At 68.2% G+C, this 113,413-nt stretch carries 104 protein-coding genes, 1 tRNA gene, 1 other RNA gene and 1 pseudogene (2 of these 107 cut by a window edge); 37 read left to right on the top strand and 70 right to left on the bottom strand.

Annotated features, from left to right (window positions below; genetic code table 11):
• The 3 genes in view from ACFTE1_RS05075 to ACFTE1_RS05065 are tightly spaced (at most 57 nt apart) and all read right to left on the bottom strand, a layout consistent with a single transcriptional unit that may run on beyond the window.
• On the bottom strand, window positions 1-752 hold the 5' portion of the coding sequence (locus ACFTE1_RS05075; RefSeq protein ID WP_380618192.1) for an AfsR/SARP family transcriptional regulator. It extends 58 nt beyond the left edge of the window; 752 of the gene's 810 nt are visible here — the first part of the coding sequence; its start codon is at window positions 750-752; the stop codon falls past the left edge of the window.
• Window positions 753-808: 56 nt separating this feature from the next.
• On the bottom strand, window positions 809-1,951 hold the full coding sequence (locus ACFTE1_RS05070; protein WP_380618191.1) for a hypothetical protein: 1,143 nt from the start codon (window positions 1,949-1,951) through the stop codon (window positions 809-811).
• Between the two features lie 57 nt (window positions 1,952-2,008).
• Window positions 2,009-2,482 (bottom strand): OsmC family protein, encoded by a 474-nt coding sequence (locus tag ACFTE1_RS05065; protein WP_380618190.1) that lies wholly within the window; start codon window positions 2,480-2,482, stop codon window positions 2,009-2,011.
• Between the two features lie 92 nt (window positions 2,483-2,574).
• Between ACFTE1_RS05065 and ACFTE1_RS05060 the strand changes: the two genes are divergently transcribed.
• Entirely contained in the window at window positions 2,575-3,009 is a 435-nt protein-coding gene (locus tag ACFTE1_RS05060) for an SRPBCC family protein (protein WP_380618189.1), read from the top strand.
• A 91-nt stretch (window positions 3,010-3,100) separates the two neighbouring features.
• On the opposite strand, the gene asnB is transcribed toward ACFTE1_RS05060, so the two are convergent.
• Together asnB and ACFTE1_RS05050 are read right to left on the bottom strand one after the other, a co-directional pair.
• The gene (gene asnB / locus ACFTE1_RS05055) at window positions 3,101-4,990 is read right to left on the bottom strand and encodes an asparagine synthase (glutamine-hydrolyzing) (RefSeq protein ID WP_380618188.1); all 1,890 of its coding nucleotides are present in this window, start codon (window positions 4,988-4,990) and stop codon (window positions 3,101-3,103) included.
• Window positions 4,991-5,151: 161 nt separating this feature from the next.
• Entirely contained in the window at window positions 5,152-5,982 is an 831-nt protein-coding gene (locus ACFTE1_RS05050) for a phosphoribosylaminoimidazolesuccinocarboxamide synthase (RefSeq protein ID WP_380618186.1), read from the bottom strand.
• Window positions 5,983-6,284: 302 nt separating this feature from the next.
• On the opposite strand from ACFTE1_RS05050, the gene lipA reads away from it, so the two are divergent.
• Entirely contained in the window at window positions 6,285-7,193 is a 909-nt protein-coding gene (gene lipA / locus ACFTE1_RS05045) for a lipoyl synthase (RefSeq protein WP_380618185.1), read from the top strand.
• Window positions 7,194-7,276: 83 nt separating this feature from the next.
• Window positions 7,277-7,972, top strand: coding sequence for a DUF4191 domain-containing protein (locus ACFTE1_RS05040; protein ID WP_380618184.1), 696 nt, complete (start codon window positions 7,277-7,279; stop codon window positions 7,970-7,972).
• A gap of 461 nt (window positions 7,973-8,433) precedes the next feature.
• On the opposite strand, the gene ACFTE1_RS05035 is transcribed toward ACFTE1_RS05040, so the two are convergent.
• The 7 genes from ACFTE1_RS05035 to ACFTE1_RS05005 form a co-directional block, all read right to left on the bottom strand.
• The gene (locus tag ACFTE1_RS05035) at window positions 8,434-8,847 is read right to left on the bottom strand and encodes a DUF3040 domain-containing protein (RefSeq protein WP_380618183.1); all 414 of its coding nucleotides are present in this window, start codon (window positions 8,845-8,847) and stop codon (window positions 8,434-8,436) included.
• Between the two features lie 223 nt (window positions 8,848-9,070).
• Window positions 9,071-11,083: an MMPL family transporter gene (locus tag ACFTE1_RS05030; protein ID WP_380618182.1), complete on the bottom strand. Its 2,013-nt coding sequence runs from the start codon at window positions 11,081-11,083 to the stop codon at window positions 9,071-9,073.
• A 171-nt stretch (window positions 11,084-11,254) separates the two neighbouring features.
• Entirely contained in the window at window positions 11,255-11,923 is a 669-nt protein-coding gene (locus tag ACFTE1_RS05025) for a response regulator (protein WP_380618181.1), read from the bottom strand.
• Complete coding sequence (locus ACFTE1_RS05020) at window positions 11,920-13,053, bottom strand: sensor histidine kinase (protein ID WP_380618180.1); 1,134 nt, start codon at window positions 13,051-13,053, stop codon at window positions 11,920-11,922. The genes ACFTE1_RS05025 and ACFTE1_RS05020 overlap by 4 nt, the downstream gene beginning before the upstream one ends.
• Before the next feature lie 206 nt (window positions 13,054-13,259).
• Window positions 13,260-14,504: a DNA polymerase IV gene (dinB, locus tag ACFTE1_RS05015; protein ID WP_380618179.1), complete on the bottom strand. Its 1,245-nt coding sequence runs from the start codon at window positions 14,502-14,504 to the stop codon at window positions 13,260-13,262.
• Between the two features lie 46 nt (window positions 14,505-14,550).
• Window positions 14,551-15,093: a hypothetical protein gene (locus ACFTE1_RS05010; protein WP_380618178.1), complete on the bottom strand. Its 543-nt coding sequence runs from the start codon at window positions 15,091-15,093 to the stop codon at window positions 14,551-14,553.
• Window positions 15,094-15,102: 9 nt separating this feature from the next.
• Window positions 15,103-15,243 carry a hypothetical protein gene (locus ACFTE1_RS05005; RefSeq protein WP_380618177.1) on the bottom strand — a complete coding sequence of 47 codons (141 nt, stop codon included), beginning with the start codon at window positions 15,241-15,243 and terminating at the stop codon, window positions 15,103-15,105.
• A 171-nt stretch (window positions 15,244-15,414) separates the two neighbouring features.
• Here ACFTE1_RS05005 and ACFTE1_RS05000 point away from each other — a divergent pair, with 171 nt between their 5' ends.
• The 3 genes from ACFTE1_RS05000 to ACFTE1_RS04990 all read left to right on the top strand — a co-directional run bounded on the left by ACFTE1_RS05000 (window position 15,415) and on the right by ACFTE1_RS04990 (window position 18,668).
• Complete coding sequence (locus ACFTE1_RS05000) at window positions 15,415-16,284, top strand: response regulator (RefSeq protein ID WP_380618176.1); 870 nt, start codon at window positions 15,415-15,417, stop codon at window positions 16,282-16,284.
• Between the two features lie 90 nt (window positions 16,285-16,374).
• Window positions 16,375-17,652, top strand: a complete 1,278-nt coding sequence (locus tag ACFTE1_RS04995; protein ID WP_380618174.1) for an MFS transporter — start codon at window positions 16,375-16,377, stop codon at window positions 17,650-17,652.
• A 5-nt stretch (window positions 17,653-17,657) separates the two neighbouring features.
• A complete protein-coding gene (locus ACFTE1_RS04990) occupies window positions 17,658-18,668 on the top strand; it encodes an arylamine N-acetyltransferase family protein (protein WP_380618173.1) in 1,011 nt (336 codons plus the stop codon).
• Here the strand turns inward: ACFTE1_RS04990 and ACFTE1_RS04985 are convergent.
• The 10 genes from ACFTE1_RS04985 to ACFTE1_RS04940 form a co-directional block, all read right to left on the bottom strand.
• Window positions 18,568-19,644, bottom strand: coding sequence for a glycoside hydrolase family 43 protein (locus ACFTE1_RS04985; protein WP_380618171.1), 1,077 nt, complete (start codon window positions 19,642-19,644; stop codon window positions 18,568-18,570). The two genes, ACFTE1_RS04990 and ACFTE1_RS04985, sit on opposite strands and share 101 nt — an antisense overlap.
• Before the next feature lie 141 nt (window positions 19,645-19,785).
• On the bottom strand, window positions 19,786-20,934 hold the full coding sequence (locus tag ACFTE1_RS04980) for an alkaline phosphatase family protein (protein WP_380618170.1): 1,149 nt from the start codon (window positions 20,932-20,934) through the stop codon (window positions 19,786-19,788).
• 53 nt (window positions 20,935-20,987) lie between these two features.
• The gene (locus ACFTE1_RS04975; protein WP_380618168.1) at window positions 20,988-21,749 is read right to left on the bottom strand and encodes a class I SAM-dependent methyltransferase; all 762 of its coding nucleotides are present in this window, start codon (window positions 21,747-21,749) and stop codon (window positions 20,988-20,990) included.
• A gap of 61 nt (window positions 21,750-21,810) precedes the next feature.
• Window positions 21,811-23,223, bottom strand: a complete 1,413-nt coding sequence (gene murC, locus ACFTE1_RS04970; RefSeq protein WP_380618167.1) for a UDP-N-acetylmuramate--L-alanine ligase — start codon at window positions 23,221-23,223, stop codon at window positions 21,811-21,813.
• A 2-nt stretch (window positions 23,224-23,225) separates the two neighbouring features.
• Entirely contained in the window at window positions 23,226-24,335 is a 1,110-nt protein-coding gene (locus ACFTE1_RS04965; RefSeq protein WP_380618165.1) for a UDP-N-acetylglucosamine--N-acetylmuramyl-(pentapeptide) pyrophosphoryl-undecaprenol N-acetylglucosamine transferase, read from the bottom strand.
• A 227-nt stretch (window positions 24,336-24,562) separates the two neighbouring features.
• Window positions 24,563-25,822 (bottom strand): FtsW/RodA/SpoVE family cell cycle protein, encoded by a 1,260-nt coding sequence (locus tag ACFTE1_RS04960; RefSeq protein WP_380618164.1) that lies wholly within the window; start codon window positions 25,820-25,822, stop codon window positions 24,563-24,565.
• Entirely contained in the window at window positions 25,705-27,207 is a 1,503-nt protein-coding gene (gene murD, locus ACFTE1_RS04955) for a UDP-N-acetylmuramoyl-L-alanine--D-glutamate ligase (RefSeq protein ID WP_380618162.1), read from the bottom strand. Before murD ends, ACFTE1_RS04960 begins: the two co-directional genes overlap by 118 nt.
• A 7-nt stretch (window positions 27,208-27,214) precedes the next feature.
• The gene (gene mraY / locus ACFTE1_RS04950) at window positions 27,215-28,342 is read right to left on the bottom strand and encodes a phospho-N-acetylmuramoyl-pentapeptide-transferase (RefSeq protein ID WP_380618160.1); all 1,128 of its coding nucleotides are present in this window, start codon (window positions 28,340-28,342) and stop codon (window positions 27,215-27,217) included.
• On the bottom strand, window positions 28,339-29,745 hold the full coding sequence (locus ACFTE1_RS04945) for a UDP-N-acetylmuramoyl-tripeptide--D-alanyl-D-alanine ligase (RefSeq protein WP_380618159.1): 1,407 nt from the start codon (window positions 29,743-29,745) through the stop codon (window positions 28,339-28,341). Before ACFTE1_RS04945 ends, mraY begins: the two co-directional genes overlap by 4 nt.
• 7 nt (window positions 29,746-29,752) lie before the next feature.
• Entirely contained in the window at window positions 29,753-31,249 is a 1,497-nt protein-coding gene (locus tag ACFTE1_RS04940) for a UDP-N-acetylmuramoyl-L-alanyl-D-glutamate--2,6-diaminopimelate ligase (protein ID WP_380618157.1), read from the bottom strand.
• A gap of 296 nt (window positions 31,250-31,545) precedes the next feature.
• Between ACFTE1_RS04940 and ACFTE1_RS04935 the strand changes: the two genes are divergently transcribed.
• Both ACFTE1_RS04935 and ACFTE1_RS04930 read left to right on the top strand, forming a co-directional pair.
• Window positions 31,546-32,520: a coiled-coil domain-containing protein gene (locus ACFTE1_RS04935; protein ID WP_380618155.1), complete on the top strand. Its 975-nt coding sequence runs from the start codon at window positions 31,546-31,548 to the stop codon at window positions 32,518-32,520.
• A 149-nt stretch (window positions 32,521-32,669) separates the two neighbouring features.
• Window positions 32,670-33,917: a L,D-transpeptidase gene (locus ACFTE1_RS04930; protein ID WP_380618154.1), complete on the top strand. Its 1,248-nt coding sequence runs from the start codon at window positions 32,670-32,672 to the stop codon at window positions 33,915-33,917.
• Between the two features lie 48 nt (window positions 33,918-33,965).
• Here the strand turns inward: ACFTE1_RS04930 and ACFTE1_RS04925 are convergent, their stop codons facing one another.
• Complete coding sequence (locus ACFTE1_RS04925) at window positions 33,966-34,730, bottom strand: TetR/AcrR family transcriptional regulator (protein ID WP_380618152.1); 765 nt, start codon at window positions 34,728-34,730, stop codon at window positions 33,966-33,968.
• A 156-nt stretch (window positions 34,731-34,886) separates the two neighbouring features.
• Between ACFTE1_RS04925 and ACFTE1_RS04920 the strand changes: the two genes are divergently transcribed.
• A complete protein-coding gene (locus tag ACFTE1_RS04920; protein ID WP_380618151.1) occupies window positions 34,887-37,013 on the top strand; it encodes an MMPL family transporter in 2,127 nt (708 codons plus the stop codon).
• 248 nt (window positions 37,014-37,261) lie between these two features.
• Here the strand turns inward: ACFTE1_RS04920 and ACFTE1_RS04915 are convergent, their stop codons facing one another.
• On the bottom strand, window positions 37,262-37,606 hold the full coding sequence (locus ACFTE1_RS04915; RefSeq protein WP_380618150.1) for a DUF3817 domain-containing protein: 345 nt from the start codon (window positions 37,604-37,606) through the stop codon (window positions 37,262-37,264).
• Complete coding sequence (locus ACFTE1_RS04910; protein WP_380618149.1) at window positions 37,603-37,959, bottom strand: hypothetical protein; 357 nt, start codon at window positions 37,957-37,959, stop codon at window positions 37,603-37,605. The genes ACFTE1_RS04915 and ACFTE1_RS04910 overlap by 4 nt, the downstream gene beginning before the upstream one ends.
• Before the next feature lie 247 nt (window positions 37,960-38,206).
• Here ACFTE1_RS04910 and ACFTE1_RS04905 point away from each other — a divergent pair, with 247 nt between their 5' ends.
• Both ACFTE1_RS04905 and ACFTE1_RS04900 read left to right on the top strand, forming a co-directional pair.
• The gene (locus ACFTE1_RS04905; protein WP_380618148.1) at window positions 38,207-39,154 is read left to right on the top strand and encodes an acyltransferase domain-containing protein; all 948 of its coding nucleotides are present in this window, start codon (window positions 38,207-38,209) and stop codon (window positions 39,152-39,154) included.
• Window positions 39,155-39,484: 330 nt separating this feature from the next.
• Window positions 39,485-40,234 (top strand): pyridoxamine 5'-phosphate oxidase family protein, encoded by a 750-nt coding sequence (locus ACFTE1_RS04900; protein WP_380618147.1) that lies wholly within the window; start codon window positions 39,485-39,487, stop codon window positions 40,232-40,234.
• Here the strand turns inward: ACFTE1_RS04900 and ACFTE1_RS04895 are convergent.
• Window positions 40,231-41,235, bottom strand: coding sequence for an LLM class flavin-dependent oxidoreductase (locus ACFTE1_RS04895; RefSeq protein ID WP_380618146.1), 1,005 nt, complete (start codon window positions 41,233-41,235; stop codon window positions 40,231-40,233). The genes ACFTE1_RS04900 and ACFTE1_RS04895 overlap by 4 nt on opposite strands.
• 254 nt (window positions 41,236-41,489) lie before the next feature.
• Window positions 41,490-42,872: a class II 3-deoxy-7-phosphoheptulonate synthase gene (locus tag ACFTE1_RS04890; RefSeq protein ID WP_380618144.1), complete on the bottom strand. Its 1,383-nt coding sequence runs from the start codon at window positions 42,870-42,872 to the stop codon at window positions 41,490-41,492.
• 164 nt (window positions 42,873-43,036) lie between these two features.
• Here ACFTE1_RS04890 and ACFTE1_RS04885 point away from each other — a divergent pair, with 164 nt between their 5' ends.
• Both ACFTE1_RS04885 and ACFTE1_RS04880 read left to right on the top strand, forming a co-directional pair.
• Complete coding sequence (locus ACFTE1_RS04885) at window positions 43,037-43,660, top strand: cyclodeaminase/cyclohydrolase family protein (protein ID WP_380618143.1); 624 nt, start codon at window positions 43,037-43,039, stop codon at window positions 43,658-43,660.
• On the top strand, window positions 43,657-44,496 hold the full coding sequence (locus ACFTE1_RS04880; RefSeq protein ID WP_380618141.1) for a bifunctional 5,10-methylenetetrahydrofolate dehydrogenase/5,10-methenyltetrahydrofolate cyclohydrolase: 840 nt from the start codon (window positions 43,657-43,659) through the stop codon (window positions 44,494-44,496). The genes ACFTE1_RS04885 and ACFTE1_RS04880 overlap by 4 nt, the downstream gene beginning before the upstream one ends.
• 91 nt (window positions 44,497-44,587) lie before the next feature.
• Here ACFTE1_RS04880 and ACFTE1_RS04875 read toward each other — a convergent pair whose 3' ends face one another.
• A complete protein-coding gene (locus ACFTE1_RS04875; protein WP_380618140.1) occupies window positions 44,588-44,998 on the bottom strand; it encodes a hypothetical protein in 411 nt (136 codons plus the stop codon).
• A gap of 816 nt (window positions 44,999-45,814) precedes the next feature.
• On the bottom strand, window positions 45,815-46,216 hold the full coding sequence (locus ACFTE1_RS04870) for a hypothetical protein (RefSeq protein WP_380618139.1): 402 nt from the start codon (window positions 46,214-46,216) through the stop codon (window positions 45,815-45,817).
• Window positions 46,217-46,614: 398 nt separating this feature from the next.
• Between ACFTE1_RS04870 and ACFTE1_RS04865 the strand changes: the two genes are divergently transcribed.
• A complete protein-coding gene (locus tag ACFTE1_RS04865; protein ID WP_380618138.1) occupies window positions 46,615-47,004 on the top strand; it encodes a hypothetical protein in 390 nt (129 codons plus the stop codon).
• Here ACFTE1_RS04865 and ACFTE1_RS04860 read toward each other — a convergent pair.
• From ACFTE1_RS04860 to ACFTE1_RS04850, 3 genes are all read right to left on the bottom strand, one after another.
• A complete protein-coding gene (locus tag ACFTE1_RS04860; RefSeq protein WP_380618137.1) occupies window positions 46,975-47,358 on the bottom strand; it encodes a hypothetical protein in 384 nt (127 codons plus the stop codon). The genes ACFTE1_RS04865 and ACFTE1_RS04860 overlap by 30 nt on opposite strands.
• 394 nt (window positions 47,359-47,752) lie before the next feature.
• Window positions 47,753-48,781, bottom strand: coding sequence for a 6-phosphofructokinase (locus tag ACFTE1_RS04855; protein ID WP_380618136.1), 1,029 nt, complete (start codon window positions 48,779-48,781; stop codon window positions 47,753-47,755).
• Window positions 48,782-49,630: 849 nt separating this feature from the next.
• Window positions 49,631-50,167, bottom strand: coding sequence for a polyadenylate-specific 3'-exoribonuclease AS (locus ACFTE1_RS04850; protein ID WP_380618135.1), 537 nt, complete (start codon window positions 50,165-50,167; stop codon window positions 49,631-49,633).
• 330 nt (window positions 50,168-50,497) lie between these two features.
• Here ACFTE1_RS04850 and ACFTE1_RS04845 point away from each other — a divergent pair, with 330 nt between their 5' ends.
• A complete protein-coding gene (locus ACFTE1_RS04845; RefSeq protein ID WP_380618134.1) occupies window positions 50,498-51,187 on the top strand; it encodes a Crp/Fnr family transcriptional regulator in 690 nt (229 codons plus the stop codon).
• 205 nt (window positions 51,188-51,392) lie between these two features.
• Here ACFTE1_RS04845 and ACFTE1_RS04840 read toward each other — a convergent pair whose 3' ends face one another.
• Window positions 51,393-52,079: a lysophospholipid acyltransferase family protein gene (locus ACFTE1_RS04840; RefSeq protein ID WP_380618133.1), complete on the bottom strand. Its 687-nt coding sequence runs from the start codon at window positions 52,077-52,079 to the stop codon at window positions 51,393-51,395.
• A gap of 278 nt (window positions 52,080-52,357) precedes the next feature.
• Here ACFTE1_RS04840 and ACFTE1_RS04835 point away from each other — a divergent pair, with 278 nt between their 5' ends.
• Window positions 52,358-53,125 carry an alpha/beta hydrolase gene (locus ACFTE1_RS04835; protein WP_380618131.1) on the top strand — a complete coding sequence of 256 codons (768 nt, stop codon included), beginning with the start codon at window positions 52,358-52,360 and terminating at the stop codon, window positions 53,123-53,125.
• Complete coding sequence (locus ACFTE1_RS04830) at window positions 53,118-53,603, top strand: hypothetical protein (protein ID WP_380618130.1); 486 nt, start codon at window positions 53,118-53,120, stop codon at window positions 53,601-53,603. Before ACFTE1_RS04835 ends, ACFTE1_RS04830 begins: the two co-directional genes overlap by 8 nt.
• Window positions 53,604-53,670: 67 nt before the next feature.
• On the opposite strand, the gene ACFTE1_RS04825 is transcribed toward ACFTE1_RS04830, so the two are convergent.
• The 5 genes from ACFTE1_RS04825 to ACFTE1_RS04805 all read right to left on the bottom strand — a co-directional run bounded on the left by ACFTE1_RS04825 (window position 53,671) and on the right by ACFTE1_RS04805 (window position 57,244).
• Window positions 53,671-54,282 carry a hypothetical protein gene (locus ACFTE1_RS04825; protein ID WP_380618128.1) on the bottom strand — a complete coding sequence of 204 codons (612 nt, stop codon included), beginning with the start codon at window positions 54,280-54,282 and terminating at the stop codon, window positions 53,671-53,673.
• Entirely contained in the window at window positions 54,279-55,631 is a 1,353-nt protein-coding gene (locus tag ACFTE1_RS04820) for a flavin-containing monooxygenase (RefSeq protein ID WP_380618127.1), read from the bottom strand. Before ACFTE1_RS04820 ends, ACFTE1_RS04825 begins: the two co-directional genes overlap by 4 nt.
• 227 nt (window positions 55,632-55,858) lie before the next feature.
• Window positions 55,859-56,287, bottom strand: a complete 429-nt coding sequence (locus ACFTE1_RS04815) for a DUF5130 family protein (protein WP_380618125.1) — start codon at window positions 56,285-56,287, stop codon at window positions 55,859-55,861.
• Window positions 56,274-56,504, bottom strand: a complete 231-nt coding sequence (ctaJ, locus tag ACFTE1_RS04810; protein ID WP_380618124.1) for an aa3-type cytochrome oxidase subunit CtaJ — start codon at window positions 56,502-56,504, stop codon at window positions 56,274-56,276. Before ctaJ ends, ACFTE1_RS04815 begins: the two co-directional genes overlap by 14 nt.
• 140 nt (window positions 56,505-56,644) lie before the next feature.
• Window positions 56,645-57,244, bottom strand: coding sequence for an HNH endonuclease (locus ACFTE1_RS04805; protein ID WP_380618122.1), 600 nt, complete (start codon window positions 57,242-57,244; stop codon window positions 56,645-56,647).
• Between the two features lie 177 nt (window positions 57,245-57,421).
• Between ACFTE1_RS04805 and ACFTE1_RS04800 the strand changes: the two genes are divergently transcribed.
• The 3 genes from ACFTE1_RS04800 (at window position 57,422) to hrpA (ending at window position 63,185) form a co-directional block, all read left to right on the top strand.
• On the top strand, window positions 57,422-58,414 hold the full coding sequence (locus ACFTE1_RS04800; RefSeq protein ID WP_380618120.1) for a mechanosensitive ion channel family protein: 993 nt from the start codon (window positions 57,422-57,424) through the stop codon (window positions 58,412-58,414).
• Window positions 58,415-58,533: 119 nt separating this feature from the next.
• A complete protein-coding gene (locus ACFTE1_RS04795; protein ID WP_380618118.1) occupies window positions 58,534-59,010 on the top strand; it encodes a globin in 477 nt (158 codons plus the stop codon).
• Between the two features lie 221 nt (window positions 59,011-59,231).
• Window positions 59,232-63,185, top strand: a complete 3,954-nt coding sequence (gene hrpA / locus ACFTE1_RS04790; RefSeq protein WP_380618116.1) for an ATP-dependent RNA helicase HrpA — start codon at window positions 59,232-59,234, stop codon at window positions 63,183-63,185.
• A gap of 15 nt (window positions 63,186-63,200) precedes the next feature.
• Here the strand turns inward: hrpA and ACFTE1_RS04785 are convergent, their stop codons facing one another.
• Entirely contained in the window at window positions 63,201-64,046 is an 846-nt protein-coding gene (locus ACFTE1_RS04785) for a helix-turn-helix transcriptional regulator (RefSeq protein ID WP_380618114.1), read from the bottom strand.
• A gap of 15 nt (window positions 64,047-64,061) precedes the next feature.
• Window positions 64,062-65,060 carry a gluconolaconase gene (locus tag ACFTE1_RS04780; RefSeq protein ID WP_380618113.1) on the bottom strand — a complete coding sequence of 333 codons (999 nt, stop codon included), beginning with the start codon at window positions 65,058-65,060 and terminating at the stop codon, window positions 64,062-64,064.
• Between the two features lie 191 nt (window positions 65,061-65,251).
• Between ACFTE1_RS04780 and ACFTE1_RS04775 the strand changes: the two genes are divergently transcribed.
• Complete coding sequence (locus ACFTE1_RS04775; RefSeq protein ID WP_380618112.1) at window positions 65,252-65,650, top strand: hypothetical protein; 399 nt, start codon at window positions 65,252-65,254, stop codon at window positions 65,648-65,650.
• On the opposite strand, the gene ACFTE1_RS04770 is transcribed toward ACFTE1_RS04775, so the two are convergent.
• Window positions 65,639-65,929: a hypothetical protein gene (locus tag ACFTE1_RS04770; RefSeq protein WP_380618111.1), complete on the bottom strand. Its 291-nt coding sequence runs from the start codon at window positions 65,927-65,929 to the stop codon at window positions 65,639-65,641. The genes ACFTE1_RS04775 and ACFTE1_RS04770 overlap by 12 nt on opposite strands.
• A 260-nt stretch (window positions 65,930-66,189) precedes the next feature.
• On the opposite strand from ACFTE1_RS04770, the gene ACFTE1_RS04765 reads away from it, so the two are divergent.
• Together ACFTE1_RS04765 and ACFTE1_RS04760 are read left to right on the top strand one after the other, a co-directional pair.
• On the top strand, window positions 66,190-67,812 hold the full coding sequence (locus ACFTE1_RS04765; RefSeq protein WP_380618110.1) for a serine/threonine-protein kinase: 1,623 nt from the start codon (window positions 66,190-66,192) through the stop codon (window positions 67,810-67,812).
• A 190-nt stretch (window positions 67,813-68,002) separates the two neighbouring features.
• Window positions 68,003-68,752, top strand: coding sequence for a hypothetical protein (locus ACFTE1_RS04760; RefSeq protein WP_380618109.1), 750 nt, complete (start codon window positions 68,003-68,005; stop codon window positions 68,750-68,752).
• A 77-nt stretch (window positions 68,753-68,829) separates the two neighbouring features.
• On the opposite strand, the gene ACFTE1_RS04755 is transcribed toward ACFTE1_RS04760, so the two are convergent.
• On the bottom strand, window positions 68,830-69,750 hold the full coding sequence (locus ACFTE1_RS04755) for an NmrA family NAD(P)-binding protein (RefSeq protein WP_380618108.1): 921 nt from the start codon (window positions 69,748-69,750) through the stop codon (window positions 68,830-68,832).
• Window positions 69,751-69,860: 110 nt separating this feature from the next.
• Between ACFTE1_RS04755 and ACFTE1_RS04750 the strand changes: the two are divergent.
• The 4 genes and pseudogenes from ACFTE1_RS04750 to ACFTE1_RS04735 form a co-directional block, all read left to right on the top strand.
• Window positions 69,861-70,001: pseudogene (locus ACFTE1_RS04750) on the top strand (TetR/AcrR family transcriptional regulator); the annotation flags it as partial.
• Between the two features lie 226 nt (window positions 70,002-70,227).
• Window positions 70,228-70,644, top strand: a complete 417-nt coding sequence (locus ACFTE1_RS04745; protein WP_380762606.1) for an SbtR family transcriptional regulator — start codon at window positions 70,228-70,230, stop codon at window positions 70,642-70,644.
• A 141-nt stretch (window positions 70,645-70,785) separates the two neighbouring features.
• Window positions 70,786-71,415 (top strand): ClpP family protease, encoded by a 630-nt coding sequence (locus ACFTE1_RS04740; protein WP_380618106.1) that lies wholly within the window; start codon window positions 70,786-70,788, stop codon window positions 71,413-71,415.
• A complete protein-coding gene (locus ACFTE1_RS04735) occupies window positions 71,412-71,999 on the top strand; it encodes a ClpP family protease (RefSeq protein WP_380618105.1) in 588 nt (195 codons plus the stop codon). Before ACFTE1_RS04740 ends, ACFTE1_RS04735 begins: the two co-directional genes overlap by 4 nt.
• Before the next feature lie 12 nt (window positions 72,000-72,011).
• Here ACFTE1_RS04735 and ACFTE1_RS04730 read toward each other — a convergent pair whose 3' ends face one another.
• From ACFTE1_RS04730 to ACFTE1_RS04715, 4 genes are all read right to left on the bottom strand, one after another.
• Window positions 72,012-72,362, bottom strand: coding sequence for a helix-turn-helix domain-containing protein (locus ACFTE1_RS04730; protein ID WP_380618104.1), 351 nt, complete (start codon window positions 72,360-72,362; stop codon window positions 72,012-72,014).
• Window positions 72,363-72,446: 84 nt separating this feature from the next.
• The gene (locus ACFTE1_RS04725) at window positions 72,447-75,050 is read right to left on the bottom strand and encodes a DUF4132 domain-containing protein (protein ID WP_380618103.1); all 2,604 of its coding nucleotides are present in this window, start codon (window positions 75,048-75,050) and stop codon (window positions 72,447-72,449) included.
• 56 nt (window positions 75,051-75,106) lie between these two features.
• Entirely contained in the window at window positions 75,107-75,397 is a 291-nt protein-coding gene (locus ACFTE1_RS04720) for a hypothetical protein (protein WP_380618102.1), read from the bottom strand.
• A gap of 21 nt (window positions 75,398-75,418) precedes the next feature.
• A complete protein-coding gene (locus ACFTE1_RS04715; RefSeq protein ID WP_380618101.1) occupies window positions 75,419-76,276 on the bottom strand; it encodes a TNT domain-containing protein in 858 nt (285 codons plus the stop codon).
• A 151-nt stretch (window positions 76,277-76,427) separates the two neighbouring features.
• Between ACFTE1_RS04715 and ACFTE1_RS04710 the strand changes: the two genes are divergently transcribed.
• The gene (locus tag ACFTE1_RS04710; protein WP_380618100.1) at window positions 76,428-76,886 is read left to right on the top strand and encodes an MBL fold metallo-hydrolase; all 459 of its coding nucleotides are present in this window, start codon (window positions 76,428-76,430) and stop codon (window positions 76,884-76,886) included.
• 11 nt (window positions 76,887-76,897) lie between these two features.
• Window positions 76,898-77,062 (top strand): hypothetical protein, encoded by a 165-nt coding sequence (locus ACFTE1_RS04705; RefSeq protein WP_380618099.1) that lies wholly within the window; start codon window positions 76,898-76,900, stop codon window positions 77,060-77,062.
• 295 nt (window positions 77,063-77,357) lie between these two features.
• Here the strand turns inward: ACFTE1_RS04705 and ACFTE1_RS04700 are convergent, their stop codons facing one another.
• Entirely contained in the window at window positions 77,358-77,798 is a 441-nt protein-coding gene (locus tag ACFTE1_RS04700; RefSeq protein ID WP_380618098.1) for a hypothetical protein, read from the bottom strand.
• A gap of 152 nt (window positions 77,799-77,950) precedes the next feature.
• On the opposite strand from ACFTE1_RS04700, the gene ACFTE1_RS04695 reads away from it, so the two are divergent.
• On the top strand, window positions 77,951-78,388 hold the full coding sequence (locus ACFTE1_RS04695; protein WP_380618097.1) for a hypothetical protein: 438 nt from the start codon (window positions 77,951-77,953) through the stop codon (window positions 78,386-78,388).
• 421 nt (window positions 78,389-78,809) lie between these two features.
• On the opposite strand, the gene ACFTE1_RS04690 is transcribed toward ACFTE1_RS04695, so the two are convergent.
• Window positions 78,810-79,808: an ABC transporter substrate-binding protein gene (locus ACFTE1_RS04690; protein ID WP_380618096.1), complete on the bottom strand. Its 999-nt coding sequence runs from the start codon at window positions 79,806-79,808 to the stop codon at window positions 78,810-78,812.
• 574 nt (window positions 79,809-80,382) lie between these two features.
• Between ACFTE1_RS04690 and ACFTE1_RS04685 the strand changes: the two genes are divergently transcribed.
• Complete coding sequence (locus ACFTE1_RS04685; RefSeq protein ID WP_380618095.1) at window positions 80,383-81,837, top strand: tyrosine-type recombinase/integrase; 1,455 nt, start codon at window positions 80,383-80,385, stop codon at window positions 81,835-81,837.
• 58 nt (window positions 81,838-81,895) lie between these two features.
• Here ACFTE1_RS04685 and ACFTE1_RS04680 read toward each other — a convergent pair whose 3' ends face one another.
• The 3 genes from ACFTE1_RS04680 to ACFTE1_RS04670 all read right to left on the bottom strand — a co-directional run bounded on the left by ACFTE1_RS04680 (window position 81,896) and on the right by ACFTE1_RS04670 (window position 84,133).
• The gene (locus ACFTE1_RS04680) at window positions 81,896-82,441 is read right to left on the bottom strand and encodes an NUDIX hydrolase (RefSeq protein ID WP_380618094.1); all 546 of its coding nucleotides are present in this window, start codon (window positions 82,439-82,441) and stop codon (window positions 81,896-81,898) included.
• Complete coding sequence (locus tag ACFTE1_RS04675) at window positions 82,438-83,568, bottom strand: NAD(P)-binding domain-containing protein (protein WP_380618093.1); 1,131 nt, start codon at window positions 83,566-83,568, stop codon at window positions 82,438-82,440. The genes ACFTE1_RS04680 and ACFTE1_RS04675 overlap by 4 nt, the downstream gene beginning before the upstream one ends.
• Before the next feature lie 253 nt (window positions 83,569-83,821).
• The gene (locus tag ACFTE1_RS04670) at window positions 83,822-84,133 is read right to left on the bottom strand and encodes a hypothetical protein (RefSeq protein WP_380618092.1); all 312 of its coding nucleotides are present in this window, start codon (window positions 84,131-84,133) and stop codon (window positions 83,822-83,824) included.
• 65 nt (window positions 84,134-84,198) lie between these two features.
• Between ACFTE1_RS04670 and ACFTE1_RS04665 the strand changes: the two genes are divergently transcribed.
• Complete coding sequence (locus ACFTE1_RS04665; RefSeq protein WP_380618091.1) at window positions 84,199-84,987, top strand: helix-turn-helix domain-containing protein; 789 nt, start codon at window positions 84,199-84,201, stop codon at window positions 84,985-84,987.
• Window positions 84,988-84,997: 10 nt separating this feature from the next.
• On the opposite strand, the gene istB is transcribed toward ACFTE1_RS04665, so the two are convergent.
• Both istB and istA read right to left on the bottom strand, forming a co-directional pair.
• The gene (gene istB, locus ACFTE1_RS04660) at window positions 84,998-85,792 is read right to left on the bottom strand and encodes an IS21-like element helper ATPase IstB (RefSeq protein ID WP_380624786.1); all 795 of its coding nucleotides are present in this window, start codon (window positions 85,790-85,792) and stop codon (window positions 84,998-85,000) included.
• A 103-nt stretch (window positions 85,793-85,895) separates the two neighbouring features.
• Window positions 85,896-87,377, bottom strand: a complete 1,482-nt coding sequence (istA, locus tag ACFTE1_RS04655; RefSeq protein WP_380624784.1) for an IS21 family transposase — start codon at window positions 87,375-87,377, stop codon at window positions 85,896-85,898.
• Window positions 87,378-87,490: 113 nt separating this feature from the next.
• Here istA and ACFTE1_RS04650 point away from each other — a divergent pair, with 113 nt between their 5' ends.
• Window positions 87,491-88,111 (top strand): hypothetical protein, encoded by a 621-nt coding sequence (locus ACFTE1_RS04650; RefSeq protein WP_380618532.1) that lies wholly within the window; start codon window positions 87,491-87,493, stop codon window positions 88,109-88,111.
• Here ACFTE1_RS04650 and ACFTE1_RS04645 read toward each other — a convergent pair.
• Window positions 88,034-88,600: an NUDIX hydrolase gene (locus ACFTE1_RS04645; protein WP_380618534.1), complete on the bottom strand. Its 567-nt coding sequence runs from the start codon at window positions 88,598-88,600 to the stop codon at window positions 88,034-88,036. The two genes, ACFTE1_RS04650 and ACFTE1_RS04645, sit on opposite strands and share 78 nt — an antisense overlap.
• 299 nt (window positions 88,601-88,899) lie before the next feature.
• Here ACFTE1_RS04645 and mobF point away from each other — a divergent pair, with 299 nt between their 5' ends.
• Window positions 88,900-92,403 (top strand): MobF family relaxase, encoded by a 3,504-nt coding sequence (mobF, locus tag ACFTE1_RS04640; protein ID WP_380618536.1) that lies wholly within the window; start codon window positions 88,900-88,902, stop codon window positions 92,401-92,403.
• Window positions 92,404-92,465: 62 nt separating this feature from the next.
• On the opposite strand, the gene ACFTE1_RS04635 is transcribed toward mobF, so the two are convergent.
• From ACFTE1_RS04635 to ACFTE1_RS04610, 6 genes are all read right to left on the bottom strand, one after another.
• Window positions 92,466-93,353, bottom strand: coding sequence for a hypothetical protein (locus ACFTE1_RS04635; RefSeq protein ID WP_380618538.1), 888 nt, complete (start codon window positions 93,351-93,353; stop codon window positions 92,466-92,468).
• A gap of 123 nt (window positions 93,354-93,476) precedes the next feature.
• Window positions 93,477-94,250: a transposase family protein gene (locus ACFTE1_RS04630; RefSeq protein ID WP_380618540.1), complete on the bottom strand. Its 774-nt coding sequence runs from the start codon at window positions 94,248-94,250 to the stop codon at window positions 93,477-93,479.
• 205 nt (window positions 94,251-94,455) lie between these two features.
• Window positions 94,456-95,100 carry a HEPN domain-containing protein gene (locus ACFTE1_RS04625; RefSeq protein WP_380618542.1) on the bottom strand — a complete coding sequence of 215 codons (645 nt, stop codon included), beginning with the start codon at window positions 95,098-95,100 and terminating at the stop codon, window positions 94,456-94,458.
• 471 nt (window positions 95,101-95,571) lie between these two features.
• Window positions 95,572-95,645, bottom strand: a tRNA-Pro gene (locus ACFTE1_RS04620).
• 136 nt (window positions 95,646-95,781) lie between these two features.
• A complete protein-coding gene (locus ACFTE1_RS04615) occupies window positions 95,782-96,858 on the bottom strand; it encodes a glycoside hydrolase family 18 protein (protein ID WP_380618544.1) in 1,077 nt (358 codons plus the stop codon).
• A gap of 49 nt (window positions 96,859-96,907) precedes the next feature.
• Window positions 96,908-99,475 carry a bifunctional [glutamine synthetase] adenylyltransferase/[glutamine synthetase]-adenylyl-L-tyrosine phosphorylase gene (locus ACFTE1_RS04610; protein WP_380618546.1) on the bottom strand — a complete coding sequence of 856 codons (2,568 nt, stop codon included), beginning with the start codon at window positions 99,473-99,475 and terminating at the stop codon, window positions 96,908-96,910.
• A gap of 61 nt (window positions 99,476-99,536) precedes the next feature.
• Between ACFTE1_RS04610 and ACFTE1_RS04605 the strand changes: the two genes are divergently transcribed.
• Window positions 99,537-100,157: a hypothetical protein gene (locus ACFTE1_RS04605; protein WP_380762603.1), complete on the top strand. Its 621-nt coding sequence runs from the start codon at window positions 99,537-99,539 to the stop codon at window positions 100,155-100,157.
• Between the two features lie 387 nt (window positions 100,158-100,544).
• Here the strand turns inward: ACFTE1_RS04605 and ACFTE1_RS04600 are convergent, their stop codons facing one another.
• The 7 genes from ACFTE1_RS04600 to ACFTE1_RS04570 all read right to left on the bottom strand — a co-directional run bounded on the left by ACFTE1_RS04600 (window position 100,545) and on the right by ACFTE1_RS04570 (window position 108,354).
• Entirely contained in the window at window positions 100,545-101,027 is a 483-nt protein-coding gene (locus ACFTE1_RS04600) for a methylated-DNA--[protein]-cysteine S-methyltransferase (protein WP_380618550.1), read from the bottom strand.
• Window positions 101,024-102,484 (bottom strand): AlkA N-terminal domain-containing protein, encoded by a 1,461-nt coding sequence (locus ACFTE1_RS04595; protein WP_380618552.1) that lies wholly within the window; start codon window positions 102,482-102,484, stop codon window positions 101,024-101,026. Before ACFTE1_RS04595 ends, ACFTE1_RS04600 begins: the two co-directional genes overlap by 4 nt.
• Before the next feature lie 90 nt (window positions 102,485-102,574).
• Window positions 102,575-103,933 (bottom strand): type I glutamate--ammonia ligase, encoded by a 1,359-nt coding sequence (gene glnA, locus ACFTE1_RS04590; protein WP_380618554.1) that lies wholly within the window; start codon window positions 103,931-103,933, stop codon window positions 102,575-102,577.
• 103 nt (window positions 103,934-104,036) lie between these two features.
• The gene (locus ACFTE1_RS04585) at window positions 104,037-104,729 is read right to left on the bottom strand and encodes an HAD family hydrolase (protein WP_380618556.1); all 693 of its coding nucleotides are present in this window, start codon (window positions 104,727-104,729) and stop codon (window positions 104,037-104,039) included.
• A 61-nt stretch (window positions 104,730-104,790) separates the two neighbouring features.
• The gene (gene panB, locus ACFTE1_RS04580) at window positions 104,791-105,630 is read right to left on the bottom strand and encodes a 3-methyl-2-oxobutanoate hydroxymethyltransferase (RefSeq protein WP_380618558.1); all 840 of its coding nucleotides are present in this window, start codon (window positions 105,628-105,630) and stop codon (window positions 104,791-104,793) included.
• Between the two features lie 132 nt (window positions 105,631-105,762).
• The gene (locus tag ACFTE1_RS04575) at window positions 105,763-107,523 is read right to left on the bottom strand and encodes an NAD+ synthase (protein WP_380618560.1); all 1,761 of its coding nucleotides are present in this window, start codon (window positions 107,521-107,523) and stop codon (window positions 105,763-105,765) included.
• A 72-nt stretch (window positions 107,524-107,595) separates the two neighbouring features.
• On the bottom strand, window positions 107,596-108,354 hold the full coding sequence (locus ACFTE1_RS04570) for a sulfite exporter TauE/SafE family protein (RefSeq protein ID WP_380618562.1): 759 nt from the start codon (window positions 108,352-108,354) through the stop codon (window positions 107,596-107,598).
• 142 nt (window positions 108,355-108,496) lie between these two features.
• On the opposite strand from ACFTE1_RS04570, the gene rnpB reads away from it, so the two are divergent.
• Window positions 108,497-108,961: RNase P RNA component class A (gene rnpB, locus ACFTE1_RS04565), an RNA gene on the top strand.
• 314 nt (window positions 108,962-109,275) lie between these two features.
• Entirely contained in the window at window positions 109,276-111,594 is a 2,319-nt protein-coding gene (locus ACFTE1_RS04560) for a M20/M25/M40 family metallo-hydrolase (protein ID WP_380618564.1), read from the top strand.
• On the opposite strand, the gene ACFTE1_RS04555 is transcribed toward ACFTE1_RS04560, so the two are convergent.
• From ACFTE1_RS04555 to ctaC, 3 genes are all read right to left on the bottom strand, one after another.
• On the bottom strand, window positions 111,588-112,121 hold the full coding sequence (locus ACFTE1_RS04555) for an NUDIX hydrolase (RefSeq protein WP_380618566.1): 534 nt from the start codon (window positions 112,119-112,121) through the stop codon (window positions 111,588-111,590). The two genes, ACFTE1_RS04560 and ACFTE1_RS04555, sit on opposite strands and share 7 nt — an antisense overlap.
• Before the next feature lie 107 nt (window positions 112,122-112,228).
• Window positions 112,229-112,672: a cytochrome c oxidase subunit 4 gene (locus ACFTE1_RS04550; protein ID WP_380618568.1), complete on the bottom strand. Its 444-nt coding sequence runs from the start codon at window positions 112,670-112,672 to the stop codon at window positions 112,229-112,231.
• 10 nt (window positions 112,673-112,682) lie between these two features.
• Window positions 112,683-113,413, bottom strand: the 3' portion of a protein-coding gene (gene ctaC, locus ACFTE1_RS04545) for an aa3-type cytochrome oxidase subunit II (RefSeq protein WP_380618570.1). The gene runs 169 nt beyond the window's last position; only the last 731 of its 900 coding nucleotides appear in the window; the start codon falls outside the window, past its right edge; the stop codon is at window positions 112,683-112,685.

Below are 113,413 nucleotides of genomic sequence, written 5' to 3'. Positions count from 1 at the left end.
CTGATGACCTTGAGGTAGGCCTCCCTAGTCACCGGGGAGGGGTCCATGCCGTACTCGTCCGCCATCCGCCTGGCATAGGATTGGAAGACGTCGATCGCTTCGGCCGCCCGCCCCTCTTGTGCGAGCGCCATCATGTGCAGGGCCCGGGCCGACTCCCTCCACGGCCGCGAGCGCACCATCTCCTCCAGGCCCGCGAGCGCCTCTCTCGCCCGGCCCGCGTCCAGTTGCAGGGCGAAGAGCTTCTCCCGCACGTCGTCCAGCCTGCCGGCCCAGACGCGGCGCATCCGTTCGGCGAAGGGGCCCTCCACTCCCGCCAGGACCGTGGGGGACGACAGGTGCAGCGCCTCCCGCAGGAGGTCCACCGCCTCTTGCGGGTAGCGGGCGGTTTCGGCTCTCGCGCAGAGGGTGTCGAACTCCTCCCAGTCGACCTTCGTCGACAGGGGGCGTTCCAGGAAGTAGCCGCCGTCGAAGTCGATGCGCATGCCGGTCCATTCGAGAGCGTGTCTGAGGCGCGAGGTCGTGACGCTGACCGAGTGCCTCGGGCGGGCGGGCAGGTCGGTGCCCCAGACGGCCTCGACGATGTCGTCGACCGCGGCGAGTCCTCCCTGGCAGGTGATCAGGTAGGCGAGGACCGCCTTCTGGCGGGGTCCGCCCAGTCGCAGCGGCACTCGGTCGCCGGCCACCTGCATGGGGCCGAACAGTTTGATCTCCAACGATGGGCGGGAGCGCGGAAGGTCATCGGATGTGATCATGGGTTCGAGGGTGCCCCACCGCGCTTGACGGATTCTTGACGTCGGTGGTCGAGGGGTCAGAGGAGGGAGGCGAAGGAGTCGAGTCTCCCGTCGGCGCCGTAGGTCCGGACGTCCTCGTCGAACCTCTCCACAGCCATGTGTTCGAGTCCTCCGTGCTCCTCCCGCCTCATGCGGGGCGCCAGGCGTACTCGGGTGATGGCGTCTTCCTCTACGTCGACGGTCTTGGACCAGGTCTTGCGCGGGTCGGACACGCCCGAGGCGCTGTGCCGTTTCGGCAGTGAGAGGTCGATGCGGTGCTCTCCTCTGTGGAGTGGAATCCACCACCGTCCCCAGGTGGCGGGGACGCTGACCCCGTCGATGCCCACGGTGAGGCTGCGGACCCACGGCGTCTCGATCAGGTTCCCTTCGGAGGTGTTCTTATTGAGGACGTCCCACCGGAGGTCGAGCAGGATTCCGCTGTCCGCTCCGCCCGGTGCGGACGTGGCCGCGAACGGGACCTCGTAGGCCGTCTGGGCGCTCGGCAGCCGTTGTTCCGCGAGCGCGTTCTGGGCGGCGTCTTCCCGGCGGGCAGCCGCGCGTCCCGAGTAGTGGTCCCAGTAGGCCCAGACGACCATGGCCGCCGTGGGCAGCGCCAGAAGGACTCGGGCGGTGGTGGAGGGGTAGATCGACTCCCAGGTCTCCGGGGAGAAGAGTTGGAGCACCAGGAACGCCGGGACGGCCACCGCGACGAGGGTGACGGCGAAGGTCATGAGGCCGAACACGGCCGCCGCCACGGTCAGGCTGAAGAACCCCATGTGGACTTCGTACTTCTTCGGCTTGAGCGGCAGGTCGTCGAGAGTGTCCTGGTCCATCGCCCCGGGTTTCGTCGTGAGTTCGACCGTTTCGCCGTCCCGGGCGTCCACCGTCCACCAGCCGGCGAAGAATCCGGACTGGAGCGAGACCCGGTGCCGCCCCACCGGGAGGCGGATCCAGGCCTCGCCCTCTCCCACCGCGACCGGCTCGTCGTCGACCAGCAGGAGCGGGGCCGTGGGCAGCGGCCCCGTGGCGGCCCGGCGGGTGCTCTCGTCGATCCATATGCGGGTGCCGCGGTTGAGATGCACGTGCAGGAGGCTCCATCCGCGCTGTACGCCGGGGTCTTCGGTCCCCACGGTGACGTGGTGGGGTGAGAGGGGGTGTCGGGTGATGTCGGCTTCGCGCACGGGGACATGGTATCCGGGCTCCGCCAGGCGGAGGTCGTCCGATGCGCCGCCGGCGGGCTACCGGATCTCCGGTTCGCACTCCACGGGGAAGTTCACCGAGTTGGCGATGAAGCACTCCTCGTGGGCCCTGCGGTGGAGTCCACGGGCGCGTTCCCGGTCGGCCTCGGCCGTGTCCACGTGCAGGGTCACGACCGGGCTCAAGAGCGCCTTGGTGAAGTGCCCCCGGATCCTCGGCGAGGTGAGCATCTCCCCCGTCGCCCGGTCCTCGTAGGCCGTCACGACGATCCCCTCCCGCGAACAGAGGGACAGATAGGACAGCATGTGGCACTGCGAGAGGGCCGCCAGGAGCAGCTCTTCGGGGTTCCACCGGTCGTCGGTGCCCAGGAAGGTCGGGTCGGCGGAGCCGTGGAGGTCGGGCTTGCCGTCCGTGGAGACGGTGTGCTCGCGTCCGTAGTCGCGGTAGCCCGTGGTTCCCCCGTCGCCCGCTCCGGTCCAGACGGTCGTGAGCGCGTAGTGGTGCGTCTTCGGCATGCCCGCAGGGTAACAGGTCACAACGACCGAATGTTCGCACTGGCGTGTTAACCTGGCCTCCCTGCACCACCTCTCGCGACGAAGGAACGCCCATGCAATCGATATCCGAGTCGATCCACATTGAAGCACCCGTCGAAGAGGTCTGGGAGATCCTCTCCGACCTTGACTCCTGGCGGGAGTGGAACCCGTTCATCCGCGAGGCCGACGGCGTTGTGGCCGAAGGGGAGCGCCTGCGGCTCAAGATGTTCCCCGCCGAGGGCCGACCCATGACGTTCACCCCGAAGGTCCTCTCCGCCACGCCGCGCGAGGAGCTCCGCTGGCTCGGGCGCCTCGGCTTCCCCGGCGTCTTCGACGGCGAGCACGCCTTCCATCTCTCGGCGCAGGACGGCGGCACGCTCGTCACACAGGTCGAGGAGTTCCGCGGCGTCCTGGTGCCCCTCCTCAAGAAGATGCTCCAGAACACCCGCGACGACTTCCGCCGCCTCAACGAGGCCTTGAAGGAACGCGCCGAGACCCGCGCCGGATAGCCCGGCAGTACCCGCGGCCGCGGTGTCCCTGCGGCGCAAGACGGGACGGTCCCCGGTCGGCGGCGGTCCGGCCGCCGACCGCGGAGAGCGTCTACATTCCGGCGTTGTACTGGGGCTGGGTTCCCTGGGTACGGGCGTCCAGCTGCGAGTACCAGATGCAGAAGACCATGACGGCCCACACCTTGCGGGCGTGGTCGCCCTTGCCCTCGCGGTGCTCCCGCAGCAGGGTCCGCGCGTACTCCAGGTTGAGCAGGTGCCCGGCCTGGCTCTGCGCGAACAGCTGGTCGACCCACTCGAACATCGGCCCGGCCAGCCACTGGCGGTAGGGCGTCGGGAAACCCATCTTGGGGCGCTCCACAATGGCCTGTGGAACGATGCGCTTCATCGCCTGGCGCATGGCGACCTTGGTCTGGACCCCCCGCAGGCGGTGCTCGACCGGGATCTTCTCGGCCACGGCCCACACGCCCTTGTCCAGGAACGGCACGCGCAGCTCCAGGCTGTGGGCCATGGACATGCGGTCGCCCTTGACGAGGATGTCGCCGCGCATCCAGGTGTGGAGGTCGACGTACTGCATGCGCGAGGTCGGGTCGAGGTGGGCGGTCTCCTCCCACAGCGGGTCGGTGATCTGGCGGTAGGAGGGCGCCGGGTAGCGGAGGATGCTCTGCTTCTCGTCGCCGGTGAAGATCTTGGCGTTGCCGATGAAGCGGTCCTCCAGCTCCATGGTTCCGCGCTCCAGGAAGCTCTTGCCCTTGACGCCGTCGGGCAGGGCGTTGCTCACCTTGGCGAGGGTGCTCTTGGCGCCCCGGGGAAGCCGCGAGATCGACTTCAGCGAGTGCGGCTCGTGGTAGATCGTGTAGCCGCCGAACAGCTCGTCGGCGCCCTCGCCGCCCAGGGCGACGGTGACGTTCTCAGCGGCGGTCTTGGTGACGAAGTAGAGCGGCACGATCGCCGGGTCGGCGACCGGGTCGTCCAGGTGCCACACGATCCTCGGCAGCTCGGCCATGACATTGTGGAACGAGACCGGCGCGGGGATGTTCTTCACCCCCAGCTCCGTCGCCGACTGCTGCGCGACGGCCAGCTCGTCGGGCTGGTTCGGGTCGGAGTCGAGACCCTCGAAGAACGCCGTGAACGTCAGGATGTGCGGGTTGATCTCGCGCGAGAGGGCCACGATGGCCGTCGAGTCGATGCCCGACGACAGCAGCGCCCCGACCGGGACGTCCGACCGCATGTGGATGCGCACCGACTCGCGCAGGGCCTCCGCGATCTCGTCGTAGAGCAGCTCCACGTTGCCCACCGGCTTGGGGTGGAACATCGGGCGGAAGAACCGCTGCGGGCGCATCGTGGTGCCCGGGCGGAACAGCGCGTAGTGGCCGGCCTCCAGCCGCTTGATGGTGGAGTGCATGGTGCCCGGCTCCGGCGGGTACTGGAAGGTCACGTAGTGGCCGACGTTCTCGACGTCCACCGTGGAGCGGTCGGCGCGGCCCGGCAGGGCCTTCTTCTCCGAGGAGAACCAGATCGACTCGCCCTCCTGCTGGTAGTACAGGGGCTTGATGCCGAACTGGTCGCGGGCGACGAAGCACAGGTTGGCGTCGCGGTCGTAGATGACGAACGCGAACATGCCCCGCAGGCGCTGCAGGACGTCCGGCCCCCAGACCTCGTAGCCGGCGAGGATGACCTCGGTGTCGCCCTTGGTCTCGAACTCCACGCCGTGGCGCTCCATCAGCTCCTGGCGCAGTTCGAGGTAGTTGTAGATCTCACCGTTGAACGTGATGTTGTACTTGCCGTCCTTGCGGGACATCGGCTGGTGGGAGCTGTCGAGGTCGATGATCGAGAGGCGCTTGAAACCCCACAGGACGCTGTCCTCGGTCTCCGACAATCCGGATTCGGTGGGTCCGCGGTGGTGGATCAGTTCGAGGTTCTGTTCCAGGCGGACGCGGTCGGAAGGCGCGTCCTTGCCGATCTTCACCACGAAACCACACATATTTCCTCCAGACGGTCGCAATGCGGGCGCTTGCCAAAGTATCAAAGGTACTCCGGGGCGCGAGTCGCCCCGGAACGTACGGCAATCCTACAGAACGCGGACGCCCGTACAGGACGCAAGAGGCCGAATCCATACGGAACCGGCGCGGTGGAACGGAGCCGTCACTCCCAGGTAAGACCGGTCAGGCGCTCGTAGGCCTCGACGTACTTCGAACGCGTGTGGTCGACCACCTCGGCCGGGATCTCCGGGGCCGACCCGGTGAGGTCCCAGCCGGTCGACTTGGCCCAGTCGCGGACGTTCTGCTTGTCGAACGAGGCCTGCCTCTCGCCCTCGCGCCACAGCGAGGCGTCCCAGAACCGGGAGGAGTCGGAGGTGAGGACCTCGTCGGCGAGGGTGACCCGGTCGCCGTCGAGGCCGAACTCGAGCTTGGTGTCGGCGATGACGATGCCGCGCTCCAGGGCGATCTCGGCGCCCCTGTGGTACACGGAGAGGGTGAGGTCGCGCACTTGCTCGGCGCGCTCCTCTCCCAGCAGCTCGACGGTGCGGTGGAAGTCGATGGCCTCGTCGTGCTCCCCCACGGCCGCCTTGGTGGAGGGCGTGTAGAGCGGGGCCTCCAGGCGCGAGGCCTCGGTGAGGCCCGCCGGGAGGACGATGCCGCTGACCTCGCCGGTCTTCCGGTAGTCGGCCAGTCCCGAACCCGTCAGGTAGCCGCGGGCGATAGCCTCCAGCGGGAGCATGTCCAGACGCTTGACCCGCACGGCGCGCCCGGCGAACCGCTCGGGGACGTCGGTCGCCGAGACCACGTGGTTGGGAACGATATCGGACAATTGTTCGAACCACCACAGGCTGAGGCGGGTCAGCAGCTTGCCCTTGTCGGGGATCGGGGTGGGCAGGACGACGTCGAAGACGCTGACCCGGTCGGAGGCGACGAGGATCAGCTCGTCCCCGTCGGCGTAGACGTCGCGGACCTTGCCCTGATGTACGAGCTCCACTGAAACTCCCCGTCTTCCCAGCTCGAATGGTTCACTCCATGTCATCACGCCCGGCATTCATCCCATGTGTGACAGCCGATCACACGGGAGGTCCGTCACATCACCGTGCGGGGCGGGCCCGGCGCCCGGCGGCACGGAGCCCGGACGGGACGACGCGGGAGGACTGACCGGCGCGGACGGTCCGCCCGACGGCCCCGGGGCCGGGTCGGGTTACTCGGGTCTCGGTGCGACCCGCGATACAGACGCTCTTCACTGTCCGGAGTTACGCTGGAGGGGTGAGTTCGCCAAAACCGGAGCGACGGATGCTCCGCATCGAAGCCCGCAACGCCCAGACCCCCATTGAGCGCAAACCCGAGTGGATCAAGGTCAAGGCCAAGACGGGACCGCAGTTCAACGAGCTGCGCTCGCTGGTCAAGTCCGAGGGCCTGCACACGGTGTGCCAGGAGGCCGGCTGTCCCAACATCTACGAGTGCTGGGAGGACCGCGAGGCGACGTTCCTCATCGGCGGTTCGCAGTGCACCCGCCGCTGCGACTTCTGCCAGATCGACACCGGCAAGCCGTCTCCGCTGGACAAGCTGGAGCCCATGAAGGTCGCCGACTCGGTCAAGAAGATGGAGCTGAGGTACGCGACCGTCACCGGCGTCGCCCGCGACGACCTGGAGGACGGCGGCGCCTGGCTGTACGCCGAGACCGTCCGCCAGATCCACGAGGCCATCCCCGGCTGCGGCGTCGAGCTCCTGATCCCCGACTTCAACGCCGTTCCCGAGCAGCTCGCCGAGGTCTTCTCCTCGCGCCCCGAGGTGCTCGCGCACAACGTCGAGACCGTGCCCCGCGTCTTCAAGCGCATCCGACCGGCCTTCGACTACGACCGCTCCCTGAGCGTCATCACCAAGGCCCGCGAGGAGGGACTGGTCACCAAGTCCAACCTCATCCTGGGAATGGGCGAGGAGCGCCACGAGATCGAGCAGGCCCTGCGCGACCTGCACAACGCCGGGTGCGAGCTGATCACCATCACGCAGTACCTGCGCCCGACCGAGCGCCACCACCCGGTGCACCGCTGGGTCAAGCCCGAGGAGTTCGTCGAGCTGGCCGAGTACGCCAAGGAGATCGGCTACTCGGGAGTCATGAGCGGGCCGCTCGTCCGCTCCTCCTACCGCGCCGGACGCCTCTACAAGGAGGCCATGGAGGCGCGGGAGAAGTCGACCGTCTGAGACCGGGGTCCCCGGACGCGGCGTTTCCCATCGGAGGGGCCGCGCCCGCGGCCCGTCCACCGCACATCATCTAGACTGGAAACATGGCAAAGCAACAGAAGAAGGAAACCTTCACCGACCGCCTGAAGACGATCGGCATGGCTATCAAGTTCACGGCCAAGCGGGACAAGATGTTCCTCCCGCTGGAGATCACCGCGATCCTGTTGCCCTTTGTCATCGTGGCCCTGCTGGTGATACTGCTGAGCTGGAGCCCGCTGTGGTTCGTCAGCTCCCTGTTCGTGGCCCTCCTGGCCGGCCTGATCGTGCTCAACCTGCGCACGCAGAAGGTGATCAACAGCGAGGCCGTCGACCGCCCCGGCGCCGCCTACGCACTGATCGAGAACATGCGCGGCTGGCACGTCAAGCCGGGCATCGCGGCCCTGTCGCAGACCCAGTTCGTCCACCGCGCCGTCGGCAAGCCCGGCGTCGTGCTCATCGGCGAGGGCGGCGGCAAGGTCCGCAAGCTGCTGGGCCAGGAGAAGAAGAAGCTGTCCCGCGTGGTCGGCTCCACGCCCGTCTACACCATCCTCGTGGGCGAGGGCGAGAACGACGACGCCTCGGTGAAGGACCTGCGCAAGGTCATCCGCAAGCTCCCGCCGAACATCGACTCCAAGGAGGCCACCCAGATCGCGCAGCGTCTCGAGGCGCTGGGCATGGGCATGGCCATGCCGAAGGGTCCGGTCCCGACCAGCGCGAACGCCGCCAAGGGCGCGCGCCGGGCCATGCTCAAGGGCAAGTAGGCCCGCAGAGACGCGAAGCCGCGAGCGCCATGGCGCTCGCGGCTTTTCCTTTGCCCGCGTCCCCCGCTCCCGCGGAAGCGGCCCGCTCGTCGGGAACTTCCCGCGCGGCCCGTGATCCCGGCGGAACGTGACCTCGGCTTCGCCGTTCGTCGCGGTCTTGCGGTACCCCGCCCATGGCGAAGCGGCCCGGTCTAGCTGCCGGTCGGAGGGGAGACGGTTCTCCCCTCGGCGGCTGGACCGAGGGTAAAAGTCGAGCCGCCGGCGACTGTCGTCGCCGGCGGCGTGAGAGTTGTGGAGGGTTGGGGCTCGTCCGGATGCACCGGGCCTCGCCGGTCTCGCCTCGGAGCGCGGCTCGGCGCGCCCGGTTCCGAGACCGGTGCGAGGCGGGGAGCCTCTGACCGACTCCGCCGCTCGGCCTCTCGTCGGCCCGAGCGACGGCGTGCGCTCGAAAGACCCCGTCCTCAGAATCCGCCGTTGTCCTGACGGCGGCGCCACCGCTCTTCCATGCGGGAGGTGAAGCCGCCCGGCTTGGCCCCCTTGGACGGTGTGCCGCGCGGCGGGCGCGGCCCGCCCTTCTCGTCCACGACGGAGAGCTTGCCGGTCGTGCCCTTCCTTTGCGCCCACAGCGCGAAGATGAGGCCGCCGAACATGATCACCGCACCGATGACCGTGGTGGCCAGGACGTACGCGCCGGCGATGACACCGCCAATGACCACGCCCAAACCCACCAGACTGATCAGACCGGAGACGATGAGCTTCTTGCGGGTCACTCTCGACGGGTCGTAGGCGCGCACTGCGGAAGCAAATTGGGGGTCTTCCGACAGGCTCTGCTCGATTTCGTCGAAGATCCTCTGTTCGTGTTCGGAGAGCGGCATGGCACTCCTCCTGTAGCGTGTCGATCCAACCGGTCCTACCGAAAGCTTACCCTCCCGGTGGATACCTCAAGTTTACGAGCCCGAAGCAGAGAGCGGAAGACACTTGCCGGGCGAAATTTCCCCCCTTTCGGCTGTATCGCTTGAATTCCCGCCGAGCGGACCGCATCGGGAACGACACGGGTGAAACTACCCGTCACCGTCCGTAGGGAGCCGGGCCGCGCCCTCACGCGTGCCGCCGGGCCCGGGTGCCGAGCCAGAGCAGCAGCGAGGGGACGAGGAACGTCCGCACGACCAGGGCGTCCAGGACGACTCCGCAGGCCACGACCACACCGATCTGGGCCAGCGCGGTGACGGGCATGGCGGCGAGGACGCCGAAGGTGGCGGCCACGACCAGGCCTGCCGAGGTGATGACCCCTCCTGTGGTGGTCAGGGCCAGGGGCACGGCGCGGGCGGTTCCCAGCCGCGGGGTCTCCTCCTTCACCCGGTTGGCCAGGAAGACCGTGTAGTCGACCCCCATCGCGACGGTGAAGAGGAAGCCGTAGAGGAAGAAGGACGCGCCGACGACGGGCATGCCCAGGGCGGGGAGGAGGAGCGCGGCGCTTCCGACGGCGGCGGCGAAGGACAGCGTCGTGCAGAGCGTCAGCAGGAGCGCTTCGGAGAGCGATCGGAGGAGGACGAGCAGAACGAGGGCGACGGCGAGCAGGACCAGCGGGAGGACCACGGTCAGGTCGCGCAGCGAGGCGGCGTCGGTGTCCATCTGGGCGACGGTGGCGCCTCCGACGTGGGCGTCGATCCCCGAGGCGGCGATGTCGGAGCGCAGTCCGTCGACGGCGTCCCTCGCCTCGGCGGTGGCCGGGTCGAGGGGCAGGTCGGCGCGCAGGACGGTCCAGTCGGAGCCGTCCGCGGAGGGTTCCTCCTCCCCCGCGCGGTCGAGGCGCCCGTCGGCGAGGTCGCGGACTTCGGAGGAGTCCCCCCGCACGTAGATGTCGACGGGGTTCCGCGGTCGCCCCGGGTAGAGGTCGTCCACGGCCGCGGCGGTCCGCTCGGAGGCCGTCGGTTCGCGGAGTTCTCCGAATTCATTGGGGCCCAGTTGGACGGTGAGCCAGCCGAGGCTCAGGGCGGCGAGGAGGGCCGTGGTGGCCAGGGCGATTGTCTTGGGGGCCTTGCCGACGAAGCGGGAGAGGGCGGCCCAGAGCCGGTGGTTGCGGTCGGCGGCCCCGGGCGCGGGAGCAGAGGGCCAGAACAGCACGCGCTGCGGGATCGAGACGGCGAGCGCGGGGAACAGGGTGGCCATGGTGGCGACGGCGGCCAGGACGCCTCCGATGAGGACCGGTCCGAGGGCCTGGACGTTGGACATGGTGGCGAGCCCGAGGACGGCCAGGGCGACGACGACCGTGCCGGACGAGGCGGCGATGGAGGGCAGGGATCCGCGCAGGGCGCGGCGCATGGCGGCGAACCGGTCGTCCTCGGCGCGCAGCTCTTCGCGGTAGCGGGAGGTGATGAGGAGGGCGTAGTTGGTGGCGGCGCCGAAGACGACGACGGTGAGCATGCCGGTGGAGTCGGCGCCGACGGTGAGTCCGGCCGCGCCGAGGAGGTAGGCGGTCGCGGAGGCGACCTGGCTCGCGATGCCTATGCAGGCCAGGGGGAGGACGAGGAGGAGGGGTGAGCGGTAGGAGAGGGCGAGGACGAGGGAGACGACGAGGACGCTGAGGGCGAGGAGCGGCCCGTCGAGCTGTTGGAAGGCGTTGCCGAGGTCGGCGCTGGAGGCGGCGGGTCCGGTGTAGTCGGCGTCGAGGCCCCGGGAGGAGAGGACGGAGTCGATCTGTTCGATGGCCCGCTCGTTCTCGCTGCCGAGGTTGTCGGCGGGGAGGGGGACGGTGGAGAGGAGGGCGGTGCCGTCCTCGGAGGGCACCGGTGCGGTGGGTTCGCCGGCGACGGAGGGGAGGTCGCCGATCTCGTTCAGGGCTTTGGCCATGGCCGCGCTGTCGGCGGTGCCGTCGGAGCGGTGCAGGACCATCAGGGGCAGGGTGTCGGCGGCGAAGTGGTCGGCGGCGATCTCGGCCGCGGCGGTGGAGTCGGATCCGGCGGGCAGGAAGGTTGTCGGGTCGTTGTCCGTGACGTCGCCGAGCTTCGGGGCCAGGACGGAGGCCCCGGCGGCCAGGAGGACCCACAGGGCGGTGACGGCCCAGCGGAGGCGGCGCCCGGCGGGATTGAGAGAGCGGATGGGAAGTCGCATGCCCCGAGCCTCGCTCGCGGGGAGCCGATCGCCATCGGCGCGGGAACGTCAACGCGCGTACGTCGACCCGCGTATTCGCCCGTCGGCCCGCGCCCGGGCGCGGGAGACGTTTTGGCCCAAGAACTGTGTTCGGTGGTTTGCGCCGGCCCACGCCCGGGCGCAGGGGACCCGTCAGGCCGGGGGTATGTCCAGGCCCGACCGGTAGGCGATGGCGACCAGGGCGGCGCGGTCGCGGGCGGAGAGCTTGGTGAGGATCCTCCCGACGTGGGTGCGGACGGTCGCGGGGCTGATGTGCAGGCGCGCGCCGATCTCGTCGTTGGCCAGGCCGGTGGCGACCCAGCGGAGGATCTCGGTCTCGCGGCCGGTCAGGGTGTCGATCCCGGGGTGGGGGCGGGAGGGGCGCGTGCGGTGCCCCTCGGCGTAGGCGTCGATCAGCTTCCTGGCCACGCTGGGCGACAGCAGGGAGTCGCCCGCGGCGGCCAGTCGGACAGCGCGGAGGAGGTCTTCGGGGGCGGAGTCCTTCATGACGAACCCGGCGGCGCCGCGGCGGAGCGACTCGAAGACGTAGTCGTCGACGTCGAAGGTGGTCATCATGACCACGCGCGTGGCGGCGAGGCCGGGGTCGGCCGCGATGCGGCGCAGGACCTCCAGTCCGTCGGGGCCGGGCATCCGGACGTCGAGGAGGGCGACGTCGGGCCGGTGGTGCCGGACGGCGTCCCAAGCCTCCTCGCCGTCGGCGGCCTCGGCGCTGAGTTCCAGGTCGTCCTCGCCGGCGATGAGGGTGCGCAGCGCCATGCGGATCAGGCTCTGGTCGTCGGCCAGGACCACGGTGGTCTTCACGGTCGGGTCTCCTCGGTCGGGATGGCGGCGCGGACGCGGAAGCCCTCGCCGGCCGGTCCGGCCGACAACGTACCGCCCAGGGATTCCACGCGGGCGCGCATCCCCGCGATGCCGCGCCCGCCGCCGGCGGCGTTGCCTTTGGCGGGACCGGGGTCGGAGACTTCGACCTCGAGGTCGGGGCCGACCGAGAGGTGCACGGCGACTTCCCGGGCCGAGGAGTGGCGCAGTGCGTTGGTCAGGGATTCCTGGACGACCCGGTAGGCCGTGGTGGTCGTGGCGGTGGGCAGGGTGTCGGCCCCGTCGGGCGCGCGGTAGTCGACGCGGACTCCGGCCCGTTCGATGTCGGCCAGGAGTTCGGGCAGGTCCGACAGGGTACGGACGTCGGGACCGCCGGGGTCGGCGCCCTGGCGCAGGAGGGCGACCGTCTGGCGCAGGTCGGCCAGCGCCCGGGCCGAGGCGTCGCGGATGGCGGTGAGGTGTTCGCGGGGGTCGGATCCGGGCGAGTCGATCTGGTGCAGTGCGACCTGGGCGTTCATATTGACCACGGCGAGGGAGTGGCCGACGGCGTCGTGGATGTCGCGGGCTATGGCGACGCGCTCGACCGTGCGCTGGTTCTCGCGTTCGACCGCGCGGGCGTGCTCCCGCGCCTCGGCCCCGGAGCGGCGGAGGCGTGCGGAGAAGAGCGGCAGGATGACGAGTATCAGCAGGAAGACGGCGGTCCAGGCGAGGCTGGCGATGCCGTCCTCGGACAGGTCGAGGCTGACGACTAGGGCGGCAGTGGAAAGCGTCAGGACGAGGGCGGCGCGCCTGGTCCCGGCATGGAAGGCATAGGAGTAGAGGGCGACGGCGGGGAGGAGGAAGTTCGGTCCGAGCGGGTGGCCGCCGAGGATGTAGACGCAGGCCAGCACGATGACGGTGAGGGTGGCGGCCATGGGGTGGCGCCGGTGGAGGGCGAGGGCCGCGGAGGAGGCGGTGAGGAGGGCGAGGGTCGTCCAGCGCAGGGTGCCGTCGCGCGCGGCGAGGGTGCCGACGCAGCTGACGACGGCGAGGACGGCGGCCAGCGCCGCGTCGCCGTAGAGCGCCGCGCGCGGATCGTGGCGCCTGAGGCGCTTCCTCTCGGTCGGGGTCACTGCTCCACGGTAGAGGCGGGCGGTGCGGACGGCATCGGTTTCGTGACGTGGTCGTCGTACGCCGAGGCGCGTACGGGGTCTCGCGGGACGGACGCGGCCGGACGGTCGCCCGCGTCCGACGGTGGGACCGCGTCGGAACCCGCCGGCTCCGCTCACGTGTCCGCGCCGCGCCGGGGGTGTGCCGTCTGGGTCCGTGGCCGACCCTGCTAGCTCATCCCGGGCAGGTTGCGGCCGGCCTGCTCGGGATCCTCGGCGGGCTCCGCCGAGCGGCGGATTCGGCTGGCGGCGGTGATGGCGCCCTTGCCCCATCTGCCGACGGCCGCGTCCATGGTCTCCTCTATGTCACGCCAGCCGTGCTCCGGTTCGCCCAGGAGGGTCTGGCGACCGGTGGTCCCGGCGTCCTGCAAGTGGTCCAGCCGCACTCCGATGAGCCGGACGGGTCCGGTGACATTGGCCCGGGCCAGGGCCAGGGCGGACTCGTAGACCTCCTGCCCCACGTCGGTGGCCGCCGAGAGGGTCCGCGATCGCGTCAGGGTCGTGAAGTCCCCGTAGCGGATCTTCACCGTCACTCCCCTCCCGAGGTACCCGGCCTTGCGGGCCCTGCTGGCCACTTTGCGGGACATCTCGAGGAGCACGGGGCCCCAGCGCTTCTCCCCGTCGGCGTCGTGGCCGAAGGTGTGCTCGTGGCTAATGGACTTCTCCACGCGCTCGGCGGAGACGACGCGGTCGTCGCGGTTGTGGGCCAGGGCGTGCAGGTGGTCGGCGGAGGCCTGGCCGACGGCGGCGCGCAGCCGGTCGGGCCGCATGGCGGCGATGTCGCCGACCGTCCGCAGTCCGAGCCGGCGCAGCTTCTCGGCGGTCTTCTCCCCGATGCCCCAGACGGCGCGCAGCGGCAGGCGGTGGAGGAACTCCAGTTCGGTCCGTGCGGGGACGACGCCGAGGCCGTCGGGTTTGGCGTGCTCGGAGGCGAGCTTGGCCATGAACGGAGTGGAGGCCACGCCGACGGTGCAGGTCAATCCGTGGTCCTCGCGGACGCGGCGGCGGATCTCCCGGGCGATGAAGGTGGGCGAGCCGATCAGGCGGCGGGCGCCGGAGACGTCGAGGAAGGCCTCGTCGACCGAGAGCGGCTGCACCTGGGGCGTGTAGTCGGCGAAGATCGCCATGATCGCGCGGGACACCTCGCGGTAGGAGGCGGTGGGCTTCATGAACACGCCTTCGGGGCAGCGCCGGCGGGCGACGGCCGTGGGCATCGCGGAGCGGACGCCGTACTTCCTGGCCTCGTAGGAGGCGGCCGAGACGACGCCCCGGGGCCCCGTCCCGCAGACGATGACGGGCCGGCCGCGCAGCTCGGGGTGGCGCGCCTGCTCCACGGACGCGAAGAACGCGTCCATGTCGACGTGGAGGACGGTCAGCCCCTCGTCGCTCAGGTCGGGCCCGATGTAGGTGGTCACGGTGCCACTTTAGCCGCGGAGGCCGACATCGGGGCGGGGCCGCGGGTCACTCGGCCCGTTCGGCGATCTCACCGAGGACGCGCTTCCAGGCCTCTTTGACCGCGTCGCGCTGTTCGGGCCCGGCCAGGCCGCTGCCCTGGAAGGCGGCGACGGTGCGTCCCCCTTCCTTGGCGGTGAGGCGGACCTCGAGGCGCTCGCCGTGCGGGCCGCGGAACCGGACGGCCTTGTCCTGGGTGGAGGTGCCGCGCTCGGCGGGCACGCCGTCCTCCACCTCGGGTGTGAAGGCCGGGTCGGTGAGGAGGCGGTAGACGGCCGCGGGGTCGGCGCGGACGGTCTTGGAGGCGCTCGCGGTGAACGTGCCGTCGGCGCGCTGGCCGGTGGCGCGGCGTCCCCGGGCCCTCTCGTAGCCGACCGTCACCGACTGCGCCCACCATCCGTCGACGCCGTGCTCTTCGACCAGGTGGGCGGCGATCTCGGGGTGGGTCCGGTCGGCGGCGCCCCAGGAGTCCAGGACGGCGAACCAGCCCTCCCAGTCCCTGCCGGTCGCGGCGGAGAGCTTCTCGGCGGCCATGGGCATCTTCTCGCTCATGGTGCCAGTCTATTCGCCGTCGGGGTTCCGGCACGCCTCCATGCCCGTACCGCCGCACTCGCGGAGATCGGAGTCGTAGGCTCCGTCCGGGTCGGGGGTCATGCTCGTGCACAGGCGCTCATAGGGCAGGCCGCTGTCGCCGGAGACCACGGTTGCGGGTTCGTTGTCGGTCGTGGGCGTTCCTCGGGTCGGAGCGGAGCGGGGGCTCTTTCGACCGAATTGAGGTCCGCAAATCGCTATCAACCGTGCCGCGTCAGAGGTTCCCATCGGGGCCGAGTGCTGCTAAGGTGGCCGGGTTCCCGGATGCCCCAAGGAAAGACCGTGTCTGAGAAGATCTGGATAGAGATCATCAAGATCCTGCCGTCCCTGCTGTGGATCGGCTTCGGCGTCGTCGTCCTGTTCACGACACGACGCATTCTGGAGTCGCAGGCCCACCGGCTCCAGAAGGTGGGCACGCCGTTCCTCAACGTCGAGTTCGCCCAGCAGCTGCTGGAGGACGCGCAGCACGAGGGGTCCCTCCACGTCGGCACCGCCGCCGTGCCCGAGATGCCCGACGTTCCCCCGCAGGCGCCCCATGGCGGCGCCGTGAAGGGGCGGGCAGAGAAACCGACCGTCGACCTCGATCCCCCCGTCGGGCCGGACGGACCGGGCGCCCCGTCGGGATCGGCGGAGATCGACTGGATGGACGCGAAGTCCTACGCGCGGGAGCCCTCCGGCGACGCTCCCTCCACGCCGGCGCCCCGACAGCGCACCAAGCTCACTCCGCGTTCCCTGACTCGCACCTCGCGCCGACTGGTCCAGAACGCCGACGCGTTCAAGGGCCGGTCCGTCCTCTGGGTCGACGACGTCCCGACGAACAACTACTCGCTCATGCGGCTGCTCAACTCGATGGGCGCGACGGTCCACACCGCCCGCAGCACCCGCCAGGCCCTGGACTACCTGCAGGCCTTCGTGTACGACGTGGTCATCACCGACCTGCGCCGCACGACCGAGGAACCGGTGGACACCGCGGGGATGACCCTGGTGCGGAGCCTGCGGGAGGAGGGGATCGGAGTTCCGGTCGTCTTCTACACCGCCCAGCACGCGGTCCTGCCCGGCGTCCCCGACGGGGCCGCGGGGTCGACCGACCGCGCGGACGAGCTGGTGAACATCCTCATCGACCTCCTCTCCGGGGTACGGCCCCGGAGATAACCGCTTGCGCGAGGGGTTGACGGGGCTCTATGTTCGGGACCGCGGGCCGAACGCCCGCGCCGACAGGACCGACCAGCCCCTGGAGCCTCCTTGACCCGTACGCCCCGCGCCCTGAGCCCCTACACCCTGTACCTGCTGATCGAGGGCGTCACGGCCTTCGCCGTCGGCCTCGTCTACACGACCATCGTCCTCTACCGCGTGCAGGACGCCGGTTTGAGCCCGCTGCAGGTGGTCCTGGTCGGGACCGTCCTGGAGGCGGCGTTCTTCCTCGTCCACGTGCCCACCGGGCTCCTGGCCGACACGGTGAGCCGCAAGCGGTTCGTCACCGCCGGGCTCCTGGTCCTGGGAGTCGGGTTCACCGTGGAGGGCCTCGTCCCCGCCTTCGCCGCCATCCTCGTCGCCCAGATCCTGTGCGCCGCCGGATTCGCCTTCATGGGCGGGGCGCTGGAGGCGTGGGCGGCCGACGAGATCCCGCCCGAGAGGCTCGACCACGCGGTCATGCGCGCCGCCCAGCTCGGCATGCTCGGCACCCTGGCCGGGGCGCTGCTCAGCGGCGTCACCGCCGCCTTCTGGACGCCGCTGCCGTTCCACGTCGCCGGGGCGCTCTTCGTCCTGCTGGGAGTCCTCACCGGGATCGCCATGCGCGAGGGGCGTTTCCGCGCCCGCCGGGGCCGGGTGTCGGGCCGCGAGCTGTGGGCCTCGGTGCCCGGCGACGTCCGGCGGACCGCCCGCAACGCCGCGTCTCTGCGCCGCACCGCTCCCCTGATCGGGCTGGTCTTCGCCGTCAGCCTCTTCTTCGGGCTGTACTCCGAAGGCTGGGACCGGCTCTCGCAGGTCCACCTGACCGAGTCGTTCGAGTTCCCCGAGACCGCCGGGCTCAGTGCCCCGGTGTGGCTGTCGCTCATCGTGTTCGCCGCGACGCTCGCCGGGCTGGGCGCCACGGAGATCGTCCGCAGGCGCCTGGGGCGCCCGGGGTCCGACCCGGTTCCCTCGCTGCTGGTCCTCACCGCGGTCGTCGCCGCGAGCGCCGCGGTGTTCGGCGTCGCCGGGGGCTTCCTCGTGGCGGTGGCGGTGTACTGTCTGTCCAGCGGGGCCAAGGCGGCCGTGTCTCCGGCCATGACCGCGTGGACGATGCGGAACTCCGCTCCCGAGTCGCGCGCGACGGTCCTCTCGACGGCGCAGTCGTTCGACTCGCTGGGACAGGTGGCCGGCGGTCCGGCGATCGGCCTCGTCGGCGAGCGCAGCCTGCGGGCCGCCATGGTGGCCGCCGCGGCGCTCCTGCTCCCGGCGGCGGCGCTGCTGGTGCGCGCGTTGCGGAGGAGAGGCGCTGAGCGGCAGGGGGAAGCAGCGAAGACGACGATAGGATGACTCCCATGGCTTCGATGGACGACGGACAGCTGAGGACGTATCTCGACCGCGTCGGCCTGGACGGGCCGGTGCCCGCGACGGCCGAGGGGCTCAAGCGGGTCCACCACGCGCAGTTGGACTCGATCCCCTATGAGAACGTGGACATCCAGCTGGGGGTGCCCCTGCGTCTGGACGTGGAGGGCGTCCACCGGAAGATGGTGGTCGAGCGGAAGGGCGGCTTCTGCTATGAACAGAACGTTCTGTTGGCGGCCGCGCTGCGGGCCATGGGCTTCGAGGTGGAGTACCTCAAGGGGGCCGTGGGCAGGGCCGTCGACGGCGACGGGGAGTGGTTCAACCACATGCCGCTGCTGGTGGGCTTCGGCGGCCGGACCGTCGTGGCGGACACGGGGCTGGGCACGGGGTTCCGCGACCCGTTCCCCGTCGAGGACGGCCCGCTCTTGCAGGGGCAGATGATCCACCACCTGTCCCGGGAGGACGGGGCCTGGCGGTTCCGCCTCGACCGGCGGCTGACCGACCAGACGTTCGATTTCACGACCGACCCGCGCGGCCTGGACGACTTTCTCCCGAAGTTCCACGAGCTGCAGGACTCTCCTGAGTCGCCGTTCGTCAAGACGCTGGCGGTGATGAAGACGGGCTCGCGGGGTGTCGAGATGCTGAGGGCGCGGACGTTGACCGTCTACCGGGCCGGCGAGGGCAAGCGGCAGGGCCTCGTCGAGAGCCGGGACGACTTCGCCGCGGAGCTGCGCGGCCGTTTCGGCCTGGAGTTGTCCGGGGAGAGGCTCGCCGCCCTGTGGGACAGGGCGGCGGAGCAGCACGAGGCGTGGAGGGCCGAGAAGGGACAGTCGTCCCGGTCGTTACCCGAGCAGTCGATGCCGGGCACGCGGACGTGCGCTCCTCCTTCGGCCCTCCCGGAAGTCACCCGAGAGGCCCGTCGGGCACCGGTTCGCCGAAGTCCGGCGTGCCGTCCTGGTTCCACCCGAAGCGCTGGACGCGCGTGTGGCGGTTGGGGTCGTTGAGCGGGTCGCCGTCGATCTCCCGGTACTGGCGGGCGTGGTACACGAGCACGTCGTGCCCTTCCTCGTCCACGGTGAAGCACGAGTGCCCGGGCCCGTAGACCCCGTTGGCGTCCGAGGTGGCGAAGACCGGCTCCTGTGCCTTGTGCCAGGAGACGGGGTCCATCAGGTCGGCGTCCTCGTCGGCCGTGAGGAGGCCCATGCAGTACTCGGCTCCGGTTCCCGATGCGGAGTAGGTCAGGAAGAGGCGGCCGTTGCGGTGGACGGCGTAGGCTCCCTCGTTGACCTGGTAGCGCACGGTCTCCCAGGGCAGTTCGGGACGGCTGATCTCGATGGGGGTGTCCGCGATCGAGGAGGGAGTGTCCATGGGGGCCAGGAGGAGGCTGGTGTTGTTGTCCAGTTCGGGCAGGTGCTGGGCCCAGCAGAGGTATCGGGTCCCGTTGTGCTCGAAGGTGGTCGCGTCGAGGGAGAAGCTGTCCCACGGGGTGACGATCTGGCCGAGCTCCTCCCAGGTGCCCGCGAGGGGGTTGGGGTTCGTGTTGCGCAGCACGTACATGCGGATGCGCCAGATGTCGTCGGTGGCTCCGGCGGCGAAGTGGATGTACCAGGCGCCGTCGACGTAGTGCAACTCCGGGGCCCAGATGTGGGCCCCCATCTCGCCTTCGGAGTGCCTGTTCCAGATGACCGTCTCGCGAGCCCCGGCGAGGCCGGAGATGGTGCGGCTGCGGCGCAGGATGATCCGGTCGTACTCGGGGACGGTGGCGGTGAAGTAGTAGAAGCCGTCCTCGTGTGCGACTATGTGCGGATCGGCGCGCTGGGTGACGAGCGGGTTGGCGAGGGACCGGGGTCCGCGGCCGGGGCGGCCGGCGTGGGGCGGCGGATCCCCTTTCCCGTTCCCCGGCGCCGCGTGGGCTGTTCCAGCGGCCAGAGCGGCCAGGGAACCGGCTGCGATGATCGTCGTCCTCCGTTTGAGACCCATGGGCGTGGCTCCTTCGGGCTCGGCACTTCCGGATCCGCCGCCTCTCGGAGGCCGAAAAGCAACGTTCGGAAATGTTGATTTATGAATTATTAAAAGACAGTCTCTCACTTTTAACGACATAAATCAACATCTCTGAACATCTCATCCGCGGTACGACCACAACGGAACCACCATCTCCAGGTCCGTCAGCCCGCCATGGTGCCCGATGAGGTCGTCGACCCGGTCCGGTTCGCTCGGCACCCCGGTGATCGCGAAGCGGTCGTGCGCCGCCACCACCACGTCGCCCACGCGCGAGCGGTTCTCGGAGGCGACCGGCCCGAACCAGCCGGTGGCGATCGCCTCGTCGCGGAGGAGCACGGTCGCCCTGTCCCCCACCGCCGCCCGCCAGGCCGCCGCCACGTCGCCCGGATTCGCGCCCGCGACCGTGTGGACGTAGCGGACGCGGCCGTCCCCGCAGACGGCCTGAACGCCGTCCAGCAGCGCCGGACGCTCCACCACCCGCAACCGGTCGTCGACGTCCACCATCCCGTGGTCGGCGGTGACCAGCAGGGCCGCGTCGGAGGGCAGCGCGTCGCACAGCCCGTCCACGGCCGTACCGACATAGGCCACCGCCTCCAGCCACTGCTCGGAACCGGTCCCGAAACGGTGGCCCGCGCCGTCCACCTCGGGCAGGTAGGCGAACACGATCCCCCGGCCGGGACGGGCCAGCGCCGCGCGGACCCCCGCGACGACCTCCTCGGGAGTCGCCGCCTCGATCCAGTCCGCGCCCCGGTAGATGGCGTCCGTCAACGGCGTGTGCGCGTAGGCCCCGTTGGAGACGATCGTGTAGGTCAATCCGGCCGCCGCGGCCCGCTCCCCGCACGTCGGACGCGGCTGCCACTCGCGCGGATCAGGGCCCTCGTCCCAGCGGATATAGGCGAACGGGTCGCCGCTCGCCGGGTCGAACCCCGTGAAGCCGAGAATGCCGTGCTGCCCCGGCGGCAGACCGGTCGACAACGAGGCCAGGGAGATCGGCGTCGAAGACGGGGAGGTCGCGGTGATCGTGCGCCACGTGCCGAGGCGGCCGGCGGCGGCCTCGCCGAAGGTCCGGTGGGCCGCCCCGGCGCGGGACCACAGGAGGGCGCCGAAGCCGTCTAGCAGGAACACGACGACCTTCTCCACCTCGCCCACCTGGTCGGCCAGGGAGAGCACGTCGCGCTCGCCCTCCGCTCCCAGCAGGGCCATGGCGGAGGGCATCACGTCGGACAGGGAACCGAGGCCGTAGGAGGCCGTCGTCTCAGGGAGCGTCATGACTCCAGGTTAGAGCCCGGCGACGGGCGGCGTCCAGAACGGAGGGCCGCGCCTCAGACCTTGCGCTTTCGCGCCAGCAGATGCAGGCGGGAGGCTATGTCCCGGAACGGAACCCGGGCGGCGATGGCGCGCTCCAGGCGGTACAGGTCCCCGGCCGAGTCCCTGTCTCCCCCGCCCACCGCGGTCGGCAGGTACTCGTCGACCACGCCCACGCCGTGGACCTGCTCGGTCGCCAGTCCGGCCGACCCCACCAGCGCGGTCAGCGTCGCCGTCTCGAAACGGTGGCGGACGGTGTCGCCCGGCCCCGAGACTCCGTCGGGGGTCCCCAGGATCTCCAGCGCGTCGTTGAAGTGCCCGCCGAGGGACTTCGCCAGGACGGCGGCGGCGCGATTGGCCACCAGCAGCGAGACCGACCCGCCCGGCAGCGAGACGTCGGACAGCGCCCGCAGCGCGTCCTCCGGCTCCTCCACCGACTCGAGGACGTTGTGGCACAGCACCATGTCCGCGGTGCCGTCCGCGACCAGCGTGGGCAGCTCGTCGATGTCGCCCTGCAGCGCGGTGACCTTCCCGTCGACCTCGCACTCCTCGACGCGCTGCGCCAGCGAGGCCAGGGCGTTGGCCGAGGGGTCGACGACGGTGACGGTGTGCCCCAGCTGCGCCAGCGGGACGGCGAAGGCCCCCGACCCGCCGCCTACGTCCACGATGGACAAGGCGGGGCGGCCGGTGTCCTCCCGGTAGCGGTCGATCTCCCGAGAGAGGACGGACCAGACCACCGCCGCGCGGTTGCCGGCGCTATCGCCTGCGAAGTCGAACATGGTAACCACCTTAGCGGTCGATCCGGCGCGCCAGGAGCCCGCCGTTGAAACACACGGGGACTCAGGCCTCGAGAATGCGCTCGGGCATCATCGAGATCGGCGGGGCGCCCATCGTGACGACGAGGTCCCCCGGCTCGGCCAGCTCCAGCGCCGCCGCCGGCACGTCGTCCCACTCGGGGACGAAGACCTTGGCCTCGTCGGGAAGGTCGACAGCGTCCAGCAGCGACCGCCCCGCGCCCTCGGGGATCTCCTCCCCCGGACCGAAGACCTCCATGCACACCACGGCGTCGGCCCCGGACAGCGCCCCGGCGATCTCGCCGCGGAACTCGACCGTCCGGTAGACCCGGTAGGGCAGGAAGACGACGATGAGCCGCCCCGGCGCGGCGACCTCCTTGAGCGTGGTGATCGCCTCGCGCATCGCCGTCGGGTGGTAGGCGTACTCGTCGTAGACGTGGGCGCCGTTCTTGGTGCCGCGCTTCTCGAAACGGCGGCGCACCCCGGTGAAGGACTTGATGCCCCGGGCTATCGCGTCGAAGTCGAGCCCCAGGAACAGCCCGGCGGCCACGGCGGCCCCGGAGTTGAGCGCGATATGGCGCCCGGGCATGGGAAGGGTGACCTCGCCCAGCTCCTCGCCATCGCGGGAGACGCGGTAGGTGACGCCCTCGACCGAGGAGCGGACGTCGTGGAGGCGGACGTCGGCCTCCTCGCTGCACCCGTAGGTGATGACCGTGCGGCCCCGGTCCCTGGCCCGCCGCGCCAGCGCCATGGTGCCCTCGTCGTCCGCGCAGGCGACGACGGCGCCCTCGGGGTCGGTGTTGAGGGCGAACTGGTCGAAGGCCGCCGTGAGGGCCGACATGGTGCCGTAGACGTTCAGGTGGTCGGCGTCGATGTTCGTGATGATCCCGACGTGGGGCCGGTAGCGCAGGAACGACCGGTCGGACTCGTCGGCCTCGGCGACGAAGTGCTCCCCCTTGCCGTGGGCCCCGGTGTGGGCGTCGATGATCTCGCCGCCGTTGACGTACGACGGGTCGAGTCCGGCCGAGGCGAGCATCTGTGTGACGATGGCCGTGGTCGTGGTCTTGCCGTGGGTACCGGTCACGACGACGGACTTGAGCCCGGTCATCGCCGCGGCCAGCGCCTCGGAGCGGTGGTAGACGCGCAGGCCGCGCTCGCGGGCCTCCTTGATCTCCATGTGCTCGTCGTTGATGGCGGTGGAGCGGACGACCGTGTCGACGCCGTCGAGGTTGTCCACGCTGTGCGACCGGTGCAGGCGCACGCCCTGGCGCTCCAGCTCGGGCAGGTTCGGCCAGTCGGCCAGCTCCGCGCCGGAGGTGGGGATGCCGCGCGTGGCGTACAGCCGGGTGAGGCCGTTCATGCCCACGCCGCCGACCCCGATGAGGTAGACGTTTCCCAGGTCCTCGGCGGTGATCCCCTCGTCGATGGGCGAGGTGGGCTTGTCCGGGTTCTCTGCCATGGCTATTCGTTGATCGCTTTCAGTGTGAATCGGCGCAGCGCCTCGTCGCCGTCGCGGCGCCCGAATCCGGCGGACGCCTGGGCCATCTGCTGCATTTTAGCCCGGTCGATGAGCAACGGGACGAGCTCTTCGGCCACCCAGTTGGGGGTGAGCTTCTCGTCGTCGCAGAACACCGCTCCTCCGGCGGCCACGACCGGCCCGGCCGTGCGGTACTGCTCCTTGTTCCCCCAGGGCATGGGCACGAACACCGTCGGCAGGCCGAGAGCGGTGACCTCGGCCACCGTCATCGACCCGCCGCGGCCGACCACCAGGTCGGCGGCGGCGTAGCCCAGCTCCATCTCCTTGAGGTAGGGCAGCGTCACGTAGGGCATGGGCAGGTTCGCCGGCACGTCGATCGGCTCGTCGCGGCGGGCCCCGATGATGTGGAGCACCTGGATGCCGTTGGCCGCCAGGGCGGGGGCCCCGCCGGTGAGGGCCTTGTTGATGGAGAGGGCGCCCTGGCTGCCGCCGTAGACGAAGACGGTGGTGGCGTTCGGGTCGAGGCCGAAGTGCTCGCGGGCGCGGGCGCGCATGGCGTCGCGGTCCAGCTGGGAGATCGCCGGGCGCAGCGGCACGCCGGTGACGGTGCCGTCGGCCAGGATCGGGTCGACCTGCGGCAGGTGGGGGAAGCCCAGCGCCAGGTTGTCGATGACCTTCAGACCGAGCTTGTTGGCCATCCCCGGCGGGTCGTTGAACTCGAAGATGACGCCGGGGGTCTTGCGGCGCCAGGCGGCGAGGTAGGCGGGGACGGACACATAGCCGCCGAAGCCGACCACCGCGTCGGCCCGCACCTCGTCGAGGATGCGGCGGGTGGCCTTCATCGCCTTGAGCATGCGCGGCGCGGTGAGCAGGAGGTCCTTGTTGACGCTGCGGGGCAGCTGGTGGGCGGGGATCATCCGCAGGTCGTAGCCGGCCGCGGGGATGAGGTCGCCTTCGAGGCCCTTCTCGGTGCCGAGGCAGGTGATGCGGATGTTCGGGTCGTGGCGCCGCAGGCAGTCGGCGAAGGCCAAGAGCGGGTAGATGTGTCCGCCGGTGCCGCCTCCGGCCAGGACCACGGAGTTCAGTTCGGTCACGGTGTCTGTCTCTCACTTTCCAACGCGTCTCTACTTTAGCCTCCGGGGCCTTATATTAAGCGGTGCGGCGCGGTGCCTGTGACCCGGAATAGCAGGTGTTCGCGCGGTTACCACCGCATGGACGGCCTCTGTCGCCCGATCCCCGCCTCCGCCGTCCCTTTTCCGTTCGTTCTCGCCCGGGTTCCCATGATGGAAGGGAGCTCAGGCGGGTCCAGGTGCGTGAGCGGTCACTTGCCCAAAGGCGGCAGGGGTGCCCAGAGGAGTCGCGACCAGCGGGACGGATTGCGGGCGTGCAGGACGCGGGCCGCGTCGGGCTCGGCCCGCGCGAAACCGGCGAGCATGCCGACGGCCGCCAGGATCACGACCAGCGCGGTCCCTCCGTCGGAGATGAACGGCAGCGGCACCCCCGTCATGGGGATGAGGCCGATCACGCCGCCGATGTTGATGAAGGCCTGGGCGGCGATCCAGATGGTGACGCCGGAGGCGACCAGGGAGCGGAAGCGGTTCTCGCTGCGGCGGGCTATGCGGAAGCCGGTGTAGAGGAAGACGCCGAAGAGCCCGAGGATCACCAGGCAGCCCACCACGCCCAGCTCCTCGGCGATGAGGGCGAGGATGAAGTCGTTGTGGCCGTTGGGGAGCCAGTTCCACTTCTGCCGGCTCTCCCCCAGCCCGACGCCCAGCCACCCCCCGTCGGCGATCGCGTAGTAGCCCTGGATGGCCTGGTAGCCAATGGTGTCGGAGTACTTCTCCGGGTCCACGAAGGACTGGAAGCGCTCGGTGCGGTGTCCCTGGAGGCTCACCAGGACGGCGACGGCGGCGATGCCGACCGCGGCCAGGATACCCAGGAACCGGGCGGGGACGCCCGAGGCCCACAGCAGGCCGGCGAAGATCGAGACCATGATGAGCATGGTGCCCAGGTCCTTGATGCCGACGGCGAGCATGAGGAACGCGGCCACCGGGAACAGCGGCATCGCCAGCTCCTTCCAGGAGACGATCCTGTCGTCGAGGCGGACGAGGGCGTCGGAGGCCCACAGGAGGAGCGCGAACTTGGCGATCTCCGCCGGCTGGAACTGCACCGGTCCGATATGGATCCACAGATCGTCGGTTCCGAAGGCCCCGCCCTGGATGTCGGGGAAGAAGAACAGGAAGAGGCCGAGCAGGAGCGAGAGGACCAGCAGGGGCCGTCCCAGCGAGCGGTACGTGGAGGCGGGGAGGCGCTGGGCGATCCAGAAGGCCACCAGGCCGATCAGCGCCCAGGTCGCCTGGAGGGCGATGGCGGTGTAGGGGTTGCCGTACTCGGCGTAGGCCCTGACCATGGTCGAGGAGAAGACCATCGCCAGGCCGATCGAGAGGAGGAGCGCCGCCGAGGTCAGCAGCAGGTAGTACGACGCCAGAGGCTTGGCGAGGAGAGAGCGCAGCGCCCCGGCCTCTGCCGGTGCACTGCGCGTATCGGTCTTGCTTTTCTCGGCTGTTCTGCTCTCTGCCACCGGTTCCACTCGTTCCTCCGGCGCGGGGCTAACACGAGTACGCCGCGCACCGATTCTGCGAATACTTCTCCCCGTTGAGCATAGCCGCTGAACATGTCGAAGGAGGCGGCAGCGGGAGAAAGGAGCACGGTGTCTCCCTCGCGGGCGGCCGCGCGCGCCGCCTCGGCGATCTCGCGCATGACGCTCTGCTCGGTCGAGGTGAAGAGGGTGACGGGGACGTCGGGCGCGTGGCGCACGAAGGCCTCGGCGATCTTGGCCCGGTCCTGGCCCAGGAGCAGCGCGGCCCTCATCTTCGGCCCGAAGCGCTTCACCAGGTCGGTGACGTCGACGCCCTTGAGCTGCCCGCCGGCGATCCACACCACGGACTCGTAGGCGTCCAGCGCGGCGGCCGTGGCGTGCGGGTTGGTCCCCTTGGAGTCGTCGACCCACATGACGCCGTCGCGGTCGGCGATCACGACGTTGCGGTGCGGCTCGGGACTGTAAGAGCGCAGCCCCCTGCCCATGTCCTGCGGCTCCACGCCCACCGTCGAGGCCAGCGCCGCCGCGGCGAGCGCGTTGGCGGCGTTGTGCGCGCCGGCGGGCCGGACTTCCCGGAGCGCGCAGATGCGCCGCGGAGAGCCGGTCCGATTGTCGACGAGGTAGCCGTCGAGGACGCCGAAGTCGCCGGCGCGGGGCGCGCCGAGCGTGAAGCCGACGGCGGTGCCCTCCCTGTCGCCGTAGAGCTGCGACACCAGCGGGTCGTCGCGGTTGACCACGGCGTAGTCGCCCCGCCATGCGGCGGTCTTGGCTCCGGCGTAGGCGTCGAAGCCGCCGTGCCAGTCGAGGTGGTCGGCCGCCAGGTTCAGGACGGCCCCGGCGCGCGGGGCCAGCAGGCGCGACCAGTGCAGCTGGTAGCTGGAGAGTTCGACGGCCAGGACGTCGTAGTCCCCCGCCGCCTCGGTGACCAGGGCGCGGCCGATGTTGCCCAGCGGGGCGGTCCGCTTTCCGGCGGCCTCCAGCATGGACGACAGCATGGTGGTGGTGGTCGTCTTGCCGTTGGTGCCGGTCACGACGAGCCAGGGCGCGGCCTCGGCGGGGCGCAGGCGCCAGGCGAGCTCGGGTTCGCTGTAGACCTCGATGCCGCGGTCGGCGGCGGCGAGCGCCACCGGGTGGTGGGGCGGGAAGCCCGGCGAGATGACGACCTGGTCGGCGTCGTCCAGCCAGGCGGGGTCCCATTCCCCGGTGCGGACGGTCGCGCCGTGGTCGGCGAGCGTGTCGGCCACCGGCGAGTGTTTGGAGTCGTAGACGGTGACCTCGCGTCCCGCCGCGAGCAGGGCCCGCGCGGAGGCGGCTCCGGCGATGCCGGTGCCGGCCACGAGGATCCTCTTTCCCACTGTGTCGGTCATTCGTCTCCTATCCCGCCGCGCGGAGGAAGTCGGCGAAGAAGAATCCGAGGCCCAGGGCCACTCCGATGCCGGCGATGATCCAGAAGCGGACGACGACGTTGACCTCGCTCCATCCGGCGAGTTCGAAGTGGTGGTGGATGGGCGCCATGCGGAACACCCGTTTTCGGGTGAGTTTGAACGACGTGTACTGGATCATGCTGCCCATGGTCTCGATGACGAACAGGGCGCCGATGACGGGGAGCAGGAAGATCGTCTTGGTCGCGAAGGCCATGCCGGCGATGAGGGCGCCGAGGGCGAGGGATCCGGAGTCGCCCATGAAGATCGTGGCCGGGGAGGTGTTCCACCAGAGGAATCCGAACAGTGCTCCGGCCACGGCGCCGGCCACGAGGGCGATCTCGACGGGGTCGCGGACGTCGTAGCAGAAGGAGGTGTTGGTCGGGTTCTGGTTGCCGCACCAGTGGCGGTACTGCCAGAAGCCGATGAGGAGGTAGGCGCCGAAGACCATGATGGAGGTGCCGGTGAGGAGGCCGTCGAGTCCGTCGGTGAGGTTGGCGCCGTTGCCCGCGGCGTTGACCACGAAGACGAAGAGGACGACGGTGCCGATCTGGGTCAGCGGCAGTGAGCCGATGTCCTGGGTGAAGGAGACGTAGGGGGAGAAGACCGTCTCGGTCAGTCCGCGGTCGTTGCCGGTCAGGGAGCCGGTGTAGTAGGAGGCGAAGGATCCGACGCCGGCGGCCGCGAGGGAGAGCCCGGCGATCTTGGCCTTTCCGGAGATGCCGCCGGAGTTCTTCTTGCGGATCTTCTTCCAGTCGTCGAGGAATCCGACGAAGCCGGCGAGGACGAAGATGCCGATGAGGGTGGCGCCGGTGGCGGTGACGCCGCGGGGGCGCGCGAACTCGTCGGCCTCGGGGATCATCATGAGGACGCCGTGGCCGGCGAGGAAGGCCACGCAGGCGGTGAAGATGAAGACGACGCCGCCCATGGTGGGGGTGCCGGCCTTGGCGAGGTGGGCCTGGACGCCTTCGGAGCGGATCGGCTGGCCCGCTTTGAGGCGGCGGAACAGCTTGGCCGCCAAAGGCGTCAGCACCATTGTCAGTGTGAACGCCAGGAAGGCGGCCAGGATTACGGCTCTCACTGGATCTTCTCCTCCTGAGAATCTTCTGCGGGGTACCCGGCGGGGGCTTCGGTCTGGGCGCGGAGGAAGTCGGCGACCTCCCACGTCCGGTAGCGCGATCCCTTGGCGAGGACGGCGTCGCCGGGGCGGGCCTCCTCGGCCAGGATAGCGACGGCCTCGTCCTGGGTCGCCACGTGGCGGGCTCGTTCCCCGGCCGCCCCGGCGAGCGGCTCGGTGCCCTCGCCCACGGCGATGACCCTGTCTATGGACAGTTCGACGGCGAGCGCGCCGATCTTGCGGTGTTCGTCCTCGCTGAGCTCTTCGAGGTCGGCCATGAGGCCGAGCACGGCGAAGCGGCGCCCTTCGGCCGGCAGGGCGGCGAGGCTCCGCACGGCGCCGGCCATCGAGGCGGGGTTGGCGTTGTAGGAGTCGTCGATGACGGCGATTCCGGCGGGGTTGGTGAAGACGTCCATGCGCCGTTCCGAGCGCCGCGGGGCGCCGGAGAGGGCGCGGGCGGTCTGCTCGGCGGGGATGCCGAGGGCGTGGGCGACTCCGGCCGCGGCGAGGGCGTTGGAGACCTGGTGGGCTCCCCAGACTTCGAGCTCGACGCGGGCGCTTCCGTCGGGGGCGCGGAGGGTGAAGGCGTGGCGTCCGTCGCGCGGGTCGACGTCCTCGGCGGCGATGCTCGGTTCTTCTCCGCGGCCGAAGGTGAGGACGCGGGCGTCGGTCACGTCGGCCATCGCCGCGACGCGCGGGTCGTCGGCGTTGAGGACGGCGGTGCCGGTCTCCGGGAGCGCGGCGGGCAGTTCGCTCTTGGCCTCGGCGGTCTTCTCGATGGAGCCGAATCCGTCGAGGTGGCTGATGCCCACGTTGAGGACCGCGCCGATACTGGGCGGGGCGATCTCGGTGAGGTGGCGGATGTGCCCGATGCCGCGCGCGGAGATCTCGAGGACGAGGTAGCGGGTCTCGGGGCGGACCTGGCAGACGGTGTAGGGGTGGCCCAGTTCGTTGTTGAAGTTGCCGCGGGTGGCGACCGTCGGTCCGGCCGTCTCGCACACGGCGGCGATGAGGTCCTTGGTGGAGGTCTTGCCGTTGGACCCGGTGACTCCGACGATGGCGGCGTCGGTGCGGCGCGCGGTGGCGGAGGCGAGCTTGGTGAGGGCCTCGATGCCGTCGTCCACATAGATCGCGGCGGTCGGGACCTCCTTGGTGGCGAGGGTGGCCACGGCCCCTTTGGCGGAGACGTCCTCGGCGAAGCGGTGTCCGTCGACCCGTTCGCCCTCCAGGGCGAGGAATAGGTCTCCGGCCCCGACTCGGCGCGAGTCGTGCTCGACCGCGCCGTCGACGACGACGTCGGCCAGGGCGGCGTCAGAGAGCCGGCCGCCGGTGACTGAAGCGACCTCGGCCAGGGTCATGGGGATCATGGGTGTGCTACTCCTCAGCGGTCTGTGGCGGGTATCCGGCGTCGCGCAGAGCCTCGGCCAAGAGGACGCGGTCGTCGGATTCGACGATTCCCTCCGCGGTCTCAGTGTAGGTCTCGTGTCCCTTGCCGAGCAGGGCGATCGTGTCGCCGGGACCGGCCAGGGCGACGGCTTCGCGGACGGCCGCCTCCCGCCCTGCGATGGTACGGCATTCGACGCCGGTGACCGCCGCGGCCACCTGGTCGCGGATGCGGGCGGGGTCCTCGGTGCGCGGATTGTCGTCGGTGACGATGACGATGTCGGCCCCTTCGGCCGCGGCGGCGCCCATGAGCGGGCGTTTGTGCTGGTCACGGTCGCCCCCGGCGCCGAGGACGGCGAAGACGCGTCCGGGGGTGGAGAGCTTGAGCTCCTGGAGGACGGCGGTGATGGCCTCGGGCTTGTGGGCGTAGTCGACCACTCCGCGGACGGGGGAGGCGCCGCTGACCATCTCCATGCGTCCGGGGATCCCGGTGAAGTCGGACAGGGCCGCGGCGCTGTCGGCGGGCGGGATTCCGAGGATGTCGGCCAGGGCGATGGCGAGCGCGGCGTTGTACACGTTGTGGCGCCCGGGGATCGGGAGGGCCGCTTCGGCCCGGTCGCCGAGGTGCGAGAGGGAGAAGTGCTGCGCGAAGCCCTCCACGCGAAGGTCGTGGGCGAAGTAGTCGGCGTTCTCGTCCCGCAGGGAGTAGGTGGCGACGCCGTCGGAGAGGAGGCGGCGGGCCCAGGCGTCGTCGATGTTGACGACCTCGGCCTTGGCGCGGCCGTCGAAGAGGCGCGCCTTCTGTGAGAAGTAGTCCTCGAGGTCGCGGTGGAAGTCGAGGTGGTCGGTGCCGAACATGGTGAATCCGGCGACGGCGAAGGGGGTTCCCTCGACGCGGCCGAGCGCGAGCGCGTGGCTGGAGACCTCCATGACGATGTCGGTCACGCCGCGCTCGACGGCGAAGGCGAAGAGCGCCTGCAGTTCGGGGGCCTCGGGCGTGGTGCGCTTGGACTGCACGGTGTAGTCGCCGATGCGGGTCTCCACGGTGCCGATGATGCCGGTCGTGCGCCCGGCCTTCGCGAGGAGGTGCTCGACCAGGTAGGCGGTCGAGGTCTTGCCGTTGGTGCCGGTGATGCCGATGACGTTGAGCTTCTCGCCGGGCTTGCCGTAGACGCGGCCGGCGACCGGTCCGGTCATGCCGCGCGGGTCGTCGACGGTGAGCACGGGGAGGAGGCCGCCGACGAGGTCGGCTCCGGCGGCGTCGGTGAGAACGGCGACGGCTCCGCGTTCGGCCGCCTCGGCGGTGAACTCCGCTCCGTGGCGGTTGGCGCCGGGGATGGCCGCGTAGAGGTCGCCGGGCTCTACCTGTTTGCTGGCCAGGGAGACTCCGGTGACGGAGACAGTCGCTTCGGCGGCGCCGGGAATGAGGTCGGCCAGGCCGCTCAGCGGGTACGGTTCGGTCGTCTCAGGTCGTGGAATGGATGGCACCGACCGACCATACACCGGGCCTTCGGACGCCGAACTCCGATCGGTCCAAGAGTGGTCCGAAAGGGATCGGGCGGGATGCGGCGCCGGAATGGCGCTCCGTGAGAGGCCGGTGCGATTCTCCAGAACGGAGTGGAAACGCGCCCAGCTATCGGGCGAACGCGCTGCGCTTATGGCCGGACCCCCAAAACATAGACCGTTGTTCACGTTCTAGTCTGGGTGCGAGCCGATTCTCCGTCATGTCTAGCCATAAGGATCCGCAACCCGTGACTCTGTCGAGCACTCGCAGGCAAACCCCCGTGGCCGCCATAGGAATCCTCCTCCTAGCCCTGCTCTTCCTCCCTCCCGCCGAGTCACGGGCGCAGGACTCCGGCTCGGGAGAGGGATCGATCTCCGACGAACTCTCCACCACGATCAACGAGTATCTCGAGGCCCAGGAGAAACTGACCTCGCTGAAGGAGGAGCAGAAGAGCCTCAAGGAGGAATTGAAGGACTCCGAAAAGCTCCAGAAAGAGCTCAAGAAAGAACTCGCGGAGTTCGCGGGGATAGCGCTCACCCAGTCCGACACCTACTCCGTGTCGGCCATGCTCGCCACCGGGGAGACCTCCGACATGCTGGAGGCCATGACCATGCTCGACTTTCTCGGCGAGTCCCGTGCGCGGCGGGTCGAAGAACTGGTCGCGCGGGTCCAGGAGATCGAGTCGGTCCAGGACGAGTTGGACGCCAACATCGACGAGCAGGACCGCCTCACCGCCGAGCTGGACGAGAAGCGGCGCGCCGCCGCCCGCGAGATGGCCGGTTCCAGCGGCGACAACGCGACCGGGCCGGCGCCGGGCGACTTCCGCGCCCCGATCCCGGTGTCGCGCAACCCGGACGGATCGCTGCCCTACGAGTCCTGCTCCGAGACCGACCCGACCACCACCGGCTGCCTCTCCCCGCGCGCCCTGCACGGCCTAGAGGAGTCCAAGCTGTCCGGATTCACCCGCTTCACCCGCTGCTACCGCTATGAGCCGGGCAGCGACCACTCCACGGGCCAGGCCTGCGACTACTCCGTCTCCAGCGGCGGATTCGGCGGGGTCGCCGGCGGGCAGAACAAGACGTACGGCGACAACCTGGCCGCCTGGTTCGTCCAGTACGCCGAGGAGCTGGGCGTCAAGTACGTGATCTGGTACAAGCAGTTCTGGTCCCCGGCCACCGGCTGGACCGCCTACCTCCACGGCGGCGGCGACCCCAACAGCGACCACACCAACCACGTCCACGTCTCCTGGAGATAGCCCCGGCATGAGACGCGTCATCACCCTCCGGTGCCGCGCCGCTGTGCGCTGCTACGACGCCGGAGCTGCGGATACCCTTGTGCCCGGGCGCGTTATACTGATCGCCTGACGAAGATTCCTCATCTCCTGAGAGTGTGTACGTTTAGATCATGAGTGGAAAAGAAGCCGAGCCGACCCTCCGGGGGACGGTGACCCGCCGCAGGACCCTCGCCCTGGGCATGGCGGGCCTCGCCGCCTCGGGCTTGGCAGCCTGCTCCGGCGGGGACGGAAAGATCAACTCCAAGGGCGACGGGGACAAGGAGCCGGAAGAGGAGCCGATGTACGTCCTCGGCCTCGCTCCGGCCGACGGGTCCTCCGAGGCCACCGCCGCCGCGGAGATCACCTGGGACCCCGCGAAGGGGGAGCCCAAGGAGGTCAAGCTCGCCAAGGACGGCGGCGAAGAGGTCGCCGGGGAGTTCCACCCCGACGGCACCAGCTGGATCCCCTCCCAACCGCTCGAGTGGGAGGCGACCTACACCGCGACAGTCACCGCGGAGGCCGAGGGCGAGGAGGTCACGGGCGCCACGACGTTCACCGTCATCGCCTCCCCCGAGTCCCGCGCCGAGGTGCAGGTCTACAGCCCCGACAACACGACCGTCGGCCAGGCCGCCGTGGTCTACTTCGAGTTCGTCGGCTACGGGGTCCCCGAGGAGGCCCGCAAGGCCGTGGAGCGGCGCCTCTTCGTGACCTCCGAACCGGCCCAGGAGGCCTCCTGGCACTGGATCAACGCCTCCAAGCTCGAGTACCGGCCCAAGGAGTACTGGAAGCCCGGCACCGCGGTCAGCTGGCGCCTGGCGCTCGGCGGCGTCGACTTCGGCGACGGCACCTACGGGCAGTACGACCTGTCCGGCTCCTTCACGACCGACACCGAGCTGCGCAAGATGGTCGTCGACGACAGCAACAAGAGGTTCGACTGCCAGCGCGACGGCGCCTCCGTCAACCAGTTCCCGACCTCGCTGGGCGCCAAGGAGCTCCCGGACAAGGACGGGAAGAAGATGGACACCCGCTCCTACACCGGCAACATGATCATCATGAGCCGCGAGAAGGACATCGAGTTCAGCTCCGCCGAGTTCGACTACGAGGACATCGAGATCGACTTCGGCATGCGCCTGACCTGGAACGGGCAGTACATCCACTCCGCCCCGTGGGCCAAGGACAAGCTGGGCAAGACGAACGGCTCGCACGGCTGCATCAACCTGGACACGGCCGACGCCGAGTGGGTCTACGAGTACTGCAAGTGGGGCGACCCCATCGAGGTCAAGAACACCGGGCGTTCCCTGCCGCAGGGCGACGGCGTCACGTCGTGGGACCTGTCCTGGGAGGACGTCCTGGCGGGCTCCTACCTCACCGAGTCCTAGAAGACACCGCGCAAGGGGGCCGGGACCGCGTCGATCCCGGCCCCCTTCCTATACGGAGGTGTCGAGGCCGAATCCGGCCAGGATCGAGGCCAGCTCGACCCGGTAGAACTCGTCCACCTCGTCGCGGATCGGCAGCATCTGGTGGACCTCCATGGCGATCAGCCCGAACACTCTCGTCCATCCCGACATGAACCGGTAGGACATCTCCGCCGGCACGCCCTCCCCCACGATGAACGCCCCGCACGTGCGGGCGACCTCCTCCAGGAGCGCTTCCGACATCTCGGGCATCGGCACCGGGTCGAACTCCTCCGACCGCTCGCGCCACAGCTCGCCCAGCTCGCCGCCGCACAGGCGGGCGTGCTCCATCGCCTTGAGCGCCGCCGGGGACAGTTCCTCCACGGGGTTCCGCAGGTGGGTGTGGAAGGTGTGTATCGGGCTGTGCGTGGCCCCGCCGGAGTAGAGGGTGAGCTCGAACTCGCGGGGGTTCCCGACCGCCCAGGCGCGGTAGTTCATGACCCACGCCCTCATCCGCTCGAAACGCCCCTCCCCCGCCGCTTCCATCTCCCGGCGGGCGCCCGCTATCAAGTCGTCGTATATGTCGCAGTTGAGGGCCTCGATGAGGGCCTCCAGGCTGTCGAAGTAGCGGTACAGGCCGGCCGGCGCCACGCCCAGCCGGCGCGCGATCCCGCGCAGGGTGACGCCGTGGAGGCCGTCCTCGTTCAACTGTTCGCGCGCGACCCGCTTGATGTCGGCGGTGAACTCGGCGCGCAGCCGCTCACGGCGCGAGGCGCCCTCGGAAGTGCCAGAATTCACAGGATTTCTCACGTCCGTTTCATTGCAAGAGCATTGCACTTGTGAACATCGTTCGCTAGCGTGAACACCGTTAGCTAAATGTTCACTAGTCACATCTTAGCGCCGATGGCGCTCCGCCGCGAGCGCCTAGGCCGTTCCCGACTGAGGAGCACCGCCATGTACACCCGAATCGGCCGCGCCGTCATAGCAGGGCGCTGGCTGCTCATCGCCGCCGCGCTCGGCGTCGTCGCCCTGGGCTCCACGTGGGGTCTGGGGCTTTTCGACAAGCTCACCGACGGCGGCTACTACCCTGAGGACTCGCCCCTGTCGCAGGACCAGGAGGCGGTCACCGACGCCTTCGGCTCCGTCGACGGCGACGTGGTGATCCTCTACTCCGATCCCGACCGCACCGTCGACGACCCCGGATTCGTCGCCGACGCCACCGCCGCCGTGAAGGACGTGCGGGGCCTGGACGGCGTCGACAACATCGCCTCCTACTTCGACAGAGGCGCGGAGAACCTCGTCTCCGCCGACCGCCACTCCACGATCGCCGTCGTGGGGCTCGAGGGCGACGACGTCGAGGACCGCCGCGACGTCTACGAGGCCGTGGAGGCCGACCTCCGGTCCGCCGACGGCCTGGACGTGAGGCTCGGCGGAGAGTCCGCCGTCTTCGCCGACGTCAACCGGCAGGTGCAGTCCGACCTCGTGCTCGGCGAGGCCGTCTCCATGCCGATCCTGCTGCTGATCACCCTGTTCGTCTTCGGCGCCGCCGTCGCCGCGGCCATGCCGCTGGTCATCGGAGGCCTGTCGATCCTCGGCGGGCTCTCCATCGCCCACGTCATCGCGAACTTCACCGACGTCTCGGTGTTCGCCGCCAACGTCATCACCATCATCGGCCTGGGCATGAGCGTCGACTACTCGCTGTTCGTGCTCAAGAGGTTCCGGGAGGAGCTGGCGGGCGGCGCCGGCAAGCGCGACGCGATCCTGTCCACCGTCTCGACGGCCGGGAGGACCGTGACGGTCTCGGGCGTGGTGATCATCCTGTCCATGGCCGGGCTGCTGTTCATCGACGTGCCGTACCTGCACGGCATCGCGTTCGGCGTCATGTCGGCCGTCGGCGTCGCCATGCTCGGCGCGCTGCTGGTGCTGCCGGCGATCCTCTACCTCCTCGGCCCCCGCGTGGACAAGGGCCGCCTGCGCAAGGTGAAGGCCGAGGCGGGGTCCGGATTCTGGTCCAAGGTCGGCGGCGTGGTCATGAAGCGCCCGGTCCCCGTCCTGGTCGCCGTGCTCGCCGCCATGGCCGTGCTCGCCCTGCCCGCCCTCGGGTTCAAGGGAGGCGGGGTCGACGAGCGGATGCTGCCCGCGGACGTCGAGTCCCGCCAGGTCACCGACACCATCGCCGCGGACTTCCCCGGCGGCGGCCAAGAGTCGCTCAAGGTCATGGTGGACCTGCCGGCCGAGGAGGCCGAGTCCTTCGCCGCCGAGCTGTCGGGGGTCGACGGCGTCACCGACGTGCGTTCCGTCGCCACTGCCGAGACGGAGACACTGTTCGAGGTGGTCTACGACGCCGAGCCGTTCTCCGAGGAGGCGCGCGGGATCGTTCGGGACATCCGGGCGCTGGACACCGAGTCCGCCGTCACGGGGATGCCGGCCCAGCTGGTCGACAGCTTCGCCGCCATCGAGGAGGGCCTGCCCTGGGCCGCCGGCTTCATCGTCCTGGTCACCCTGGTGGTCCTGTTCCTGGCCTTCGGGTCGATGCTCCTGCCGATCAAGGCGGTGCTCATGAACTTCGTGTCCCTGGCGGCCGCGATCGGGGCGACGCTGTGGATGTTCCAGGACGGGAACCTCTCCGGGGTCCTGGGCTTCGAGGCCTCCGGCTATGTCGACCCGTCGGCGATCCTGCTGATGGGCGTCATCCTCTTCGCCCTGTCGACCGACTACGAGGTCTTCCTGCTGTCGCGGGTGCGCGAGGAGTGGGACCGGGGCGCCGACAACCGGACGGCGGTGCTGCGGGGGATGCAGTCGACCGGGTCGATCATCACCGCCGCGGCGGCCATCCTCATCGTGGTCGTCGGCGCCTTCGGGCTGTCCGGGGTGCTGTTCATGAAGATGTTGGGCATCGGCATGGCCATCGGCATACTCTTGGACGCCACGGTGGTCCGCATGCTGCTGGTGCCCTCTACGATGAGGCTGCTGGGCCGTGCGAACTGGTGGGTTCCGCGCCCGCTGGACCGCCTGTACGCCAAGTACCAGATCAAGGAGTCCGAACCCGAGCCGGACCGCGAGCCGGCCGGAGTCCGGTAGAAGGCGCACCTCCCGTGCGGGAGGCCTGCGGGTAACGGGAAAGGGGCTCCCCGACCGGGGAGCCCCTTTCTTCCGTGTGAGTCTCGGGCCTGGGAAGGCCTCGCGGGCCGTCCGCCCGCGCGGTCTCGGGCGCCCTTCGGCGTCTTGTAGCTGTGCGTGTCCCTCGGGCCGAGCACCCGTGCGGCCTCGGTCCTCGCGGTACCCCGCTCGGGCCGTCCGCCCGCGCAACGGTCGCCGGGCCGGCGGAGCTAGACCGCCTCTTCCTCGCGGACCTTCGGGTCGGCGGCCTGCGGGTGCTCTTCGAGGATCTTCCGGTGCGCCCAGCGCTCCACGAAGAACGAGCCGATCGGAACGGTGCCGCCCAGGAGCAGGCCGACCGTCTCGGGCCAGAACTTCCATCCGGCCTGCTGCGCCAGTTGGAATCCGAGGACCAGGTAGAGCATGTAGCACAGGCCGTGGATAGGGCTGATGACCGTCGACAGGGTGTCGAAGCCCCAGACGTACTTGGCGGGGATCGCCACGAACATGAGCACGATGAGGAACGTCGACACAATGTAGGACACGATCCTGAAGCGTTTCAACTGCGCGTTCATCCGAGCGCTCTTCCTTCCTCTTCCCGGCGGACCAGGATGTCGGTCTCCCACGGCGAGCGCATCGGAGGCGGTTCGTCCTTCTCCGTGCGCTTCTTCTTCCCGCCCGGCTCTCCCTGGTTCAGCTCGATCCGCATCTGGCGGATCCACAGGAACAGGGTGAACAGGGCGAACACGGGCCATTCGAGTGCGTAACCCCAGCTGAGCGCGTTCCCGCCCTGGGCCCTGGACAGCTGCCAGTAGCCCATGCCGAAGAAGAAGGGAATCAGGATGGCAGCGAGGACGTGCAGGAAGATCCACGCCGGAGTGAACAGGCGCCTCCAGCCCTGGGGGCGGGATTCGCGGGCTGTCTTCATGCGGCCAGACTAGCAGCCGCGCCCGTCGGCGGAGTCCGCAGTGCGGTGGGCCATGTCCCCCGTTACGCTCCGCCTCCGAACCGGCCGTCACCACGCCCGAACCCCAGCGTCCGGCCCGTCCGGCCAGACTGGATCGCCACTGTCGAAAACGCGACGTCGAGGCGCCTTCCGCGGGGTGACATACTGAACGCAGCCTCCGCGACAGCATGCGGAGGACACCGCCGTCCCGACCTACGGAGGCCGCTCAGTGACCACGGATCTGCCCGAGATCGACTCCTGCAAGCCCTACCGGCACCCTGACCGCAGTCTCATCTACAACCGGCTGCTGGAATGGTGCAACGCCGACGTGCTCGACGCCCAGGAGGCCGCCGAGGCCTCCAGCCAGCTCTCGGCCGAGCAGCTGGACACGGCCAACCGGCTCTACCAGGACATCGTCGGCAATATGGGCGGGACCGGCTGGCGCCAGTGGCCGAAGATGCCCGGCGACACCATCCCGGGCGCGCTGCTCGGGCTCTACCCCGTGCTCGCGGCGCTGGACGACATGGTGGCCTTCCACCGCCGCCATAATGTCAACCAGGTGCATTCGCGGCGGATCATGAGCGACGTTGGCGAGAAGCTGCGGCTCAACCGGCGCCTCTATCACCGCGCCGGGCTCGACGTGGCCTTCTGGTTCACCGGGCACGTCAAGGGGACGCTCTACCAGCTGGGGCGGCTGCAGTACTGCATCGAGGGTTCGAGCACCGCCCCGCACCTGGGCATGCACATCCGCGAGGAGGGCGGGCCGCTGACCCACGAGGGGATCGGAGAGTCGGTCGAGGCCGCCCAGCAGTTCTTCCCCAAGGCGTTCCCCGACTTCTTCCCCGGCCCGGACGACATCCGGTTCACCTGCGACTCGTGGCTGCTGGACCCGCAGCTGGACGACTGGCTGCCGCGGCGTTCCAATATCCGCTCGTTCGCGTCGCTGTTCGACCTGATCGGGCCGGAGGAGAACACCGGTCGCGATGCCGCGAGCGACCTGCGCCGCTTCGCTTTCTCGCTGCCCGAGCCGGTCCCGTCGGCCCAGTTGCCGCGCAACAACTCGCTGCGCAAGGCTCTGGCAGAGGGCTTCGACGCCGACGTGCAGTGGAAGAGCCGCATGGGAGTGCTCAACTTGGAGAAACTCTTCGGCAAGCCGTTCTCGGTCCGCCGGTCCTGACTCCTTCCCGTTCCTGAAGCACATCACGGCGCGAGTCCGTACCGATGTACTTCACAGTGGAAAACCGCTGAAATCCACTTCACAGGGCCACCGCGAAGCGGTGGCCCTGTCCGTGTACCCCGGTTCGGACCGGCCTTCGCCGTACGGCACGGCATGCGCCGCGCGACGCGGCCTGCTACCCAGTCCATTCGGCGGGGGCCGAAATCCTCACACGAGGACACCAAGGCTCTCCGCATCCAGGCCCGTTCGCTCCGCCCAGGCGACGAATGGAATGGCCCCGCCGCGCGCCCCGGAGATAGGATGGGCTCCCATCGCACGGAAAGGCCCGGCATGACAAGGGAATCCAGCACCGGCACGTGGACGGCCATAGAGGACGAAGGCGAACTGCGCGATCTGGTCGGACATCCGGCCGAGAGGGCGGCGACCAAAGACCGCAGCCGGCTTCTGCCCATCGATCGCGAGTGGCTCGCCAACTCGCCGTTCTGCGTCCTCGCCACCAGCGACGCCGAGGGCAACTGCGACGCCTCGCCCAAGGGCGACCCCCGGGGACTCATCCACGTCCTGGACGACGAGACCGTCGTCGTCCCCGAACGCAAGGGCAATAAGAGGATGGACGGGTTCTTCAATGTCCTCCGCAATCCGCACGTCGGAATCATCTCGCTGATCCCCGGGCGCGGGGAGACTCTGAGGATCAACGGCCGCGCCACGATCGTGCGCGACGCCCCGTTCTTCGACGACCTGGTGGTCAAGGGCCACCGGCCCGACCTCGCCCTCGTGGTGGAAATCGACCAGGTCTTCTTCCACTGCGCCAAGGCCTTCATGCGCTCTCGGCTCTGGAGTCCGGAGACCTGGGAGCCGGAGGTCCTTCCCTCCACGGCCGAGCTGGTCAAGAGCTCGCAGAACACGCCCGAATCGCTGGAGAGCTTGGAGGAGCACTACGGGGCGCAGTACGCCTCCAAGCTCTACTTAACGTCCGGAGGACCGGGTTCCCGGTTCCGCCGAACCGCCGAAGGGCCCCGCGGCGGGCTCTCGCCCTCATTCGCGGGACCCTTCGGCCCTGGCCGCGCTCGGCGACCCTAGCCCAGTGTCCTTCCGATCGCCGCGATGTTGTCCCGCACCGCCTCAGGCCGGCGCATACCCTCGACGAAGAGGATCTGACGGCTGACGCCGGAGACGTCCGCGGCAGCGTAGAGCTTCTGCACCACCTCGTCGGGCGCGCCGACCGCATGCGTGTCGAAGAGGAAGTCCACATAGGCCGCATAGTCGCGGGGCTTGCGCGACAGGAGCGACTGGTACTGCTCGGTGGTCCTCAAGAGGCCGGTCATCCGGCGCCGCAGCTCTTCCCGGTCGCCCGGACGATCCAGCACCTGGGCGAACACCGCCGCGGCGTGCTGCGCCGCCTCCGCGTCGTGCCCCGCCGCGTCCGCCTCGTGGCGCCACACGTCGATCAGGAGCGCATGGTCCTGCGGAGTCCCCTGCATGCCCAGCAGCAGCGGCACTCCGAGCCTGCCCGCCAGCCGCGCCGTGCCCTCGCTCATGGCCGCCACCCAGAACAGGTTCGGATCCCCCGGTTTGTACGGCGCCGCCGGGACGGGTGCCACCGGGCGGAACTGGAAGAACTCCCCCGACGCCCACACGTCGCCGCTCGACGTCAGCCACTCCCTCAGCAGCGTCAGCGACTCCTCGAAGCCGCGTTCCATGCGCTCCAGCGACGAGTTGAAGACCTCCAGGTCCACCCATGGCCCGCCCCGGCCCACGCCCAGGCGGAACCGTCCCGGGGCCAGGGCCTCCAGCAGCGCGGTCTCCTCCCCGACCTCGACCGGGTGGCGCTGCCCCAGCATGGCCACGGCGGTGCCCACCGCGATCCTCTGCGTGGCCGCCAGCAGGTGCGAGGCCAGGGTGACCGCCGAGGGGTTGAGGCCGTAGTCGATGAAGTGGTGTTCGGCCACCCAGGCCGTGTCGAAGCCGGCCTCTTCGGCCGCCTTCGTGTAGTCCACGAGGTCGCGCAGCGTGCTGTCCGGTTCCCTGTCGGGCACCCGTCCGCCCGCCAGGAAGATGTCGAAGTCCACTGTGAGCGCCATGCCGGCCGCCTTTCTCCCGTCGGATACCACTTAGGATCGCAGAGGCCGGCCGCCTCTTCAAGCAGCGAAACACCTGGCCGCACGCGTATGTCCGATTAGCGTCCAGTCTGGGGAGAGCCCACCGACACCGCTTGCCCGCCCGGAGGCGCTCCTGTGTGGATAGATTGTCGGCGGCGCCTCACCGAGGGCGGGCCGGGGACGCGAGCGAAGGAGGGCGGGAGCTCACGCTCCCGCCCTCCTTCACCTGTTCTGACCTAGTGGCGCAGCATCTCGGCCACGAGGAACGCCAGCTCCAGCGACTGCTGGGTGTTCAGGCGAGGGTCGCAGGCCGTCTCGTAGCGGTCGGCCAGCTCGTCCTCCTTGATCTCCTGGGCGCCGCCCACGCACTCGGTCACGTTGTCGCCGGTCAGCTCGATGTGAATGCCGCCCGGGTGGGTGCCGAGGTTGCGGTGCACCTCGAAGAAGCCAAGGACCTCGTCGACGACGTGGTCGAAGGCGCGGGTCTTGAAGCCGCCCCTGGCCTCGAAGGTGTTCCCGTGCATCGGGTCGCACTGCCACACGACCTTGCGGCCGCTGGCCTCGACCTTCTCCACGATCGGGGGCAGCGCCTCGCGCACCTTGCCGTGCCCCATGCGGGAGATGAGGACCAGTTTGCCCGGAATGTTGTCCGGGTTGAGCTTGTTGCAGACCTCGACCACGTCCTCCGGCTTGGCCGTCGGACCGATCTTGCACCCGACCGGGTTGGCCAGGCGCGAGAGGAAGTCCAGGTGGGCGCCGTCGAGTTGGCGGGTCCGCTCGCCCGACCACAGCATGTGCCCCGACAGGCCGTAGACCTCGCCGTCGAAGACGCGGGTCAGGGCCCTGTCGTACTCGATGGCGAGCATTTCGTGCGAGGCGTAGACCTCGGCGGTGTGCAGCGCGTTGTCCTCCACGCCGCAGGCCTCCATGAAGGCCATCGCGCGGTCGATCTCGCGGCCGATCGCCTCGTAGCGCTCGCCGGCCGGAGAGTTGCGGACGAAGTCCTTGTTCCACAGGTGGACGCTCTGCAGGTCGGCGAGGCCGCCGCCCAGGTAGGCCCGGAGCATGTTCATCGTCGCCGCCGAGTTGGCGTAGGCGCGGATCATGCGCTGCGGGTCGCAGACGCGGGCCTCGGCCGTGGGCTCGAGCGAGTTGAACATGTCGCCGCGGTAGACCGGCAGACCCAGGGAGTCCGTGTTGTTCGAGCGCGGCTTGGAGTACTGGCCCGCGACCCGGCCGACCTTCACGACGGGCATGGAGGCGCCGTAGGTCAGCACGACGGCCATCTGCAGCAGCGTGCGGATGTTCGCCAGGACGTGGGACTCGGTGTTGGACAGGAAGGTCTCACCGCAGTCGCCGCCCTGGACGACGAACGCGCGCCCCTCGGCGACCTCCGCGAGAAGCTCGCGCAGGCGCTTGACCTCGTAGGGCGCCACGATCGGCGGGACGCCTTCGAGCACGCCCGCGACGGCCGTGACCTCGTCGTAGTCCTTCCATGGGGGCATATGCTTCCGCGGAAGGCTGCGCCAATAGTCCAGCCCGAAACGCTCGGCCTCCTCGGCCTGGGGAGCGGCGGGTACGAGTCCTGGATTGCGCAGTTGATGCCATTCGCGATTCACAATGACAATCGTAGCCGCGGTTACCTGCCACTTCAAAGCGTATAGGGTCCATCCCAGCCTGTGACACACAATTCATGGGACGTTTATCGATTCTTTATGTGCTTCGCTTCAAAGAGGCCGACGGAACACCCGTACGTCCCGACCGTCCCTATATGCTGAAAGCCGTGCGACAGACAACTACAGAGCAATGGCTGACCGAGCTCGCCTCGGAGGCCCCGGCGCCCGGCGGAGGCGCAGCGGCCGGAATGAGCGCGGCCATGGGCGCGGCGCTGGTGTCCATGGTGTGCAACCTGACGATCGGCAAACCCAAGTACGCCGAGCACGAGGACATCGCCAAGGAGGTCCTCGCCGAGGCCGACAAGGCCCGTGACGAGGGGATCCGCCTGGCCGAGGAGGACGCGACGGCTTTCAGCGGCGTGATCGCCGCCTACAAGATGCCCAAGGAGACCGACGAAGAGAAGCAGGCCCGGACGGAGGCGATCCAGAAGGGCCTCGTGCGGGCCGCCGAGACGCCGCTGGCCGTCTGCCGGCTCTCGGCCCGCGTCATCAAGCTCTCGGGGCTCATCCTGGACCACTCGAACCCCAATGTGCTCTCCGACGTGGCCGTGGCCGCCTCCAACGCCCGCTCGGCGCTCGAGTCGGCGGCGCTGAACGTCGACATCAACCTCGCCTCCATCAAGGACTTCGACGAGCGGGAGCGCCTCGCCGGGGACCTCAACGACTCGCTCCAGGCCAAGGTGCAGGCCGAGGCCATCATCGCCGCCGTCAGTGGAAGGATCCGCTCGTGAAGACGATCGACGGGCGCGCCATCGCCAAGACCATCCGGGAAGAGGCCGGCAACCGCGCCGAGAAGCTCCGGTCCGAGGGGGTCGTCCCGACCCTCGCCGTCGTCGTCCCCACCAAGGACGAGGCCACCGCCTGGTACGTCCGCCAGATCGCGCGGTCGGCCGACAAGCTGGACATCCAGTGCCGGATCGTGGAGCTCGACGACCCCGGCCGCAACGAGGTCGTCCAGGCGCTCCAGGAGCTGAGCGCCGACGCCTCCGTGCACGGCATCATCTGCCAGACGCCGCTGCCCGAGGGCGTGGCCCTGGCCGACGTCGCGCAGCACATTGTGCGGCACAAGGACATCGACGGCGCCAATCCCGAGAGCCTGGGCCGGCTCGCCGCCGGGCTGGGATCCTGGGCCCCCTCCACCGCGGCCGCCTCGGTGGAGATCCTCAAACGCACGGGCACCGAGCTCGCCGGCAAGCGCGTAGCCGTCATCGGGCGTTCCACCGTCGTCGGCAAGCCCGCCGCGCTCCTGCTGGTCAACGAGTCGGCGACGGTGACCGTCTGCCACTCCAAGACCCGCGAACTGGCCCGCGTCTGCCAGGAGGCCGACATCCTCATCGCGGCCGTCGGCCGCGCCGAGATGGTCAAGAACGACTACATCAAACCCGGTGCCGTCGTCGTCGACGTGGGCACCAACCCGACCGCCGACGGCGGCCTGGTGGGCGACGTGGACTTCGACTCCGCCGCCTCGGTGGCCGGGGCCGTCACGCCCGTGCCGGGAGGCGTGGGGCCCGTGACCACCGGGCTGCTGCTGCTCCACGCCGTGGAGGCCGCCGAACAGCAGCTCTGAGCCCGATCGCGTCGGCCCGCGAACGGGTCCGTCCGACCACGGGAGAGGGCCCGCCGGGACGACCGGCGGGCCCTCTCCTCTTCCCGTCGGGCTACCGACGGGGCAGGAGTGCGATCTCCTGGCTGAACCTCGGAATCGTCCTGGCCAGGTCCCGCCTGATGTTCTTCAGGCTTCGGGCGCTCGGCCCGGAGGGCATGGCCACGATCCTGTCCCGGTAATGGACGAGAAGGTTCAAGGCATGTGCCAGGTCCCAAGGGAGCACGCCGTCGTGTCCGAGGCGGTCCCAGTAGGCGGTCTGGGCCTCGCCGTCCTCGGGCCGGTGCCCCAGGCGGTAGAGCTGCTGCCGCAGGGAGTCGAGCCGATCGAACTCGGCGCGCACCTCTTTGAGCAGCTCTCGGCGCTTGGCCGAGTCCTCGGTCCGGGGCCACCCCTGGTCAGTCAGGGGGCCGCCCAGGCGGAACTTGAGCCGCTCGACACGGTGGATGGAAATGAAAGAGCCCAAAACCTCTCCTCGATAGAGTTGACAATCCGGCCTTTCGCACGCCGCCGGCACGGGGCCGAGAGGCGCGTCCCGGCCCTGGGAAGGCCGGGTCCCGATAGACTACACCCCCGTTCGAGATCAGAACGCTTGGTACACAAGACAACACCGAAAACGTCCAGATCGCCCCGCTACGTGCGGAACCGGTGTCCGCGTCGGCGCTGGCGCGAGGGACGCATCGTGGTACCGGTCGATGGCCTATTCCCGGTGTCCGCGTCGACGCGGGCACGATAGCGGAAACAACCCGTGTGAAGGCGTCCCTCACCGCGCCCGGTGGCGATCCCGTGCTCCGCGTTGAAGATGCGCGCAGAGGACCCCCGGAAAGACGGCCCGGGGCGGGTACCGGCAAAGACCCGCCCGCCGCAAAGCGCCACCACCACTGCGAAGCCGCCTCGCCTCGTCCCGCCGGAGCCGGTTCACCGCCGCTGTCCCCGCGACACCGCCGGGCTTCGGAATTCCGAGGCCGGTTCATTACCGCCGTCCCCGCCAAGCGCACTCCTCCCCTTTCCGCCGTTCCAGACGGAACAGGGCGAACTGTCGCGAATCCGTCGCTGAAAACCGTCCCGGCGACCACGCCGATGCTTCAAAAGCCGCAGCTCATATGGCAGTCTGAAGGTATGGAGTGGGAGTTCTCCCGCGAGGCCGTCATCGACCTCGCACTGTTCCTCGGGCTGCTCGGCGCGGTGGCCACCCTAGGCCTGTCCGGGATCTGGATGGCCCTCAACCGGCGCCGGTGAGAGCGGTCGGCGGGGTGTCGGCCGATTTCGCCGGCACAGCGGATCATTCGTCCACCTTGAAGCTCACCTGTGCGATGCTGTGCCGGAACTTCGGGAGGTCCTTGACGAGATTCTTCCGCATCCTCTTCAACGTTCCCGTGCTCGGGCCGTCCTCGTAGGCCTCAATCCGGTTCATATCGGTGAAGTGACGGTTCATGCTGCCGGCGAGCTTCCAGGGAATCACCCTTTCATGCCCCATCCGGTCCCAATAGACCTCCTGGAGCTCGTTGTCCCCGCGCCGGTACCCCTTGAGGTACAGTGTGCGCCTCTGCTCCTTCATATCGCCGAACATTTCCTTGACCTGCGCCAGCTCGCTCCGGCGCCTTCGCGATGCCCTGTCAGATTCACCGGGAGCCAGACTGATAACGTTCGTAATGCTCACCTTGAACAAGGTCACCAGTGACACGAATTCTCCTTCACAGGTTTCTTGGTTCCAAAATGGGACCGATAGCGGGCACACTAAATTGACTTCACCCGATCGAGTGAGTTCCGGGCGGGGATGGTCCGACTTTCCGCTCCCTGTCGCCGTCATTGCGTCCCAGGGGAATTCAAGTGGACTTCAACGGTACTTCAGCTTACCCGTTGTTCCTGTGCACCGCAATCGCCGGGCGCGCAATGTGAAATGAGATCGTGCCCACGGCAAGTGTTACCAGAAAGTAAGTAAGGCAAGGCTTTCCGCATTGCGCAACCCCTGAACGTGAATCGCCGCTGACCGGTAGCGGACAGCTTCAGAGACGCATTCCCGACAGTTCCTTTCCCACGGCGCCCCTATGGTGAATGCCTATGCGAATAGGAGGTGTGGCAATGACACGCACACGTCGTCTTGCCCTTTTCAGCGCAACTGTGGTCGGGGGGCTGTCCGTGGCGTCCCCCGCGATGGCATTCCAGCACGACCGCGTCAGCAGTCCCGCTCTTCACTGGTTCCTCGACATCGCGAGCCTGCTCATCGTGGCGGCGCCCGTCGTCACGGCGCTCGCCTGGGGACGGGGACAGAACCGCTGGCTCATGGCGGCGCTCATCGGCATCGTCCAAGTGCCGGTCGCCGTCCTGGCGTTCGCCCCCGGCGTCTCACACGCCATGAAGGGCTACGGCCTCGCCGTCGGCCTGACCGTCACGGCACTCGCGGTGCTCTACACGCGCCGAGCGGCGGCACTGCAGCGGGCATCAGAGGCTGAGCAGGAAAGTTCGGCATAGCCCGGCCGCGTCGACGACCGTGAAGCCGTAGGGCCTGTCGCCCAGTTTGAGGACCGCGAAGTCCGGACAGCCGGGGACGGGCCCCTGAAGCATGCCCGAGTACGGATCGACCACGGCGTGGTAGGCGCAGTGCTCCTCGCCGACCCAGCCCCAGGCCCGGTGGGTCTCCTGTCCGCGGAGGCGGTAGACCCCGACGCTGAGGACGCCTGCGGGGGTGGAGCGCCGGTAGAAGTCCGCGTCGAGGCCGGGCAGGTCCACACCCTCGAAGCCGATGTCGTAGATGGTCCGGTGGTAACGGAAGTCGGTGAGCCGGGGAACGGCCTCCATTGCGGGAGCGGTGAGAAGAGTCGGCATGCCCCGTTAACGATTCTCCGGAGGACAAGTGACGCCTTAGATACCCTACGTGACCTAGCACTCATCGCCATGGTCTTCCCGTCCCGCCCCGCTGCCCCCACTCCGGAGGCGTATTCCGGCCACTGCCATCGCGGAATTGCTCCGGCTCGCCGGATCGGTTCGCCGCGACGAAAGCGCCCGAGCAGTCCGGCATTTCTCAGTGCCCAAACGCCCGAGCTGTCCGGCATTCGTCGGTGCCGAAACGGGACCGGGGGCTCGAGCAGACGCGAAGTGCGCATGCTCGAGCCCCCGGTCTCGGCGGAGTTTCGAACTTTCGTCCGGTCCTTGCGGCTCCCGGGTGTTCACCGCCCGAAAGCCGCTCGGTCCCCGATCGCTCGAAGGCCTCCTGTGGTCTTTACAGCCCGAAGAAGGCCTCGGCCTCGCTGTAGCGCTCGACCGGAACGGTCTTGAGCTCGGCGGTGGCCTCGGCCAGCGGGACGCGGACGATGTCGGTGCCCTGCATGGCCATCATCTTGCCGAAATCGCCCTCGTTGACGGAGTCGGCGGCCTGCAGGCCCAGACGGGTGGCCAGGACGCGGTCGAAGGCCGACGGCGATCCGCCGCGCTGGGTGTGCCCCAGGACGACGGCGCGCGTCTCGCGGCCGGTGCCCTTGGTGATCTGGTCGGCGACCCAGTCGCCGACGCCGCCCAGCTTGACGTGGCCGAAGGCGTCGACCTCGGCGTCCTTGGTCTGCATCTCGCCGCCCTTGGCCATGGCGCCCTCGGAGCAGGCGATGATGGAGGCCTTGCCCTCGTCGAAGCGGGCCTGGACGTGCTCGATGACCTGCTTGATGTCGAACTCGACCTCGGGGATCAGGATGACGTTGGCGCCGCCGGCCATGCCCGCGTGCAGGGTCATCCAGCCGGCGTGGCGGCCCATGATCTCGACGACGATGGCGCGCTCGTGGCTCTCGGCGGTGGTCCACAGGCGGTCGATCGCCTCGGTGGCGATGTTGACGGCCGTGTCGAAGCCGAAGGTGTAGTCCGTGGCGTTGAGGTCGTTGTCGATGGTCTTCGGAACGCCGACGCAGTTGATGCCGTCGTCGGTGAGCTTCTTGGCCACGCCCAGGGTGTCCTCGCCACCGATGGCGATGAGCGCGTCCACGCCCAGCTCGGCCATGTTCTTGCGAATGGCCTCGACGCCGCCCTCGACCTTGTAGGGGTTGGTGCGGCTGGAGCGGAGGATGGTGCCGCCCTGGTCGTAGATGCCTTCCACGATGTCCCAGTTCAGCGGCTGGGTGATGCCCTCGATCGGGCCCTTCCAGCCGTAGCGGAACCCGATGAACTCGTGACCGTATTCCTTGGTGCCTTTGCGGACCGCTCCGCGGATGACCGCGTTGAGGCCGGGGCAGTCTCCGCCGCCGGTGAGCACGCCAATGCGCATGCGGAATTCTCCTTGCGTCGTTAATGTCCAGCCGGGAGGCCGACCGCGCAGATATGGGGTCGTCACCCGTTGAAATGGGCGCCTTTGCCGGTTATGAGCTTACCGTATCGGGCCCGGGCGGGCGGGCCTGCGGGGAGGGAGAGGACACGCGGCACAGGACCGCGTCCGCAGGACGGCATGTGCGTCCGCCGGGCCCCGGAACGCCGGGGCGTCAGCGCGAAGGTACGGAACGCAATCGAACACGAGAGCGGAGCCGGGGTCGGGTGGACGTGCGGATATCGCGGGCCGAGGGGCGTGTCGGGTCGGGTCGGCCCAGGCACGGTCGGTCCGGGCAGAGTCTGGTCCGGGCAGAGGCGGGTCCGGCCGGGTCGGGGAACGTCGGGTCGGTCCGGGCAGAGGCGGGTCCGGCCGGGTCGGGGAACGTCGGGTCGGTCCGGGCAGAGGCAGGTCCGACCGAGCCGTGGAACATCGGGTCGGGCCCAACCGAGTCGGAGCACATCAGGGCGGTCCTGTCCAGGCCGGGAGGATCGGGCCATGGCCGCCGCGAGCGACCGTCGCACTGCGGGGCACGGCGAAACGCCGGCGGGAGACGCGGGCGGCCTCCGGGTCACGACCGTCGCATCGCGGACCGCGCGCCGTGCCGGCGCACGGGCGGCCGCGTACGGAATCGGGAGTGCGGGAGGCTCGTGCCGGCTCGGGGAGTCAGAGCGTTCCCGTAGAAGTCTTCGTGCGGAGAGCGTCTGGTACTTCGCTCGTCCGTCGTCGGGGTGGGGCGGGGATGCCGATGGCGGGCACTCGACGTGGCCGCTCGAAGGCTCCGTCGAACTGCCCCTGGGTTCCGGGAGGCGGCTAGTTCTTCCAGCCGACCGACTGGCGCTGCTTCTCCAGAGTCCTCCAGCGGCGCAGGTTGTGCCGCGCGTCGCCCAGCGCGTCGTGCAGTTCGTGGTCCTCTGCCTGCGGAAGCTCGGGGCGCCCCAGGTCGTCCCAGCGCTGGCGCAGGTCCTTCGTCATGCGGGGCAGGGCCTTGGGGAGGGCCGGCATGGTCCCCCACAGCTGCGCGTAGGCGACGTGGTCGTAGGCTCCGAACCAGGCCCACAGCTCGACACGCTCGCCGGGGTGGGTGCCGCCCTTCTTGCGGACCGGGGACACGAGGAACTCGTAGAGCTCGTCGCGGATCGTGGAGCGGTCCTTCCAGCGCTTGTCGCCGGGGGCCGGGAGTTTGTCCAGAACGTTGCGCCGAACCCACTCGCCCGCCGCGTCGGGGTTGAACTCCGTGGAGATGGCATAGTACTCGCGGCCGTGCTCGTCGACTACGCCGATCGAGACGAGGTCGATCGTCTCACCGTTCTCGATGAACTCAGTGTCGTAGAAGTACCTGTAGGGCACGCATCAACCTTTCGTGGGATGTGGCCTCGTACTTTCGCATGAGACTCGTGTTCGCGTGTCGGCTAACCGTTCTCTTTCGACATTACGCCATAAGATCAAGGTCTGGCTCCCGGCCTGGACGGGGACCGGAGTAAATCGGTCAAAGCAGACATACTAGTATAACTTTCGCGGATAGAATCGTACACGGCAACGACGGACGGTCACGCGACGATCGCCCAGGACAGGGCATCCATGCCAATTACCTCCTACCAACCTCTGTACAAGGACAGAAAAGACAGCGATCATAAGAAGGGACCTAATTACCCACGGTTCCGTCGAAAGGGGAGAGATATGGGCGTACACCCGTCTGACGACCCGCTCGCAGGTGTGGCCATGTTCGCCGGACTGGACGCCGATTCGCGCAAGCAGATCGCCGAGGTGGCCGTCCCCCGCCGCTACCTTCGCGGAAGGCTGCTGTTCTTCGAAGGGGAACCGGGCGAGTCCCTCATCATGATCCGTTCGGGATCGGTCAGCGTCTTCCGCACCGCCGCCACCGGCGAGCGCGCCATGTTGCACGTGGCCCGGGCGCCCGAAGTGCTCGGAGAGGTGTCGCTGCTGGACGGTTCCCGGCGGTCGGCCTCCGCCGAAGCGCTCGAAGAGGTCGAGGCGCTGGCGCTGTCGCGAACGTCCTTCCTCGAACTGGTGCACGCCTCGCCGCATATGTTGGACGCCGTGCTGCGGTCCATGGGCGCGATCGTCCGCCGCCTGACGGAGCAGTCCAGCGACCACGTCTTCCTGGACCTGCCGGGCCGCGTCGCCAAGACGCTGGTGCGGCTGGCCGATCAGAAGCGTTCGTCCCAGTTCCCGACGATCGAGCTGAACCAGACCCAGCTGGCCGAGATGGCGGGCGGTTCTCGGCAGAGCGTCAACCAGGCGATCGGCATCTTCTCGTCGCGCGGTTGGCTGCGCACCGAGGGCCGTAAGATCCTCATCCTCGATCTGGCCGCGCTGCGCAAGCGCGCGGGTTTCAGCGAGCAGTAGTCCTCCGACTCCGGGATCGGGCGGGCGTCGGGCCCGGGCCACTGTGGATTCGAGTGGGACGGCGCACCGGCCGACCGGTGGCCGCTCCGTGGTCGCGGTGGACCGCCTCCGCCGGCTCCGCGGTCATTCCCGGTGCCGTGACCGGCGGCGAAGCCTCCTTCTCCGTGTCGTTCGGCGATCTCCCCGGCCGGGCGTGCGGGGCCCGTCAGCCGAGCGCGTCGTCGGATCGCGATTTGACGTCGGCGGCGTAGGAGTCGACGTATTCCTGTCCGGACAGTCCGCGGATGGCGTCCATGATCTCGTCGGTGACGGCCCGTTCGAAGGCTCGGTCGTAGGAGTGGGCCGAGTAGCGGGAGAAGTCCAGGGGTTCTCCGAAGACCAGCCGGACTCTGCCGATTCTGGGGAACTTCCTGCCGATGGGCTGCAGTTCTCCCGTGTTGAGCATGGCGACCGGGACGACCGGCGCCCCGGTGGTGAGCGCCAGGCGCGCCACGCCGGTCTTTCCCTTGTAGAGTCTGCCGTCGGGCGAGCGCGTTCCCTCCGGGTAGATGCCGAACAGCTCGCCGTTCTCCACGACCCGCTGCGCCGCCAGGAGGGCGCGGGTGGCCTCGTCTCCTCCGGAGCGGTCCACGGGGATGGAGCCGATCCCGGTCAGGGTGTTGCGTTTCAGCCAGCCTTTGACGCCCTTCTCGGTGAAGTATTCGGCCTTGGCGATGAAGCGGACCCGTCGGGGCAGGACGAGGGGCATGAACACCGAGTCGGAGAAGGAGACGTGGTTGCCGGCCAGGATGGCGGGTCCGTCTTCGGGGACGTGCTCGACTCCTCGGGCGTCGGGGCGCCACAGTAGGCGGAGGAAGGGGCCTAGGACGATCTTCATCGATTGATAGAGCACGGTTACCTTTTTAGCGGCCGGCGTCCAACGGCCGCGCGTCGGGGCGAAATGAACTTCTGTCGATATTACCCTTGGTCGGCGGTGTCCCGGCGGGAAACCCCGGCTCGGAGGCTCGGGACGCCTTGTTCCGCCGGGTGCCGCGCGGTGGGAGGGCCGTGGTTCGGGCAGCGGTGAGGTCTCCTACGGGCTCCGGGCGCGGTCCCGCCGCGCGGACGGGAAAACGCCATCGGGGGCGGCGCTGCTGGTTCGCGGGACCGTTCGCGTGTCACAATTCATTCGTGGGTATTTCTAGCGAGCCTTTCGTTTTCGACGCCGGGGCCGAGGCAGAGGCGACGGTGCTGTTGTGCCACGGCTTCACCGGCGACCCCGCGAGCATGCGGCCGTGGGGGGAGCACCTCAGGGACGAGGGCTTCCATGTCGTCGCCCCCATCCTCCCCGGTCACGGCCGGTCGTGGCGTGAGTTGGCGGGCACCGGTTGGGACCAGTGGTTCGCGGAGCTGGTCGACGCGCTGGAGAAGGCCGAGTCGTTCGGGCTTCCGGTCTTCGCCGGGGGCCTTTCCATGGGCGGGTCGCTGACGTTGCGCCTGGCCGAGCTGCACGGGGACCGCCTGCGGGGCATCCTCCTGGTCAATCCCGCGATCAAGGACGACAAGCCGCACGGTTTCCTCGCGCAGTGGGTTCATCCGCTGGTGCCGACTGTCGGCACGATCGGGTCGGACATCTCCAAGCCCGACGTCCGCGAGTCGACCACCGACCGCACTCCGCTGGCGGCCTATGCGGCGTTGCGGCGCGGCTGGAAGACGACGCGTGCCGAGCTCGCGCGCGTGACCGTGCCGGTCCGCCTCTTCACCAGCGCCCAGGACCACGTGGTGAACCCGCGGGCCAGCGCCATCGTCCAGTCGGGGGTGTCGTCGGAGCGGGTGGAGGCCACCACCCTGCTGCGCAGTTATCACGTGGCGACGCTCGACTGGGACGCTCCGCTGATCTTCTCCGAGAGCGTCGAGTTCATCCGTTCCCTGCTCGCCGAGGAGGCTTCCGGTGTCTGAGTCCGAGCGCGAGGAGCCGTTGGGCCCCGACGAGGTGGACGAGAAGTTCCGGGAGCTGGTGGGCGGCCTGGAGGACTCGGGGGCCGAGAAGGCGATCGAGAAGGAGGCCGAGGCCGACCGGAAGGCGGAGTCCGAGCCGGACGCCGCGGCCGAGCAGGAGCCGGTGGCGGACCGCTCCGAGAACGAGGAGCCGGGCCTGCTGGATTTGTGGGACGCCGAGTTGCCCGAGGACGAGGAGGACCGGGAGGAGTACGTTCCTCCGGAGCCGCCGCCGATCCCCTGGCCGTCGCTGCACGCGATCGGCGGGGTGGTGTCGATCCTGGTGTCGTTGGTGATCCTGTTCCGGCCGCAGTGGCTGCCGTTCCCGATCACGTTCGCCCGCCTGGTCGGCATCGGGCTGTTCGCCGTGGGCGTGTGGCTGTTGATCAACCGTTTGAAGGACGACCGCGACGAGACCGACGACGGGGCCGTGGTCTGACGCTTCCGCGTCGTGCCGTCGCGTAGGCCGTCGGCGTCCGCGTCGTCCGGTCCGGGCGGCGGCGTTCCTACAGCCAGGAAATGACGGCGTCGGCGGCCGCTTCGGCCTGGGCGCCGGTGTAGAGGTCTCCTCCCCCGCCGACGGTCAGCGGTGAGATGTCGAAGCGCTCCCGCAGGCGTGCCATGGCCTTCTCGTGCACGTCGGTCTCGCGCGCCACGACGCACATCCTGGGCGAACCGACCAGGGCGGGCAGGTCGCGGTCCGGCAGGACGGGGTCGAGCAGGACGACTCCGGCGGCCGGGTAGCGGGTGGCGGCCTCCAGGACAGGCAAGGCGGAGTCGGCGAAGGCGACCAGGACGGCCTGGTGTTCGAGGGTGGCGGCGGTCTGGACGATGTCGTGGGCGCGCAGGTCGCTCTTGCGCGGCCCGGCCGGGGTGGCGCCCTTGCCGCGGAAGTTGAGCGCGGCGCATTCGTGTGCCGAGGCGGCCAGGCGCGGCATCCAGAGCTTCTCGCATTCCTGGGCCTCGTGCGCGCTGTCCGGGATGAGCAGGAGCGGCGTGTCCTTGACGGGGTCGTCGTCGTACTCGAGCGCGTCGGTGGGCGTCAGGGTGAGCACTTCGCGGGCCGCGGCCGGCGCGGGCGGGCGGAGTCGGCGGGCGTGCCAGTCGGCGAAACTCATTCCGTGGCCTCCTGTTCGAGGGTGGCGATGATGCGGCCGAGGGCCTGGAGGTAGGCCTCGCCGTCGACGGCGGTGCGGTGGCGGTGCGAGGACTGGTCGGGAATGGAGGCGCTGTGGCCGGTTTCGGCGACGACGGCCTCGCGGAAGGCGACGGCCCTGTCCGGGTCGCCGCGGCGGACCTTGAGCCAGTGGGCGATGGCGTGGGACTGCCAGTGCGCGATGGGGAGCATCGCCGAGTCGCTGTCGGCCGAGCCGACGAAGGACAGCGTCTCCGCCTTCGGGGAGAACATGTCGGCGAGCAGCCGGTCGTCCTCTCCGCGCAGGTCGGGCGGGCAGAAGTCGTAGCCGGGCTCGAATCCGGTCGCGCAGACGATGGCGTCCACTTCGGCTTCGGAGTCGTCGGCGAAGCGCACGCGGCGGCCTTCGACCGAGGCGACGTGGGGGACGCGGTCGATGGAGCCTTCGCCGACGTACTCGACGTAGTGTCCGTTATAGAGTGTCTCGAGCGGCCCCGGTTCGTCCGGGACACCGATGCCCAGGTGCTCGGCGGCCTTGACCGAGGGTTCGAGCAGCCGGGCGGCCCGGCGTTTGGCCCGCATGCCGAACAGGTCCCACTTGAGCGGCTCGCCCGCCCGCAGCCAGGCCACCTGGGCGGGCTGACCGTCCAGGTACCGGGGCAGGTAGCGGTAGTCGCGGCGGGTGGAGTGGAGGCACTCGGAGGCGATGGGGGCGATCAGGCTCGCCAGGTCGGTGCCGGAGACGCCTCCGCCGATGACGAGGACCCTCTTTCCCTTCCAGCGCGCCAGGTCGCCGGTCTTCGAGGAGTGGACGACGTCGCCGGGGAAGAACTCGAGGCCGGGGATGTCCGGGGTGAAGGGCACCGTGTGGTGGCCGGTGGCGACGATGACCGCGCCGTAGCGGAGCTTGCGGTCGGCCTTGCCCCGCACGGCGGACTTGAGGCGCACGTCGAAGCGGGAGCCTCCCGCCGGTTCGATGCCGACGACCTCGGAGCCGAACCAGATGTGCTCGGTGAGGTGGAAGTGCTGGGCGTAGCGCCCGAGGTACTTCTCGACCAGTTCGGCCGCGGGGTAGTCGGGCCAGTGGTCCGGCATGGGGAAGTCGGGGATCTCCGTCAGCTGGCGCGGAGTCGCGGTGTGGGTGTTGGCGTACAGGGGACTGTGCTGGTTGAGGGGGTTCCACAGGCCTCCGATGACCGTGTCCCGCTCGTAGCAGTCGACCTCGAAGCCGTTCTCCCGCAGGTTCTTGACGGCTATCAGGCCGCAGGCGCCGGCGCCGATGACGCACACCGCCTCATGGCGGTCGTAGGTGGACGAAGCTGTCTGGGCCACGGGTCGTCTCCTCCACTCGCTGCGCTCGGTCGCCGCACCGTCCGGGCCGGATAGGCGGTGCGGAGATGCACTGCAAGCAGATTACCCTGAAGGGATTTCACGACGGAAGGTGCATCCGTGCGGGTCTCCGGGGCCGGGCACGACGATGGCCGCGGACACGGGGTTCCGCGGCCATCCACTGTGTCTCTTCGGGGCGGCCCGTCGGGGAGCCGCCGCCCGGAGTCGGGTCAGGCGTTCGCCGCCGTGTCGGCCAGCATGCGCAGGCCGGTGACGATGGCGTTGGCGAGCTTGCCCTGGCCCAGCTCGGCCTCCATGGAGAAGACCACGAGGGCCGCCGAGCGGTCGGGGATCAGGTCGCGGGCCTGGGAGCCGGTGACGATCTCCAGCTGGCGCTGCGCGGGAGAGATCGCGACGAGGACCGACTGGACCGGGGCCGACAGCTGGGAGTGCAGCTCTTCGGCCGTGGCGCGCACCGGGTCGCCGAGGTCGCCGACGTAGACGCTGAAGTCGAGCCCGCCCCCGTACTTCTGGGCGCTGGTGAGGGCCTGGTCGATGTGCATCAGGTCGGTCTCGTCGAACGGCCCGTTCAGGGCCTCGTGGCGGCCCTCCTCCGGGCTCGCGGACACGACCGCGACGTCTTTCTTACCACTGGCCATGGGAACCTCCCTTGGGTCCGCCCTCGGAAGCGGCGGGCTTCGAGGCATCGACGTCGCCCTCGCGGGCGATGAACCACACTGGGCCGTAGGAGTAGTCCTCTCCGGCCCGGTACTGCGTCTGGGATCGCGGATTGCGCATGTAGACCACCGCGAAGACAACCAGGATGAACAGTACGGGGATTCCAATGAACATCAATACCTGTTGGAAAATCGACATGTTATTCCCCTACTTATGGAAGACGGGCAATGGAGTGTCCTGCCACTCCCCGGGATCCCAGACTAATGCACGGTCACGGGCCCCACCGGCCGCGCCGCCGATTCGAGCGGACTGAATCACCTCGGATTCTCCCCGCCGCGTCAGGATTCGGAGAAGCGGGGCAGCCACGGCTCCCATGTGGGATGGGGCCGGCGCCCCGTGCGGAAGCCGCGCAGCTGCCAGTGCGCGGGCGGCTTCGGGCGCCGGGGCAGGTGCCAGCCGATCTCCTGGAGCATGCGGCTTCCCTTGCGCTGATTGCAGTCGGCGCAGGCGGCCACCACGTTGTCCCAGGTGTGCGTCCCGCCTCGCGAGCGCGGAATCACATGGTCGATGGTCTCGGCGGTCCCGGCGCAGTACACGCAGGTCCAATCGTCGCGGAGGAAGACCCCTCGGCGGGAGGGGGAGCTGGACAGCTGCCGGGGGATGCGGACGTACCGCTTGAGCCGCACTACGCTGGGGGCGGGGAGTCGGAGCGACTCGCTGTGGAAGACGCCCTCTCCCGTGGCGACGGCCTCGGCCTTGCCGGTGAGGAGGAGGACCACGGCGCGTTTGACCGAGACGACGCACAGCGGCTCGTAGCTCTGGTTGAGGACCAGTGACCCGGAGACGTAGGACTGGTGGTGGGCGGCGCGCTCGGCGTCCGCCCGCGCACGGTGGCCCGGGTACTGCTGGACCGTGGTCCTATGTCGAGGCCTTATCATGGCTCGGTGTCCTCTCTCTCGGGAGATGACTCCAGTTTGACCGAAATCTCAAATCATTGCATCTCGGATTCGTGCCGGATGCAATGGTTTTCGCGTCACGATCGCTATCAATTCAAATAATTTCCGATAAATATTCGAACAGTAACCGGATAACTACGTTATAAGGGAGAGTCCTGCATGACCCTGGCAGCGGAGGCCGCGGCCAAATCCCCTTGCGAGAAGGGCTTGAACGCCTGCTCCATCCTCTTCGACGTCACAGAGAACGAGAAGTGGTCGACGACCCTGGGCGGGATCCTCGACAAGACCTTCTACGTCATTGTGATCCTCGTCATCGCCCTCATCGCGAAGTCGATCCTCCACCGTTTGATCGCCAAGGTGGTGTCCAAGGTCGTCAAGGCCTCGGAGAAGCAGAAGAACGCCGACTGGAACAAGCTGATCGACGCGCGCTCGCGCCGTGAGCAGATCGTCGGCAACCGCTCCGAGCAGCGCTCGGCCACTCTGACCACCGTCCTGCAGTACGCCGTGTCGGTCGTCATCTACGTCTCGGCGATCCTCATCATCCTCGCGCAGCTGGGCATCAACATCGGCCCGCTCCTCGCCAGCGCCGGCGTCGTCGGCCTCGCCGTCGGTTTCGGCGCCCAGAACCTGGTCAAGGACTATGTCAGCGGGGTCTTCATGCTCATGGAGGACCAGTACGGCGTCGGCGACTGGGTCGACGTGGGCGACGCCCAGGGCACCGTCGAGGACATGGGGCTGCGCGTCACGACCATCCGCGACATCAGCGGAACTCTCTGGTACGTGCGCAACGGCGAGATCCTGCGCGTGGGCAACTCCTCGCAGTCGTGGGCGTACGTCAACATCGACACGCCGCTGTCGTCGCAGATCGACACCGAGGCCGCCGCGACGGGCATCATGGGCGCCGTCCGCGAGGTCGCCGCCGACCGCCAGTGGAGCCAGTTCATCCTCTCCGACCCCGAGTACCAGGGCGTGGTCTCCATGAACATCGACGAGACGGTGGTGCGCGTGGCGCTCAAGACCACCAGCTCGGAGCAGTGGGCCATCGGGCGCGAGCTGCGCCGCCGCATCGGCGACCGCCTTCACAACGAGGGCTTCACCACCCACGCCTCGCGGGTCTTCGTGCCGCGCGGGTCGATCGGCGGAGCCCAGTAGTACTCACTGGTCACAGCCGGGGCACGGTACAGTGGTAGGACGAATTCCGCTGTACCGCCCAGACTGTGACTCCGGTCAGAACACTTTCGTTCGATCCCCATCCTTGGCACGATAGGGATATGGCAACCTCCGACTCCGAGCAGACGACGGCCTCCCCCTCCACCGGGCAGGGCACCATTCCGCTGCGCCGTAAGACCGAGGCCGCGCCGGTCGCCTCGGGCGGCTCCTTCTACGAGCTCGTCGGGGGATCGGAGACGTTCCGCAGGATCGCCGCCTCGTTCTACGAGAACGTGCGCCAGGAGCCCCTGCTGCTCCCGCTCTACCCCCAGGACGACCTCGACGGCGCCGCCCGGCGCCTGCAGCTGTTCCTGGAGCAGTACTGGGGCGGCCCGCACACCTACCAGGAGGAGCGCGGCCACCCGCGTCTGCGCATGCGCCACGCCCCCTACAAGATCGGCATCGCCGAGCGTGACGCCTGGCTGCGTGCGATGCGCGGCGCCATGGACTCGGTGGCCCTGGCTCCCGAGCACGACCAGGCCATGTGGGAGTACATGGTCCGGGCGGCGGACTTCATGCGGAACACGCAGGAAGCGTAGACACAGCATGCGGAACACGCGGGAAGCGTGAGCTCTGCACGCGGATCACGCGCGAAGGCTGAACCCAGCGGGCGGAACGCCGGGGAATCTGAACACGGCACGCCGGGCACGCGCGTAGCCCGAGCGCGGAGTGCGGGATTCGCGGCGAGCGCAGTCCCGGCCCCATCGGTCGAATATCCGTTCGCCCTTCGCGGACGGGGGAAGTATCCTTGACTCTCGTCATGCCCGATTCACAGAACTCCGAGAAACCCGGCCGTCCCTCCCGCCGCAAGAAGGGCCCGGGGCTCCGCGACCGCATCGCCGAGCTGCGCACCTCCGACCAGCGCCGCCTCCTCGGCCGACTGCGCGACGCGCGCTCCGCCGAAGGGACCGACCGCGCCGCCGCCTTCGAGAACCTCGAAGCCGAGCTCACCTCCCTCAAGACCGCCCTCGACCTGCGCTCGCGGGCCCGCCCCGAGATCTCCTACCCCGAAGAGCTGCCCGTCAGCCAACACCGGGACGAGATCGCCGACGCCGTCTCGAAACACCAGGTCGTCATCATCGCCGGCGAGACCGGTTCGGGCAAGACCACCCAGATCCCCAAGATCTGCCTGGACCTGGGCCTCGGAGTGCGCGGCCTGATCGGCCACACGCAGCCCCGCCGCATCGCCGCCCGCTCGGTGGCCGAGCGCATCGCCGACGAGCTGGGCTCCCCGCTGGGCGAGGCGGTCGGCTGGAAGGTCCGCTTCAGCGACCGGGTCAGCGACCAGTCGCACATCAAGCTCATGACCGACGGCATCCTCCTCACCGAGATCCAGAACGACCGGATGCTGTCGGCCTACGACACGATCATCATCGACGAGGCCCACGAACGCAGCCTCAACATCGACTTCATCCTCGGCATCCTCAAGCAGCTGCTGCCCAAGCGCCCCGACCTGAAGGTCATCGTCACCTCCGCGACGATCGACCCGGAGCGCTTCGCCGCCCACTTCGCCCTCGACGAGCACGGCCTCTGCAGCGGCAAGCCGGGCTCCGAGCCGGCCCCGGTCCTCGAGGTCTCCGGGCGCACCTACCCCGTCGAAGTCCGCTACCGGCCGCTGGCGGGCGACGACGACTCCGACGACCGCGACCAGTCCAACGGGATCCTCTCTGCGGTCCGCGAGCTGCAGGCCGAGGGGTCGGGGGACATCCTGGTCTTCCTCTCCGGCGAGCAGGAGATCCGCGACACCGCCGACGTCCTGGGGCGGGCGAAGCTCCCCCACACCGAGGTCCTCCCGCTGTTCGCGCGCCTGTCGGCCGAGGAGCAGCACCGGATCTTCCGTTCGCACACGGGCCGGCGCGTCATCCTCTCCACCAACGTGGCGGAGACGTCTCTGACGGTCCCCGGCATCCACTACGTCATCGACACGGGCAACGCGCGCATCTCCCGGTACTCGGCCCGCACCAAGGTGCAGCGGCTGCCGATCGAGCCGATCAGCCAGGCCAGCGCGAACCAGCGTGCCGGGCGCGCCGGGCGCCTCGCCCCCGGAATCTGCGTCCGGCTCTACTCCGAGGACGACTTCAACTCGCGTCCGGAGTTCACCGACGCCGAGATCCTGCGCACCAATCTCGCCAGCGTCATCCTGCAGATGACCGCCGCCCGCCTGGGGCGCGTCGACTCGTTCCCCTTCGTGGACGCCCCCGACGCCCGGAACATCAAGGACGGCACCGACCTCCTCACCGAACTGGGCGCCTTCGAGGCGAAGAAGGGCAAGGAGCCGCGTCTGACGGACGTGGGGCGCAAGCTCTCCCGCCTCCCGATCGACCCGCGCCTGGCGCGGATGATCCTCGGCGCGGTCGAGCAGGGCGCCGTCCACGAGGTCACCGTCGTCGCCACCGCCCTGTCCATCCAGGACCCGCGCGAGCGCCCCCAGGACAAGAAGGGCGCCGCCGACCAGAGCCACGCGCGCTTCGCCGACCCCGAGAGCGACTTCCAGACCTTCCTCAACATCTGGAAGTACCTGGAGGAGCAGAAGAAGGCGCTGTCCAACAGCGCGTTCCGGAGGATGTGCAAGAAGGAGTTCCTGCACTACCTGCGCATCCGCGAATGGCAGGACCTCTACCGCCAGGTGGCCTCCTCGCTGAAGGGCCTCAAGATCTCCACGCGCCCGGCCACTCCCCCGCCGACGCCGGAGCGGCTGCACACCGCGATCCTCTCGGGGCTGCTCTCCCACGTCGGCGTCAAGGAGGCCGAGACGCGCGAGTACCTGGGGGCGCGCGGAGCGAAGTTCGCCGTCTTCCCCGGTTCGGGGCTCTACAAGAAGCAGCCCCGCTGGGTCATGTCGGCCGAGCTGGTCGAGACGAGCCGCCTGTGGGGGCGCCTGTGCGCCAAGATCGAGCCCGAGTGGGTCGAACCGCTGGCCCCGCACCTGATCAAGCGCTCCTACTCGGAGCCGCACTGGTCGAAGAAGGCCGGCGCCGTGCTCGCCTACGAGCGCGTGACGCTCTACGGCGTGCCGATCGTCCCGAGGCGGTCGGTCAACTTCGGGCGCATCGACCGGCAGACGAGCCGCGACCTGTTCATCCGCCACGCCCTCGTGCAGGGCGAGTGGAACACGCACCACAAGTTCTTCGCCCGCAACCGGGAGATGATCGAGGAGGTCGAGGACCTGGAGAGCCGCGTGCGGCGCCGGGGCCTGCTGGCCGACGAGCAAACGCTGTACGACTTCTACGACGAGCGGCTGCCGGGCGACGTCGTCTCCTCGCGCCACTTCGACACCTGGTTCAAGAAGCAGAGGGACAAGTCCGTCCTCGAGTTCGACAAGAGCCTGCTGGTCGACGAGCGCGCCGAGGAGATCGACGCGGCCTCGTTCCCCGACGTGTGGACCTCCGAGGGCGTCGACCTGGACCTGGATTACGTCTTCGAGCCGGGGACCGCCTCCGACGGCGTGACCGTGGACGTGCCCCTGGAGGCCCTGAGCCAGCTGGACGAGGCGCGCTTCTCCTGGCACGTGCCGGGGATGCGGGTCGACGTCGCCGAGTCGCTCATCAAGTCCCTGCCGAAGACGCTGCGGCGCAACTTCGTCCCCGCCCCCGACTTCGCCAAGGCGGCGGTCGCGCGGATGGACGACTCCGACCCGCGCCCGTTCACCGCCGTGCTGGCGGAGGTCCTGCGGTCCATGACCGGGGTGGCCGTCCCCGAGGACGCCTTCGACGAGTCCAAGCTGCCGGGGCACCTGCAGTTGACCTTCCGGGTCCGGGACACCGACGAGAAGATCGTCGCCGAGGGCAAGGAGCTGAACGCCCTGCAACGCCAGCTGGCCCCCAAGACGACCGAGGCCGCCCAGGAGTCGGCCCCGGAGCTGGAGCGCACCGGGCTGACCGGCTGGGAATTCGACGGGCTTCCCAAGGTCCACGAGATCCCGCGCGGCGCCTACACCGCCAAGACCTATCCCGCCCTCGTCGACGAAGGGGCCACGGTGGGGGTCAAGGCCTTCCCCGACGCCGGGAGGCAGGCGGCGAACATGTGGGCCGGGACGCGGCGCCTGCTCCAGTTGAACACTCCCAACCCTCACGTCAAGGAGGCGCTCGTCAAGCGCGAGCTGCTCCTTCTGACGGCGAGTCCCTACGCGAGCGCCGACGCGCTCATCGCCGACGCCCAGCGCGTCGTCCTCGACAAGGTCCTCATCGAGAACGGCGGCCCCGCCTGGGACCGCGCGGCCTGGGAGAAACTCCTGACCGGTTCCCGGCAGCACTTGGCGGCCGAGTCGGTCTCCGTGGTCCGCAAGGCCCTCACGGTCCTGGAGGCGGCCTCGGAGGCGCGTCCGCTGCTGGAGGGGAAGTTCGACTTCGCGATGCTGGCCGCCATGAGCGACATGCGCTCGCAGCTGGACGACCTCGTCTGCGACGGCTTCCTCGCCAAGGCCGGGTGGTGGCGCCTCGACGACATCGCCCGCTATGTCAAGGCGATCGCCTGGCGGGCGAAGAAGGTCTCGTCGGACGCCGAGGGGGACGCGGTCAAGATGGACCTCGTCCACCGTCTGGAGGCCGAGCGGGACTCGCTGGCGCGGGCCCGCCCGGCCGCGCTGCGCACCGCCCAGGGGCAGGAGATCCGCTGGATGATCCAGGAGCTGCGCGTCAGCCTCTTCGCCCAACAGCTGGGCACCCGATACCAGGTCAGTGAGAAGCGCGTCCGCAAGGCCCTGCAGGCGCTGTAGTCCCGGCCCTCCCGCTCAGCGGCGCTCCCGCGCCGGGGGCGCCGTCCAGCTCTGCAGCAGGCGGAGGGACTCCTCGGTGTGGGAGCCGGGCGCGGCGTTGTAGACGACCAGGGTCTGGTCCGCGTCCCCCGGGGCGGGGAACAGCTCGTAGTCGAACTCCAGGCCGCCGACTTCGGGGTGCCGGTAGGCCTTGTGGCCGTGGGTCTTTCGTAGCACGTCCTTCTCGTTCCAGAGCCTCTCGAAGGAAGGGCTGGCCCGCCTGAGCTCGGCGATCAGCTGGGCCAGGCGCCGGTCGCCGGGGCGGCGGCCCGCCTCCATGCGCAGGGTCGCGGCCATCTCGGTCACGGCCTTGTCCCATGTCACCAGGCGGGCGGCGGCCTCCCGGTCCAGGACGGCGAGGCGGGCCATATTGCGCTCCACGGCCGGCATGGCGTCGAAGTCGGCGATGACCTCCTTGGCGAGGCGGTTGTAGGCCAGTACGTCGAGGCGGCGGCCGACGATGAACGCCGGGACGTTCTGCAGGCTGTGGAGGGTGGCCAGAAGTCCGGGCCGGACCCTCTGGGCGGCGCCCGAGTCGGGGTCCCTCGCCCGTCCCCTCAGGTCGTCGAGGTGTTCGCGCTCCGACTCGGTCAGGTGCAGGGCGTCGGCGACCGAGGCCATGACCTCGTCGGAGGGGTTTCCGACGCGTCCCTGTTCCAGCCTCGTGTAGTACTCGACGCTTATGTTCGCCGACCGGGCCGCCTCGTCCCGCCTCAGCCCGGGGACGCGGCGGGGGCGGCCGTCCACGGCCAGCCCCGCCTCGGCCGGGGTGAGGCGTGCGCGGCGCTCTCTCAGGAATTCGGCCATCTCTTTGCGGCGCATCCCCATCACTGCTCCCTACAGGCGTCGGAGGGTGAACTCTCGGTGCAGCGCGCCCTCTTGGAGGAAGGGCCGCAGGCGGCTCTCGACGACGTACACTCCGTCCGGAGTGGAGACCGCGGTGGTGGGCGCGTCGTCCGGCCACGGTTCCACCAGGCCCACTGTACGGGCCGAGCGCCAGCCGTCTTCCGAGCGCAGGGTGACCGCCGAGGGGGTTCCCGTGGAGGCCAGGTCGTTGCGGACCGCGACCAGGTCGCCGTCGCGGCCCCAGGCGAGTCCGTCGGCGCCGACGATCGGGGCGTCCAGCTCCACTTCGGAGACGGACTCGGGGTCGTCCACCGGGATCCTCCACAGGCGGCCCTCGTCGTAGCGCCCGACCAGGAGGTAGCCGTCGTCGTGGTGGACGATGCCGTTGGGGCCGAAGCCCGATCCGAGCTTGTCGGGCGCGCGCAGGAACAGCGACGCCTCGCCGTTGTAGGCGACGCGGAAGATCTCGCCCGCGACGAAGTCGGTGACGTAGGCGGTCCCGCTCGGGTCCACCACGACGTCGTTGGCGCCGTGCGGGCCGTCGGTGGAGCCGGGGAGGCGTGTCAGGTCGACGCGGTGGAGCAGTTTCCCGTCGTGGCCGCGGAAGACGCCGAGGCCCGACTGCTTGTTGAGGGTCTCGGGGGTGCTGCGTTCGCCGACTCCGTCGTCTCGGAAGGCCGCGTAGACGCGGTTGTACCGGTGGTGCACGTCCAGGCCGACGGTGGAGACCATGACGCCGTCGTCCGCGAGCGTCCGGGTGGTTCCGTAGCGGTCGACCGTCGACACCGTGCCGCGGTAGAGCGATCCCACGAGGAACCTCCGCCTCGGCCGGTACCAGGCGACGCCCTCCGGGTGGAGGAAGGGGCCGTCGCCGCGCACCACTTCGGGGAGGTAGGGGGCCGCCTGGGCCGATCCCGTACCGACCAAGGCCGCCGCGCTTCCGATTCCGATGCCCGCCAGGAGCTTTCGTCTGTTCAGTTTCGTGTCCATAGGTCCATGGAACTATGCCGGGGAGGCCCGTTCAACGCTCAAGGTGGCCCTCCCGGTACCCCTCGAAATAGTCGCCCCTCTCCAGTATCACCGCTACAGCTTGTTTCGTTTGGAACAGATATCCACTCCGCAAGGGGCAACTCGTCATTGATGGTGGACAGATCCATTGCCCGCCTCCAGCATGTCCCTCCATGGCAGGAAAGAAGAGGAACTCGCGCATCGAACACCTGGGACATCTCCTCGTCCTGATTTCACTCGCCCTATGGCTCCGACAGGACCTCATCCTGATCACCTCCCTGTCCGGGGCAGGCACCTCCTTGTTGCTCTTCTGGGCTCCATCGACCTGCAGTGCACCGACTCAGAAGAAAGAACCTTGCCGCAACAACTCCAAGGGGCTGCTGGGTGGATGCCACATCACGCAACACCGCTGGGCCCGGTACAGCGGACTGTTCGGGACCGAACCGGTCTCGGACGCCTTCACGGGTTGGTTCTCCAACGCACAGCGTAAGTCCGCTACAGCGGTCATGGCGATAGGGTTCCTCAACCTCGTTGCCTCCGGAGGCGCGTTGACTTTCACCTCACTCCCATGACCCGGCCGGCCGGTATCCTGCGGCGGTGTGGAACCGCCAGGACAACTCTCGCGGCCCCTCGGCCAGATCGGGCGGGTCCGGCACTGTGAACCCGATCCCCAGGAAGCCGGCCATGTTCGGGTAGGACGCACCGCCGAACCCCAAGACGCAGTTCTCCGCGTCGACCGCCTCCAGAACACCGGTGGAGGGCGGGAACTTGTCCGCCATGGCCTCGGCCGGCGCGTGCAGCCGCACCTTCGCGCGGTACGGCAAGGCGCGGACGCCGACCCCGGACAGCACCGGCGCGCCAACGGCGACCTCGGAGAGCGCCCGTGGTTCGAAGGACGGTCCGTCCGGCGCGCCGGGTGTTCGGGTTCCCGATCGCGCTCCCGAACGCCCGGAAGGCCACGGCGAAATACCCGACCGCCGGAACCTACCGCCGGAGGCGCCGAAAGCCGTCTGGAATACTAGTCTCGGGCATCCCGGAGCACCCCGCCGGAGGACACCGCCCCAACCCCGCTGAGGCCATTCCGAAACCAGATGCGCGAAAAGGAAACTCCGTGAATCGAGGAACACTCATCGCCGGCCGGTACCGCCTGGACGACCGACTGGCCTCCGGCGGAATGGGAGAGGTCTGGAGAGGCACCGACACCCGGTTGAACCGCACCGTCGCGATCAAGACCCTCCACGCCGCCTACTCCGGCGACGACACCTTCCGGATGCGGTTCCAGCACGAGGCCCAGTCGGTCGCCGCCCTCCGCTCCCCCGGCATCGTGGCCCTCTACGACTACGGCGAGGAGGAGACCGAGCAGGGCGCCGTCCCCTACCTCGTCATGGAGCTCGTCGAAGGCAAGTCCCTCTCCGACCTCCTCAAAGAGCGCGGACGGCTCCCCTACGACGAGGCCCTGTCGATCCTCGCCACCGCCGCCGAAGCGCTCGCCGTGGCCCACGAGAAGCACATCATTCACCGCGACATCAAGCCCGCCAACCTCCTCGTGAGCGACAGGGGCGAGGCCAAACTCGTCGACTTCGGCATCGCCTCCGCCCGCGGCCAGGCCAGCCTCACCGAGACCGGGACCGTCCTCGGAACGCTCCTGTACGCCTCCCCCGAACAGCTCCAGGCGGCCGAGCTGACCGGCCTGACCGACCTCTACTCCCTGGGCATCGTCGCCTACCAGTGCCTGGCCGGATCGGTCCCCTTCCGCGGCAACGACCCCGTCGCCCTCATCACCGCCCACCTCAACGGCAATCCGGCTCCCCTGCCGCAGGACGTGCCCCCGGCAGTGGCCCAGATCGTCATGCGCTGCATGGAACGCGACCCCAACCGCCGCTTCTCTTCCGCAGACGAACTGGCGCAAGCCTGCAAGGCCGCCATGGCGGCCCCGACCCAGCCGCTCTACGCGGCACCGCCGCAGGGCGCCCCGACCGTCCAGCAGGGCATGGCTCAGCCCGGCATTGCCCAGCCGGGCCCCAACTCCACGCGCCTCATGCCCGCCCAGGCACCCGCCTCCGGTCAGCACCAGGCCGGGCCGCCCGACTCCGGGCAGTACCGGGCCGGCCCGCCCGCCAACGGCATGCCGCCCCACAACACCGGGCCCCAGCAGCCGTACGACACCGGTTCCCGGCCGGCGCCTCCGCAGAGGAGGAAGGGCCGGGGCGCGCTCATCGGCGTGCTCTCCGCAATGGCCGCCCTGGTCATCGCGGCCGTCCTCATCCTCCAGCTCGGCGGCGAGGACGACCCGGGCGACGTGCAGCAGGCCGGCGACGACACCAGCAGCGAGAACGCCGCACCGCCCCGGGACGACGAGTCGAGCCAGGGCCAGGCCAACGACCAGAGCGACGCCCCCTCCGGCAACGGAGACGAGGCCGGGGACGAGGAGAGCACCCGCCCGGAGGACGAAGAGGAACAGGCTCCCGAAGAGTCCACCGACGAGGAGTCCGAGGCTCCCGAATACCCTGCCATGCCCGACGTCTTCAGCCTGTCGATGCCCGCCGCCGAGAGCAAGCTCTACGCTGAGGGCGTCGACGACTTCACCATGGAACCGGTCGCCGACGCGAACGGCGAGCCCTGCACGGTGTTCGAGCAGTACCCTTCCGCGGGAACGCCGGTAGAGCCGGACGTTCCGGCCGGTTTCAAGTACGTCGAGGACCCGGAGGACCCGAACTGCGACAACTTCCGCTAGTTCGGGGCGGCCGGTCGTTCACCACGGTCGGCCGCTCCGACGGCACCGACGCGCTCGCGACCGCCCGACCGCCCGACCGCCGCTCACGTTATACGTTGCTTCCTTGACAGATCACCGTCTGACATACTTTTATTCGCTACGGTCGATCGACTGTGGCCGGACCCTGGTCCGCAAAGAATAGGAGCTTCACTTGAACCTCTCCCTCAAACGGAACCGCGCCCTCTTCCTCTCGGCAGCCGTCGCCGCGACCATGGCGACGTCCCTGGGCGCTTCATCTCCCCTCTATGCGCAGTCGGCTACCGGCAACACCCCGCCGAACGCCCCTGAGTCGCTCACCATCGACGGTCAGCCCTGCGGCCCGGACACCACCGTCAAGGTGGGAGCCGCCGTTTCCTGGACGGTGACGGCCACACTGTCCGACGACGACGGCGACAACATGGACGGCATTCTCACCTGGACCGACACCTACAGCGGTACCGAGCAGTCCTGGAACACGGCCGGCGTCGACGGCCTGCGCGCCACCTGGTCGGTGCGATCGTCCAGCGTACCCGGCGACTCCTACCAGGTCACGGCGGCGGCGAGTGACCGCGACTCCACAGGTCCCGCCTCCGGCGGCTGTACCGTCCTGATCGATAGAACGCCTCCGGAACAGCCGACGGTGACCTCGACCGACTATCCCGACGAGGGCGGTCCATACGGGTCCCCGGGCGAGCCGGGGCAGTTCACCCTGCGGTCCGGTAGCGGGGACACGGCCGGCTACTACTGGAGCTTCCAGGACGCCGTCGGCGACAACGATGTCCCGATCTCGACCCTGGGCAGTGCGGCGACCGTGACCCTGGCACCGCCGAACTCCGGACCGATCACCCTGAGCGTCTGGGCCTACGACGACCACGGGAACATCTCGGGGAAGACGACCTACAGGATCTTCGTCGGGTTCTGACCACGCCACCGGACCTCCGCGGCACGACCGCAGAAGCCGAATGGACGAACACCGCTCGGAGGCTCTGTGCCCGACCGTCATCGACGTCCCGGCACAGGGCCTCGCTGGCCTTCCAAACGCGCGATGTCGGCGGACCCGCCGGATTCCAGCCAGTCGTCCAAGGTCTTCAGCCCCGGATGCAGCTCCCTGAGGCGGGGAATGTCGGCCCTCCAGGAATGGCCCTCCTCCCACAGGTTCCATACTCGAGCGATCTCAGGCCCCAGGGCCTCCGCTTCACTCTTCGAGACTCGCTCGTACCGAACGCTCCCGTCGATCGCGTTCGAAATCCTCGCGGCCGCCTCGACGGGAGTCGGTTCGTCTCCGGCCAGCTCCAGCAGCATGCCTCCGTAGGTCTCCGGCTCGGCGAAGGCCATACCCGCGAACACGGCGACGTCCTCGACGGCGATGATCTGCATCCGCCCGTCGGGGTGGAACAGATGGCGGTGGACCCCCTTTCTCAGACCGTCGACCGGGGTGCCCGACAGGAGGTAGTTCTCCATGAACCGCACGGGGCGCAGGACGGTGAAAGTGACGCCGCTTCCGCCGAGGGCCTCCTCGATGCGCCGTTTACCCGACGAGCCGGGAAGGCCGGGGCCGGTCGTGGTGGCGATCGTGGAGAACACGATATGGCGGACGCCCGAGTCCGCTGCCAGGTCCACAATTCGCTTTCCCCGACCGTACTCGCGGTCGGTGTCCCAACCGGTCTCGCCGTAATCGACCGGTGGGATCGCGAAGAGCCCGTGGGCTCGGCGCAATGCCGCGGCGAGCGTGCGCTCCTCGTCGAAGTCGCCGACGGCGAGCTCCGCCCCCTTCCCGGCCAATTCCTGTGCGGCGGCGGTGGTCCGGTCACGGACCAGCGCCCGTACCGACCAACCGTCTCGGAGCAGCCATGCGACGGTGGGGCGTCCCTGTGTCCCGGTGGCCCCGGCGACCAGGATCGTCTTGTTCTCGCGGGTCATGGTGTCCTCTCGTGGACTGGGTAGAATCGGGTCGGTCAACCCGTTAGCGGCAACGGTAAGCAACTACCGGGTGCGCTTTCCAGGCCTGGGAGGAAGGGTTTCATAACGCCATGGAGACGTCCCCGTACTCGACCGAAGGGCTGAGGGCCGATGCCCGCCGCAATCGCGCCCGAGTCCTGACCGCGGCGGCCCGAGCCCTGTCGGAGGAGGGGCTCTCCGTGTCGTTGGGGCAGATCGCCGAACGCGCCGGGGTGGGGGCCGGTACGGTCTACCGCCACTTCCCCACCAAGGACAGCCTGCTGGAAGCCGTCCTGTCCCAACGGCTCGAACGCCTCGCCCGCCTGGCTCGGAAGCACGGCGAGTCCGCCGATCCGGGCGAGGCCTTCTTCGGATTCTTCACCGCGGCGGTGACTTCGACTCCGAACAACTCTGACCTGTGCGAACTGCTGGAGGCCGGACGGATGGCCAAGGACGGTCATGGAGAGCTCGGGAAGGCGGCTGAACGCGGCCCTGGGCGGACTGCTGTCGAGGGCTCAGGCGGCCGGACGGGTCCGCTCCGACCTGACGCCGGAGGACCTGCGGGACCTGCTCACCGGTTGCGTGGCGATCCAACGGCGCCGACCCGATCCGGAAACCCTGGCGCCGGCGGCGAGGCTGCTCGTCTCCTCCATGCGAAGCGGCGTTACGGAAACACGAGACGACGAGAGAAACCGTGACGAAAACAAGGGCTCGCCCTCCGATCGTAACGCGGCCGGCGAGCGCCTGTGCCGGACGTGCGGCAAGACCATTTCGAGCGCGGCTCGGGGACGTCCCGCCCGGTACTGCAACGCCGCGTGCCGGCAGAAGGCGTACCGGCAACGGGCCGGGGAAGGCCGGGCCGAGTCGAGCAGTTGACCGGAACGGTCCCCACTAGGACGGCAACGCACCGGTTTCCAAGGTATTCGGCCCTTCCCCCCCGATCCACGCTGCTGAGAGCGGATCCGCCCGGAGCAGAGACACTTGTCCCCCATACCGTCTCGCGCGCACCGTTGAGTCATGAGCGAAGAAGCGAAACCGCCGCAGTTCGACGACCGGACTCGGCGCGAACTCTATCAACAACGGGTGCTGGTCCTCGACGGACCACTGGACGACGGCAACGGAACCCTCTTGGCCACCCAAATGCTGGCACTCGCCACTGAGAACGCCTCGGAGGACATCGCCCTGTGGATCCACTCGCCGGGCGGGTCGGTGCCGTCCATGCTGGCGATCCGCGACGTCATGCGCCTCGTTCCCTGCGACGTGTCGACTCTGGCACTCGGCATCGCCTGCAGTGCGGGGCAGTTCCTGCTCTCCGCCGGCGCTCGCGGGAAGCGCCGCGCGCTTCCGCACTCCCGGATCCTCATGCACCAGGGCTCGGCCGGGATCGGCGGCGTGGCCGTCGACATCGAGTTGCAGGCCGAGGACCTGCGCCAGACCCGCGACACCGTTCTCGGCCTCATCGCCGAGGACACCGGGCAGAACATCGAGCGGGTCTTCGAGGACTCGCTGCACGACCGCTGGTACTCCGCCTCCGAAGCACTCGACTACGGGTTCGTCGACGCGATCGTCGGCGACTTCAGCGAGATCACGCCACAGGTGCGCCGCGGTATCGGACTCAACCTCTCCCAGGAAGGGGCCTCCCGATGAGCTCCTACACGATCCCGAACGTTATCACCCAGTCCATGCGCGGGGAGCGCGTCATGGACGTCTACTCCCATCTTCTCAGCGAGCGGATCGTCTACCTCGGCACCGGCGTCGACGCCGGGGTCGCGAACGCCCTGGTGGCACAGTTCCTGTTCCTGGAGGCCAGCAATCCGGAGCGGGAGATCCAGTTCTACATCAACTGCGAGGGCGGGGATCCGAGCGCGATGCTCGGCCTCTACGACACTTTGCGGCATATCAAGTCCCCCGTCGCCACCACTTGCGTGGGGCAGGCTGTTGCCGTCGGCGCGGTGCTGCTGGCCGCCGGCGCGCCGGGCAAACGGGCCGCCCTGCCGCACGCCCGAATAGTCCTGCACCAGCCGGCCGGGCAGGGTCGCGGGGCCATCCCGGACCTCATCCTCGCTGCCGACGAGATCGTTCGGGTGCGGGGCGACATCGAGCGGATCCTGGCGCGGCATACCGGGCAGGAGTTGGAGACCCTGCGCGCCGACACCGACCGGGACCGCGTCTTCACCGCCGAAAGCGCGAAGGACTATGGACTCGTCGACCACGTCCTGGAAGACAAGTGAACCTCGGGGCGGCTATGCGGCGAGCGCGTACGCCGCCCTGTTCGCCGTTCCCACGCACGCGGTGATCGAATTGGCGCTCACACGTTCGGCGACGGCCAGCGTCAGATCGATGAGAGTGAGGTCCAGGGCTCCGGCGACGGCGGCGATCATCTCGCTCGACGGGTCCTTGACGCCGCGTTCCATCTCGGAGAGGTACTGGGGAGAGACGCCGGCGCGGTCCGCCGTGTCGGACAGTCTCTCGCCTCGGTCCCGCCGTCGTTCGCGGAGGCATTCGCCGAGCATGTCGCGCCACAGCGGTTCGCGTTTCCGATCGTCCGGTGCGCCATCGCGGTCCGGTCGTTTCAGAGGTGCAGTTTCGGCCATGCCCCATGGTAGACCGATCGGCCGGACTCAGTCCCCTTGTTATGCCCAGGGCGGAATCCGGCCGACCGTCTGTTCGAGTCGGATCTAGTCCGTGAGCCGGTCGAGCGCGGTGACGGCTTCGGAGGCGACGACGGGATCGATGTCGGTCGGGTGCCCGCCCTCGGTCTGCCGATAGTAGAGGTCGACCGCATCGGTCAGGTACACCCTCTCGAGCCGCTGGTCTTCGGTGTCGGCGCCCATGCCGATCTGGAGGCCCGGGTCCAGTTCGACCGCCACGTACCCGCCGCCGGGCAGGGGGAAGTGGAAGCCGAACTCGGTGCCGTTGTCCTGTGGGCGTCCGCGGACCCAGCCGTGCTTCGTCAGGCCCAGAATGCTGCCGGGAGGGACCTCGGCGCCTTCGAAGCGGCGCAGTCGGCCCGTCGTGAGCTCTTCGTCGGTGAGGGATCCGATCGGGCGGCCCAGCTGCTCGAACGGTTGCAGGATCTCGTAGTCGACGAGGACCTGCGCCCATGCGGACCGCTCCTCGGGGGCCATGTCGACCGGGTGCGCCAGGCGGATGAGCGCTCCCTCCGGCAGGTCGACCTCCTCGTCCTCCATGTCGCTGAACGTCCGGTCCTCGGCCACTCGGAACCGGAACCGTGTCTCGTCCGACTCGGCGTGCCAGATCATGCGGTCGGTCAGGTGGCGCATGAGCGGGTGGCCGCTCATGTGCTCGGCGAACTCCCTCTGTTCCCAGGTGCGCGCGTTGATCATCGCCGCTTCGAGCCGCCGCACTTGGTCCGCTGAGACGGTGCGGAGTTCTTTCTTCAGCGCGGAGAACCGCGCATGGGCGGCGCCAGCGATTTCGGCGTCGTCCTTGACGCCGGGCTTCGGCAGGGTCTTGCGCGGCTTGCCGTTCTCGTCGGTGACGACGGGCTTCAACTGCTCGTCGAAGGACACGTGGAACTTCCGGCGTCCGTAGTCCAAGACGATCGTTCCGTCCTCACCCAGGCCGAAGTCGGGAACCAGCCGGTCGGCCAGCTGCTCGCCGGTGAGTCCGAGCCCGGCGGCGATGACCTGGATCTGGCGCTTCGCCTCGGCTTTGATCGCCTTGTACTTCGCGCGTTGGGAGACTGCCTGCATAGTGCTCAGCGCCTTTTCCGACCCGATCCGCCCGAGCACCTTGAGGCCGGCGACGGCCCAGTGGTGCTTGTTCTCTCCGGGCCAGGCCTTGATCAGCGGTTCGAGCCGCGCGACGGTCTCATCATCACCGAACTCGCCGAGCGATTCCAGGGCCCAGCGGTCCTTCCAGGGGCCGCCGTTGTCCGCCCACTGCCGGGACAGCGCCCAGGTGAACTCGCGGAGCGATTCGGCGTCGCAGATTTCCTTCACTGCCGCCACACCCTGCTCGTCCTCGCTCGCCAGGAGCGCAACAAAGTTCCGGACCGCAGAGTCCGGCAATGCCGCTTCCCGTCCTTCGGCGAGTATCTGGGGCAGGTTCATGACACGGAGCCATACGACCGGTTTCGCGTCCGCCTCCGAAAGCACGCTCGGCAGATCGCTCGCTGGCAGGGTCGGGAAGCCGTCGGGACGGCTCATCAGCCTGTCCAGTACCGATCGGTCGGCGGGGTCGAGTTCGTTCAACGCCGCCTCGAACAGCGTCGCGTCCATCTCGCCCAGCACCGCCGCCGCGGCCCTGGCTTCGGTTTCGCCGGCGGTCCGCGACCGTGCCACCGTCATTCGCATTGCCCTGACCGGGAACCGGTTTGCGGCCTTTGCCAGAGCTTCGCCGGTCCGACGGTCGGTGGCGTGTTCGACGAGGAAGGCCGTCGCCTCGTCGCTCGGGATCATGGCGATCCCGTCGAGGACGGTCTCTCGCCCGTCTACTCGGAAATTCTCGCCCTCGAGTGTCGCGACGAGCGCCTTCAGAGCCTCCGGGCCGATGCCCGTTAGGAGCGCTCCGATCACGGGCCTGGTGACGCAGGACGGGAACAGGGCCGGGCCGGGGAGGGAGTCCAGCAGGTCCACCGTCGTGACGAGCGGCCATAGTCCGCCGTCCGTCGCCTCGCCCAATGGCCGGTAGCGCGCGCAAGCCTCCGCCACCCACTCCTTGTCATTCGGGAACAGGATGGCGGCCCAGTTCAATGCACCGGGTGCCGTCCGGAGCCCGACGACGGCGTCCTTGACCGCTCGTCGTTCGGCGTCGTCGCTCGACTCGATCGCTCCGCGCAGTTGTTCGGTGACCCTGTAATGCCAGAAATCCACGGTGGCGTACTCGGACTCCCGCATCGTGCCGATCAGGTGGGTTCCTGTGGAGGTGTGGATCCGATAGGGGTCGAGCTGGAAGCGGCCGAGCGAGACCACTGCCGACGCGGCGAACGCGAGCCCGTGTTCGAGGTGCCAGGCGTCGATCGCTTCGCCGGTCAACTCTTCCTCGTTCGTGAGTCCGCGCTCGATCCGCAGTACGATCGCAGCACCGAGCGGGTCGGCGCCGCCGGCGAGGTACGACCGTACGGCGGCCTCGTACGGTTTGTTCTCGTCCAGTGTGAAGGCCGCGTCGATGGCCGCCATCCTGCTCGCTATCAGCTCCCGCCAGGCTTCCAGCGACTTCGGGTCGGGGCCGCCCGTCCGGCTCTTGACGGTCCAGGTCCTCCAGCGTGGAGGTAGTTCGAGGAGGGACTCATCGGGCAAGGCGCTCTTGTGTTTCATCTTCGCAACGGTATATCCGGGTCCCGACACCTTCTGACGCAGACAGGGTCAGTCGATCATGGCCGGTAGCGAAAGAAGACTTCCCGGCCCCGGAAAGGTTCGTCCGGGTCGACCGCGAATCTGATCACCGCCCCTTCGAGGGAGGCGACGAACGACCCGTCGACTTCGACAGCCCAGGAGGTGTGGCCCTCCTTCACTCGCGCGAGGTGAAAGGGCGGTTCCAACACGGCCCGCAGCGCCTCTTCCACCGTCGCCCCCTCCGGCAGGCGGACCTCAGTCCGGTGCGGGTCGATGTCGTCGCCGGCGCTGACCGAGTCGCGGTCGACCACGACGATTCGTTCGCTCATGGCCCCACTCTCCCCGTCGGTTCAGACCTCTCGCAGGTAGCCGTTGTCGATGAGCCGCTGCACACGGTCCGGCAGCAGGTACTGGATCCCTCCACCGGGTTCCCCGAACCAGGGCGCGGTCAGCCCTCCTTCGGCGTCGAAGGGCCTGACGACCTCGTAGGTGTGGAATTCCCGCTCGTCGGATCCGGGGACCAGTGCACGCTGTTCGTAAGGGGTTCCGGCTTCCGCGACGAACGTTCCGCCCGGATGGCCGTACCTGTCGACCCGGTCTCCCGGCTCAAGGGTGACGATCTTGGACTCGCCGTCGAACCCGTTGTCCGGTGGCCAGTTGATCTCATCCGGCGTCGCGTCCGGAGCCGGGGGATTGTCGCGATCCCCTCCTCGCGGCGACGGGACGGGCGCCGCGTCGCCCACCGCGATGACAGAAGTGGATGTCGCGGCATAGTCCGCCACCGCGCCGGACGCCGTCGCCAGCACACGCACGTCCACCGCACGGTCGGAATCCAGGTCGGAGTTCGATGTGAAGTGGAGCGTCTTCTTCACTTCGGCCCGTGGATCCAGAGTCTCGAATCTGCAGGTGAACGTGCGTCGATCGACGAGGCAGTCCTCGTCGAGGTCGTCGAAGACGATGACGCTCGGGTAGGTCGAGGGAACCTCGCCGGCGACCTTCACACCCGAAGCTTCAGCGGAGCCCGTGTTGGCCACGGAGAGTTCGATATCGACCCACCGGCCCGCCGAGACCGCGTCCGGGCCGTCCAGGGCGGCGGCCAATACCGGTTCATCGTCGAAAGCGGGGGCCGCTCCGGCGACAGCCGATGGTACGGCCATCGCAACGACTACGGCGAGCGTGGTGCCCCACCGCAAGAGAACACCGAACATCCCGTACCTCCTCAGAAACCCTTATTCCATCCGGATGGGATGGAAACTATCCCAAAGAGGACGCGCGGACCGCGACCCCGGCGCGTCTCGGCGTGCCGGTCGCACGGGTTCGTCTCCGCTGCCGGTCCGGCATGGGGCTACGCTGGTCCGTATGCGTCTCGAACGGTTCACCCACTCATGTGTCCGCCTCTCCCACAGGGAGAGCCGCATCGCCATCGATCCCGGGACATGGGCCGAGCCGGAGGCCCTCGACGGCGTCACGCACGTGCTCCTCACCCACGAGCATCGGGACCACTGCGACGTCGCCGCGTTGAACAGGGCCATTGAGGACAATCCCGGCCTTGAGGTTTACACGCACCCTGACTTGGCCGAACGGATGCGGGACGCTGCGGTGATGCCCGTCGGCCCGGGCGAGCACGTCGAGCTCAACGGACTGGCCGTCCATGCCGTGGGCGGCTCTCACGCGGAGACGTACGAAAGACTTCCGAACTGCGGTAATATCGGTTTCCTCGTGGAGACTCCGCAAGGGCTTCTCTACCATCCCGGCGACGCGCTGCACGTGCCGGAAGGAACGGTCGACAGGTTGCTCTCTCCCCCGCCCCGTAGTTGAAGACCGCGGAAATGCTCGATTTCATCCGGGCTGTCGCCCCTCGCATTGCGCATCCGATCCATGACGAGCTTCTCAGCGAGAAGGGGCGGGAGTCCGCTGACAAATGGATTGAGCGCAAGGGGCGGACCGACTACCGCCGACTCGCCGTCGGCGAATCCATCGACTTGTCGAGATGACGAGCTTCCGAGAGCGGCCGCGAACACCGTGGTAGGCACCCGATTCCGCTACCGGAGAACAGGTTTCAATCTCCAAACCGGCGGCGCCTCCGACCCGTCACACCCGGCCCCTTCAGCGCTCGTACCCGCCGTCGAGATCACCGACGAAGGGCCCGGCCCGCACTTGTTGAATGACCTGAAGTTCAGAACTCCGCTCCCTCGCGGGCAGAGCGTCGACCAGGTCCGGAGACAAGCCGACGGCAACGCTTTCAGGAAGGTCACACGGTGGCCATCGGCCAATTCGCCCCCGAAACGATCACGCCGCGATGTAGTGCAGCCTGTCCGGTGAACCTTCCTTCTCCGCTCGCTCCCTGTCCACCATGATCGGATGTTCCACGGCGACGCGTCGGAAGGCGAAGGTGCCTACGGCGAACAGGCCGGCCATGCAGAAGGCGATGAGAAGAGCTACCGCACCGGAGTCTTGCATGACCGCCGCGACGAGCAGGATGGCCGCGAGGACGAACGAACCGTAGCCTCTCGTCAATGTCGCGGTTCGATGGCGGCTGTGCATGGCGCGTGATGCGACGAGAACAGGGACGGACCGTTGGCAGAAGGGACATTCGACGTCGGCTTCCACCGTGCCGGACCCGGGCTGTTCGATCACCGCGCGGATTTCGCTGAAACGGTGCAATTCGCCGGACCGAACGGTCGGGTCGGAATCGATATGACGAAAGATGAATTCCAAGGCCTGAGGCATACGGCTCCTGAACGGTGTCCACGGGAGGTCGAACAGTCGGCGCTAGATAGACGGACGTCCGAACACTCTGATCAGAGTATCACTCGAAGTCACTGGTGGACACCGTCAACAGAGGCCTGATTCCGGCGAGCGGACGACGATACGATGTTCCGGTGAAGATCCACTACTCCTTCCTCGTCGTCTTCCCTCTCTTCGCGGCGATGAGCGCGATCCTACTGCCCTACTTCATGATCGAGACTCGGTCCATGAAGGTGTTCGCTCAGTGGTGGTGGGCCCCGGTGACGATGTCCCTCTGCGTCGTGCTTCTGACCGTCGTTATCGGCCGGATCTGGCCCTGGGCGATCGTCCGGAAAAGGAGCATCGACGTCAAGGGCCGTGAAGGCGCCTATCACGTCCGGCACCGGCTGAACGGCGGCGACAAGTTCGTGATCTACCGCAACGGGGTCTACGTCAGAAGACGGCGAGGGGAGATGGAGAAGACCTGGCTCAGGCGATGGACTGTGGCCAAAAGGGACTGGAGGAAGCTGGAGGAGCGGTTCCCCAGAATCCCGGACGAGCGGCGACGGGAACCGAGCCGATCCCGGAGCTAGGAGAGGCCGCCGGGGCCGAGGCGCCGCGGTCGAGCCAGGTCCCACCGAGCGCCACGCTCTCCAGGACCTCCACTATGCCATCGCGGCCGGCCTCGGGATCGGCTTCATGGAGCTTGCCGGTCACGGTGCCGGGGAACGGAACCGGGCGTTGGAACACCATGCCCACCCGCTGGCGAAGCCGCAGCGGATCGAGCTCGGCCGTGTCTCCCCCTCTAAAAAGAACCCGGCCGGACTCCGGCGCCTCCAATCGGTCACAGGCGACGCAGCGTGGACTTCCCCGAGACCGACAGCCCGGCTACGGCCGTCACCCCGCCGCTCAGGATCGCGGCCGTCAACCCGTCCAGTGGCATTGGCACCTCCTCGAATGACGGTCACGTCCTCGAATCGGAATACCTACGCCATGTTTCTCCTCCGATACCTGTCAGGCGCTCTTCACGGCCTCCGCGATGAGCTCCAGCGCCTCGGCCCCTCCCAGCGGAGAATAGACCGGCTCGGGGTTCCAGGAGAACACCTTTCCGGCCTGGACGGCGGGAAGCACCTTCCACGTGGGGAACTCGGCCATGGCGTCCTGCTGAAGGCTCTGGGTCCGGACGTCCAGCAAGATCACGTCGGCCTCGTACTTCCCGACGTTCTCCCACGAGAGCGTCTCCCAGTAACCGGTCTCGTCGGTCTCGGGTTCGACGAACTCGACGCCGAGCGCCGCCGCCGTCTGCAGGTCGGGGAACCACGTGTGGTCGCCGACGTAAAAGTAGTCCTTGATCGCCGTGCAGGCCAACACCTTCGGCGGCTTCTTCGCGGCACTCAAGGTCTCCGCCGCCGAATTGTAGCGGGCCTGCGCGTCTTTGGCCTCGTCGCCGTCCAGGTCGGCTCCGAGGGCTTTCGCCAGGTCGGTGTGGCGCGCGATGATCTCGGTCAGGTCGCCGCCGCTGACCTCGATGCCTATGGTGGGAGCGTTGGACTCGACCGTCTTCAGATGCTCCTCGGGGACGAACCAGAGGTCGAATCCGGCATAGAAATGCGAGATGAGGACGTCAGGCTCCAGCCCGACGTAAGCCTCCTCGTCGAACTCACCCAAGGCGTTGCCGATGATGGTAAGGCCGTCGACATCCAGCCGTCCGGCCTGCAGATCGGGACTTCCGTCCGCCTTCACGGTGGGGCCGAAGACGGCATCCACCCCGATCCCGTAGTCGTGCAGGGCTGCTGCGAGACCGGTGAAGGCCACAATGCTCTCCGGCGCTCCCGGCAGCTCCACCTTGCGGTCGCGGCCGTCGGTGTAGGCCCATTGAGACGCCCCTTGAGAGCCGCCCTCGGAAGTTTCCTCGCCGCAGGCGGCCAATGCCGTCGCAGCTCCTATCGCGACGGCCGTCCCGAGCAGGCGTCGACGTGAGGTCGACATGGTGGGGTGGAAATCGATGGGCATGAGCTCTCCCTTAGTCTCGAGCCATAAGGCAAACCTGACATTAGGGTAGCCTAACCTAATCTGCGGCGTGAGCCGGGACAGGACGAGGATGGTCATACCTATTGCCTTGCAGCAGAACGGGATTTGCTCCGCACAGAAGCGCGGAACCATCCGCCCCAGACCCATGCCTTGCGTGGTTGCAGAGGGAAATACCGACAAGCGGATTGTCAAGAGCGCGGGGAAGAAGGCCGCAGTACTGGGCCGGGGTGTATCGGATCGTATTGACAGTGCCGTAGAATCCGCTTACCCGAATGCTCACGGTGGGCCTGACCGAACTGGGGAGAACGATCAGAATTTGGGTCCTGACCTGCGATTTTAGAGTCGGGACGACAGGATTTGAACCTGCGACCCCCCGCTCCCAAATCACCTTTGTCGTCAGGACAAATCTATGGCAATCGACCGAAATTCGGGCTAACCTTCCAGCTCATAGCCGATACATGAATGACACTGCATATCATTTTGTGTCGGCCCGTACCAGTCCGTATCACCCCGTCCCACGGACAAATGACGGACACGAGACCCCCGGAGGTACGACATGGGCTACGCGAAGAAACGCTACGACAAGAACGGCCGACCGCGCTACACGGCCGTCTACATCGACGCCGACGGACGAGAACGGTCAGCCGGCACCTACGACGATTCCAAGGTGGCCGACCGCAAGTGGCAGGCCGCTGAGGTGAAGGTTGCGGAGGGCCGCGGTGACCACCTCGTCCGAGGCCGCCAGACCTTCAAGGAGTATGTGGAGACACACTGGCTGCCGAACCTCCAGGTCGAAGTCAAGACGTACGAGGGCTACCACTGCACCCTCTACGCCTACATCATGGACTTCTTCAGTTCGAAGAAGATGCTCCACATCCACGCCAACGACGTCCGGCGCTGGCTCAAGGACCTCAAAGACCAGGGGATGAAGCCCAGCTATCGAATGCACTGCAAGATCCTGCTGTCCACCATCATGAACAGCGCCGTCCGCGACGACGTCATAGTCGGAAACCCGTGTTCCAAGGTCAAGACGGAGAAGGTCGAACCGCAGCCGATCCCCGTCATCACCCCGGAACAGTTCGAACTCTTCCACAAGAACCTGCCCGATGCCCGCTCGCAACTCCTGGTCGAAACCGCAATTGAGACCGGCCTCCGCTGGGGCGAGCTCACGGAACTCCGTCCCAAGGACATCGACTTCGCCACCCGCGTCCTCACCGTCTCCCGTGCCGTCGTCCAGGTCAGCCCGAAATTCCATCCCGAAGGTGGTCGATTCGTCGTCAAAGACAAGCCAAAGAGCGGGAAACGGCGCCACCTCAAAATCGCCGCTGCACTCTGCAATACGCTGCTCGACTTCATCACAAACCAAGAAATCGGCCAGGACGACCTCATATATCAGTTCTCCGAAGCTCCGAAAGAACGGCGGCCCCAGTTGCCTCCAGCACAGGGGAACACCGAACCCAACGAGAAGGGCCGCACCTATCCCCACGGCACTATGTCCGCCTACACCGCAGGGAAGTGCCGCTGCGACCACTGCCGACGAGCGATGGCCGACTACCGAGCCGAACGCCGAGCCAACGGCAAGGACAACCCTCGAACTCCCCGCACCTGGGATACCGACGGCCACATCCCCAACCGGTGGTTTCGGGACAACGTCATCAAGCCGACGCTGAAGAAGGCCGAGCTGACAGTCGACATTCGAATGCACATGCTCCGCCATGCTCATGCCTCGTGGCTGCTCAACGGCGGTGCAGACCTCCAGGTCGTCAAGGAACGACTCGGCCATTCCAGCATCACCACCACGGAGCGCTACCTCGGCACCCTCGACAACGCTGACGAGACTGCTCTTGAGGCCCTGGCGTCCGTCCGATTCCGCTCCTCGACTGTCGCTGCTTCGGAGCCCGAACCTGCTCGGTCCCCTTCGGTCCAGGAAGCAGGCACTCCTGACGAGATCCTCAAGCAGATGGCCGAACTGCAAGCCAGACTCGCCGCGATGTTCCCCCAGCAGCAATGAGAATCAGGTCGGGACCGGTACAAATGTGCCGTTCCCGACCTGTTCAACCTGAGATTTCTCAGTTCTTCAACAGCACGTGCAGTCTGTCTCGCACCATCTCCGTGGCCAAGTCCTGCACAGGAATCCAACGGTGTCCCGAGACCTCTTCCTCCTGAAGCATCACGGCCTCGGTGTCGGTACGCCGGAGCGCGAACTGGAAATCCGCATGCCAGTGCTCCGGCTCCCCCTTGGAATCGGAGTGCGGTATGCGGTGCACGTCTATACGCATGGGCAGGTCACCGCCACCGATGGTATCGACTGACTTAATTCCCGTCTCCTCGGCGACTTCGCGTTTCGCGGCCCCTATCAGAGTCTCGTCTTCCGGTTCGGTGTGCCCTCCGGGCTGGAGCAGCTTTCCAAGCCCCTTGTGTTCAATATGAAGAACTCGGTTCCCGGAATCGACTACGAACGCCGATGCCGTCACGTGGCCCGCGAGGCGCTCGCGAGTCGCCACGGGATCGGACTCGGCCAGCGCGTCGAAGAGCGGCCTCAGCTGGTCTTCCTCGTCAGGATGACGATTGAGGTACATCGACGCGATGGCCTTGATATGGACGTTCGGAATCATGCGTTCTCCCTGAAGTAGTCGAGCCAGAAGCTGGCGATCTGGCGTCGGATTTCGTCGGACACCTCATGGTGCCCAAGCTCGTAATGGCCGTCAATGAGGCCCGCCGTCGCCGCGAGGATTTCAGCCTGCACCAGGTGGATGAATGCGCCGACGACGGCACCGTGGATGAAGTTGACCGCGTTTCCAGCGTTGTGGATGTGGAAGTAATGGCCCGGAATCTCCCAGCGCGACACATGCTCGGCGATCGGATTCACGGTGTAGTAATCGGCGAGGCCGGTCAGATCCAGCTCATCGTCGGAGCTGGTCACCGTTGCCACATGGGCTCCGTTCGGTAGGCGCGAAAACTCATCGAATCGCAGCGACCTGTTCCCGGTAGCGCAGAGGACGAGCCCAGCGCCGGCGATCGCTTCCTGACAGGTGCGGGCGACGGTGTACCCGATCGACAACGCCCGCGCCTGGCGCACCGGGTCGGTGTCGAACACGCGGACCACCGATCCCTTGGCACGGAGAGTTGCGGCGGCGGCTCGGCCGATCTTCCCAAAGCCGATCACGGCTACGGGCCGACCGATGGGAATGTCCCCGACCGATCGCATCAGCGCCTCTGCGGAGAAGGCGCAGGACTGCCCGACGAGGTAGTCCTCAGGCTGCTTCAACGGCGAGCGCGCGACCGAGACGATGGGGCACGGAGTTTCAGCCAGGTCTCGGTAGCGGCGGTAGCCGTTCTCCGTGTCTTCCACGACGCCCAAGATGCGACCGGAGAATTCCCGGCACAGGTGGGCGAGTGTCGGGGCGAAGTAGCCGCCGATGTCCGCCAGGACGATGTCTTGTCCCCCGGCTCGGTGTTCGAGGTAGTCAAGGGCGCCGTTGGGATCACTGAGCGTGGCGCGGTCTAGTTCGTCCACTGTGTGTGCGACGGCGACGTTTGAGAGGGTCGCGGGGTCGACGCTCTTGGGTTTGGGCAGAATGGCCGCGATCGGGGCCAGTTCAGTCATGGCGGCGATGAAGACGGGGCTTTGCGGCAGCAGGTGCGTGATCAGCACGGTTGAGGCTTTGCCGTCCGGCTTCACCGCGTCGGCAACGCGGGTGAAGTACCGCGACAGTCTGGCGGTTGAGGAGAGGTCGTCCATGGTGTCCTTCCCTTCGATTGGCGAGATGGTCTCGGGAGAATAGGGGCCCCGGCGTGTCGGTGCCGGGGCCCGATGCCCGGCTCCCCACATTGCCGGGCGCACCCCCTGTGTGTGGCTTGTAAGACGCCGGCTGAGCGCCAGTTGTCGGGGAGTAGTTCCAGGACCTTGCGGTAGATGTTCTCCCGGTGAGAGGCCGGAAGGTCCTTGGCTGAGCCGTGCCAGATCGGTGGAAACCCATTCCGCCGGGGGAGGCTCAGGAGCGGGCCGGACTCGTCGCGCACGTGCCAAGCCTCGGAGTCCGATGAGAACTTCCAGCTTCGTGGTGCCGAGGCCCGACCTGTTCGTCCAGCGCTTCGGACAGGACTCTCTGAAACGTGGCCTTCCAATGAAGTCCCTCCTCGTACTCGGCCGCCCATCGCAAGCCGCAGAGCTCTCCGTCGGTCCAGTCGGCTTCCAGAACCGGCTTCCCGAACGTGTTCACGACGCTGACGGTGCCGCCGTCCTTGAGTTCGTAGTCCCACCAAAGGGAGTCGAACGGGAACGTGCCCTTGGGTATTCTCGTCATGGTCGTCCTCGTCCTCCTCTGTCTGATATGTACCGACCTCCGCATGTGAGGCCATACTTGTACTATTGGCCACATCGGTGCCCGACTCCAGAGGGTTCCTGATTCAGACTGATTCAACTGGGTTTCCGGGGGTGACGTTGGAGAACCCGTGGCTTATCTTTGGGACTGCCGTCAAGCAGCTTCGCACCGCCTGCGGGCTGTCGCGGTCGGCATTGGCACGCCGTGCCTCGGTATCGGAATCCCACCTGAGGAACATCGAGAATGGCCAACGCCGACCGACCGACACCACGGCGGAGAACCTCGACGAGGCTCTCGGCACTGACGGCCTGCTCATCGAACTAGCTGCGGCAGGAGACAACGAGATGCGTCGCCGGACGATCCTTCAGAGCATCGCGGTGCTCACTCTGCCCGTCCCCATGACAGAGGACGTCGAGGCACACCAGTCTGACGTTGAGATCCTCGGGGCACGGCTTGAAACCTACCGAAGGCTTGACAACGCCCACGGAGGATCGGCTATCCGGACTGCGGTTTCCTCCGCACTTCGACATGAAGCCCTGCCGATCTTGTCCCGACGAACAAGCGGCTCCAATGAATTCGAACTCAAGCGAACGGTCGCAGAACTCGCCCAACTAGCCGGCTGGACCGCCTACGATTCCGGCCTGTACAGGGAATCTGACACGCACTTCTCTACGGCGCTCTCGCTCGCGCTGGACATCGGGGACAACGCACTCGCCGCCGAGGTTCTGGCCGCTCAGAGCCACCAAGAGGCGTGTCAACGGTCTTGCGAACTTCCCCACTGGCGGACTCGTAAGGTCCCTGCTGGCGGACATCTAAGTTCCCCAGAACACGACTGAACGTTTCCGTTTAGCTACTGAAAGAAACGACTCCTTTGCCAGTAGTCGCTTCGTTCAACCGGTGGCTCTCGCCTGAGGTGACGGCGATGTGCGCGTGGTGCAGCAGCCGATCGACAGTGGCCGTGGCCAGTGTTTTCGGCATAATCTCATCGAACCCGCTGGGGTGGAGGTTGGACGAGACGGCCAGGGAGCGTTTCTCATAGGCGCTGTCGACCAGGCGGTAGAACCCTTCGGCAGCGTCGTCGGAGACTGGAAGCAGGCCGATGTCGTCGACGATGATCAGGTCAGCCCGGGCGATTCTGTTGAACGCCTTGTTGACCGTGTCGTCAACGCGGTGGCGTCGGACGATCGCTCCGAGGTCTTCGATCGTGAACCAGGAGACGGCCAGGCCGGCGTCAACGGCTGTCTGTCCGATGGCTTCGCTGAAGTGCGACTTGCCTGTTCCTGAAGGACCACAGATGCAGAGGTTCTCCCTGCGACCGATCCATTCGAGCGTGCGCAGCGCCTGCTGAGTCGGGGCGGGGATCGACGAGGCGGTCTCGTCCCAGACATGGAAGGTCTTCCCCGTGGGGAACCCTGCCCGTTTGCGTCTGGTGCGCAGGTTGGAAGACTCCCGGCCGGCGACTTCCTCGGCCAGCAAGACGCGGACGATCTCGGCCGGGTCCCAACGCTGGGCCTTGGCGGTCGGGACGACCTCCTCCAACGCTCGCCGGAAATAGGGCATCTTCAGCCGTTTGGTGAGGGCGATGGCCTCCTCGTAAGCCTGCCCGGTCGCGGCGGCGACGGCAGATGCGGGCGCCGCCATTCGAGGTGGGACCGGGGCGGAGGTGGTGTCGGTCAATGGTTTACCTTTCACTCATCATATTTGTTTGGCCTCGAACCCGGCATAGCCCAGGTTCGGGGCTTTTCTAGTTCGGTCCGAAGGACGCCCAAGCGCCAGTGCCCGGCTGTAGGGAGTGGTCCTCCGAAGCGCGTGTGACCTCGGCGCGGGCGCGGTATTGCTGGTAGGCGAGGATGTCGTCGAACGAAGCGGTGTCGAACCGCTCTGCGGTGCAGGCGGTGGCCAACGCTCGGATGACAGCGGGCCTGCCGTGGTCGCAGACAGCTTCGAGCGCTCGGGTCATGGTCTGGGAGATCCTCGAGGCGCCTGCGGCTGCGGCGGCGATCAGCCATTCCTCCGCCTCGTGCCCGAGGGCGAGGAACTGGGATTCGATCTTGTTGCCGGGTTTCGGGCGCCGGTTCCCGCGGGTCGAAGGCGGGTAGTGGTCGTCGTTGATCGATGGTTGGCCTGGTGTGGAACGCGTGTGGCGGGCGACCTCGCGGGCTCCGGCCTCGCTTGCAGCGACGATGACGACCTCGTCGCCATCATGGCGAACCCAGACAGTCTGATCGGTAAGCTGGTGCGGGACGGAATAGACGACCCGGTTGAGCGTGACCGTCGCGTCCCTCCTGACCCGCCGAGTCTCCCCGAACGCTGCCGAGAACGGTTCCTCTGGGACCAGGTGCAGACGGGTCTGTTCCTCCATCAGGGCCTCTGCCGGGACGCGTTGAGTGGCGGTATGGACGCGGAAGTTCACTTCTTCGGACCAGGCCTCGCAAGCCTCTTCCAGGGCGGAGAACGCCCCGTACTGGGCCCGCAGGTTGACGGCGGTGGGGACGAGGTCGCGCTTGGCGATCTTCACCGTGTTCTCCGACCCGCCCTTGGACTCTGGATCGGCTGGGAGACAGGTGCGGACGGTCGTGCCGTAGAACCGTCCGACCTGCGCCATGGTTGGATGGCGGACTGGGATGCCGGCGACGTGGTCGAGCGTGACGGTCTTTTCGTTGTCGGTCAAGACGTAGGTCGGGACGCCCCCGATGATGCGGAACGTCCGGTCTAGGCAGGCGGCGACGGTCGGCAACGTCTTGTCCCAGATGGGGAACACGACGCGGAAGCGTGACCAGGCCAGCCAAGCACACCACAAGTGCGTGCGCTGCCCGTCGACCTTCGGGCCTTCGCCGTAGTCGTATTGCAGCCACATGCCCGGCTCAGGGATCCAGGGACGGTAAACGCGCCGGTTCCCCGACCGCCAGGCGTGCTTCGCCGCGGCCACGGCCCGCCGTGTCGTCCGGTCAGTGCCCGTGAATCCCAGCGCGGTCAGCTTGCGGTGTACGACATCAGCGCCGATCTTGCCCTTGGAACGCTCGACGAGCTCCTCGATTTTAGGCAGGTAGGTGTCGATCATCTTCGCCCGCGGCTTGCGCGCGGTGGGGTCGACGCCCTGGCCGCGCAGCGCGACGTAGTGGGCGACAGTGTGGTGGTCGCAGCCGGCGAGTTCAGCGGCTTTGCGGTACGAGCCGGTCAGGTCGTAGGCCTCGAGGATTTCCATGATCTCCCTATCCGATTTCACAACCGGTAATCATCCAGAACACGATTCGATAACAGTGGGGAATTTTCGTGTCCGTGAGTGGGGACCCAGTCCTGTCCGCCAGCGGGGACTCTAACTGGCCACCATTGGGGAGTTTGGCACGTCCACTAACAGAGGCGTTCAGACGCCACGGACCGAAGGCAATTCAATTCGCCGATGCCGCGCTCAAATACGCGGTGAAGAGCGGCCTTCCGTCCCTCGTCTCCGAAGTCCATATGAGCAAGGCCCACGGGCTCGCGCTCACCGACTCGCCTCGCCAGACTGTCCAAGCCTTGGCGAGCGCCGAGGACGCGCTGAGCAAGGTCAGCAAGAGCAACGATCCCGCCTGGGCAAAATACCTCTGTGATGCCTACCTGCAGGCCCGAACGGGGCACACCTTGCTCACCATGGGGGACGCTGCGACCGCCGTCCGATCAGCGGAGGCGTCACTTGACATGGACGATTCGTTCGTGCGCGGGAAGATGTTCAACTTGGTGTTGCTGGCTCAGTCGCTCACGGACGTGGGTGAGATCGAGCAAGCCGTCAGCGTCGGCCGTAAGTCACTGGCGCTGGCGCGGCAGCTCCGTTCCCGACGTTCGATGGAGTATCTGCAACGTCTCGCCACGCGGCTCATCCCTTACCGCTCGAATGCCGACGTCTCAGACCTCGTCAGTACGATCGGTGCCTTCCTTGCTCCCGTCCAGCAGGACGGCTTGAAGCCCGATGATCGACGCTGAACCGATGATCTCGCCGACTGCAATCCGATCGGGGATTTCCTTCAAGGGCACCCAGACCAGCTCGGACGTTTCGTTAACGTCTCCGCTGTCCCGAACCTTGCTCGCGCCGTATGACACGAACAGCGCGTTCAGCGCGTCAGCGGTCGCCACCCAGGGTTGGAATGAGAGGAGCGGCTGCAAGCTCGTCGGTTTCCAGCCCGTCTCTTCAAGAGCTTCGCGCGCCGCGCACTCGATGAGACTCTCCCCGTCCTCGCAGTAGCCGCCTGGAAGCTCCAGCACCCAGCGGTCGATGACGAACCGATGGCGGCGCATCATGAGCACCGAATCGCCCTCGACCATCAGCGTCATGGCGGCGGCCGGAGCGCGGTATACGTACTGCTCGAATTCCGTTCCGTCCGGAAGTTCGACCTCTGCGATGGACCACTTCGCCCGGCGAGAATCGTCGACGATCCGCTCTTGATGAATCTTCCACTCAGCCACGTCGGCCATCGTAGCCGAGCCGCCGGGCCGGCGACACGTCTGCTGCCTCGACTTCACGACGCAGCGCCACCCGAGCGCAGCACGAAATGAAAACACCAGTCCACGAAGTCATCGAACCAACCATTATCAAATGATGCCAGTTGATTCCTATTTCAAAAAAGAGGAACACACGTCTTGCAGTTTTCAACTGCCTTAGATACGCTTGCCTGCCTGCTGAAATCGACGTACATAACAGTCTATTATGTTGCGTCTCAAAGAATATCAGGAAATGCCGTTTCGTGTCACGCCGTCCGGGAGGAGCCACCCATATGATGACGCTGGCTAAGATCACCGCCGGACACGGCTACACCTACCTCACCGACACCGTCGCCAACGGCGACCGCCCCACCTCCAAGACCGACAACTCCCCCGACGACGGCGGCGTGGCCGACTACTACATGCGCCCCGGCACCCCGCCGGGCAGATGGCTCGGCTCGGCCATCGAACACATCGACCTATCCACCGACGACAGGGTGAGTCGGGAACAGATGATCCGCCTGTTCGGCCACGGCCAGCACCCCGATACCGGGGAACAACTGGGCCGGAAATTCTTCACTTACCAGAACCGCGAACCGGCAACCTATCAAGAGCGCCTCGACAAACGCGTCCGCGCGATCACCGCCAGGACCGGACGCGAACCGCGCGAGGCCGAACTGCGCGAGGCGCGGGCAGCGGCGGCGAAGAAACCGGCCACGGCCGTGGCCGGCTACGACCTGTCGTTCTCCCCCGTCAAATCCGTGTCCCTGTTGTGGGCGCTGCACCCCTCCGAGCACGTCCGCGCCCAGGTGAAGTGGGCGCACGACGCCGCCGTCGCTGAGGCTCTCACCTTCCTCGAAGAGCACGCCGCCCACGCACGTACTGGGGACGGAACCATCCAGATCGACACGCACGGACTGATCGCTGCCGCCTTCGACCACTGGGATAATCGCGAGGGCGAGCCCCAGCTCCACACCCACGTCGCCATCTCCAACAAAGTCCACTGCGACGACGGCAAATGGCTCGCTCTCGACGGGCGCGGCCTGCACCGCATCACCGTGACCGCCTCCAACGTCTACAACGCCGCCCTCCGCGGCGAGCTGACCAAACGCCTCGGCGTCGGGTGGGAGGCACGCACTGACACCGTCGGCGCGAAAGAGCTGATCTGGGAGATCAAGGGCATCGACCGAGGATGGATCACGACGTTCTCCGGCCGCTCCCTCGGGATCAAGGACCGCAAAGCCGAACTGGTCGAGGCCTACCGACAGACCCACGGGCGTCAACCGGACGTGGAAACCAAACGTCAACTGGCCCAGCAGGCCAACCTGGAGACTCGCAGCCCCAAGGGCAAAGCCACCGCCCTGGCCGACCTCCAGGACCGCTGGACGAATGAGTTCACCGACCAGCACGGACCTGATGCCGCCACCAAGCTTGCGAGGATCACCGCCGGACGCGGCGTGCGCGGCACGGAGAGCACCACGCCCGAGCAGATCGCTGCCGACGTGGTCGCGTCGCTGTCGCAAGAGCGGGCGGTATGGAACCGGTGGCACGCAGAGACCCACGTCCACCGGCTCATGGCCGAACGAGGAATCAACCCCACCGACCATGCCGAACGCCGCGCCTTCATTGACGCCGCCGTGTCCGCCGCGCTCGGCTCCTGCGTCAGCCTCCAGCCACCGACCATCGCCCCCGAGGAACCAGAGGTGCTGCGGCGGAAGGACGGCGAATCGGTGTTCGTCCCCCACGGGTCGGAACGCTATACCTCCGAGGCGATCCTGAACGCCGAGGCGCGGCTCGTGGACGCAGCCAGCAGGCCCGGTACCGCCACCTACACGACCGCCGAGACGGCACGCGCCCGCTTGGAAGAGTTCGACCGGACCAGCGGGGTGCGGTTGGATTCCGGGCAGCGGGCGCTGGTCGAGTCGTTCGCCACCGACCACCGCGACGTCGTCGCCGGGATCGGACCGGCCGGGGCGGGAAAGACCGCCGCGATGAAGGCACTGGCCCATGTCCTCGACACCGAGAACCGCCGTCTCGTACCGCTGGCCGCCTCCGGGGCCGCCGCTGACGTGCTCTCTCGCGACCTGGACCGGAAGGCCGAGGTGGTCCTTAAATTCGTGTACGAATGGACCACCGGGTCGGTCGCGAAAGCCGCCGCCGAAGGCCGACCGCTCTACGGCGGGAAGGAGTTCTTCGCACTGTCGCCGGGGGATGTTGTGTTGGTCGATGAGGCCGGCATGGTCGGCACCCTCAACCTGGACGCCGTCCGGCAAGTCTGCCAAGACCACGGCGCCGTCCTCCGACTCCTCGGTGACCATCACCAGTACTCGGCCGTGGAATCCGGCGGCACCCTTCGCCTCCTCGCCACCGAGACCGACACCGTCGAACTGAACGAACTCCACCGCTTCACCGACCCCGCCGAAGCCGAGGCGACCCTCCAGATCCGGGCCGGCGACAACACCGCCGTCGACTTCTACCAGCAGCACGGGCGCCTCCACGCCGGAGACGCCGACGACCTACGCGAGCGGGTCTACCGGGCCTGGCTGGCCGACACAGCCGAGGGTAAGACCTCGATGATGATCGCCGGAACCAATGACGAGATCACCGCACTCGCTGCCCGGGCACGCGCCGACCTCGTCGCAGCCAGGACCGTCGAACTCGACGGTGTGCCCTTGTGCGACGGCAACCAGGCCGGAGAGGGCGACCTGATCGTCTCTCGGCGGCCAGACCGGACGTTGGAGGCCTCCAACCACGCCTACGTGAAAAACGGCGACCTCTGGCACGTGTACGACCGCCACGACGACGGGACACTCACCGTCCAACACCAAGACCACGGCGGCACCCTCCGCTTGCCCGCCGACTACGTCGCCTCGCACGTCCAGCTCGCCTACGCCGTCACCGGGCACCGCGCCCAGGGCGCGACGGTGGACACCAGCCACTCGATCATCAACCCCGACATGGCCGGCCGCGCCGCCCTCTACGTCCCCGCCACGAGAGGCCGCGAAGAAAACCACCTGTACTTCCTCACCCCACCACCGCAGGACGAAGAAGGACAGCAACGGACAATGACTCCGGAGGAGGAGCAGTCGGCCGCCGCTGCTGCGTTCGTGACCGTCATCGGGCACGACGACGCCGAACGATCCGCCACCGAACAACTCCGCGACATCCAAGACCACGCCGACAGCCTCCCCGACCTCGTCGCCCGCCTCGAATACGCCCAAGCCCAGCTCCCGGAGCACCAACAAACCGGGGAAGGGCCTATTCCGGCCGTGCCATGGATCGACTGGCACACGACCGAACAGACACCGCCGGCCGACCGGACGCCGCTACAGAGCTACGTCGCCGAACTCGGGGCGACCATCAACGACCAGGCGATGGGTCTAGTGGACTCCTACCTCAACGACTACCCTATGTGGATACGGGAGTTCTGCGGACCTGAGCCCGAGCATCCCGAGGCGCGCGAGTACTGGCGGGAGGCTGTCGCCGTCGTGTGCGCCGCCCACGAACTCTACCGCTTCGAGTCCACCGAAATCTTTGCTCCACACATGGAAGGCGTCCGCAACCTCGTCGCCCGTGCCGCCGAAGACGCACGGGACCTTAGCCACGACGCCCAAGAACTCACCAGCAATGGCGAATACGAACACCACTCGGCTGCCCCCGAGGACCGGCCCACCAACCTCGGCACCCCCGCCCGCCCGGCATACGCCCCGCAGCCGGACTACGACCCGAGCGACGAACTCCTACAGACGCCCGACCCGACACAAGACCTTGGACAAGGACCGTCGTTGGGCATGTAGAAACCTATCCTAAGTGGTGCTGCCTTCGTTTCGGATCACCAGGACAACGGCCTGCCTCATCGTCATTCTGGTGCCCGATCGTCTACCAGTGCACTGAACGCAAGGCGTGCTTCGTCAAGATCAATTTTCGGGAGGAGTTCGGCTAGATCCCAGGTGATCAGCCTCGTTTGCCGGACAAGATACACGCCAATCTGGCTTATCTGCCTGTCAGGCACCATCAGAGCATAAGCAACGATCTGGAGAAGCCACTCGCCGAGCTTGGCCTCAGGCTGGGCAGTGTACTTGATATCAATCAAAGTGGACCCAAGGATCAGATCCGCGATAGCGTACCGGTCGACCAGTGTCACCGACACCTCTACCGGTCGCCCTAGTTCGTCAAGTTGTGACCTTCCGAACTTGCAATACGCAGCCCAGAGATCCGACAGCCAGGGGGTTGCGACTGGCGGCTCCCACAAGTGGGTCCAGACATGCGCCTTTGCTAGGAGGCCATCAGGTTCCGCAAGCTCGGGGCGGTGCAATAGTTTCGATATTTCGGAGACATTCCAGCATGCGGCCAACAGCGGTACTGATTCATGAAAAGGTCGGCTGGAGGGGCGCCGGTCCCGTATCCACAACGTCCACGGAGTAGTCGAGGATACTACGTGATCCCGCGCGATGAAGCCTGCGGCACGCACAAGGTCAGCGGCTCTCTCGCCACCATCCGCGCGAAGGACATCGAGTTCAGGTCGATACGGTACAACCTCAGCGAGATCGAACCCGATCGCCCACTCCATCGCAAGTCCGTATTGATCGGCAACAGCCGGATCATAGTCGTCGTTCAAGTCCACAAGCTCTGGGTGGACCGCGCACTGAGCCAACCAAGCTTCCTTGAGCCCGGCGAGATCAACCATGTGTTGGTCAAGGAAGTTTCTGACCGGGTTCGGAAAGCGGATGTCTTGAGTCAGGGTCACCTTTGCCACTGTGGCGCAAGTAGTCCGCGGTGTCAAGATCCACGGACCGGACTGAGCGAGGCTCACGCATGAAGACGAACCTCGGCCAGCAACATTTCCTAACATGGGTACCTTGAGCCTGTTTCATCTTGAGTGCCTTTCGATTCGGTTCAGCCGCGTGATGGCGTAGACGAGTTCGGTGGTGTGCTCGGGATTGCCACGGAGCCTTCGGAGGACTTTCCAGCGTTTGAGCTCGGCGAAGACTCTCTCACCGACCGACCGCCACCCTGCATGTTCTCGGTTGTAAGCCTTCTTCCAACCGGGCAGATCCCGTCCCTTGTACGGCGCCCCGACTCGCTCAGGAGCCAGACCTTGGAAACCCTTGTCGGCGAAGCCGTACAACCCGGTCTTGCGGAGGGCGGCCACGATCTCCCACCGTCGGGCGGCGGTGATGTCATGTGTGGAGGCGCCCAAGGCCGGCGAGATCCAGATGAGGTTTCCAGCGAGATCGGCGATGGCCTGGACGTTCATTCCAAAGTGCCGGTGCTTTCCCGACCAGTAGCCCTTCTTCGTCAGGACGCGGTCAGTGGGGATGACGGTTCCGTCGAGGAGGACGGAATGGACTCCTCGGCGCCGGGCTTTCCGCAGTTCATGGCGGAGGTCGGGCACTTGGGCGGCGAGGAGGGTTACCGTCTCGCGGACTCGGCGCCAGGCGGTGGAGCGGGAGATGGATCGCGCGGCGGCTAGGTTGGCGTACGTTTCACCGTTGTGCAGGTAGACCAGTGTCATGAGGGCTTGCTGGCCGGGGTTGAGGAGCCTCCACCTAGTCTGGCTTCGTCTCTGATGGGATCGGATGAGCCGGGCGACATGGTTGAGGGTTCGGTTGGACAAAGGGAGAACAGCCTGGTAGAACAACATGTGGAAGCCTTTGGTTGTTCGGTGAAGTAGACAGCACTCGTTCTACCAGGGGCTTCTCTGCTGCTTCCAAACAGGAGACTCCCGTTTCACGCGTTGAGACCGTCAAATACGTTGTGCTGCTGGGGAATCCGCCCAGGTTGAAACGCACTCCTTCCGGCGCCCTGGCGATGATTCGATACGAGACAACTCGATGGCACTATAATATTCACAGTTGGAACTTCATGTCAGTATCCCAATCACCTAATATCAAAGCTTCACGCACCTTCAAATCCACTATCGTGGCGATCTTCTCTATAAAAGCAACCATATTTTCTGCTGAGTTAAGTTTTACGTACGGTTTTGCTCCATTATGGACAATATTATTGCGTTCCTTTGTAATTCTGTTGAGTTCAGTTGCAGTTCCCATTCCAGTTTCTGCATCAAAGTCCTGCTCCTTCCATTGGCAGCCAAGGTACGAAAGTGCATTTGCCAATTTAGCAAACCCTTGAAACGATTTACTCTCCAACCAACCCTCAAGCGCATTCCTGAATTCCACCTTGGCGGCATCACTAGACTCCGTCAGTGCTACACGAAGCGCAAGACCCGGGTCATCTTTGGCAATCTGTTTAAACGCAGACTCCATATGACGATCTCCGGATCTATAGTATGGAACAATTTCCAAAATTAGGTCACTAAGATAAGCATCCAAAGCGCCAATAGCAAATACCAGACACCCTCTTAGGAGTTCTTTCTCATCGCTAGTTGGATGCCCACGTTTCCTATCCATCTTGAAGATACGGAGAAACGAACGAGAGCGTTCAATGTTGGTTTGAAAAACTTTAAACGAATTGGTTCTTCTCAGTCGAGTCATTATTTTCCTTAATGACACCATTACCGAAATGAAGTGACGTTGAATAAAATCACCACTGCAGCATCATCAAATCATGATACATGAAATCATAATTAATATTTGCAGATCGGCAGATGGAATGATGGAGTCGACTCCATCCATTCCTGATCTGTGCGCCACTGTCACCTGCCATGTGGTTTGACATGGGTCCCGCTGAAGCGTGCCCATAGCGGATTGGGGCGGAGTAGCCCACCGCCCACGCCGAACCAGCTTCGCACGCTTCGTGCCCGCGTCAAACCACCTCGGTCGCATGAGCGCCGCTGATGGGTAGTGCGGAGTCAAGAAGGAAGCGGGGAAGGCCGTCAGAACGGTCCGGATCGTGTCGGGTAATGTCAAAACGGGATGGGAAGTCCCACGGACAAATGACGGACGAGCGAAGTCCCCGAATACGAAGCAAGGCCAGAGACAAGGCCCTGACCTGCGATTTTAGAGTCGGGACGACAGGATTTGAACCTGCGACCCCCCGCTCCCAAAGCGGGTGCGCTACCAAGCTGCGCCACGTCCCGGAGACCGATGGTGTGTGATTGAGCTGTTCAGAGAGCACATCGGCCGACACATAGCATAGCGCATGGGCCATGACCGCCGAGGAGTGGGCCCTGAGAGTTGAAGGAGCCCACTCCCGTCGACCGTCCTTGACGGCCGCTACTGGTCGAGTCCGGCGCGGATGGCCTTGGTCAGCTCGGCGTCCTCGGTGTCCAGCGACGACTCCCAGTAGAAGGCCCCTCCGAGGCCGTTCTCCCGCACATAGGCCATCTTGGCCCCAACGGTCTCGGGAGTGTCAAAGGACCACCAGTCGCCGTTCGAGTAGTGGTACGCGGCACCGCCGACGGTGCCGGTCGGGGCGGCGTGCTCACGCAGCCAGCGGTAACTCGCGGCACCGGGGTCGGAGTCGCCGGTCGCCACCCCGGTGGCCTCGGCCCCGGGAGCGCCTTCTTCGACACCGGACCAGCCGCGCCCGTAGAGGCCCAGGCCGAGGTAGATCTTGGAGGCCGGAACCCCGAGGGAGAGCAGCTTCCGGACGGAGGTGTCAGCACTGGCCGGCGCCTTGGGATTGCCGTCGTAGTCACGCAGAGGCGAGTGCGGCAGGGTTACCCGGTCGTTGCCGTTGGCGAAGTCGTAGGTCATGAGCAGGTACGCGTCGATGTAGGGCGCCGCCTCCCCGTAACCGCCGGAGTCGAGCACGCCGCCGTCCTGGGCTCCCGCACCGATGGCGGAGGTGACGAGCTCCGAACCGAAGCGCTCGCGGAGGGCCTTGATGAGACGGGGATAGGCCTCGGGCCCCGAGGTGTCGGTCTCGATCCCGGTCGCGTTGGGGTACTCCCAATCGATGTCGATACCGTCGAAGACGTCGGCCCAGCGGGGATCGTGGAGAAGGTCGTAGGCCGAGTCGGCGAAGAGCTCGGGGTTCTTCGCGGCCTGGGTGAAGCCGGGCGAGAGGACCCAGCCGCCGAAGGAGTAGACCACTTTGAGGTGCGGGTGCAGCTTCTTGAGGCGCCGCAACTGTTCGAAGTGCCCGCCGGGGGCGTCCTGCCCGTCGACGGACTCGGCGGCGGGATGGCGCCGCTCGTGGGAGGCGTGGGGATCGGTGATGACGGCCTTGCCGTCGACGATGTCACCGAACGAGTAGATGAGGTGTGTAACTGCGGCGGCCGCACCGGAATCGTGCATGTGGCGGGCGTTCCCGCCCCATTCGGTGAAGTAGGCGTACACGGGAAGCATGAATCACTCCAAGGATCTCGGTTGAGATGATAATAGCTCGGATTGTTTGCTATTGCGGATCCTGGGTGATGACTTCCTCGGATGCATTGTGCGCGTGGCGGGTCAGGAATCTGTAGTCATTGAGGAACGCCTCGGTGTCGGACTCGTAGCCGAGGAAGGCCGCGAGGGCTCCGAGCGCCGGCCCGGTGGGGATCTGGTCGCGCGGAACCCCCTGGGTGAGGGTCATGGCGTTGCGCACCCGGGAGACCAGCAGCCACGCGTCGCGCAGATGCCCGTGAGTCTCGGGGGCGAGGTACCCGGCGGAGAGGGCCGAGTCGAGGGTGGTGATGGTGGAGGTCGACTGGAGCGAGGGGTGTTCGAGCTGGAGCAGCTGGACGGCCCACTCGATGTCCACGAGACCGCCGCGCCCGAGCTTGGTGTGGGTGGTGCGGTCGGCGTTGCGGGGCAGGCGCTCGGTGTCGACGCGGGCCTTGAGGCGGCGGAAGTCGACGAGGTCGGTATGGGTGATGGGCGCGGCGTAGCGGACGGAGTCGAGGTAGGGCTCGATGTCGAAGTCGGCGTGGACGACGCGGGCACGCAGCAGGGCCTGGCGTTCCCAGAGGAGCGAGCGGGTGGAGTAGTAGCGCCGGTAGGCGGTGAAGGAGGGCACGAGGGGACCGCCCTTGCCCTCGGGCCGGAGCCCGAAGTCGAGGGTGACGGGCGGTTCGTTGGCGGGGGCGTTGAGCAGGTCCCGCATGAGGGAGACGGCGCGGGCCGCGACGGCGGGGTCGCCGTCGTGGACGACGACGATGTCGGCGTCGGAGCCGTAGGCGGTCTCCTGTCCTCCGTAGCGGCCCATGGCGATGATGGCGAGGGGCGTGTTCTCCGCGCGGGTGGCGACGGCGAGCGCGGTGGTGAGGACGGCGTCGGTGAGGTCGGAGAGGGCGCGGGCGACGGCGCGGAGGTCGACCAGTCCGAGGAGGTCGGCGGCGGAGATCCGCAGGAGTTCCTGGCGTCGGATGGCGCGGACGGCCCCCATGGCGACGCCGGGGTCGGTGTGGCGCGCGGCGGCCTTGCGCATTCCGGTGGCGAGTTCTTTGAGGGTGCGGGGTTCGAGGTCGGCGTCGTCGGCGAGGTAGCGGAGGGCCTGGGGGCTGCGTTGGAGGAGGTTGGTGAAGTAGCGGGAGGTGCCGAGGAGGCGAGCCAGGCGGGTGACCGCAGGCGGGACGGAGTTGGGGCCGCCGCCGGCGGGGGCGGCGTCGCGGAGGAAGCGGAGGTACCAGGGGGTCGATCCGAGGGATTCGGAGACTTGGCGGTAGGCGAGGAGTCCGCGGTCGGGTTCGGGGGAGTCGGCCAGTTCGTCGAGGACGACGGGCAGGAGGTTCTTCTGGAGGGTGGCGGTGCGGGAGACGCCGGCGGTGAGGCGGCGGATGTGGGTGAGGGCGGTGGCGGGGTCGCTGAAGCCGAGTGCGGAGAGGCGGGTGGTGGCGGCGGACTCGGAGAGTCGGAGGGTCTCGGTGGGGATGGAGGCGACGGCGTCGAGGAGGGGTTTGTAGAGGAGTTTCTCGTGCAGGCGGCGGGCGGTGGCGGCGTGGGTGCGCCAGACGGCGAGGAAGTCCTCGTCGGCGATGTGGCCGAGGGACTGGCGCAGGTGGGTGAGCGCGGGGCCGGGTCGGGGCAGTTGGTGGGTGCGGTGGAGCCGCCGCAGTTGGAGGCGGTGTTCGACGGTGCGGAGGAAGGCGTAGGCCTCGCGGAGGTCCGCGCCGTCCTGGCGGGCGAGGTAGCCGCCGGAGACGAGGGCGTCGAGGGCGTCGAAGGTGCTCTTGACGCGGAGGTCTTCGTCGGCGCGGCCGTGGACGAGTTGGAGGAGTTGGACGGCGAACTCGATGTCGCGCAGTCCGCCGGGGCCGAGTTTGATCTCCCATTTGCGTTTGGCGTGGGGGATTGACTTCTCGACGCGGGAGCGCATGTCGCGGATGTCGTCGACGAGGCTGGGCCTGTCGATGGCTTCCCAGGCCATGGGGGCGACCTGGGCCTGCCAGCGGCGGGCGAGGTCGAGGTCGCCGGCGACGGGGCGGGCCTTGATGAGCGCCTGGAACTCCCAGGTGCGGGCCCAGTCGCGGAGGTAGGCGAGGTAGGAGTCGAGGGAGCGCACGAGGGGGCCGTTGCGGCCTTCGGGGCGGAGGTTGGGGTCGGCCTGCCAGGTGTACTCGGACATGGTGCGGCAGACGTATTCGGCGCGGCGGGTGGCGATGTCGAGGTCTCCGGAGCCGATGAAGACGATGTCGACGTCGGAGATGTAGTTGAGTTCGCGGGCGCCGGTCTTGCCCATGGCGACGATGGCGAGGCCGGCGTCGCCGGGGTACTCGGCCTCGGCGATCTCGTAGGTGCGCCGCAGGATGGTGTCGGCGAGGGTGGAGAGGGAGCGCATGGTGGCGGGCAGGTCGGCCCGGCCGCGGTAGTCGTCGATGGCGATGCGGGCGAGGTTGATCCGCCATGCGGTGGGGAGGTCGCCGGGGGTGGCTCCGTCGAGCAGTCCGAGCGTGTCGCCTTCGAGGGCGGGGACGTGCTCGGGGTGGTGGGTGAAGAAGTCGCTGAGCGAGTCGGAGACGGCCGCGAGCGCGGAGAGGTCGTCCATTTATCCGTCGAAGTGCGCCAGCGGTTTGCGCCGTCCGGTGACGAGGCGGGCGAAGCGCTCCATGATCGGCTGCCAGGTGGCGACGATGTGTTCGTCGGCGCCGGCGGCCTTGGCGAGGGCCTCGTCGGTGAAGCCGCCGAGTTCGGCGAGTTGGTCGGGGGTGAACTCGAAGTGGGACTGGACGGCCCAGGCGTGGTCGCCGATGCGGAAGGCGTCCTTGGAGCCGGTGGGCGAGGCGGCGAGGACGGTGGCGTCGGGCGGGAGGACGGTGAGTTCCTCGCGGCGCCAGGCGATGACGTCGAGGGTGAGGGGGGCGGGGCCGAAGAGGGGGGTCGCGTCCGGCGGCGTCGCGTTTGCCGAGCATGCGGGGTTCGGCGGCCTCGGTGGGTTCGAGGACGCCGCCGGCGACCTGGCCGAGCAGGCGGGCGGAGGAGCAGATGGAGAACAGCGGGGTGCCGTCGGCGACGGCGGTCTCGAGGAGTCCGGCGAGTTCGTCGGTCCAGTCGGCGCCTCGTCCGCCGCCGAGGGCGACGATGGCGTCGTGCCCGCCCCCGGAGTTGGGGATGAGGTCCCCGGCGTGGGGGCGGAGGACGTCGAGTTCGAGTCCGGCGGCGCTGAGCCATTCTCCGGCGCGGCCGATGCCCTGGTGGGGGTTGTTCTCGATGATAAGAGCGGTAGCTGACACGGTAAACATCTTAGCTGGATCGTCCGAAGGATTGAAGGGCCTTCCGGCGCCGCTTGGAGTTGCCGGAGAAATGGGATAGCCCCTGGTGTTCGACCAGGGGCTCTATCCATATGGTGTCAGTCTGACACGTAGTACATGTTGGCATCCTGCCCATCGGCGATGGGCATTCCCCGGCTCGAATCGGCTGAACTCCGATCCTTACGGACGGGTTCCTGCTTCCTTCCCGCTCGGGTATTGCGGCCACTGCCGAGTCTCCTCGGTCTTGCACGGCCTCCACAGGCTTGACGTTCCGCATGCCCTGCGGTAGAGCCCTTGATGTGAAAGGCTGTCCTGATGGTATCCGAGCGTGCCGAGGAAGCCGACGAATTCATGGGCGTGTCGCGTTCAGAAGAGCGCGGGTGTGGAGGCGTGCTTCTCCAGGTCGAGGAGGGTCTTCTTGCGTTCGATGCCGCCGGCGTAGCCGGTGAGGGCGCCGTTGGCGCCGATGACGCGGTGGCAGGGGACGATGATGGCGATGGGGTTGCGTCCGTTGGCCAGTCCGACGGCGCGGGAGGCCGTGGGCTGTCCGATCGAGTCGGCCAGTCGTCCGTAGGTCCAGGTGCGGCCGTAGGGTATGTCGCGCAGGCGTTGCCAGACCTTGCGCTGGAACTCGGTTCCCTCGCCGCGGCAGGGCACGGTGAACTCGGTGAGTTCGCCGGCGAAGTAGGCGGTGAGCTCTGCGACGGCCCTGTCGAGGACGTCGTTGGGGTCGTCGGCGACGGTGGGTTCGTCGTCCATGTGCAGGACGGTGAGGGCCTCGTCGTCGGCGGTGAGGTTGAGCCATCCGACGGGGCTCTGCATGGTGGCGGTGTGCTGCATGGTCGTCATCCTTCGGGTAGGTCGTTGACGGGATGGTCGGCGGTCGCCCAGAGGTGCTGGACGGCGTAGGAGCGCCAGGGCGCCCAGGTCCGCGACCGTTTTTCGAGGTCGGTCTTGGTCTGTCCGAGGCCGAGGCGTTGGGCGGCGCCTTTGACGCCGAGGTCGCCGGGGAGGAGGACGTCGGGGTCGCCGAGGGCCCGCATGGCGATGACGTCGGCGGTCCACGGGCCGACGCCGGGGACGTCGAGCAGGCGGGCGCGGGTCTCGTGCCAGTCGGTTCCCGGGCCGAGGTCCACCGTTCCGGTGGCGACGGCGTCGGCCAGGGTCCGGAGGGTGGCCTTGGTGCGGCGGGTGACGGGCAGGAAGTCGAGGTCGGAGGCGGCGACGGCCTCGGCGGTCGGGTAGAGGAGGCCGGGTCCGCCGTCTCCGGACAGCCTCTCCCCCAGCGCTTCGGCCAAGCGGCGGCCCTGGGTGCGGGCGGCCTTGGTGGAGATCTGCTGTCCGATGACGGCTTTGAGGGCCATCTCGACGGCGTCGAAGTTCCGGGGGACGCGGCGTCCCGGGGCCTTGCGGACCAGCGGTGCGAGGGCCTCGTCGGCGGAGAGGACGCCGTCGACGGCCGAGGGGTCGGCGTCCAGGTCGAGCATCCAGCGCACCCGGTTGATGGCGACCGAGGCGTCGCGCATGTCGGCCAGTTCGAGGCGGCACTCGATGTGGCCGTGGCGGGGGCGGACGGCGATGCGGCCCGGCCCGTGGGGCAGGCGGGCGGTGCGCCGGTAGTAGCCCTCGGACCAGTCCTCCACGCCGGGCGTGCCGGTGGCGGCGAGGTGCCCGAAGAGGTTGTCGGGGTGGAGCGGTTCGCGGAAGGGGAGCCGCACGGTCATGGCGTCGGCCGTGGGGCTCTTCCCGGAGCGTTCCCGCAGGAGGGTGGGGGTGAGGTTGAAGACGGCGCCGATGGTGTCGTTGAACGACCGGAGGCTGGTGAATCCGGCGGCGAAGGCGATCTCGGTGAAGGCCATGGGGGTGGTCTCGATGAGGACGCGGGCGGTCTGGGCGCGCTGGGCGCGGGCCATGGCCTTGGGGCCGGCGCCGAACTCCTCCTGGAAGTGGCGTTCGAGTTGGCGCACGGAGTATCCGAGGCGGCGGGCGAGACCGGGGACGCCGTCGCGGTCGACGACGCCTTCGCGGATGAGGCGCATGCCGCGGGCGGCGACGTCGGAGCGGTAGTTCCACTCGGGTGAGCCGGGTGTGGCGTCCGGTCGGCAGCGCTTGCAGGCGCGGTAGCCGGCCTGTTGGGCTCCCGCGGCGGTCGGGTAGAAGGACATGTTCTCCGGTTTGGGCGTCTGCGCCGGGCACGAGGGCCGGCAGTAGATCCCGGTGGAGGACACCGCCGTGTAGAACCAGCCGTCGAAGCGCGAGTCGCGGGATTCGACGGCCCTGAGGCAGTAGTCGGTGTCGAGCTGCATGGCTCAAGCATGCCCCGCGGCGCGGGCGAAGGCTAGCGGAAAAACGACATTGCGGTGGGAGGGCCTCGGCGGGCCCTCGCCCCGGCGCGTCTAGAGGTTCCCGTAGCGGCCCAGTTCGTAGGCCGAGACCTGGGTCCGGTAGTCCTCCCACTCGGCGCGCTTGTTCTTCAGGAAGTAGTCGAAGACGTGCTCGCCGAGGACCTCGGGGATGAGGTCGGACCTCTCCATCTCGTCGAGCGCCTCGGCCAGGTTGGCCGGCAGGGGCCGGTAGCCGGCCGCGTTGCGCTCGGCGTCGGTGAGGCTCCACAGGTCGTCCTCGCTGGACGGCGGCAGTTCGTAGCCCTGCTCGATGCCCCTGAGCCCAGCGCCCAGGAGGACCGCGTAGGCGAGGTACGGGTTGGCCGCCGAGTCCAGGGAGCGAATCTCGACGCGGGCCGAGTTGGGCTTGCCGTAGACGGGCACCCGCACCAGTGCGGACCGGTTGGCCCTCCCCCACGACACGTAGGCCGGGGCCTCGGAGATCTTCCCGGGCACGTGGCGCGAGTAGAGCCGCTTATACGAGTTGGCCCACTGGTTGGTGATCGCGGTGTACTCCGGGGCGTGCTTGAGCAGTCCGGCGATGAAGGACTTGGCCGTCTTGGACAGCCTGGCCTCGTCGGAGGGGTCGTGGAAGGCGTTGTCCTCGCCCTCGAACAGCGACATGTGCGAGTGCATGCCCGAACCGGGCTGGTCGGTGAAGGGCTTGGGCATGAAGGTGGCCGCCACACCGTTGGAGGTCGCGACCTCCTTGATGATGTGGCGGAAGGTCATGAGGTTGTCCGACGTGGTCAGCGCGTCGGCGTAGCGCAGGTCGATCTCCTGCTGGCCGGGGGCGACCTCGTGGTGGCTGAACTCCACGGAGATGCCCGAGCGCTCCAGCGCCAGGATGGCCTGCCGGCGGAAGTCCCTCGCCAGGGAGTGGGTGGTGTGGTCGAAGTAGCCGCCGTCGTCGACCGGCACGGGGTCCACGTCGGCCGTCAGGGCCTCCTGGAGCAGGAAGAACTCTATCTCCGGGTGGACGTAGAAGGTGAACCCCGCCTCGGCGGCGTGGGAGAGCGTCCTCTTGAGGACGTGGCGGGGGTCGGCCCACGAGGGCGTCCCGTCGGGGGTGAGGATGTCGCAGAACATCCGCGCCGACTCGCCAATGCCGCGGCCCTCGAAGGGGAAGATCTGGAAGGTGTTCGGGTCGGGCATGGCGACCATGTCCGCCTCGTGGACGCGCGCGAAGCCCTCGATGGCCGAGCCGTCGAACCCGATGCCGCCCTCGAAGGCCTGCTCCAGCTCGGCGGGCGCCACGGAGACGGACTTGAGCGTGCCGAGCACGTCGGTGAACCACAGCCGAACGAAACGGATGTCGCGTTCTTCCAAGGTGCGCAGCACGAACTCCTGCTGTCGCTCACTCCGGCTCATGGCATCTCCTCACGAGGGCGTTGCTTGCGGCTCTAGTCTGGCACGCCCATGTTACAGCCGTATTGCCGCGCAGGGCGCCCTGGCGCAGCCAGGGCGCGCCCGTTCAGACGGTCGTGGCGGCCAGCGCCCACTTGTCGATGAAGCGGTACAGGTCGGCGAGGTCGCGGGCAGAGACCGACGCCTTGGACCAGGGCCGGCCGAAGTGGTCGATATAGGCCGTCGGGCAGCCGCGCTCGACGGCGGCGGCGAGGTCGTTGGCGGGGATGTCGCCGACGCAGAGGATCTGGGAGGGCTCCATGTCGCCCAGGCGCTTGTCGATCATGGCGCCGATGCCCTCCGGCTTGCCCGCGTCGTAGTGGACCTCGTCGAACAGGCCGTCCAGACCCAGGTGGTCGAGGGCGCCGTCCATGCCGGTGGCCGGGGCCTGCGTGGCGAGGACGACCTCGACGGTCTTGGGCAGGGAGAAGATGAGCTGGTCGAACTTGGCGGGAGTGCGCACGGCGTACTCGCCGCGGCCGAGCTTCTCCCTCACGTCGGCGAAGATCGACCGGCGCTCGGCGTCGCCGACGCCGTTCTCCCTGGCCAGGATCGTGACCACGTGGTAGGGGTCGTAGGCGTCGAAGGTCGAGGCGGTCATGGGCCTGCCGTCGAGGAACGCGTTGAAGACCTTGCGGAACTGGTCGGCCGCCGTGCGGTCGAGCAGGGAGGTCACGCGTCGGGCGTAGTCGCGGACGGGGTCGTGCCCGAGGCAGACCGTACCGTCGAAGTCCAGGATGAGTGTCGCTTCCGGTGTCACAGGCCGACATTACCCGCCATCGCCGCCACCCTGAAGAGGATGGCGGCGAAGGACACGCTGATCAGTCGAAGGTGTGCTCCGCGGCGGGGAACGCCCCGGTGCGGACCTCGTCGGCGTAGTCGCGGGCCGCGCGGGCCAGCTCCTCCCCGACGTTGGCGAAGCGCTTGACGAACTTGGGCGTGCGCCCGTCGCCCATCCCGGCCATGTCCTGCCAGACCAGCACCTGGGCGTCGGTGGAGTTCCCCGCGCCGATGCCGACGGTGGGAATGGCCAGCTCCTTGGTGACGGTCTCGGCGACCGAGCCGGTCACCATCTCCAGGACGACCGCGAACGCCCCGGCCTCTTGGACCGCGCGGGCGTCGGCGGCGACCTCCTCGGCCGCGTCGGAGCGGCCCTGCACGCGGTAGCCGCCCAGGCTGTGCTCGCTCTGCGGGGTGAATCCGACGTGCCCCATGACGGGGATCCCGGCGTCGACCAGGGCGCGGATCTGCGCGGCCATGCGGCGTCCACCCTCCAGCTTGACCGCCTGCGCGCCGGCCTTCATGAAGCGCACGGCCGTGGCGAGCGCCTGTTCGGGTCCGGCCTCGTAGGAGCCGAAGGGCAGGTCGGCCACGACCAGCGACCGCCGGGTGGAGCGTACGACCGCTTTGACCAGCGGCAGCAGCTCGTCGACCTCGACCGGCAGCGAGGAGTCGTAGCCGTAGACGACATTGGCGGCGGAGTCTCCCACGAGCAGGGCCGGGATGCCCTCCTTGTCGAAGATCCGCGCGGTCATGGTGTCGTAGGCGGTCAGCATGGCCCACTTCTCGCCGCGCGCCTTGGCGTCGACGAGGTGGCGGGTGCGGACGCGCTTGATGGTGGACTCCGGTCCGTAGACGGCGGCGATGTCCTTGTCAGACATGGTGTCTCCTATCGACTCGCGGCCGGTTTCCCGGTCCGCGGTATGAGAGATGCTTTCCGGTCAAAAGTACTCGCCGCCGGCGTCCGCGAGGCCTTTTCGGGTCGGCGGCCGTTCGGACAGGTCACATCCGGGCTATCCCCGGAACCTGTTGGTGATGGGCAGGCGGCGGTCCCTGCCGAAGGACTTGGCGGAGATCTTGGTGCCCGGGGCGGTCTGGCGCCGCTTGTACTCCGCCCCGTCGACCAGGCCGGTCACGCGCTCGACCAGGTCGGGGTCGTAGCCGCGCTCGACCAGGTCGGCGCGTCCGACGTCGCCGTCCACGTAGAGGTCGAGGATCCGGTCCAGGACGTCGTAGTCGGGCAGCGAGTCGGAGTCCTTCTGGTCGGGCCGCAGCTCGGCCGACGGCGGTTTGGAGATGATGTTCTCCGGGATCGGGGCCGTCTCGCCGTTCCTCTCGGCGTGCTCGTTGCGCCACTTCGCCAGCTCGAAGATCAGCGTCTTCGGGACGTCCTTGATGGGCGCGAAGCCGCCGACCGAGTCGCCGTAGAGGGTGGAGTAGCCGACGGCGTACTCGCTCTTGTTGCCCGGCGCCAGGACCAGGTGCCCGTGCTGGTTGGACATGGCCATCAGGAGGACGCCGCGGGTGCGGGCCTGGAGGTTCTCGAGGGCCAGCCCGGACAGGGCGAGCTGCGACAGGACCGCGTCGACGATCGGCTGGACCGGCTCGACGGTGTGGTTGATACCGGTGCGCTCGGCCAGGTCGGCGGCGTCGTCCAGCGAGTGCTGCGAGGAGAACTGGCTGGGCATCGCGACGCTCCACACCTGTTCGGCGCCCAGCGCGTCGGCGGCGAGGACGGCGGTCACGGCCGAGTCGATGCCGCCCGACAGGCCGAACAGGACGCTCTTGAAGCCGTTCTTGCGCACGTAGTCGGCCAGGCCGGTGCGCAGCGCCTCCCACACCTCCTGGTGCGGGGACAGGGTGGGCCGGAGCTCCACGGGGGGCAGGGCGCCCTTGTCGGCGCGCGGGGCGTCGGAGAGGTCGTGCCTCGTGACGCTCATGGGCGTCCCGGCCGAGAGGTTGGCGAGGTCGCCGAACTCGCCGGCCTCCTTCAGGTCCAGGTCGGCGACGACCAGGTCCTCGGCGAAGCGGCTGCCGTTTGCGACCAGACCGCCCTCGGTGTCGACGATCCTGCTGTCGCCGTCGAAGACCAGTTCGTCCTGTCCCCCGACGACGTTCAGGTAGGCGATGGGGCACTCCGTGGACGCCGCCCGCCTCTGCAGGAGCCGGGAGCGCTCGTCGGCCTTGCCCCGCTCGTAGGGCGAGGCGTTGGAGCTGACCACGAGGCCGGCGCCCGCCTGGCGCGCCGCCTCGAAGGGCACGCCCTGCTGCCACATGTCCTCGCAGATGGTGAAGGCGATGTCGACGCCCCCGATGCGCGCAAGGTCGAGGTTGTGCCCCGCCACGAAGTAGCGGTCCTCGTCGAAGACCCCGTAGTTGGGAAGGTGGTGCTTGTAGTAGCGGAAGACGACCTTGCCCTCGTGGACCAGGGCGAGGGCGTTGCGGATCCCCCGGGAGCCCTCTGTGGGGTGGTCGACCTCGCCGAGGGGGCCGTCGGCGTCCAGATAGCCCACGGTGACCGGCAGCGGGCCGAGCCCTTCGGCCTCCAGGTCTGCGGCGAGGCGCAGGAGGTCCTCTTTGCACTGCTGGATGAAGGTGTGGCGGAGCGCGAGGTCCTCGACCGGGTAGCCGCAGAGGGAGAGTTCCCCGGTGACCAGGAGGTCGGCGCCGGCGTCGAAGGCGCGGCGGGCCGAGGACCGGATCTGGGCGGCGTTCCCTTTCAGGTCTCCGACGGTCGGGTTGTCCTGGGCGAGCGCGATGCGTAGAGTCGGCATGCTCCTATTCTGTACCGCGATCGTCCCGCGCGGTACTCGGGATGGCCAAAACCACGGGTGTGCGCGGTTCGGTCAGAACCACCAGAGGACGACGCTGAGCACAATCCCGTAGACGACGACTCCGACGCGGACGGGCTTGTCGGGCATCTTCTGCAGGTAGTGGCCGCCGAGCCAGCCGCCGAGCAGCGCCGTGGGGACGATGATGCTGACCGCCCACCACTCGATGGGCGACCAGATCGAGTAGATGACTGTGGTGACCACGCCTACCACGGCCGTCAGGGCGTTCTTGTAGGCCCCGATGCGGGCCATCTTCTCCGAGAGGGTCATGGCGAGGACCGCCAGGAGGACCAGGCCCAGGCCGGCGTTGAAGTACGAGCCGTACAGGCAGCCGACACCGACCAGGACGTGGAGGAGCACCTGGTGCGACCGGCTCTGGCCCCCGTCGGTGTGCTTCTGCACGAACCGCTGGATCCGGGGCCCGACCGCCATCAGAAGGCTGGCCATGAGCACCAGGAACGGGACGATGTTCTCGAAGACGTCGTGCGAGGTGTTGAGCAGGATCCACGTCCCCGCCGCCGAGGAGACGGCCGCGGTGGGCACGAGCTGCCAGACGCGGCGCGCGTGCCCCTTCAACTGCTTGCGCGACCCGTACGTGGCCGCGAAGTAGGCGGGCGCCACGGCGATGGCGTTCGAGGTGTTCGCCCACAGAGGCGGCACTCCCACTCCGATCAGGGTCGGGTAGGTGATGAGGGATCCCCCTCCGGCGATCGAGTTCAGAACACCGGCCGCGAGCCCGGCGAACAGCAGGGCGAAAACCTCAAGGACACTCACAGTGGCACTACTCTACGGTATGCGGACGGTCACAAACGGCCTCCGATCTCCGCTGAGACCCGAGGTCACCGGCGCTGCGTCACTCTCGTTCGCGCGGAAGCCCGCGGCGGGCGCCGTTTGGGTTACGCTAGTGGGTAAGAGGCGAGGCCGCCAGACGGTCGCGGTGCGGGAAACGCCCTCACTCAATAGGGGGCGGGGAGCGCATCGAGGAAAGTCCGGACTCCACAGGGCAGGGTGATCGCTAACGGCGACCCGGGGTGACCCGCGGGAAAGTGCCACAGAGAACAGACCGCCGAGGTCGGAGGATAGACGGTAGAGAACCCCACTGGTTCACCGGAAGTCCACCGGAGACAGCCTCGGTAAGGGTGAAACGGCGAGGTAAGAGCTCACCGCGCTCCCGGTGACGGGAGCGGCAGGGCAAACCCCACCCGGAGCAAGGCCAAGAGGAGCCTGACCTGGTCAGGTTCTGCGCGAAGAGAGGGAGCGGCCCGCTCCGAGCCGGAGACGGCGACCTTCGCGGGTAGGCTGCTGGAGCGCGTCAGCAATGGCGGGCCTAGAGAGATGACCGTCCTTACGACAGAATCCGGCTTATCGACGGCCTCGCCTCTTACACCAGAAAGCATCAAGGCCACTACCTGGAAATTCACAGGCAGTGGCCTTCCTTATTGGACCTCAGTCATCGTCTTGGATCGTCTCTGGATCGTCAGCGTTCCAGGCGTCGTCGAGGAGTCCGCGGGCGCGTTCGCGGCTGTTCGGCAGCAGATGCCCGTAAACGCGGAGGGTGAAGCCGGAGTCTCGGTACTCCCCCGCGGACGTCCTTCCCCGGGCCCTGAGAAACGACCGGCGCCCTTCCCCCTCCCGCCTTCTTCCGCTAGGATTCTCGGTATTCCGATTCGCGAAGGGGCGGAGGACATCGAGGGCATGCGCGGAGAGTTTCTGACCGGACGCCACCGACTGACGGGGCTCGCACTCATTCTCCTCGTCGCGCTCGCCGCGATCGTCAACTTCGAACTCGCGCGCTCCAGCCCCGACCCCGCTCCCGTCTCCTCCCCCGACACGGAGTTCAGCGCCGAGCGGGCCATGGAGACCGTCGAGGCCATCGCCTCCGAACCCCGTCCCGTCGGCAGCGAGGCCGCCGACCGGGCGCGCGACCACCTCACCGACCGCCTGGCGGACCTCGGCTTCACCGTCGAGACGCCGACGACCGTGGGCACCGCCGAGTTCGGCGGCAAGGCCCGCTTCGCGCAGGTCGACAACATCGTGGCCACCATGCCCGGAACCGACCCCACCGGCGAGATCATGCTGGTGTCCCACTACGACTCCGTCCCCGCCGGACCGGGCGCCGCCGACGCGGCAGCCGGAGTCGCCGCCGTCGTCGAGACCGCCCGGGCGCTCACCGCCGACGGTCCGCTCCGCAACGACCTCACCGTCCTGATCACCGACGGCGAAGAGGCCGGCCTGATCGGTGCCGAGTCCTACGCCCGCGACAATCCCCCGACCCGCCCCACCGTCGTACTCAACCTGGAGGCCCGCGGCGCGAGCGGAGCCTCGATCATGTTCGAGACCTCCGAGGACAACGCCGCCCTCGTCGACGCCTTCGCCTCCCACGCCCCCGCCACCCGGGGCGACTCCTCCTCCGTCGAGATCTACCGGCGCATGGAGAACAACACCGACTTCACCCGCTTCAACGAGGCCGGCTATTGGGGACTGAACGCCGCCTTCCTCGAAGACCCGCACTGGTACCACACGCCCGGCGACGACACCGGCAATCTGGATCCCGCCAGCGTCCAGCACCACGGCGAGAACACCCTCGGCGTCGCCCGGGGACTGTCCGGACTCGACCTCGCCACCCTGGAGGCCGACCACGACGCCTCCTACTTCCACATGTTCAACGCGATCGTGTCCTACAGCGCCGAGCTGGTCTGGATCCCCGCCGCGGCCGCCGCGGCCCTCTGGCTCCTGGCGCTGGCACTCGCGCGCCGACGCCGGCAGGTCAGCCTGCCCCGCACCACCGTCGCGATCGCGTCGGTCCCGGTTCTCCTCGCGGCCGTCTTCGCCGCCGGCTGGGGCTACCGGCTCCTCCTGTTCGCCGTGCGCCCCGACTTCGCCGACGTGAACGGGATCCTCTACCGGCCCGGCGCCTTCGAGGCGGCGTCCTTCGCGCTCGCGGCGGCGCTCACCGGAGTCTGGTTCTTCGCGCTGCGCCGATGGCTGGGGCCCGCCGCCCTCACCCTGGGCGTGTACTTCTGGCTCGCCGCCGGGGGCCTCGCGCTGTCGCTGACCGTGCCCGGCGCGGGCTTCCTGCTCTCGGTGCCGGCCCTATGCGGCCTGGCCGGCCTGTTGATCGCGCGGTCCCTGGCCCGCGGGCCCGCCTGGGTCGCCGGCGCCGTCGCGGCGCTGGGCGCCGTCCCGGGGACGGCCCTGCTCTGGTCGGCCGCGTCCGACTCCTTCGTCGCCTTCGGTCTGGGAGGCACGGACTTCGCCCCGGCCGTCTTCGCCCTGGGCGCGGGGATGCTGGTGCCGTTCGCCGCCATGTGCCTGCGCCCGCCGTCCGAGAGGATGCGCAAGCGCTGGACCCTGGGGGTTCCGGCCGCCGCGGCCGCGCTCGCCGTGCTCCTCACCGCGACCGGGCTCGCCGTCGAGCGGCCCGACTCCGAGCACCCCAAGCGCACGCACCTGGCCTATCTGCTCGACTCCGAGACGGGAACGGGATCGTGGATCAGCGTCGACGAGGGTCCAGACTCGTGGGTCGAGGGGTACGCTCCCGACACCTCTCCGCCGGAACTCCCCTACGGCTTCGACGACTCCTACGCGGTCCAACGCCACGGCGACGCGCCCGCGGTCGACGTCGCGGCTCCGGCCTACGACATCGTCGAGCGGTCCGGCTCGGAGCTGACCCTGGAGGTGTCCTCGCCCCGCGGTGCTCCCCGCGTGTGGATGGCGGTCGACGGCGACGTGGAGACGGTGACGGCCCGCTACCCGGGCCGCGAACCGGTCTCGCTCCGCCCTCAGGGGCAGGACCCGGCGGTCGTCGACCTGCTCGGCGTCCCGGCCGAGGGCGTCACCGTCACGTTGGAGACGGGCGGCGCCGAGCCCTCCCGGATATCCCTGTTCGACGAGACGCACGGACTCGACGGCGTTCCCGGCTACGAACCGCGTCCGGACGACCGGACGCTGCGCGCCGGCAGCGTCACCGACACCGTGACGGTGTGGACGGCGGTGGACCTCGGGGCTCAGTGACCGTCGCCGGGAGCGGCGTTCGGTCCCAGCCCATAGTGCCCCAGGAGCTTCGCCGTCGCCCGGGTCATTATCGGAAGGTCGTCGATCGGGTGCCAGCCGGCGTCCCAGACCTCGACGTTGTCGACGAGGATCTGCGTCGTCTCCGGATCGCGGACGAGCCAGTAGACGTTGTCCACCCAGCGCCCGTCGGTGTGCACGATAGCGCAGGGCACGGCCGGCTCCAGTTCGGAGAGTTCGGCCTGGATCCCGGTCTCCTCCTCCAGTTCCCGCCGTCCGCCCTCGACGGGCTGTTCGGAGCGGTCGAGGAGCCCGGCCGGGAGGCTCCACTTCGTTCCCGGCGGCTGTTTCAGCATCAGCAGCCGGGTCCTGTCCTCGTCGGTCACCAGCACCACCGATCCGAGCGTGTAGGTGGGGGTGACGACGCGGACGATCCTCCGCCGCACGGGATGGGGCAGGCGGTAGAACGCCCAGCCCGCCGCACGGCGCCAGAAGGGCGCCCGCCGCTGCTGAACCGAAGGCTGAGTCATCCCGACACCTTAGCGCGCCATCGAAAAAGCGGACCGCCGGGCCGAAGCCCCGCGATCCGCTCCCAGTCGATGTCGTTCTCCCCGCCGACCTGGCGGGGGAACGCCGGTCATCCCTCCGAAGGACGGGTTCCGGTGTAGTACTCGAACAGGTATCCGCCCACGGTCAGCAGCAGCGCGATGCCGCCGGCCACGATCACCCAGGTGACCATGTAGACCAGGCCCAGGCCGGCCAGGACGGAGGACAGGGCCAGTCCCAGCGGCCAGTAGGAGCCGGGGCTGAAGAAGCCGACCGGTCCGGAGATGTCGGAGATCTCGCCGTCCTCGCGGTCCTCGGGACGCGGGTCGATACGGCGGGAGATCAGCAGGAACGCCGCCCAGATCATGCCGGTCAGGAGGCCGGACATGACGAGCGCGACCGTTCCCACCCACTCGACGCCGCCGGGCGTGCCGTAGGCCGGGTTCTCGTTGATGCTCGTCCAGTAGCCGTAGATGGCAGCGAAGATGAACATCGTGACGGTGACGGAGAGGAAGATCTTGTTCTCGGTCTTCATCGCAGGCCCCTTACTTCTCCACACCGGCCTCGCGGCCGGTCTCGAACGGAGTGGTCGTCTGGGCGTAGGGCTCCTGGCCGATGGCCTCGAGGGCCTCCGGCGTGGAGGCGCCGCCCTCGACCTCGCTGATGAACACGTCGAAGTCCTCCTGGGACACGACGCGCATCTCGAAGTTCATGAACGCGTGGTAGGCGCCGCACAGTTCGGCGCAGCGGCCGACGAACGTGCCGGTGGAGGTGAAGTCGTACTCCCAGGCGGTGTCGCGGCCGGGGATGACGTCGCGCTTGAAGAGCGTGTCCGGCACCCAGAAGGAGTGGATGACGTCCTTGGACTCGCCGTTGAAGCGGACCTTGCCCTCGGGGACGACGAGCACCGGGATATAGTCGCTGTCGCCCTTCTCGACGTACTCCTGGCCGTTCTCGTTCTCGACGGTGACCTCGTCGGGCGAGCCGTACTTGAACTGCCAGTTCCACTTGAGGGCGGTGACGGTCACCTGCTCGTCGAGGTCCGAGTCGTCGGACAGCTCGGTGATGTCGGTCTGGTAAGTGGCGGTGAAGTAGAAGAGGACCGCGATGATGACGATCGGCAGGCCGGTGAAGGTGATCTCCGCCGGCATGTTGTACTTCGTCTGCGGCGGGAGGTCGTCGCTCTTCTTCTTGTAGGCGACACAGCACCAGAAGGTGAGTCCCCAGACGATGACGCCCACGGCGAGCGAGGCGATGACCGCTCCGACCCAGAGGT

It is taken from the genome of Salininema proteolyticum (assembly GCF_042685645.1).
Lineage (GTDB): Bacteria > Actinomycetota > Actinomycetes > Mycobacteriales > Micromonosporaceae > Salininema > Salininema proteolyticum.
Note: the sequence above shows the minus strand (reverse complement) of the source record. Positions and strands in the feature narration are given on the sequence as shown.

Coding starts and splice junctions, on each gene's coding strand:
- ACFTE1_RS04670 (WP_380618092.1), bottom strand. CDS start 84,133: ATGACGAGAATACCCAAGGGCACGTTCCCGTTCGACTCCCTTTGGTGG.
- murC (WP_380618167.1), bottom strand. CDS start 23,223: ATGGCAGAGAACCCGGACAAGCCCACCTCGCCCATCGACGAGGGGATC.
- ACFTE1_RS04900 (WP_380618147.1), top strand. CDS start 39,485: ATGACAAGGGAATCCAGCACCGGCACGTGGACGGCCATAGAGGACGAA.
- ACFTE1_RS04680 (WP_380618094.1), bottom strand. CDS start 82,441: ATGATTCCGAACGTCCATATCAAGGCCATCGCGTCGATGTACCTCAAT.
- ACFTE1_RS04755 (WP_380618108.1), bottom strand. CDS start 69,750: ATGACCCGCGAGAACAAGACGATCCTGGTCGCCGGGGCCACCGGGACA.
- ACFTE1_RS04800 (WP_380618120.1), top strand. CDS start 57,422: ATGACCCTGGCAGCGGAGGCCGCGGCCAAATCCCCTTGCGAGAAGGGC.
- ACFTE1_RS04675 (WP_380618093.1), bottom strand. CDS start 83,568: ATGGACGACCTCTCCTCAACCGCCAGACTGTCGCGGTACTTCACCCGC.
- ACFTE1_RS04895 (WP_380618146.1), bottom strand. CDS start 41,235: ATGGCGCTCACAGTGGACTTCGACATCTTCCTGGCGGGCGGACGGGTG.
- ACFTE1_RS04550 (WP_380618568.1), bottom strand. CDS start 112,672: ATGAAGACCGAGAACAAGATCTTCCTCTCCGTCACCGTCACGATGTTC.
- ACFTE1_RS04615 (WP_380618544.1), bottom strand. CDS start 96,858: ATGCTTCCCGTGTACGCCTACTTCACCGAATGGGGCGGGAACGCCCGC.
- asnB (WP_380618188.1), bottom strand. CDS start 4,990: ATGTGTGGTTTCGTGGTGAAGATCGGCAAGGACGCGCCTTCCGACCGC.
- ACFTE1_RS04725 (WP_380618103.1), bottom strand. CDS start 75,050: ATGAAACACAAGAGCGCCTTGCCCGATGAGTCCCTCCTCGAACTACCT.
- ACFTE1_RS04910 (WP_380618149.1), bottom strand. CDS start 37,959: ATGAAGACAGCCCGCGAATCCCGCCCCCAGGGCTGGAGGCGCCTGTTC.
- ACFTE1_RS04865 (WP_380618138.1), top strand. CDS start 46,615: ATGACACGCACACGTCGTCTTGCCCTTTTCAGCGCAACTGTGGTCGGG.
- ACFTE1_RS05030 (WP_380618182.1), bottom strand. CDS start 11,083: ATGCGACTTCCCATCCGCTCTCTCAATCCCGCCGGGCGCCGCCTCCGC.
- ACFTE1_RS04560 (WP_380618564.1), top strand. CDS start 109,276: ATGCGCGGAGAGTTTCTGACCGGACGCCACCGACTGACGGGGCTCGCA.
- hrpA (WP_380618116.1), top strand. CDS start 59,232: ATGCCCGATTCACAGAACTCCGAGAAACCCGGCCGTCCCTCCCGCCGC.
- ACFTE1_RS04775 (WP_380618112.1), top strand. CDS start 65,252: ATGGCAGGAAAGAAGAGGAACTCGCGCATCGAACACCTGGGACATCTC.
- ACFTE1_RS05035 (WP_380618183.1), bottom strand. CDS start 8,847: ATGCCGCTCTCCGAACACGAACAGAGGATCTTCGACGAAATCGAGCAG.
- ACFTE1_RS04980 (WP_380618170.1), bottom strand. CDS start 20,934: ATGACGCTCCCTGAGACGACGGCCTCCTACGGCCTCGGTTCCCTGTCC.
- ACFTE1_RS04855 (WP_380618136.1), bottom strand. CDS start 48,781: ATGCGCATTGGCGTGCTCACCGGCGGCGGAGACTGCCCCGGCCTCAAC.
- ACFTE1_RS04945 (WP_380618159.1), bottom strand. CDS start 29,745: ATGATCCCCATGACCCTGGCCGAGGTCGCTTCAGTCACCGGCGGCCGG.
- istB (WP_380624786.1), bottom strand. CDS start 85,792: ATGGCGGCGCCCGCATCTGCCGTCGCCGCCGCGACCGGGCAGGCTTAC.
- ACFTE1_RS04805 (WP_380618122.1), bottom strand. CDS start 57,244: ATGATAAGGCCTCGACATAGGACCACGGTCCAGCAGTACCCGGGCCAC.
- ACFTE1_RS04595 (WP_380618552.1), bottom strand. CDS start 102,484: ATGCAGCTCGACACCGACTACTGCCTCAGGGCCGTCGAATCCCGCGAC.
- ACFTE1_RS04645 (WP_380618534.1), bottom strand. CDS start 88,600: ATGGCCGACGTGGCTGAGTGGAAGATTCATCAAGAGCGGATCGTCGAC.
- ACFTE1_RS04575 (WP_380618560.1), bottom strand. CDS start 107,523: ATGCCGACTCTACGCATCGCGCTCGCCCAGGACAACCCGACCGTCGGA.
- ACFTE1_RS04720 (WP_380618102.1), bottom strand. CDS start 75,397: ATGAGCGAACGAATCGTCGTGGTCGACCGCGACTCGGTCAGCGCCGGC.
- ACFTE1_RS04785 (WP_380618114.1), bottom strand. CDS start 64,046: ATGCGCCGCAAAGAGATGGCCGAATTCCTGAGAGAGCGCCGCGCACGC.
- ACFTE1_RS05010 (WP_380618178.1), bottom strand. CDS start 15,093: ATGAGCGAGAAGATGCCCATGGCCGCCGAGAAGCTCTCCGCCGCGACC.
- ACFTE1_RS04700 (WP_380618098.1), bottom strand. CDS start 77,798: ATGCCTCAGGCCTTGGAATTCATCTTTCGTCATATCGATTCCGACCCG.
- ACFTE1_RS04915 (WP_380618150.1), bottom strand. CDS start 37,606: ATGAACGCGCAGTTGAAACGCTTCAGGATCGTGTCCTACATTGTGTCG.
- ACFTE1_RS04795 (WP_380618118.1), top strand. CDS start 58,534: ATGGCAACCTCCGACTCCGAGCAGACGACGGCCTCCCCCTCCACCGGG.
- ACFTE1_RS04710 (WP_380618100.1), top strand. CDS start 76,428: ATGCGTCTCGAACGGTTCACCCACTCATGTGTCCGCCTCTCCCACAGG.
- ACFTE1_RS04735 (WP_380618105.1), top strand. CDS start 71,412: ATGAGCTCCTACACGATCCCGAACGTTATCACCCAGTCCATGCGCGGG.
- ACFTE1_RS04630 (WP_380618540.1), bottom strand. CDS start 94,250: ATGTTGTTCTACCAGGCTGTTCTCCCTTTGTCCAACCGAACCCTCAAC.
- ACFTE1_RS04730 (WP_380618104.1), bottom strand. CDS start 72,362: ATGGCCGAAACTGCACCTCTGAAACGACCGGACCGCGATGGCGCACCG.
- ACFTE1_RS04990 (WP_380618173.1), top strand. CDS start 17,658: ATGGCTTCGATGGACGACGGACAGCTGAGGACGTATCTCGACCGCGTC.
- ACFTE1_RS04690 (WP_380618096.1), bottom strand. CDS start 79,808: ATGCCCATCGATTTCCACCCCACCATGTCGACCTCACGTCGACGCCTG.
- glnA (WP_380618554.1), bottom strand. CDS start 103,933: ATGAGCCGGAGTGAGCGACAGCAGGAGTTCGTGCTGCGCACCTTGGAA.
- ACFTE1_RS04920 (WP_380618151.1), top strand. CDS start 34,887: ATGTACACCCGAATCGGCCGCGCCGTCATAGCAGGGCGCTGGCTGCTC.
- ACFTE1_RS04985 (WP_380618171.1), bottom strand. CDS start 19,644: ATGGGTCTCAAACGGAGGACGACGATCATCGCAGCCGGTTCCCTGGCC.
- mobF (WP_380618536.1), top strand. CDS start 88,900: ATGATGACGCTGGCTAAGATCACCGCCGGACACGGCTACACCTACCTC.
- ACFTE1_RS04780 (WP_380618113.1), bottom strand. CDS start 65,060: ATGGACACGAAACTGAACAGACGAAAGCTCCTGGCGGGCATCGGAATC.
- ACFTE1_RS04825 (WP_380618128.1), bottom strand. CDS start 54,282: ATGAGTTTCGCCGACTGGCACGCCCGCCGACTCCGCCCGCCCGCGCCG.
- ACFTE1_RS04685 (WP_380618095.1), top strand. CDS start 80,383: ATGGGCTACGCGAAGAAACGCTACGACAAGAACGGCCGACCGCGCTAC.
- ACFTE1_RS05040 (WP_380618184.1), top strand. CDS start 7,277: ATGGCAAAGCAACAGAAGAAGGAAACCTTCACCGACCGCCTGAAGACG.
- ACFTE1_RS04975 (WP_380618168.1), bottom strand. CDS start 21,749: ATGTTCGACTTCGCAGGCGATAGCGCCGGCAACCGCGCGGCGGTGGTC.
- ACFTE1_RS04815 (WP_380618125.1), bottom strand. CDS start 56,287: ATGGCCAGTGGTAAGAAAGACGTCGCGGTCGTGTCCGCGAGCCCGGAG.
- ACFTE1_RS04705 (WP_380618099.1), top strand. CDS start 76,898: ATGCTCGATTTCATCCGGGCTGTCGCCCCTCGCATTGCGCATCCGATC.
- panB (WP_380618558.1), bottom strand. CDS start 105,630: ATGTCTGACAAGGACATCGCCGCCGTCTACGGACCGGAGTCCACCATC.
- ACFTE1_RS04610 (WP_380618546.1), bottom strand. CDS start 99,475: ATGGACGACCTCTCCGCGCTCGCGGCCGTCTCCGACTCGCTCAGCGAC.
- ACFTE1_RS04715 (WP_380618101.1), bottom strand. CDS start 76,276: ATGTTCGGTGTTCTCTTGCGGTGGGGCACCACGCTCGCCGTAGTCGTT.
- murD (WP_380618162.1), bottom strand. CDS start 27,207: ATGACCGACACAGTGGGAAAGAGGATCCTCGTGGCCGGCACCGGCATC.
- ACFTE1_RS05060 (WP_380618189.1), top strand. CDS start 2,575: ATGCAATCGATATCCGAGTCGATCCACATTGAAGCACCCGTCGAAGAG.
- ACFTE1_RS04625 (WP_380618542.1), bottom strand. CDS start 95,100: ATGACTCGACTGAGAAGAACCAATTCGTTTAAAGTTTTTCAAACCAAC.
- ACFTE1_RS04555 (WP_380618566.1), bottom strand. CDS start 112,121: ATGACTCAGCCTTCGGTTCAGCAGCGGCGGGCGCCCTTCTGGCGCCGT.
- ACFTE1_RS04745 (WP_380762606.1), top strand. CDS start 70,228: ATGGAGAGCTCGGGAAGGCGGCTGAACGCGGCCCTGGGCGGACTGCTG.
- ctaJ (WP_380618124.1), bottom strand. CDS start 56,504: ATGTCGATTTTCCAACAGGTATTGATGTTCATTGGAATCCCCGTACTG.
- ACFTE1_RS05065 (WP_380618190.1), bottom strand. CDS start 2,482: ATGCCGAAGACGCACCACTACGCGCTCACGACCGTCTGGACCGGAGCG.
- lipA (WP_380618185.1), top strand. CDS start 6,285: ATGCTCCGCATCGAAGCCCGCAACGCCCAGACCCCCATTGAGCGCAAA.
- ACFTE1_RS04860 (WP_380618137.1), bottom strand. CDS start 47,358: ATGCCGACTCTTCTCACCGCTCCCGCAATGGAGGCCGTTCCCCGGCTC.
- ACFTE1_RS04845 (WP_380618134.1), top strand. CDS start 50,498: ATGGGCGTACACCCGTCTGACGACCCGCTCGCAGGTGTGGCCATGTTC.
- ACFTE1_RS04605 (WP_380762603.1), top strand. CDS start 99,537: ATGATCGGCTGCCAGGTGGCGACGATGTGTTCGTCGGCGCCGGCGGCC.
- ACFTE1_RS04740 (WP_380618106.1), top strand. CDS start 70,786: ATGAGCGAAGAAGCGAAACCGCCGCAGTTCGACGACCGGACTCGGCGC.
- ACFTE1_RS04930 (WP_380618154.1), top strand. CDS start 32,670: ATGAGTGGAAAAGAAGCCGAGCCGACCCTCCGGGGGACGGTGACCCGC.
- ACFTE1_RS04600 (WP_380618550.1), bottom strand. CDS start 101,027: ATGACGACCATGCAGCACACCGCCACCATGCAGAGCCCCGTCGGATGG.